The organism is Burkholderia sp. AU31624, assembly GCF_020420065.1.
In the GTDB taxonomy this organism is placed as follows: Bacteria; Pseudomonadota; Gammaproteobacteria; order Burkholderiales; family Burkholderiaceae; genus Burkholderia.
The window spans coordinates 950236-1038950 of the sequence record NZ_JAIZRT010000003.1 but is presented as its reverse complement, the minus strand read 5'-3'; the positions used below and the strand labels follow the sequence as shown (position 1 = coordinate 1038950).

Sequence of the window (88715 nt, the reverse complement as noted above, 5' to 3'; positions counted from 1 at the left end):
GGTCGAACAGTCGGTGCACATCTACAACCATGAGCGACCGCATACGGCTCTGAAATACAAAACGCCCGATGCGGTGCATCGGGCGTTCTAGCGCCTGGATACTGTCAACCTATTCCAGGACTTGACATGCGGATCCGGTAGCGCGGGTTCAGCCCTTCTTCGCTTCGCCCGAGTCGCCGTAGAACTGCTCGACCAGTTCCTGCACGAGGTAGCGATGATGCGGCGACAACGCTTCGATCTTCGACGCGAGTTCGATCGTCTCGGGCGTCGGCGGATAGCGCTCGTCGCGTGGCAGCGGTTGCGGCGTCGGGTGTTCGATCACGCTCGGCGACGGGCCGTAATGCAGCCAGTGGACTTCGACGCGCAGCCATTCGGCGAGCGTGACGAGTTTGTCCGACGTTGGGATCGTGCGGCCCGTCAGCCATTTGTGCGCGGTTTGCGGCGAAACGGGCTGCGCTCCGCGGTGGCGCAGATTGAATCGGTTCGCCAGCTCCGTCGCACCGGTGACCTTCTCCGGGCTGCGCCGCAGGGCGAATTTCAGGCGTTCCGAGAACGCGGCTTTTTCTTCGGATGTCGGCATGGGGAGATTGTGCAATTCCACCGTCGTGTCCCAGACAACCGTTCAGGATAAACATAACTCGTTCAGACGAATCCCGGTCTTGATCGAGGTGGGTGCTGGAATTAAGGGCCGCAGCGTTAGGCCGCTCCAGCAGGCATACTCGTCCGAAATGGTGGCTGCGACATGGCGCCTGGATGATACCTGGCTTATCCCCGGTGGGATAAATTCGAGCGTGTCCGAATCCTGAGCGGCGGCCGGTGACGGGTGTGCCGGCACGCTACAATGCCGGCGTTCCGATGCCCGAAGTGTTGCGCGGGCGCACCATATTCACTGATCACCCGATTCATCCCATTCATTCGATTCCCATGCTCGCTACCGATTCCGATCCGATCGTCGCCATTGCCACTGCTGCCGGCCGGGGTGGCATCGGGGTCGTCCGCGTGTCGTTCGGGCGCGGCGGCGAGGCGGCCGCGTTGCCGCTGATCGACGCGTTGTGCGGGCAGAAGCTCGCCCCGCGCCACGCGAGCTACGTGCCGTTCCTCGACGAGCACGGCGCGCCGCTCGACCGCGGGATCGCGCTGTACTTCCCGGCGCCGCATTCGTACACCGGCGAGCACGTGCTCGAGCTGCAGGGGCACGGCGGGCCGATCGTGATGCAGTTGCTGCTGCAGCGTTGCCTCGATGCGGGGCGCGGTTTCGGGCTGCGGCTCGCGGAGCCCGGCGAATTCACGCGGCGCGCGTTCCTGAATGACAAGCTCGACCTCGCGCAGGCCGAGGCCGTCGCCGACCTGATCGAGGCGAGCACCGAAGCCGCCGCGCGTTCGGCCGGGCGTTCGCTCGACGGCGCGTTCTCGCGGCAGATCCATGCGCTCGTCGACGACGTGATCACGCTGCGGATGCTGGTCGAGGCGACGCTCGATTTTCCGGAAGAAGAGATCGATTTCCTGGAAGCGGCCGACGCGCGCGGCAAGCTCGCGAAGATCCGCGCGCAGCTCGCGCACGTGCTGGGTGATGCGCGGCAGGGGGCGCTGCTGCGCGAAGGGCTGTCGGTCGTGCTGGCGGGGCAGCCGAACGTCGGCAAGTCGTCGTTGCTGAATGCGCTGGCCGGCGCGGAGCTGGCGATCGTCACGCCGATCGCGGGCACGACGCGCGACAAGGTCGCGCAGACGATCCAGGTCGAAGGGATTCCGCTGCACATCATCGATACGGCCGGGTTGCGCGAGACCGAGGACGAGGTCGAGCGGATCGGCATCGCGCGCACGTGGAGCGAGATCGAGCGGGCGGATGTCGTGCTGCATCTGCTGGATTCGCGCACCGGGATGACGGCGGATGACGAGACGATCGCGGCGCGGTTCCCGGGCGGCGTGCCGGTGGTGCGCGTGCTGAACAAGACGGATCTGACCGGTGTGGCGGCGTGCGTCGAGCATCCGGCGGCGGAAGGCGATCTGACCGAGGTGCATCTGTCCGCGAAGCGCGGCGACGGGATCGACATGCTGCGTGCGGAGCTGCTGCGGATTGCAGGGTGGCAGGCGGGGGCCGAGGGCGTTTATCTTGCGCGCGAGCGGCATTTGATCGCGCTGCGGGCCGCGCAGGAGCATTTGGCCCAAGCGGCGGATCATGCGGAGCAGCGCGCGCAGTCACTCGATCTGTTTGCCGAAGAACTGCGGCTCGCGCAGGAGCAGCTCAATGCGATTACCGGGGAGTTCACTTCTGATGATCTGCTGGGGGTGATTTTTAGCAGGTTTTGTATTGGGAAGTGAGCTGGCGCTCAAGTTAGCCGACTTTCTCTCTCAATCGCTGTATTTCCGTGGGCGCGGGTTGGACAAGCCCTGGCATACCACTTTCAACAAGGTTGTGAACCCGCAAAGCTTTTCGGTGCCAACTTGTCCTGCGGAAAAACCAACAAACCAGAAAAGAGGGCGGAGTGTCGGAGAGCGGAAGCGACGACCAAGAAGTTCGAGCCAAGCACGCAACCTATTCGGTGCTGAGGGAGCGCATTGTCGAGCATGCCTTCATCGCGGAAGTCATGCGTCTGCTTTGGCTGCGAGACGTCATGGACATCGAGGTATTGCGCGCGGAGTTCGATACGAGCGGCTACGACCTTGTCATGAGCAGCGCGAGTGTCCTGCGGCATATTCAGCTCAAGGTATCGCTTTATGACGGTGCTCGGTCCCGGGTCAACATCAACCTGAAGCTGGGAAAATGCCCGAGTGGTTGTGTTCTCTGGATCGTTGTCGATCACGATCTCAAGGCCATCGAGTATCGCTGGTTCGGCGGGCCTCCAGGCGATCCGCTCCCCGACATTGAGGACCGTGGTGTCGTGCGGCATACGCGGGCCAATGCACTTGGGCTGAAGGCGGTTCGAGACGGGCAGCGTTCGCTATCACAGTCGGAATTTAGGTCTCTCGACGGCCTGGAAGCGGTGATCGAGCAATTGTTCGGAATTGAACGTCCGAAATCGTAACCCCATCCGGACCTTCACTTGCATCAATCCCAGTCCCGATGATGATGGTGGTAGTAGCCGCCACCACCGTAGTACCCGCCGCCATCAGGCACCACGATACAGCCGCTCAACAGCACGGCGACGCCGGCAATCAGCAAAAGGGTCTTCTTCATCGCGTTTACCTGCATGGGTTCAATATGAAACCCAGCATAGCGAGCGCCCGCAACACCGGCTGTAAGCGATCGTTTCCCTGCTGCGCAATCCGTAACGGCGGATTATTCCGGTCACAATGACCGTAACAAATCTCCGAAGAATCCCTGAAACCGCAGACGTTTTCAGGCGGTGACGACCCTGTTTCGCCCTGTATCCTTCGCACGATACAGCGCGGCATCGGCGGCTTCGATCAACGCATCGGGCGTCGACAGATCGTCGGGCGACACGGTCGCGCAGCCGACGCTCACGCTCACGCGTCCGGCGGGTGCGGTCGGCATCGCGAGATCGAGCCGCAGCACCGCTTCCCGCGCTTCCTCGGCGACCAGCCGGGCCCCACGCGCCCCCGTGTTCGGCAGCACGATCGCGAACTCCTCGCCGCCGTAACGCGCGACCATGTCCGCTGGCCGCCGCACCGCGCCGGCCAGCGCATTCGCGACCGCGATCAGGCACGCGTCGCCCTTCACGTGGCCGAACGCGTCGTTGTACGCCTTGAAGCGATCGACGTCGACCATCAGCAGCGACAGCGGTTCGCCTTGCCGTCGCGCCTGCAGGAACAGCGTGTGGAAATGATCGTTGAAGTGCATGCGGTTGAATGCGCCCGTCAGGCCGTCGCGGGCGGACGAACGGATCAGCGTCGCGTGCGCCTCGAACAGCCGCTGGTACAGCATCGTCACTTCCCACGCGAGCACGCACACGAGCACGCCCGGCGTGAACATGCTGAACACGCGCGCGAGGTACCAGCCGACCGTGAAGCGATGGGTGCTCATCAGGTTCAGCGTCGTGTCGGTGAGGCACGCGAGTACCGCGATCGCGAGCCACAGGTCGAGCGTCGTACGCAGCCGGCCGGTGGCCAGCACGGCCACGAGCGCCAGCGCATTGAGCAGCCACACGATCAGCGCGACGACATTGACGGGCAGCACGGCCGCGTCGCCCGGCGGATGAAACGCGGGCGGCAGCGACACGTTCAGTGCAAACAGGCACAGCACCCCGGCGACGACAGCCGGCCCGCCGATCAGCGCGACCGTCCACCTGCGTGTCTGCTGCGCGCCGATCGGGGCGCGCGCCAGCCGCTCGCGCGCGAGCAGCGCGACCATCACGAAACCGGGGAAGCCGGCATGCCAGAAGATCCACATCCACGCGGCGCTTTGCGGTTGCGCGCCGAACAGCCCGTGCGGCGCGAACACGCCGGGAAAGGTGAGCAGCTGCAATGCGACGGCGAGCGCAGTGAACGCGTAGGCGCCGCCGAGCGCGCCGAGCACCGGCTGGCGCGTCACGGTGAACTGCGCGCCGAGAAAGAACGCCGCGATGCTCGCGGTGGTGAACACGGTGAGCGCGCACATCGGCATGAACGGCTCGACGGCCGGCAGCTCGACGTTCGCGTGCGGCGCGGCGATCCCGAGCGCGAGCACGATGACGAGCGCCGTCAGGGCGCCGAACCAGAGCTGACGGCGTGTCGTGTGCTGGATCAGGATGCCTTCCATGGAGTTCCCCGGGCACGTAGGCGGAAACACCCGGTCTTGCGCCGGGCGACAGGCAACCGGCCGCTGCGCGACCGGTGCGGCCTGATCCTATCGCGTTATGGGTGCGCGCTCAAACCCCGAAGCCGGGACCGAAGTTGCCGGCGACCCACTGGGTGACGGCATTCACGTCCGCGTAGTCCTGCTCGGGCAGGCCGTCGAGCATCGACAGCACTTCGTTGCTGGCGCCGGCGTCGCGCGCGGCATCGACGATCGCATCCTTGTTGGCCGGGTAGCGGACGGCCGCCAGCACGTCGGCGATTTGCAGGTCGATCGTTTCGCTGGGAATATCACGCGGAGGTTGGGCGGGCTGGTCGTTCACGGCGGCGTCTCGCGGAGTGAGCGGATCAAGTGGGAATCGGATCGAGGCGAAATTCGGGGGCTTAACAGCGCGCGTCACGCGTTCACATGCCAGGGCGGCCGGGCCGGCACGCCCCGCGGATGAACGGCAATCGACTCAATGCCCGCGTCGCACGCGGCGCCACGGATGTTTCCAGTCGATGTGCGGTGCGTTTTCGTCGCGCGGATGCTGGCGCCGATGTTCCTGCCAAAGTTCGTCGGAAAACAGCGCCGCGACGATCACGAGCGGCAGCACGAGGAATATTCCGAGTATGACTTGCTCGAACACGATAGCCTCCTTGCGGTGGCAGGAACCCTTGCTCCCATTCTAGGCTCTGAACTTCGCCCGCGTTCAATTTCTTACAGTGCGAAACAGGCCCGGATGCGGCCTTGCCGCACGTGCGCCGGCATCAAAAAGGACATGAACATGCAACTCCAGAACGATACCAACACGCTCGCGCTGCGGCCCCTGGAGCGCCAGGACCTGCGCTTCGTCCACGAGCTGAACAACGACGCAAAGATCATGCGCTACTGGTTCGAGGAGCCGTACGAAACCTTCTCGGAACTGTCACAACTGTACGACCGCCACGTGCACGACCAGCGCGAGCGCCGTTTCGTCGCGGTCGATGCGCAAGACGAACTGGTCGGCCTCGTCGAGCTGATCGAGCTCGACTACATCCATCGCCGCGGCGAATTCCAGATCATCATCGCGCCGCAACGCCAGGGGCGCGGCTATGCGGGCCAGGCGACGCGTCTTGCGATCGAGTACGCGTTCAAGGTGCTGAACATGCGCAAGCTGTACCTGATCGTCGATACGTCGAATGCGGCGGCGATTCACGTGTATGAGAAATGCGGATTCCAGCACGAGGCCGAATTGAAGGAAGAATTTTTCGGAAACGGCGCGTATCACAACGCTTATCGCATGTGCATTTTTCAGCGCGATTATTTCGAACGCCAGCAAGCTACCCAGAATAAGGCAGGGTAAACACGCTGGCCAAATGCGCTTGCGGCGGGGCTTTCGCGGGCGCTGAAACCATGCGGCGAAGTACGGATAAATACGGATGCGCTTATACCTGGCATTTTTCTTGTATCAGGTAAATGCGATTCCGCGTTGCGGTAAAGTCGAATCGTTTCGGATGACTTTATGTGCGGCGCATCAAAATGATCCGGATAGCGAAATGGATTATCCAAACCGTTCAATCGCCGCATTGTAACTTTGATGAAAGTCTTGCTGAGTAACGCTTTCCGCCCGGCGGCGCGAGCCGGTTCGTCGGGCGGTGCGCGTCGTCGTGTCTACGCAGGGTGAGAAAAACAGGCTGCGCACGGGGTGCGACAATCCGCCGCTATTGCGGTCGCACAACAAATGTGCTTGCTATCGCTTGCCGGTCTTCTAAAGTGAAAAACGCGGGTTCACGATCACCTTTAAACACATAGCTAACCCAAGCCTGGTGCCCGCAAGCCTGGAGACAGAACATGATGAAACGTACCGGTATCCTCTTTGCCCTCGTCGGCGCATTTTGCGCGGTGTCGATTGCCCAAGCCGGCGGCGATTCAGCCGTCAAGCCGAAGCAGGAAATCCAGTTGACGAAGAACGCATGGGGCTGCCTGTCGAAAGACAATCTGGACTCCGTACTGAGTCACGAGCGTGACGGCAAGTCGCAGGCGAAGCAGCAATACTTCGACGATTACCGGTGCCTGTCGGTGCCGGAAGGCCAGCGCTTCCGCGTGGTGTCGGTCGACCAGGGCGACGTGCAGTTCGTCAGCGCCGACAACAGCGATCAGCAGGGTCTCTGGACCGATTCGCGCTTCGTCAAGCAGTAACCGCTCATTCACCGCGCCGTCACACGACGCGCGAGCGCGCCGGCCCGATGAGCCGGCGGCGCGAACCGAACACGGCCCGGCCCATGCCGGGCCGTTGCGCTGTGGGTAGTGCATGACAGGCGCCGGACGGCCCGCATTCGGTATCATCACGGCCCGACCGAACCGAATGCCCGCCCGGGCCGACTCCGCATGGCGCTGAAATCCACGATCTACAAAGCCGAACTGCAAATCGCCGACATGGATCGGCATTACTACGCCGATCACGCGCTGACGGTGGCGCGCCATCCGTCCGAAACCGACGACCGGATGATGGTGCGCATCGTCGCGTTCGCGCTGTTCGCGCACGAGCGGCTCGAATTCTGCAAGGGGCTGTCGGACGTCGACGAGCCCGACCTGTGGCAGAAGGACCTGACCGGCGCGATCGACGTCTGGATCGAAGCCGGCCAGCCCGACGAGCGGCGCATCTCGAAGGCGGCCGGCCGCGCCGGGCAGGTCACGGTGATCGCATATGGCGGCAAGACGTCGGATATCTGGTGGCAGGGCGTGCGCAGCAAGGTCGAGCGGCTGCGCAACGTGCAGGTGCTGTCGCTGAACGACGGTGTCGCGGCCGCGCTCGGGAAACTCGCGGAGCGCACGATGCGCCTGCAATGCACGGTGCAGGACGGCGCCGCGTGGATCTCGAGCGCCGACCACGATCCGGTGGCGGTCGAGTGGACGGTGCTGAAGGCGCGCGCGGACGCGTGACGGCCCGCGTACCGGCCGCGTTCAGCCGACCGCGGCCGGTGGCCCCTTGAATTCGAGCATGTTGCCTTCCGGGTCGAACAGGTAGATCGACGGCCCGTAGCCGCCGGCGCCGTAGCGCTCCGCGGGCGCGCCCGGCCGCGCGCCATGCGTGGCGAAATGGGCGGCCAACGCGTCGGGATCGAACGGCTCGACGCGCAGGCACAGGTGATCGAGATTGCGTCCCGTGCCGGGCGGGCCGCTGTCGGGACGGTCGATCGGGCCGCCGACCGACAGCAGGTCGATCAGCGCGTCGCCGGCGCGCAGTTGCACGAGGCCCAGATCGGGCTGTTCCTTCTCCACATGGCAGCCGACGGCGTCGCAGTAAAAGCGCGTCATCGCGGCCATGTCGGTCACGCGCAGCACGATGTGATCGATCGCGCGGATGGTCGGTTTCATGGGCAAGGCTCTCCTTCGCAGTCCACGAGCATCGAGTGTAGACGCATCGCGCCTGCGCCGCCGGCCGGAACGCGGCACAATCGGCGGACGAAAAAAAGCCCGTTCACGCAGAGCGGAACGGGCTTAATCCATATCAGGAGGAGACATGGAGGAGACAGTTCCAACTATACACACGGCGATGGTGCGACGCAATATTCCGAATGCAAAAAAACGTCAGGACGGCGATTTGTCGCATCCGCACTGCAGCAAAATGGTGACGGGACAATGACGAAAACCGCGCCGGAACAGCCGGCGCGCGCGGTTTGTCGGATTTATTTTCAGTCGATTCGCCCCCGATTATCGAGCCCGAATCACAGAGCAAGATTCAGGGCGCGACGGCACGTGCCGATGTCTAGAGTAGGCACCATCTACACTAGAGAGTGCGAGGTTCAGATGAAAACCGCCTATCCGACCGATGATGCCCGCTGGGGCGCCGTCACCGAGCGCGATCCGCATGCGGACGGCGCGTTCTTCTACGCCGTAAGCACGACCGGCGTGTTCTGCCGCCCGACCTGCGCGTCGCGGCTGCCGCGCCGCGAAAATGTGTCCTTCTACGCCGATACGGCCGCCGCGCGTGCGGCTGGCTTCCGGCCCTGCAAGCGCTGCCAGCCGGAAGGGCTGCCGCGCGAGCTCGAGATCGTCAACCGCGCGTGCGCGGTGCTCGACGCGCAGGCCGAACGGCTCACGCTGCAGCAACTGAGCGACGCCGTGCACGTGAGCCCGTTTCACCTTCAGCGGCTCTTCAAGCGCGTGGTCGGCGTGTCGCCGCGGCAGTACCAGGCCGCGCAGCGCGGCGCCGCGCTGCGGCAGGCGCTGCAAAGCGGGCAGCCGGTCACGCAGGCGGCCGTCGACGCGGGCTTCAACTCGCCGTCGCGGCTCTATGCGTCGGTGCCGCGCGAGCTCGGGATGGCGCCGTCGGCGTTTCGCCGGCAGGGCGCGGGGCTGCGGATCGACTATGCGACCGCATCGACGTCGCTCGGCACCGTGCTCGTCGCCGCGACCGGGCAGGGCATCTGCCGGATCGCGTTCGGCGACGAGCCGGCCGCGCTCGTCGGCGAGTTGAAGGATGCGTTCGCGCGTGCCGAACTGGTCGAAGCGTCGACACGGCTTGAGCCGTTCGTCGCGCAAATCCGCGCGTATCTGGATGGCACACGGCACGCGTTCGACCTGCCGCTCGACATCGCGCCGACCGCATTCCAGCAGCGCGTGTGGGAGGCGCTGACGCATATTCCGTACGGCGAAACGCGCAGCTACTCGGAGATTGCCGAGGCGCTGGGTGCGCCGCGCGCGGTGCGCGCCGTCGCGTCCGCGTGTGCGTCGAATCCGGTCGCGCTCGCGATCCCGTGCCACCGGGTCGTACAGAAGGGTGGCGCGCTTTCCGGGTATCGTTGGGGCGTGCGCCGCAAGGCGACGCTGCTCGCTTCCGAAGCGCGTCATGTGCACGACGATCAAACCGAATCCGTTGCGGAGGGCAGCGCAGTTTGAGCATCGCAAAAACAACCATCACTTCCATCGTGAACGGCGGCCATGTGCCGCCGTCCGCGCAAATGGAGCTGCGCTTCAATGCGCCTTACGACTGGGCGCGCGTGCTGCGCTTTTTCAGCGGGCGCGCGATTCCGGGTGTCGAGCAGGTGGCGGACGGCGTGTATCGCCGCATCGTCGACCTGCACGGCGATGCCGGCCGGCTCACGGTCGCGAAACATCCGCGCAAGCACTGCCTGGTCGCGACGGTAGAAGGCGCGGTCGCGCGTCATGTCGATGATGCGTTCGCCATGCGCGTCGCGACGATGTTCGACCTCGGCGCCGATCCGGCCGCCATCGGCAGCGGGCTCGCGCGCGATCCGTGGTTTGCGCCGCTCGTCGAGGCCGCGCCGGGGCTGCGTGTGCCGGGCGCATGGTCGGGGTTCGAGCTGGCCGTGCGCGCGATCGTCGGCCAGCAGGTCAGCGTGAAGGCCGCGACGACGATCGTCGGCCGGCTCGTCGAACGGGCCGGCGAGCGTGTGGTTCAGGAGGACGACGGCATGCCCGCGTGGCGTTTCCCGACGCCCGATGCGCTGGCCGCCTGCGATCTCGACAAGATCGGGATGCCCGGCAAGCGGGTGGCGGCCCTGACGGGCGTGGCGCGCGCGGTGGCGGCCGGTGACGTGCCGGTCGATCGCGAGCACGCGGACCTCGCGACGCTGCGCAGCGCGTGGCTCGATCTGCCCGGCATCGGCCCGTGGACCGTCGAATACATCGCGATGCGCGCATGGCGCGATCCGGACGCCTGGCCGGCCTCCGATCTCGTGCTGATGCAGTCGATCTCCGCACGCGATCCGGCGCTCGACCGGCTCGCGACCCAGAAGCACCGCACCGAAGGCTGGCGGCCGTGGCGCGCGTACGCGGCGCTGCACTTGTGGAATGAGGTGGCCGACCGGGCGGGCGGCGCGCGCGGCGGGTGATCGCGGTGGCCTGCGGCCGGGTGCGACCTGGCGAGGCCGCGATGCAACCCGTTGCGCAGGTCATGCCGACCTGCGTAGGCTGACCGCCGGACACCGGACACCGGACACCGGACACCGGACACCGGACACCGGACACCGGACACCGGACACCGGACACCGGACACCGGACACCGGACACCGGCCGTCACGGCAATTCCGCGCATCCGTCGTCGGCCGGATGTGGGGCGCGCGATGCCCACTTACCGCGCTTTCCGCGATCGGTTCAGCGGCAGGGTTGCACCTGCCGCCACCCGTTCGCGCATCACGTTCCGTCAGACGAATTCGCGTATCCGGCGTGCCCGTTGGCGCCGCATGGAACCGGTCGCAGAGGTGGCGACCGCCGCGACCGGCCCGTCCGGCGGCCCGCTCCGGCCCGCGCACCGTGCCCGGCGCCACCTCAAGCGCGTGTTTCGGCGAGATGTTAAAGTGCCCGCTACCAACGAAGCGACCAACAATCCAGCCGGCCGCGCGCGGCGTTCTGCGCGCGGCCGTCACGCACTTGCGTCTCCATGTCGAACACCATGACTCACCGCCAGTCCGAACTGCTGCTGAATCGCCTCGACGCGCTGAGCTCGGGCCCGACGCGGCAGCATCTGCCCGACGGCCTGCGCGGCATCGAAAAGGAAAGCCTGCGCGTGACGCGCGACGGGATGATCGCGTTCACGCCGCATCCGCGCGCGCTCGGTTCGGCGCTCACGCACCCGTCGCTGACGACCGACTACTCCGAAGCGCTGATCGAGCTGATCACGCCCGCGGAAGGCGACGCCGCGATCACGCTCGAACGCCTCGACGATCTGCATCGCTACGTCTATGCGTCGCTCGGCGACGAGATCCTGTGGAACGACTCGATGCCCGGCCTGCTGCCGGCCGACGACCAGATCCCGATCGCCAACTACGGTACGTCGAACATCGGCCGCCTGAAGACGGTGTACCGGCGCGGCCTCGCGTATCGCTACGGCCGCACGATGCAGTGCATTGCCGGCATCCACTACAACTACTCGCTGCACGAGGAAGTGTGGCGGCGCCTGCATGCGGACGAGGGCTCGACGGCCACGCTCGTCGATTACCAGTCGGAGCGCTATCTCGCGCAGATCCGCAACTTCCGCCGCCGCAGCTGGCTGCTGATGTACCTGTTCGGCGCGTCGCCCGCGCTCGACACGAAGTTCCTGCGCGGCAAGCCGCACAGGCTCGACACGTTCGATGCCGATACGCTGTACCTGCCGCATGCGACGAGCCTGCGGATGAGCGATCTCGGCTACTCGAACACGACCGCCCAGGCCGCGCTGCACGTCGACTACAACACGCTGCCCGGCTATCTCGACGCGCTGTCGAAAGCCGTGAGCGAGCCGTATCCGGCGTATGAGGCGATCGGCACGCATCGCGACGGCGAGTGGATCCAGATCAACACGAACGTGCTGCAGATCGAGAACGAGTTCTACTCGACGATCCGGCCGAAGCGCGTCACGTATTCGGGCGAGCGGCCGCTGCATGCGCTCGCGTCGCGCGGCGTGCAGTACATCGAGGTGCGCTGTCTCGACATCGATCCGTTCGAGCCGACCGGTATCGCACTGGAAACCGCGCGCTTCATCGACGCGTTCCTGCTCGCGTGCGCGCTCGACGAGAGCCCGGCGCTCGATTGCCCCGCGTACAAGGAAGCAAACGCGAACTTCGGCAGCGTGACGATGGAAGGACGCAAGCCGGGGCTCACGCTGCAGCGCGACGGCCAGCCGGTCACGCTGCAGGCATGGGCGGACGACCTGATGGCCGATATCGAAACCGTCGGGCGCCGTCTCGACGAGATCCGCGGCGGCGACGAGCATGTGCGCGCAATCGCTGCACAACGCGAGAAGCTTGCCGATCCGGAGCGCACGCCGTCCGCGCGCGTGCTGCGCACGATGCGCGAGCGCGGCCAGTCGTTCCTCGGGTTCGCGCTCGCGCAGAGCGAAGCGCATGCCGCGCATTTCCGCGCGCATCCGCCGTCGGCGGAGACGCTGCGCACCGAGCAGGCGCTCGCCGCGAAATCGCTGGCCGAGCAGGCCGAGCTCGAAGCGAAGGAGGCCGGATCGTTCGACGCGTTCGTCGCGGCCTACCGCGCCTACACGCTGAACCGCTTCAGCGTGTGATGTTTGCGCACGTGCATCGCGTCGGTCGGCGCGGTGCGCGATGCGTCTCTCCGTCGCCGGTCGGGGCGCACCGTTGTGCGCGCGATCCGGTTGAATCTGCCGTCAGTGATGCGCGTAGGTGCCGCGGTCGATTGCGTGCGGCAGCGCCGGCTTGCCCGATTCCCCATTTGCCCCGCCTTCGCTGCCGTAGCCGGTGTCCTCGCCGCGTGCCTGTGCGGCACGGCGCATGATCGCCTGCATGTGGTCCGGAAAGTCGGGACTGCTGGCGAGGCTCGTTCGGTAGCCGGCGGCCTGCAATTCCACGAGTTCCTGGCGGACCTGGGCGCGCGTCAGCGTCGACGCGGCCTGCGCGTGAGCGGCGAAGGCCGCGCCGATCAGCACACAGGCGCATGCCGCCCGTTTCATCGTCTTCATCGTGTTCACTCCATGAGGTTCCGGTGCCGTGCCTGCTATGGCCGGCGCGGGCGGAATCGATGCGACCAGTCTAGGCTTCGGACGCCCAACGAAACATCCCGCGCGTCGTCAGGCACCTTTGCCGCATGTGCAACATTGCGCGGCGGGCTTTCTGTCGAATACGACAGCGGGCTGCCTGCTCCCGGTCAGCGGGCGGCGGCGCAGGCGTATCGGGTCGGCACGGATCGGGCTTGTCCTCCTTGTACAAGCGCCGCGCGCCTCCTAACCTCTTTTAAGCGACTGATCGGTTGGCCGTGCAACGTCGTTGCGTGCGCAAGCGCCTGATCGTTGTCGTGACCGCAGGACATCGCCTTGTACCGAACCCGGGGCATCCCGTTGCCAGCTCGGGTCGTCAGCGCAAGGCATGGGACCCGAGTAAGCGCTAAAGCGCCAACTCGGGTCGACATCTGGAGACACGATGAACCCCACCGACGCCCTACCGCCCGGCATCGTCTTCGCACAGCCGCTGACGCCGGTCGCCAACTCTCTGCTGCTGTCCTTCCTCGTCGCCGCGATCCCGATCGCGGTCGCGCTGATCGCACTCGGCGTGCTGCGCCGCCCCGCGTGGCAGGCGTCGCTCGCCGGACTCGTCGCGGGCCTCGCGGTCGCGATCGGCGCATGGGGCATGCCGGCCGGGCTGGCGTTCGACGCGGTCGGCGCGGGCATGGCGCTCGCGGTCGTGCCGGTGATGTGGATCGTCTTCAACGCGCTGCTGCTGTACAACATCGCGGTGAAGTCGGGCCGCTTCGACCAGTTCCGGCAGTGGATGCTCGACAACCTGCCCGACGATCGCCGCCTCGTGCTGCTCGTCGTCGCGTTCTCGTTCGGCTGCCTGCTCGAAGGGATCTCGGGATTCGGCACACCGGTCGCGATCACGAGCGCCCTCCTGATCGCGCTCGGCTTCCCCGCGCTCGAAGCGCTCACCTACACGCTGCTGTTCAACACGGCGCCGGTTGCGTTCGGCGCGCTCGGCGTGCCGATCACCGTGCTCGGCGCGGTCACGTCGCTGCCGCCCGCGACGCTCGCGCAGATGGTCGGCCGCCAGTTGCCGTTCTTCGCGCTGCTGCTGCCGTTCTACGTGGTCGGTGCATACGGCGGGCTGCGCTCGATCTCGAAGCTGTGGCCCGCGCTGCTCGTGTCGGGCGGCAGTTTCGCGATCGCGCAGTTCGTCACGTCGAACTTCCTCGGCTACCAGCTCACCGACGTGCTGTCGTCGCTCACGTCGCTGATCGTCACGATCGGCTTCCTGCAGGTGTGGAAGCCGCAGCCCGATCCGCAATACGCGCTCGCGCGCAGCGTGCCGGCAACGGCCGGCGCCGCGCGTGCGGGCTTCGGCGGCTGGCTGCCGTGGCTCGTCGTGTCGGTGGTCGTGATCGTGTGGGTGCACGCGAACGTCGCGGCGGTCGGCGACGTGAAGATCAAGTGGCCGGGCCTGCACAACGCCGTGTTCGTGTCGCTGTATCACAAGCCGTATGCGGCGATCTGGGACTTCCAGCCGCTCGGCACGGGCACCGCGATCCTGCTCTCGGCGATCATCACGGCCGCGCTGACGCGCACCGGCGTGGGCGATTTCTTCGATTGCGTGGTCAAGACCTGGCGGCAGACGTGGATCGCGATCGTCACGGTGATGATGATCGTCGGGCTCGCGTACCTGCTGAACTACTCGGGGATCAGCTACACGCTCGGCACCGGCGTCGCGTCGACCGGTGCGCTGTTCCCGCTGGTGTCCGCGTCGCTCGGCTGGATCGCCGTGTTCCTGTCCGGCAGCGACACGTCGGGCAATGCGCTGTTCGGCAACCTGCAGGTGGTCGCCGCGCGGCAGCTCGGCCTCGATCCGGTGCTGATGGCCGCGACCAACTCGTCGGGCGGCGTAATGGGCAAGATGATCTCGCCGCAGAACATCGCGACGGGTGTATCGACGACGGACCTGAAAGGACAGGAAGGTGTCGTATTCGCGCGCACCTTCTGGCACAGCGTGATTCTCACGCTGTTGCTCGGTGTGCTGGTGTTCATGCAGCAGCACGTGCTGACGTGGATGATTCCGGCGCTGCCGAAGTGAGGTGAGCGCGACGACAGAAGGAAGGCACGAGGAAAAAGCGAGGGAAGGCGCGAGAAAAGCGCCAGTAGTGTGCGGAGCCGGCGAACGCGCGGCAGTTCAGCGTGCGTTCGCCCGCCGCGCCGTTCGTCCTGCTTCTTCCGTCCCGGCCGCGTCGCTGCCCGCCGGCAGGATGCACGCGAGGAACGCGTCGATCGCCGGGCTCTGGCGGCGCGCCTTCAGGTAGTACACGTATTCGTCGATCGTCGTGTCGACGCCGCGCAGCGCGATCACGCGCAAATCCGGATGACGTTCGGCCTCGCCGAGCGGAAACAGGCTGCCGCCCACGCCGTGCAGGATCGCCTCGCGGATCGCTTCGCGGCTGCCGATCTCGGCCACCGAGACGGCCGCGACACCGGCCGCGTCGAGAATCGTCTCCGTGCAGCGGCGTGTGACCGAGCCTTCCTCGCGAATCAGCAGCCGCACGTCGGCGAGTTGCGCCGGATCGATCGCGTCGAAGCGCGCGAGCGGATGATTGCGATGCACGACGAGCACGAGCGGGTCGGTCGAGATCACCTTGCGTTCGAGGCCGTCGGCATCGTTGCGCTGCGACGAGACGGCGAGATCGATGCGGAATTCCTGCAGCGCCTGCAGGATCTCCTCGGAGTTGCCGATCCGGCACGTGAGCGCGATCGACGGATGCGCGTGCGAGAAGCGGCCGACCGCGTCCATGATGTAGTACGGCCCCGTCGCGCCGATCCGCAGGTGGCCTTCGAACAGGCCGCCGACGTTGCGCAGCATGATGTCGGCCTGCGCCTCGAGCGCGATCATCTTTTCGACGAGCGGCAGCAGCTCGATGCCCGTCTCGGTGACCTCGAGCTTGCGGCCGCTGCGGTAGAACAGCTCGACGCCGTACACCTGCTCGACCTGCCGGATCTGTGCGGCGATCGTCGGCTGGCTCACGCCCAGGTGGCGCGCGGCGCGCGTGATGCTGCCCTGCCGGACGGTCGCGTGGAACGCCTTCAGCTGATCGAACACGACTCGGCTTCTCCCCTCTGTATCGCGCGTCAGCGTAGCGCACGCGTATGTCGGCCGGATGAAAGACGCGTCGTGCGCCGCTTCGAAAAAATTCCTGGGGGTAACCCAAAGAAACCTGCGGTAACCGGTCACGGCCGGGACACGCCGATGCGGGGTAATAACGGCAACGCACCACCGCCGGCCCCGCTCGACCGGCGCCCCACTCCTACCGACAACAGGGTTCTCTTCATGTCCTCGAACAATCGACGCGATTTCCTGCGCCTCGCCGCGCAGTCGGCCGGCGCGATGGCCGCCTACGCGGGCTTCCCGCCCGCTATCCGCAATGCGCTGGCGATGCCGGCCGCCTATCGCACGGGCACGATCCGCGACGTCGAACACGTCGTGATCTTCATGCAGGAAAACCGTTCGTTCGACCATTATTTCGGCGGGCTGCGCGGCGTGCGCGGCTTCAACGACCCGCGCCCGCACCTGCTGCCGAGCGGTGCGCCGGTGTGGCAGCAGCCGCCGGCTTCGGTGTTCACGAAGAACTACCATTCGCGCGGCCTCGATCCGTCGGCGCCGTACGTGCTGCCGTTCTACCTCGATCCGAAGCAGACGACCGAATTCCAGCCGGGCACCAACCACGGCTGGAGCAGCGGCCACCTGTCCTGGAACAACGGCCAGTGGGACCAGTGGGTGAACCAGAAGCAGGACGTGCTGACGATGGGCTACCTGAAGCGCCAGGATCTCACGTACCACTACGCATTGGCCGACGCGTTCACGATCTGCGATTCGTATTTCTGCTCCGCACATGCCGACACCGCGCCGAACCGCATCTACCTGTGGACCGGCACGGTCGACCCGCGCAACATCTACGGCAACCCGCCGAACGGCCCGGGCATCGGCGAGCGCGACGATGTGAACGGCTACACGTGGACGACCTACGCGGAACGCCTCGAGAACGCGAAGATCAGCTGGAAGGTGTACCAGGGCGGCACGGGTATCCCGGGCGACCCGACCGACAACTACACCGACAATTCGCTGATGTTCTTCAAGCGCTTCCAGGTGAAGGAAGGCGCGAGCGGCCCGCTGGTCGACAAGGGCGCGTCGGACCACACGCTCGCCGAGCTGAAGGCGGACGTGCAGGCGAACCGGCTGCCGCAGGTGTCGTGGATCGTATCGCCGTACAAGTACAGCGAGCACCCGCAGGCATCGCCGACGGACGGCGCGTTCTACATCAACATGGTGCTCGAGGCGCTCACGTCGAACCCGGAAGTGTGGGCGAAGACGGTGTTCATCCTGAACTACGACGAGAACGACGGGCTGTTCGACCACGTCGTGCCGCCGGTGCCGCCGGTCACGAGCGGCGTGGGCGGCCAGGGCATCGTGTCGTCGAACCTGCTGTCGAATCTCGGCGACGAGTTGCTCGACCTGAACAAGTACCCGGGCGAAATGAGCCCGCTCGTGCCGGGCGCCGACCCGGGCGGCATCCAGCCGATCGGCCTCGGGCCGCGCGTGCCGCTGATCATCATCTCGCCGTGGACGAAGGGCGGCTGGGTGTGCTCGGAGACGTTCGACCATACGTCGGTGCTGCGTTTCCTCGAAGCGCGTTTCGGCGTGAAGGAGCCGAACATCAGCGCATGGCGCCGGTCGATCTGCGGCGACCTCACGTCGGCATTCGACTTCTCCGCGCGCCCCGACACGCGCACGGTGAGCTTCACGGTGCCGCAGCACATCGCGACGGCCGGCCAGGCGTACCAGGTGCCCGCGCAGCAGTCGATGCCGACGCAGGAGCCGGGCACGCGTCCGGCACGTGCGCTGCCGTACGAGCTGTTCGTGCACAGCCGCGTGAGCGGGCACGACGACAGCGTGTCGCTCGATTTCGCGAACACCGGTGACGCAGGCGCCGCGTTCTACGTGTACGACCGCCGCAACCCGACGACGCCCCCGCGCCGCTATGCGGTGTCCGCGCACGACCGCTTCGTCGACACGTGGAACACGTCGGCCGCGCGCGGCGATTACCATCTCGCGGCGTATGGCCCGAACGGCTATCTGTGCGAGTTCCAGGGCAACACGCGGCTCGCGGCGGACGGCCGCCATGCGAACCCCGAAGCGCGGATCGGCTACGACGTGCGTAACCGCCACGTGTACCTGCAACTGCGCAACAGCGGGCGCGCGACGTGCCGCGTGACGGTCGACAACGCATACAGCCACAAGCATGCGCGGACCTACACGCTGGAGCCGGGCGAGCGCATCGAGGATCACTTCGAGCTGTCGTCGAGCCACGGCTGGTACGATCTGACGATCACCGCGACGACGCTGCGCGGCGGCGACGACAAGGTCGTGCGCCGCTTCGCGGGCCACGTCGAGACGGGCCGGCCGAGCCAAAGCGATCCGGGGCCGGTGAAGCACCCGACGGCCTGACGGCCGCCACGCGTCGCGCGAGGCGGGCGAAGTCAGCCCGCCGCGCGAGCGCTGCCTGCCGGTCGCGCTTCGGAGGCATTCCGGCAGGCGGAATTGGTTTTTGGAAACTGAAGACTGTTGACAATGTGTCGGGCCGAGGGTATACAAGGATCATTCGCCGATATGGCGCCCTCGTTTTCTACCGCAGCCCTGCTGCCTGCCCGACCATGACAGCCCCGAACGCGCTCAGCGCCATCGAACTCCTGCAAAGCCAGTCGCTCGCGATGATCGTCCAGGACATGCTCGAGCGCGCGATCGTCTCCGGCGAATACGCGCCCGGCGAGAAGCTCAACGAAGTCGAGATCGCGACCAAGCTGAACGTGTCGCGCGGCCCCGTGCGCGAAGCGTTCCGCGCGCTCGAGCAGGCCGGCCTGCTGCGCAACGAGAAGAACCGCGGCGTGACGGTGCGCGTCGTGCCGCTGCGCGAGGCCGAGGAGATCTACGAAGTGCGCGCGATGCTCGACGAGTCGGTCGCGCGCGCGCTCGCGAAGCGCATCTCGCCCGACACGCTGAAGGTGCTGAAGGGCATCATCCAGTCGATGAAGGATGCCGCGAAGACGCACGACGTCACGCGCTATACCGAGCTGAACGTGCAGTTCCACGACGCGATGGTCGTCGGCGTCGGCAATACGCACCTCACCGATACCTACCGCCGGCTCGTGCGCCAGCTCGGCCTGCTGCGCCAGGCGGCGATCGAGGCCGAGGAGGATGCGATCGCCGTGTCCGCGGCCGAGCACGACAAGATCGTGCAGGCGCTCGCGAGCGGTGACGAGGAGCAGGCGGTGGCGCTCGTGCGCGAGCACGTGTCGCACGGCCTCGCGCGCATGCGCCGCACGCATGAGCAGGGCCTGCCCTCGACGGGCAAGTCGGCGCGGGAAAAGCCCGTGCGCGCGTAAGTGCGCGGCGGCGCTCGCGCGGGTTGCCGCGTACGGCACAATGAAAAAGGGACGCTTCGCAGCGTCCCTTTTTTCATTGCGGCTTCAGGTCATGCATGACCTGAAGGTCAACGCATCGTCACGCCTTGTCAGCCTTCCCGGCCGCGCTCGCGAATTTCGCGAGCCACGTATCGACGGCCGCCGGCGGCCGGCTCTCGTCCTCCGCGCGCTCCTTGCGGCGGATCGCATTGCGCACGACGTGCGCGCCGACATAGCGGATCGGCTCCGGCGGGAAATGACCCAGCGGGCCGCGCACGATCGGGCTGCGCGTCCATGCGTTGTCGAGGCCGAGCACGAGCGACGACAGGATCTGCCCGCCCATGTAGGTCGGCCCCACGCCGTTGCCCGAGTAGCCGAAGCCGTAGAACACGTTTGGCGCGTCGTCGAGGCGGCCGAAGAACGGGAAGCCGGTGACGGAGCGATCCGACGGCCCGTTCCAGCTCGCGGTGACCGGCACGCCCGCGAGCGACGGAAAGAACTCGCGCAGGCTTTGCGTGAGTTGCGCCTCGTACGGCGAGCGCCGGTCGAACACGGGCGCGATGCGGCTGCGCCACGAGAACGTGTTGCCGCCCTTGCCGAGCATCAGCCGCCCGTCGGCGGTGGTGCGGTAGTAGTAGACGAAGATCCGGGAATCGAGCACCGACACGCCGTCCGCGAGCCCGGTTTTCTCGAGCAGCTCGGGGCATTTCTCGGTGATGACCATGTCGCTCGACACGACCGCGATCGTGCGCTCGAACTGCGGAAATCGGCTGGCCATCCACGCGTTGATCGCGAACACGAGCTTGCCCGCGCGCACGCTGCCGGACGGCGTGCGCACGACGGCCGGCAGCCCGGGCGTGAAGTCGAGCATCGGCGTGCGCTCGTAGATCCGGATGCCCATCGCGAGCGCCACGCGGCGCAGCCCGCGCACGAGCTTGCCGGGATGCACGGTCGCGGCGATCGGCGAATAGACGCCGTCAAGGTTGCGGGCGGACCCCGAGCGGCGCGCGACTTCGGCGGGCGGCAGCGGTTCGTAGCTGTGGATGCCGCACGCGGCGAGCGCGTCGAGCACCGGCGCGAGCGTGCCGACCTGTGCACGCGACGTCGCGGTGTACAGCGTGCCGTCGAGCCGCAGCTCCGCATCGATGTCGTGCGCACGGCAGAAATCGGCGATGTGCTGCACGGCCGCTTCGGATGCCTTCACGAGCCGGATCGCCTCGGCTTCGCCGAACAGCCGCCGAAGCGTCAGGAATTTCGCGGACCACGTGAGCAGGCAGCCGCCGTTGCGACCGCTCGCGCCCGCGCCGCACAGATCGGCCTCGACGATCGCGATGTCGAGCGCGGGGTTCTGCTGCTTCGCCTGGATCGCGGTCCAGAGCCCGGTGAAGCCGCCGCCGACGATGCACACGTCGGCCTGCGTCGCACCTTGCAGCGCGGGGGCGAGATCGCCGTCGTTGAACAGCGCTTGTTCGATCCAGAAGGGTCGCATGGGAAGGTTCGTCGAAAAGGGGGCGTGCCGCGCACGGCCCGAAAAAATGACGGCCGCCGCATGCGAACGTGCATGCGGCGGGTTACATCACGTCACGTCACGTCACGCTGCCGCTTCCGCCGACACGCGACGCACGCCCATGGCCCGCAGCGTGTCGGCGATCGCGGCGACGGCGCCCGGAATGCCGGCTTCGCCGAAGTGGCCGATGCAGCCGACCCGGAACGTCTCGACCTCGGTCAGCTTGCCCGGATACAGGATGTAGCCGCGCTGCTTGACCTCCTGATAGAACCGCTTGAAGTCGTAGTTCGGATCGTCCGGTGCATGGAACGTGACGATGATCGGTGCCTGGATCGCCGGATCGAGGAACGGCCGGAAGCCGAGCGCGAGCATCCCGTCGATCAATGCCCGATAGTTGCGCTGGTAGCGGCCGCCGCGTGCCGCGAGCCCGCCTTCGTCGACGTATTGCGCGACGGCGGCGTCGAGTGCCGCGACCACGTGCGTCGGCGGCGTGAAGCGCCACTGAGTCGTGCGCTGCATGTAGACCCACTGGTCGTACAGGTCCATCGCGAGCGAGTGGCTGTTGCCTTCGCAGCGTTCGAGCGCGCTGCGCTTCGCGATCACGAAGCCGAGCCCCGGCACGCCTTCGAGGCATTTGCCGGATGCCGCGACCACCGCGTCGAACGGCGTCGTGCGCGCGTCGATGTCGATCGCGCCGAACGAGCTCATCGCATCGACGATCAGCGCGCGGCCGTGCTTCGCGACGACCTGCGCGATGTCGTGCAGCGGGTTCAGCACGCCGGCGCCCGTTTCGCAGTGCACGAGCGCGACGTGCGTGATGGTCGGATCGGCGGCGAGCGCGCGCTCGACGTCGGCCGGATCGACGCGGCGATCCTCGCTGTAGTCGATCGTCGTCAGCTGGCGGCCGAGCACGCGGCAGATCTTCGCGATGCGCTGGCAGTACGCGCCGTTGTTCGGCACGAGCACGTGGCCGTCGCGCGGCACGAGCGTGCCGAGGGCCGCTTCGACCGAGAACGTGCCGCTGCCTTGCAGCGGCACGCATTCGTGCGTGCCTTCGCCGTGCACGATCTGCAGCAGGCGCTCGCGCAAGCGCGCGGTGATCGCGTTGAAGTCGCTGTCCCATGATCCCCAGTCGCGCAGCATCGCGTCGCGCGTGGTGTCGGAGGTCGTCAGGGGGCCAGGGGTGAGCAGGATGGGCTGGGCGGCGAGCGTCATGGTGTCTCCTTGATGAAGTCGGGACGTCACGTGAATACGGTCAAAGAATCAACGGCGATGCGGATTGCGCCACGCCTGCGTACGGCGCAACAGTCGATGCGAGATGCACGCGAACAGCACGCACGCGAACGACGAGGTCGCGAGCACGAGCGTGGCCATCGCGGCGGCCGGGCCCATCTGGCCCGCGTCGTCGAGGTTCAGGATCGCGACCGATGCGGGCTGCGTGTCGGGCGAGTAGAGGAACGCGACGGCCGAGACCGTCGTCATCCCGTTGACGAACAGGTAGCGTGCGATCAGCAGGATCGCGGGCAGGCACACGGGTACGGTCACGCGCACGAAGGTCTTGTAGAACGGCACCTTCAGCGACGCGGACACGGCCTCGAACTCGCTGTCGATCTGCCGGAGCGCGGTGACGGCGGTCAGGTGGCTCGATGCGTAGTAGTGCACCACCGTGACGATCGCGAGCAGCCACAGCGACCCGTACAGCCCGTTCAGCGGATTGCCGGGCGCGTTGAACAGGAAGATGTAGCTGATGCCGAGCACGAGCCCCGGCACGCCCATCGGCAGGATCGCGCACAGCGCGATGAAGCCGCGCAGCCAGCGCGCGCCGCGCGTCTTCTCGATCAGGTAGGCGCCGCCGAACACGACGATCGTGCCGCCGAGTGCCACAGTCGCGGCCATCCGCAGGCTGTTCTTGTACGCGTCGAAGATGCCCGCGCCGATCAGCCCCATCTCGTAGTGCTGCAGCCCGAGCGTCATCTGGTACGGCCAGAACTTCACGAACGACGCGAACACCGAGATGCCGACCACCGCGATGAAGAACGCGCACACGATGCCGCAGTATGCGAGCATCGCGGCGTCGAAGCCGCGCGACGGCTTCGGCTGGTACGGCGTCGAGCGCGCGCCGAGCTGCGACTGCTGGCGGCGACGGATGAAGAAGTCGACGCCGAACGCGACGAGCGCCGGGCACAGCAGCATCAGGCTCACGACCGCGCTGCGGTTGAAATCCTGCAGGCCGATGATCAGCTTGTAGATGTCGGTCGACAGTACGTTGTACGAACCGCCGATCACGACCGGCACGCCGAAGTCGTTGATGCACATCGTGAACGCCACCATCGTCGCGCTGATCAAGCCGTACTTCGCACCCGGCAGCGTGATCGTGAAGAACTTGCGGATGCGGCTCGTGCCCATCGCGTCGGCGGCCTCGTAGAGCCGGCCGTCGGCCAGCGACAGCGCGGTGACGAGGATCATCAGCACGTGCGGGAACGACGCATACACCATGCTCAGCACGATGCCCGGCAGCCCGTAGATCGAATGGCCGTGCAGCAGCGGCTTGAGCAGCCCCGCGTTGCCGAACCAGTAGATGAACGACACCGCGGACAACAGCGTCGGCGCGAGCAGCGGCAACAGCGCGATCGTGCGCGCCGCGTTCTTCAGCGGCATGCACGAGCGGGTCAGCGCATACGCGAACGTGAACGCCATCGGCACGACGATCGACGTGACGAGGGCGCCGACCGTCAGCGAATGCAGCATCGAGCGCAGCACGCCGCTGTCCTCGAGATACGCGACGAAGTTGTGCGCGCCGACGAAGCGTCCGTCCGCATCGACGAAGCATTTCTGCACGACGAGCGCGAGCGGCAGCAGCAGGAACATCGACATCAGCGCGGCCATCGCGACGAGCGCGAGCTGCGCGATGCGGTCGTGCCAGTGCGTGATCTGCCGCACGTCGGCGGGGGCGGAGGCGCTGCGGCGGCGCTCGGTCAGGACGGTGCTCATTGCAGTCGCTCCTTCGCGCTCGGGAACACGCGGACATGCTCGCGATCGAGCGCGAGGTCGATGCGCGCGCCGGCCTGCACGCCGGTGCGGTCGACGTCGTGATACGACAGATCGGCGACGATCTCCTGGCCGTCGAGCCCGTCGATCCGGAAGCTCACGCGGCAGAACGCGCCGAGGAATTCGAGCTTCTCGACGCGGCCGGCCAGCACGTTGTCGGCCGTCTCGCCCGGCACGCGGATGCGCAGGTCCTCGGGCCGCACGTAGACCGACACCGCCGCGCCTTGCGCCGGGCGTGCCGTGCCATGGCGACAGTCGAGGCCGACCGCGCCCGCGCGCAGCGTGCCGTCCTGCGCGACTTCGGCGGGAATCGTGTTGACGCGGCCGATGAAGTCCGCGACGAACGGCGACGCCGGCTGCCGGTAGATTTCGAGCGGCGTGCCGATCTGCTCGATCACGCCGTGGTTCATCACGACGATGCGGTCGGCCATCGACAGCGCTTCTTCCTGATCGTGCGTGACCATGATCGTCGTCACGCCGAGCCGCTGCTGCAGCGCGCGGATCTCCTGGCGCAGCCGCACGCGCACCCGCGCGTCGAGTGCCGACAGCGGTTCGTCGAGCAGCAGCAGGCCGGGGGAGGTGGCGAGCGCGCGTGCCAGCGCGATGCGCTGCTGCTGGCCGCCGGACAGCTGGCCCGGATGCTTGCGATGGCTGTCGGGCAGGCCGACCAGCGCGAGCAGCGTATGCACGCGCTCGTGGATCGCGTCGCGCTTCATCTTGCGGTTCACGAGCCCGTACGCGACGTTGTCGTACACGGTGAGGTTGGGGAACAGCGCGTACGACTGGAACACGATCCCGTAGTCGCGCAGTTGCGGCGGCAGCCGCGAGATGTCGCGGCCGTCCTGCATGATGTGGCCGGCGTTCTGCGTCTCGAGCCCGGCGATGATCCGCAGCAGCGTGGTCTTCCCGCAGCCGGACGGCCCCAGGAAGCAGATCATTTCGCCCTTCATCACGCTCAGGTTGATGTCGGTGAGAACCTGCGTGTCGTTGTACCGCTTCTCGATGCGTTCTACGCTCAGATAAGGTGCCATGCGCGCCTCCATGCTGGGGCGGCCCGGGGGCCGGATTCGACGATGGAAAGGGTGGCGCGGGGCGGCGCGCGGCGCGGCCCCGCGGCGGGTCGCGACATTACTGCTGCGCTTTCGCGCCGTAGCGCTTCTGCCATGTATCGAGAATCGACTGGCGGTTCTTCGCCGACCATACGAAGTCGTTCTTCACGAGCAGGTCCGAGTAGTTGTCGGGGATGCCGGCGAGCTTGCGCGCGACTCCCGGGTACGCGACGATCGCCCACCAGCGCGCGGTGATCTGGTTCGCCTCCTTGCTCGCCATGAAGTCGGCGAGCTTCTTCGCGGCGTCGGGCTGCTTCGTCGTCTTCATGATCGCGGTGCCTTCCATGTCCCAGCCGAGCCCTTCCTTCGGGAACACGAGATCGATCGGCGCGCCCTGCGACTGCAGTTCGTGGCCGCGGAACTCGAACGAGATGCCGATCGGGAATTCGCCGGTGCCGGCGAGCGTGCACGGCTTCGAGCCCGAGTGCACGTACTGCGCGACGTTCTTGTCGAGCGCGTCCATGAATTTCCAGCCTTTGTCGTCGCCGAAGGTCTGCAGCCAAGCGGTCACGTCGAGGTAGCCGGTGCCGGACGAAACCGGGCTCGGCATCACGATCGCGCCTTTATAGACGGGCTTCGTCAGGTCTTCCCACGACGTCGGCTTCGGAATCCCCTTCGCCTGCGCGGCGACGCGGTTGTAGCAGATCGTCGCGCCCCATACGTCCATGCCGACCCAGTGCGGCGGCGTGTTTGCGTCGCTGTACTTGCGCGTGAGCTGGTCGAAGTCCTTCGGCGTGTAGGGCATCAGCATGCCCTGCAGGTCGAGCAGCGTGAGGCTCGACGCGGCGAGGCCGAGCACGACGTCCGCGCGCGGGTTGTTCTTCTCCGCGAGCAGCTTCGCGGTGACCGAGCCGGTCGAGTCGCGCACCCAGCGGATCTCGATATCGGGGTTCGCTTTCTCGAACGCGTCCTTGTAGGGCTTCATCGCCTCGTCTTCCAGCGCGGTATAGACGAGCAGCGACGTCTTCGCGTGCGCCGCCTGCACCGCGCCGAGCGCGACCGCTGCGGCCAGCGCGAAGCGGGCCGCGCCCGCCGCCCATGCGTTCAAACGCTTGTTTACCGGCACTTCGTTCATCTTCAGACCCCTTGACTGTGGCGCCGCGGCACGCGGCGGATGAGTGGAGACCAGCCCTCTTGCTGCACCGTTGTTTTGCTTTCTGTTCTCTGCATGTTGTTGACAATCTACAAATCATCAATTTTAATGTCAAGCATGGAAAACACCTCCCTTCGGCGCGGCGCGGGCGCCGACGGCTCACCCCTTCGACCTGAAAGGAATGAACGTCATGAATGAAACGCCTGTATCCGTGGAAGTGAACGGCCGCCGCTACAACTGGATGAGCCGGCCCGTGGTGGTCGTGTGCGTCGATGGCTGCGCGTACGAATATCTGGAAGAAGCGGCCGAGGCCGGCGTCGCGCCGTTCCTGCGCACGCTGCTGAAGCCGGGCACGGCGCTCAAGGGCGAATGCGTGGTGCCGAGCTTCACGAACCCGAACAACCTGTCGATCGTGACAGGCGTGCCGCCGGCGGTGCATGGGATAAGCGGCAACTACTTCTACGATCGCGACACCGGCGCCGAAGTGTTGATGAACGATCCGAAGTACCTGGTCGCACCGACCGTGCTCGCGACCTTCGCGGAGCAAGGGGCGAAAGTCGCGGTCGTCACCGCGAAGGACAAGCTGCGCCGCCTGCTCGGCAAGGGGCTGAAGGGCATCTGCTTCTCGTCGGAAAAGGCCGATGAGGCGAGCATCGAGGAAAACGGCATCGACAACGTGCTCGAGCTGGTCGGCAAGCCGGTGCCGAGCGTGTACAGCGCGGACCTTTCGGAATTCGTGTTCGCGGCCGGCGTGCGCCTGCTCGAGACGCGCCCGATCGACCTGATGTACCTGTCGACCACCGACTACGTGCAGCACAAGTGCGCGCCCGGCACGGAAGGCGCGAATGCGTTCTACGCGATGATGGACACCTACCTGCAGCGCCTCGACGCGCTCGGCGCGATCGTCGCGATCACGGCCGACCACGGGATGAACGCGAAGCACGACGATGAAACCGGCGAGCCGAACGTGATCTACCTGCAGGAGCTGTTCGACGAGTGGCTCGGCGAGGACGCGGCGCGCGTGATCCTGCCGATCACCGATCCGTACGTCGTGCACCACGGCGCGCTCGGCTCGTTCGCGACCGTCTACGTGCCGGCGTCGGCCGATACCGAAGCGCTGCGCGCACGGCTCGCCGCGGTCGACGGCATCGAGGTCGTGCTGACGGGCGCCGAGGGCTGCGCGCGCTTCGAGCTGCCGCCGGCGCGGATGGGCGACCTGATCGTGATCTCGAAGCAGGATGTCGTGCTCGGCACGCGCCGCATCAAGCACGACCTGTCGGGCCTCGACGTGCCGCTGCGCTCGCACGGCGGGATCTCCGAGCAGATCGTGCCGCTGATCTTCAGCAAGCCGGTCGCCGGCGACGTCTCGGGCCGCGCGCGGCTGCGCAACTTCGACATCATCGACATCGCGCTCAACCATCTGCAGTGATGCGCACGCATCCGTAAGGGGACACACTCATGAACGCCATTGCAGCATCGACGGACGTCCGCGAGATTCGTCGCGAAGCACTGCGAATCGACGGCGAGCGGATTCATCGGGACGCGGTAATCGAAGTGCGCAACCCGTACGACGGCGCGCTGGTCGGCACCGTGCCGAAGGCGACGCTGGACGACGTGCGGCGCGCGTTTGCCGCCGCACGTGCCTACCGGCCGACGCTCACGCGCCACGATCGCGCGGCGATCCTGCGCCGCGCGGCCGACATCGTGCGCTCGCGCACTGCCGAGATCGCGGCGCTGATCACGGCCGAGGCCGGCTTGTGCATCAAGGATTCGACGTACGAAGCCGGCCGCGTGGCCGACGTGCTGACGTTCGGCGCCGGTGAAGTGCTGAAGGACGACGGGCAGATCTTCTCGTGCGACCTGACTCCGCACGGCAAGAAACGCCGCGTATACACGCAGCGTGACCCGCTGCTCGGCGTGATTTCCGCGATCACGCCGTTCAATCACCCGATGAACCAGGTCGCGCACAAGATCGTGCCGTCGGTGGCGACCAACAACCGGATCGTGGTGAAGCCGTCGGAGAAGGTGCCGCTGTCGTGCTACCTGTTCGCGGACATCCTGTACGAAGCCGGGTTACCGCCGCAAATGCTGCAAGTGCTCACCGGTGATCCGAAGGAGATTGCCGACGAGCTGATCACGAACCCGGCGATCGATCTCATCACGTTCACGGGCGGTGTGTCGATCGGCAAGTCGATCGCGTCGCGGATGGGCTACCGACGTGCGGTGCTCGAACTCGGCGGCAACGATCCGATCATCGTGATGGAAGACGCCGATCTCGATGAAGCGAGCACGCTCGCGGTGTCGGGCTCGTATAAAAACTCGGGCCAGCGCTGCACGGCGATCAAGCGGATGCTCGTGCACGAGGCGGTGGCCGATCGCTTCACGGAACTGGTGGTCGAGAAAACGCGTGCGTGGTCGTACGGCAATCCGTCCGATCCGTCGGTCGACATGGGCACGGTGATCGACGAGGCCGCCGCGAAGTTCTGCGAGCAGCAGGTGAACGATGCGATCGCGCGCGGTGCGCGGCTGCTGGTCGGCAACGTGCGGAGCGGCGCGCTGTATTCGCCGACGGTGATCGATCGCGTGACGCCCGACATGCCGCTCGTGAAATACGAAACCTTCGGCCCCGTGTCGCCGATCATGCGTTTCCGCGACATCGACGACGCGATCCGGATGTCGAACAGCACCGACTATGCGCTGTCGTCGTCGGTCTGCACGAACCGCTTCGACCACATCACGCGCTTCATCACCGAGCTGGAAGTCGGCAGCGTGAACGTGCGCGAGGTGCCGGGCTACCGGCTCGAACTGACGCCGTTCGGCGGCGTGAAGGATTCGGGGCTCGGTTACAAGGAAGGCGTGCAGGAAGCGATGAAGAGCTTCACGAATACGAAGACGTATTCGCTGCCGTGGTAAGTGACGCGTAAGCCGCGCGCACCGGTTTCGCGGCCGGTGCGCGCGTTATTCTATCGGCTCATATCGATAGCCGATTTGCGTTTTTGCCGCGCATCGACGCGTCGGTAGAATTCGCGGACCTCTCGAACGGCATGCGTGTGCCGCGGGATCATTCCCTCCAATCATTCGGGGTCCGCACCATGAAATTCCTTCGCTCCATCCTGGTCGTCGCCATGCTGCAGGCCGTTTCGGTCACGAGCGCACTGGCTGCCGACGACCTGTCGCAGATCAAGTCGTCCGGCGTGTTCCGGGTCGGTACCGAAGGCACGTACGCGCCGTTCACGTACCACGACGAAACCGGCAAGCTGACGGGCTTCGACGTCGACATCGCGACCGCGATCGCGCAGCGCCTCGGCGTGAAGCCGCAGTTCGTCGAAGGCAAGTGGGACGGGCTGATCGCCGGCCTCGACGTGAACCGCTACGACGCGGTCGTCAACGAAGTGTCGATCACCGACGCGCGCAAGGCGAAATACGATTTCTCGACGCCGTACATCACATCGCGCGCGGTGCTGATCGTGCGCGCCGACAACACGACGATCCGCTCGTTCGACGACCTCAAGGGCAAGAAATCCGCGAACACGCTGACCAGCAATTTCGGCAAGCTCGCGGCCGCGCACGGCGCGGACGTCGTGCCCGTGCAGGGCTTCAACGAATCGATCGACCTGCTGAGCTCGGGGCGCGTCGATGCGACGATCAACGATTCGCTGTCGTACCTCGATTTCCGCAAGCACAAGCCGGACGCGAAACTGAAGATCGCGGCGACCGACACGGGCGGCGCGAGCGACGCGTCGGGCGTGCTGCTGCGCAAGGGCAGCCCCGCGCTGGTGGCCGCGATCGACAAGGCGCTCGCGGACATCAAGGCCGACGGCACCTACGCGAAGATCTCGCAGAAGTATTTCGGCCGCGACGTGTCGCAACCGTGACGCGAGGCTGAACGATGCCGGCCTGGCTTCACCTGATGGCGGAATCGCTGCGGCCCCTGCTCGTCGCGGGGCTCGTGTTTACGGTACCGCTCACGCTCGCGTCGTTCGCGATCGGCCTGTTGCTCGCCTTCGGCGCGGCGCTCACGCGGCTGTTCGGGCCGCGCTGGGCGCAGGCCGCCATGCGTTTCTACATCTGGCTGTTTCGCGGTTCGCCGCTGCTCGTGCAGCTGTTCGTGATCTTCTACGGTTTGCCGAGCGTCGGCATCGTGCTCGATCCGCTGACGGCCGCGGTGATCGGCTTCTCGCTGAACGTCGGCGCGTACAACGCCGAGGTGATCCGCGGCGTGATCGAATCGATTCCGAAGGGGCAGTGGGAAGCCGCGTACTCGATGGCGATGACGCGCCCGCAGGCGCTGCGCCGCGCGATCCTGCCGCAGGCCGCGCGCGTTGCGCTGCCGGCGCTGTCGAATTCATTCATTTCGCTCGTGAAGGACACGTCGCTCGCGGCCGTGCTGACCGTGCCGGAAATCTTCCAGGCCGCGCAGCGGATCGCGGCCGTGACCTACGAGCCGATGATTCTCTATACGGAAGCCGCGCTGGTCTATCTGCTGCTCAGCTCGGTGCTGTCCACGCTGCAGCGTCGCCTCGAAATCCGCTTCGGCCGTCATGCGCTGTTCCAGGCGGAACTGCGATGATCAGGCTCGAACGCATCGACAAGTCGTTCGGCACGCATCGTGTGCTGCAGGGAATCGACCTCGCATTGCAGCCCGGCAGCGTGACGGCGCTGATCGGGCCGTCCGGCAGCGGCAAGAGCACGCTGCTGCGTTGCGTGAACCTGCTCGAGGTGCCCGAGGCGGGCACGCTGACGGTCGGCGACGCCCGCATCGACTTTTCGCCGGCGCAGCGGCCGGCGCGCGACGCCGTGTTCGCGGTGCGCCGCCAGACCGGCATGGTGTTCCAGAACTTCCAGCTGTTTCCGCACCTGAGTGTCGTGCAGAACGTGATGGAAGGGCTCGTCACCGTGCAGCGCTGGCCGCGCGAGCGAGCCCGCGAACGCGCGCTCGCGCTGCTCGAGAAGGTCGGCATCGCGGACAAGGCCGACGCGTGGCCCGGCACGCTGTCGGGCGGCCAGCAGCAACGCGTCGCGATCGCGCGTGCGCTCGCACCGTCGCCGCAGGTGCTGTTGTGCGACGAGCCGACGTCGGCGCTCGATCCGGAACTGTCCGTCGAAGTGGTCGAGGTGCTGCGCCAGCTCGCACGGGAAGGCACGACGATGCTGATGGCGACGCACGACCTGCGCCTGGCCGCGTCGATTGCACACGACGCGGTGTTTCTCGCGGAAGGCCGTATCGTCGAAGCCGGTGCGTCGCGCGACCTGTTCGGCGACCCGCGCGATCCGCGCACCGCGAAGTTCATCTCGACGCTCGCGCAGGGCGTGCCGGTGTTCTGACGCGGCATGCGACATGCGCGACAGCGGGCGTCAATCTTGCCCGGATGCGTCGAGCACCGCCGCGACGATCGCCTCCGGCGCATCTTCCTGCACCAGGTGGCCCGCGCGCGGCACCCTGATCAGCCGGCCGTTCGCGATGCGATCGGCGAGCGCCTGCCCCTGTTCGAGCGGAATCCACGCGTCGTCCTCGCCCCACACGATACGCACCGGAAAGTCCGGCGGCGCGTAACGCGCCTCGGCTTCCTCGATGTAGCGCTGGCGCATCTGCGTGATCTGGCGATAGAACGCGGCCTGACCGTCGGGCGTGAGCCACGGTGCGCGGTAGATCGACAGCGCGTCGTCGCTCAGCGGCCGCGCGACGGCATTGCCGAGATACGCCGACACGAGCGCGTGATGCGCATACGCAGGCAGTCCGGTGAATGCGGCTTCGTGCTGCGCGACATGACGCACGAACGGCGAACCCTGCGGTGCGATTGCGACCGGATTCACGAGCGTGAGCTCCGCGTAGGCGACGCCGTCGAGGAAGTGCGCGCGCAGCACGGTTGCGCCGCCGTAGTCGTGAGCAAGTACGCGGGGGCGTGAGATGTTCCACTCGTCGAGCAGCGCGCCGAACAGCCGGTTCTGGCGGCCGAGCGACACGTCCGCGTCCGGCATGTCGGACTGACCGTAACCGAGCAGGTCGTAGAAGAACACGCGATGACGCCGCGCGAGCCACGGTGCGATCCGGCGCCACACCTGCGACGAAAACGGCGTGCCGTGCACGAGCACGAGCGGCGGGCCTTCGCCGATCGTTCCCCAGGCAATCCGGTGGCCTTCGAAAATGAAGCGATTGGCGAGTTCGAGCATCGGCATCTCCGTGCTAACCTGTTTTGGTTATTAACAGGTTACTCCGGATTGCCTGGGTGTGAAACCGATAGGTGAAAATAAATGGTTACTCGACACGAGCCCGCGCGGGCCGCGCACGCATGGGGTTCAGGCGATTTCGTCGGCGGCCATCCGGCGCTCGATTTCCTCAACACGGTGGCCGATACGGGCAAGACGCGCGACGCGGACAAGCTCGTCGACTGGCCGGCCGTGCATGCGTGGGCGGAGCGATCGGGGCTGCTGGCGCCGGCCGATCTGGCGCGGCTGCTGCGTCATGCGCGGCAGGACGACGCGGACGCGCTGGCGGCGCTGCATCGCTTTCGCGAGGATGCCTACACGGCGATCTCGCACCTGACGGCCGGAGGCGGCGGCACGGCCGGCGCGCGCGCGGCGGACCGGCTCGCCGTCGCGATTCGCGAGGCGATCGGGCGCAGCGCGTTCGAGGCGGTCGACGGCCGGTTCGCGTGGCGGCCGGACGCGCGCGCCGCGTCGCGCTGGGTCGACGCGGCTGCACTCGGCTTCGAGCAACTGCTGCGCAGCGACGATTTCGCGCGGGTGAGGCAGTGCGGCCGGTGCACGTGGTTCTTCGTCGATCGCGGCCGTGGCGTCGGGCGCCGCTGGTGCGACATGCGCACGTGCGGGAACCGCGCGAAGGTGGAGGCGTTCAGGGAGCGGTGACGCGCGCGCCGTACCGGTTGTCGTGGCAGGCGATGCGCGGCCGGCGCGCGAGCGTCATGGGGCGACTTCGTGCGACCGATGGTCCGGCCACAGCGTCGCGGCGACGAACAGCCCGGCCGCGAGGAACGGCGCCCCGATTGCGAGCAGGATGGCTGTGAGGCCCCAGCGATCCCAGAAGCGGTCGACGACCGCGCGCTCGGGGGTGACGGGGTCGTACAGCACGTTGACCGCTTCGCCTTCCTGCAGGCCCGGATGCGACGCCGCCGCGCCCTGGGCGAACGTGATCTGGCGTCCGCTGTCGGTCGTGAAGGCGACGATCGCCGAATACAGCGACGTGCGCGAGCGGGCTGACCGTGCATTTTTTGCGATCTCGACGACGTGGCCGGTCGAGCGCGCGTAGTGGTGGGCGATCTGCCACTGACGCAGGCCGGCCGCACCGGCACCCGCAATGAAGCCCGTGCCGATCGTGATCGGAATCAGCACGATCGCGATATCCCAGCGGCGTCGCGCCTGCTTGCGCTCGGCGCGGGTGGGCGGCGCATCGGATTGCATGCGGTGGCGCTTGCCGGCGATCAGCAGGGCGCCGATCGCGAACGACGCGACGGCGAGCAGCGCCGCCACCGCCGCCGGAAACCAGCGTTGCGCGAAATCGTCGATCAGCGCGGGGCGCTCGGGATGGACGGGATCGAGCAGGACGTCGACGTTCTCGCCGATGTCGTAGGCGGGGATGGTCGACGCGGTATTGCCGGCGACCTCGCGGCGCTGGCCGTCGTTCGCGAGATACGCGACGATCGGCCGGTACGCGCGCATCGCGTCGCTGTCCTGCACGATACGGACGACCGTGCCCGGCGTGCGCACGAGGTGGCCGGTCGCCTGGCCGGCCGTGACGGCGATTACGCCTGCCAGTACGAGCAGTACGACGCCGAGCGCCAGCGCGACGAGCGCGTCCTTACCCGGCATGGCCGGATCCGGTTCGTGCGTCGCACTGCGGATGCCGGTGTGATCTTGGGAACGGCGTGTCCCGACGGACTCGCCGATATCGGCGCAACCAGGCCCTCTGAATGGTCGCGTCTCGGTTACATGCTTCCATGTCTGACGTCCCATGTTCTCTCAGTGCCGGCGGGCAAACGGCAGTGCCTGCGCCGGTCGTGTGATATTTGTCGGACGATTCTAGCGGAAACGATGCGGAGCGGGCGTGTGGTGGCGTACTGCGACAGGGCGCGCGCTGCGCGTGCGACGGCGGAAAAGGAAAAAGCCCGGTTAGCTTTCGCTAACCGGGCTTCGGAATTCCTGGTGGGGCGTGAGTGACTCGAACACTCGACCTACGGATTAAGAGTCCGCTGCTCTACCAACTGAGCTAACGCCCCCAACAGAAGAAAGATTATGCATGGGTATTTGAGGTCTTGCAAGCCCTTTCTGCAAATTTCCTGAAAATATTTCGTCACCGCTACGGCAGGTGCCGGCCCGAGCACGAGCGATCGCAGTTTCCGCGCTCCCGGTATGATGACGCCACACGTGTTGCGCGGCGGTCGCGCAACGCTTTCTGGGCTTTCGAAGATGGACGAAAACGCAGTCCGCGAATTGCTGGATCGCCTGCTGGCCCCCTGGGTCCGCTCGCTCGGTCTGGTCCCCGTGTCGATCGGCGACGACAGCGTTACGCTGCGCCTGCCGTTTTCCGGCGAATTCCGCCATTCGGGCGGCATCATCTGCGGCCAGGTGTTCACGGCGGCCGCCGACACCGCGATGGTGGTCGCGATCTCGGTCGCGCTCGGCGAGTTCCGGCCGATGACCACCGTATCGCTGAACACGAACTTCATGCGGCCCGTGCGCAAGGGCGACGTGCTCGTCACCGCGCGCGTGCTGCGGATGGGCCGCAATCTCGTATTCGGCGAAGTCGAGCTGTTCGACGAGGACGGCAAGATGGCCGTTCACGCGACGTCGACCTACGCGCTCGTCAGCTGAGCGGCGCGATGTTCGACCAGATCGTCTTTGCGGGCGGCGGCAATCGCTGCTGGTGGCAGGCTGGCTTCTGGGACGTCGCCCAGCCGGCCCTCGGCCTGCGCCCGCGCGTGATCACCGGCATCTCGGCCGGCGCGGCGACCGCGTGCATGCTGTATACGCGCGACGCCGCCTGGGTGATGCGCTATTACGAAGAGGCGCTGCGCCACAACCGGAAGAACGCGTACTGGGGCAACCTGTTCGGGCGCGAGCCCGTGTTTCCGCATTACCGGATTTACCGTCAGGCGCTGCTCGACATCTACGGCGAGCCGTTCGCGAAGCTGGCCGCGGCGCCGGAGATCCGCATCGGCGTGTCGCACGTGCCGCGCTGGCTCGGCGCGCGCAGCGCGGTGGCCGCCGGCCTCGTCGCGTACAACATCGAGAAGTACGTGCGCAAGACGCTGCATCCGACGCTCGGGCGCTCGCTCGGCTTTCGGCCGGAATTCGTGCGCGCGCAGGCCTGCACGCGCGTCGACGATCTCGCCGACCTGATCCTGCAGTCGTCCTGCACGCCACCGTTCACGCCGGTGCTGCGCCGCGGCGGCCGGCCCGTGCTCGACGGCGGGATGGTCGACAACGTGCCGGTCGACGCGCTCGACCCGACGCCCGGCGACGTGCTGGTGCTCGTCACGCGGCTGTACCCGCGCCCGCAGATGTTCACGGTCGCGCACGGCGAGCAGCGGCGGCTGTACGTGCAGCCGTCGAGCAAGGTACCGATTTCGAGTTGGGATTACACGAGCCCGTCGCAGATGCGGCATGCGTACGATCTCGGGCGGCGCGACGGCGAGCATTTCCTCACGCGCGTCGGCGCGATGACGGGCGGCCGCGTGGCCGCCTGAAGACGGGAAGCAGGAAGCGGAGCCGCGCGGCAGGCGCGGCCCGCAGCGCTCAGCGCACGCGGCGCGGCGTCAGGGCTTCCGGGTTGACGACGCTCGACATGTCGCCCTGGTCGAACGCCAGGATGTTCCGGAATGCCGCGCTGAAGTAGAGCTCGTAGCTTTCGCGCTCGACGTAGCCGATGTGCGGCGTGCAGATCACGTTTTCCATCCGCAGCAGGCTGTAGCCCTGCAGGATCGGCTCGCTCTCGAACACGTCGATCGCGACCATTCCCGGACGGTTGTGCGACAGCGCGTTGACCAATGCATTTTCCTCGAGCAGTTCGGCGCGGCTCGTGTTGACGAGCAGCGACGTCGGCTTCATCCGCATCAGGTCTTCCTGCTTCACGATCCCGCGCGTGTCGTCATGCATGCGCAGGTGCAGCGACAGCACGTCGCTCTGCTCGAACAGCGCTTCGCGGCTTTCGGCGGCCGTATAGCCGTCGGCGCGTGCGGCCTCGAGCGAATGCTCGCGGCCCCAGATCAGCACGTTCATCCCGAACGCCTTGCCGTAGCCGGCGACGAGCCGGCCGATCTTGCCGTAGCCCCAGATGCCGAGCGTCTGGCCGCGCAGCACCTGGCCGAGGCCGAAGTTCGGCGGCATTGCCGACGTCTTCAGGCCCGACTGTTGCCACGCGCCTTGCTTCAGGTTCGCGACGTATTGCGGAATGCGGCGCTGGGCGGCCATCACGAGCGCCCAGGTCAGTTCGGCGGGGGCAATCGGCGAGCCCGTGCCTTCGAGCACGGCGATGCCGCGGTCGGTACACGCGTCGAGATCGATGTGGCTCGAAATGCGGCCGGTCTGGCTGATCATGCGCAGGTTCGGCAGCTTGGCGAGCAGTTGCGACGAAATTGGGGTCCGTTCGCGAATCAGCACGAGCGCCTCGACTTCCGCCAGACGGCTGGCGAGTTGTCCCAATCCGCGCACCGTATTGTTGAAGACCTTCACGTCGTGGTCGGCAAGCATCTCGAAGCAGTTCAGCTTGCGGACGGCGTCCTGGTAGTCGTCGAGGATGGCAATTTTCATGGTGAGCGGGTGTCGCGCGTTGAAAGCGGCGGTGGCGGCGGCGCACGTCGCGCACCCGTCCCGCCCGGCCGGGGCCGACATGATGCTACGTCGGCCGCCTTCATGGTGTCTTTTTAACAGGTTGTTACGCTCCGCCGCAATTGGCGGCGGCCTGACCCGGCGCCGCTTGCGCGACGGGTGGAAGGGTGCGCTGTTGTGTCGCATCAAATACGTCCTTCCTGATTCGGCCACATACTCGACGAGGTTCACCCAATTGTTGCTTCAATCAGAATAATTGGATCAACTATCCGCAGAGGGCGAGGATTTTTGACTATTTTTATCGTCAACCGGGGCCTTGTTGAGCAACTCTGCATCATTTCCGCTGTCGTAGGAGAATTACGCATTTGCTTCATCTTTTTGAAGTTGTAACAGCGGCAGGAGTCGTTTATGGATCATTTGCAGTCGATGCGCGTGTTCGTCAAGGTTGCAGATCTCGGCAGTTTTGCGCGGGCCGCGAGTGCAATGGATATCTCCAACGCGGTCGCGACGCGTCACGTCGCCGATCTGGAAGGCCGGCTCGGCACGCGTTTGCTGAACCGCACCACGCGCAGCCTTTCCCTGACGGAGTCGGGCCAGGTCTATCTGGAGCGTGCTCGCCAGATCCTCGATGAGCTCGAGGACGTCGAGCAGATGGTCGTTGCGCGCAATCACGAGCCGGTCGGAACGTTGCGCATCGTTGCGCCGGTCGTGTTCGGCCTGCACAACCTCGCGCCCGTGTTGCAGTCGTACACGGAGAATTTCCCGAAAGTGGTGCCGGATCTCACGCTGGTCGACCGGCAGGTCGATCTCGTCGAGGAAGGCTTCGATGTCGGCATCGTCGTCACGCGCCAGATGCGCAGCGCGAGCATCGTCACGCGGCGCCTGACCACCGGCTGCATGACCGTGTGCGCGACGCCGAGCTACCTGGAGAAGCACGGCGTGCCGACCCATCCGGAGCATCTCGCCGAGCACCCGAGCCTGAGCCTGCCGACCGAATACTGGGGTGACGAGCGTGTGTTCACGGGGCCGGACGGCGAAGTGCGCGTGCGCCCGACCAATGTGATCGTCGCGAACAACACCGCGATGCTGCGCCAGTTCGCGCTGCTCGGGATGGGGGTCGCGATTCTGCCGAGCTACCTGATCGGCGGCGATATCGCGCGCGGCGCGCTCGTGCGGCTGCTGCCGGATTTCCGGCTGCCGCAGGTCGAGATCAACATCGCTTACCCGAGCCGGCGCCATCTGCCCGCGAAGGTGCGCACGTTCATCGACCACCTCGTCGAGCATTTCAGCCACTCGACCGACGCGACGATGGGCGAGCAGTGGGCCGCGCAGAGTTCGGCGCTCGCGCCGATCGGTGTCGAGACACGTGCCGAGCAGCCGGAAGCGGCCGACCCGAACCTATCGCCGCGCCTGCCGCGTTCGCCGCGCACGCGCGTTGCGGCGCCGTCGCCGCTGTAACGGCGCGACGGCCGGGCGGCGGTTGCCCCCGGCGCAAAGAAAAACGCGGATCGAGCAATCGATCCGCGTTTTTTTATGGGTGCCTGGCCGGGGGAGCCCCGGCCGTCAGGCCGTCACGAGCCCGTCTTGCGCGCCGTCGTCTTGCGGGCGGCGGTCTTGCGAGCCGGTGCCGGTTTCTCTTCGGCGCCTTCCGTCACGGTTTCAGCATCCTTCGTCGCCGATTTTGCCGTCTTCTTCGCGGCAGCGGCCTTCGGCTCCTTCTTCTCGAACTCGAAGCCGATCTTGCCGTCCGGCTGCTTCACGAGGAAGGCCTTGAAGTTGCGGCCCGTGCGCGACGACTTGAAGTTCGGCAGCAGATCCGTGCGGCCGTCGGCCAGCAGCTTGCCCATCTGCTCACGCGTGATTTCCTGCTGCAGGATCACCTTGCCCGAGCGGAAATCGCAGGTCTTCGGGTTGGCCACCGAGTGCTCGCACACGTAGCTCATCCCGTGCTCGAACACGCGGCCCTTGCACTTCGGGCACGCGCCGACCGGCTCCTGTGCGGAAAAGTCGGGCGCTTCGCCTTCCTCGCCGCCGGTGTCCTGGCCGAAATCGAACTCGAGCTTGTAGTTCTTCGTCTCGTCGTCGAAGGACAGCTTGAGGATCGCCGAGAACGGGCGGCCCATCTTGCTGCGGAAGCCGGACAGCGGGCCGATCGTCTTCTCGCGCAGCAGCTCCTCGACTTCCGCGATCTCGAACTGCCGGCTGCCCGGGATCTTCGAGATCGAGAACTCGCACTTCGTGCACGCGAAGCGGCGGTAGTTTTCCTTCACCTGGCCGCCGCAGTTCGGGCACGGCGTCTCGAGCGTCGCGTAATCGCCGGGGATCGTGTCCGAATCGTATTCCTTCGCGCGCTTCACGATCTGCTGCGTCATGCGGGCGATTTCCTGCATGAACGCTTCGCGCCCGAGGTTGCCGCGCTCCATCTGCGACAGCTTGTATTCCCATTCGCCGGTGAGCTCGGGCGCGGTGAGTTCCTTCACGCCGAGCCCGCGCAGCAGCGTCATCAGCTGGAATGCCTTCGCGGTCGGGATCAGTTCGCGGCCTTCGCGCACGAGGTATTTCTCGCCGAGCAGGCCTTCGATGATCGCCGCGCGCGTGGCCGGCGTGCCGAGGCCCTTCGCGGCCATCGCCTCGCGCAGTTCGTCGTCCTCGACGAGCTTGCCCGCGCCTTCCATCGCGGACAGCAGCGTCGCTTCCGAGTAGCGTGCGGGCGGCTTCGTGACGAGCGCGACGGCGGCGATTTCGTCGGTCTTCACCTTCTCGTCCTTCTGCACCGGCACGAGGTTCGCATCCGCGCCTTCGGCGTCGCGGCCGTACACCTGCAGCCAGCCCGGTTCGACCAGCACCTTGCCTTCGGTCTTGAAGTGATGGCCGGCGACTTCGGTGATCCGCGTCGTGACGCGGAATTCGGCGGCCGGGAAGAACACGGCGAGGAAGCGCTTCACGACCATGTCGTACAGCTTCTGCTCCGGCTCGGACAGCGACTTCGGCGCCTGCAGCGTCGGGATGATTGCAAAGTGGTCGCTGATCTTCGAGTTGTCGAAGATCCGCTTGTTCGGCTTCACCCAGCCCTTGTCGAGCACCTGCTTCGCGTGCGGCAGGTAGTTGTTGCTCTCCTTGAGCATCTCGAGCGTGGACTGGACCGTCGACAGGTAGTCTTCCGGCAGCGCGCGCGCGTCGGTACGCGGGTAGGTCAGCACCTTGTGCTTTTCATACAGCGCCTGCGCGAGGCCGAGCGTGTTCTTCGCGGAGAAGCCGAAGCGGCTGTTCGCTTCACGCTGCAGGCTCGTCAGGTCGAACAGCAGCGGCGAGAGCTGCGTCGACGGCTTCGATTCCTCCGAGACCGTGCCGACCTGGTCGCGGCACGCAGCGACGATCGTTTCGGCAGCCGGCAGGCTCCACAGGCGGGAGTCGCGCTTTTCCGGATCGAATTCGTCGCGCTTGAATTTCGGGTCGTACCACTTGCCTTCGTAGAAGCCGCCCGCGCACGCGAATTCGGCCTTCACTTCCCAGTAGTCGCGCGGGACGAAGCGGCGGATTTTCTCTTCGCGTTCGACGACGATCGACAGCGTTGGCGTCTGAACGCGGCCCACTGTCGTCAGGAAGAAGCCGCCGCCCTTGCTGTTGAACGCGGTCATCGCGCGGGTGCCGTTGATCCCGACGAGCCAGTCGGCTTCCGAGCGGCAGCGTGCGGCGTCGGCGAGCGGCAGCATGTCCGCGTCGCTGCGCAGGTTCGCGAAGCCGTCGCGGATCGCCTGCGGGGTCATCGACTGCAGCCACAGGCGCTGGACCGGCTGTTTCGCCTTCGCGTGCTGCGCGATCAGGCGGAAAATCAGCTCGCCCTCGCGCCCCGCGTCACATGCGTTGATCAGGCGGTCGACGTCCTTGCGCTTCAACAGCTTGGTGAGCACCTTGAGGCGCGACTCGCTTTTTGCGATCGGGTTCAGGTCGAAATGCGGGGGGATGACGGGCAGATGCGCGAAGCTCCATTTCCCGCGCTTGACCTCGTACTCTTCCGGGGCGGCGATTTCCAGCAGGTGGCCGACAGCGGACGAAAGGACGAAATCGTCGCTTTCGTAATACTCGTCATGCTTGGTAAAGCCGCCCAAAGCGCGTGCGATGTCGTTCGCGACAGAAGGCTTTTCCGCAATGATCAGTGCTTTGGACATGACAGGTGTGTGTTGGTAGACCGGGTTCGCCGGTTGTGGGTCCCTTTTACGACCGCTTTATAGCACACGCCGCAGCAATGGCGGCTCGGCGTGCAAAAAGCGGCCCATCATAGAGGGGGGCCGCAGCGGCGGCAAGCGCCCGGCGCGGCGGGGCGCGCAAATGTGCGCTAAACCACCGGGCCGCCTCGCGAAGTCAGGCTTCGACGGCCAGGATATTGCGCAATTTCGGTGCGTGCGGCGCACCGGGTACTGCGCTCAGGTCGGACAGCATCCGCTCGACGATCGCCGCATGCGGCAGCACCGTGCCGAAGAAGCGGGCGGTGTGGGTATCTTCGATCAGGATGGTCGGGAAGTTCTCGACGTCGAGATCGTCGAGCTGGTCGGCATGCGTTTCGATGTCGATCCAGGCGAAGCAGGCGTCCGGATGCGCGTCGGCGAGCTGGTCGAAGGCCGTCCGGTAGTCGCGGCACGTGCCGCACCACTCGGCGCACAGGCAGGCGACGAGCAACGTGCCGGGATCGGCGAGGCGCTCGGCGATCCGATCCGCATCGGTGTCGAGATTCAGCGCGGGCATGGGTTTCCTTGAGTATCGTCGGCGGCCTGGCCGCCCCTATGCGGGGGAATGTAGCACGCCGTCCACGGGCGGGGTGCGCGCTGCGTCAAGCCGCGCGAAGCGTCCGCCGGGGAGGCTGGCGACGCGGCCGGCCAGTTCCAGCGCCAGCAGCGCGCGGTGCAGCACGTCGTCAGGCAGGCCGCTGTGCTCGGCGAGCCATTCGTAGGTGACGGGGCCGTATCCCAATGCGGCAAGGACGGCCTGCTCGGCGGGGGTGGCGGGCAGCGGTGGCGCCGGCGCCGGTGCGTCGTCTCGGGCGGACGCGGTGGCCGGAACGGCATCGCCATGTTGGATCACACCGGCAGCGGCACGCCGAGTGGCGGTTTCGGTTTCGCGAAGGTCGCCGGTACCCCTGCACGGATGCCCGGAACACGCCGCACCGCCCGCCGTGCCGGCTTTCGATTCTCCCAGCCCGTATTCCTCGAGTACATCGAGCGGCGCCGCCGTGAGCTTCGCGCCGTCGCGGATCAATGCGTGGCAGCCCTGCGCGAGCGGCGCATGGATCGAGCCCGGCATCGCGAACACATCGCGCCCCAGTTCGTTCGCGAGCCGCGCGGTGATCAGCGAGCCGGAGCGCGGCGCGGCCTCGACGACGAGCGCGCCGACCGCGAGCGCGGCGATCAGCCGGTTGCGCTGCGGGAAGTGGGCGGCGCGGGCCGGCGTGCCGAGCGGCCATTCCGACACGATCGCGCCGTGCGCGGCGATCTCGTGGGCGAGTGCGCGGTGCCGCGCCGGGTAGACGAGATCGGCGCCGGTCGCGATCACCGCGACCGTGCCCGACCGGCCGTCGAGCCCACCACGATGTGCGGCGGCGTCGATTCCGAGCGCGAGGCCCGACACGATCGGCAGCCCGGCGTCGGACAGTTCGCGTGCGAAGTGCGTTGCGTCGGCGAGCCCCTGCGGCGTGGCGTGACGACTGCCGACCACGGCGAGACTGCGCGCATGCAGCAGGTCGAGCCGGCCCTTTACATATAGCAGCAGTGGCGGATCGTGCAGGTCGCGCAGCCGCGGCGGGTATGCCGGATCGTTGAGCGTGACGAGCGCATTGCCTGGCGCGTCGAGCCACGCGAGCGCTGCGTCGGTGCGCGCGTCGAGATCGCCGCGCTCGCTTGCGCGCACGGCCAGGGCGGCGGCGGCGCTGGTCACGGCGGTGATGGCGTGATCGGGCGCACGCAGCAGCGCGTCCGGCGAGCCGAACGCATCGAGCAATGCCTGCAGTGCGGCGGGGGCGAGGCCGGGCGCATGCGCGAGCTGCAGCCATGCGCGCACGGCGGAGGTGGTCAGCGCGTGCGGCGACATGAGGCGCCCCTCGAATGCGGCGGCCAGCGGACCGCGTGGCGCCATGATAAAATTTTCATCATCCGAAATACTCGACAGGGCCGCGCGCGCAGGCGCCCGGCCAATTGCAGGAGGCGTGATCCGCGGCATTGATTCGCCGCGCGTCCGCCTCATCTTCATTGCATCCCGGCGGCAGCGCCAGCCGGCCGGATGGCCGATGCGGCACGCCGCTCCACCGAATACCGAACGCCATGGCTTTACTCAATATTCTTCATTACCCCGACAAGCGGCTGCACAAGGTCGCGAAGCCCGTCGACAAGGTCGACGACCGGATCCGCAAGCTCGTCGCCGACATGGCCGAGACCATGTATGCGGCGCCGGGCATTGGCCTTGCCGCCACGCAGGTCGACGTGCACGAGCGCGTGATCGTGATCGACGTCTCCGAGGAGAAGAACGAGCTGCGCGCGTTCATCAACCCGGAGATCGTGTGGTCGAGCGATGCAAAGCAGATCTATGAAGAGGGCTGCCTGTCGGTGCCCGGCATCTACGACGAAGTCGAGCGTCCCGATCATGTGCGCGTGCGTGCGCTCAACGAGCAGGGCGAGACCTTCGAACTCGATTGCGAGGGCCTGCTGGCCGTGTGCATCCAGCACGAGATGGATCACCTGATGGGCCGCGTGTTCGTCGAATACCTGTCGCCGCTCAAGCAGACGCGCATCAAGACGAAGATGAAGAAACTCGAACGCGCGATGTAACGCGCGTTCGCCCAGCCCGACCCCGAACGCTGTCATGACCCATACGTTGCGCGTAGTTTTTGCCGGCACGCCGGAATTCGCCGCGGCTGCCCTCGCCGCGATCCACGAGGCCGGTTTTCCGGTGCCGCTCGTGCTCACCCAGCCCGATCGCCCTGCCGGGCGCGGGATGAAACTGCAGGCGAGCGCGGTGAAGCGCTACGCCGTCGAGCACGGGATGCCCGTCGCGCAACCGCCGTCGCTGCGCCGCGCGGGCAAGTACCCGGCCGAGGCGGCCGACGCGATCGAGCTGCTGCGCTCGACGCCACATGACGTGATGGTGGTCGCCGCATACGGCCTGCTGCTGCCGCAGGAAGTGCTCGACATTCCGCGCGGCGGCTGCATCAACATTCACGCGTCGCTGCTGCCGCGCTGGCGCGGCGCCGCGCCGATCCACCGCGCGATCGAGGCCGGCGACGCCGAGACGGGCGTCACGCTGATGCAGATGGACATCGGCCTCGACACCGGCGCGATGATCGAGGAAGCGCGCATCGCGATCGCGCCCGACGAGACCACAGCGACGCTGCACGACCGGCTCGCCGCCGAAGGCGCGCGACTGATCGTCGACGCGCTCGTGCAGCTCGAGCGCGACGGCGTGCTGCCGGCGACGCCGCAACCGGCCGACGGCGTGACCTATGCGGAAAAGATCGGCAAGCACGAAGCGGCACTCGACTGGCGCAAGCCGGCCGACGTGCTTGCGCGCCAGGTGCGTGCGTTCGATCCGTTCCCGGGCGGCGTCGCGACGCTCGACGGCGCGGCGATCAAGCTGTGGGCAGCCGAGCCGGTGGCGGCGCGCGGCGACGCGGCGCCCGGCACGATCGTCGAAGCCGCGCCGGAAGGCGTGGTCGTCGCGTGCGGCAGTGGTGCGCTGCGCGTCACGCAGTTGCAGAAGCCGGGCGGCAAGCGGCTGCCCGCGCGCGAATTCCTGGCCGGCTCGCCGCTCGCCGCGGGCCAGCGTTTCGCGCTGACCGACGTTGCCTGACGCGGCCTGACCGCCATTCGACACGGCCTGCCGGGCGTGCGCAATCGGCCGGATGGTCGAGTCGCGCGGCGCGGCAGGCGCGCGTAGAATTTCCCTGCGCTCCCCGGTTTCGAGGTTTTCATGTTCGGCATCACCCATTTCGGCTTCTTCGTGCTGGCAGTCTTCCTGCTGAACGTCACGCCCGGCCCCGATACGGCCTATATCGTCGGCCGCAGCGTCGCGCAGGGCCGCGGCGCGGGGCTGATGTCGGCGCTGGGCATTTCGGCCGGCTGCTGCGTTCACGCGCTCGCCTGCGCATTCGGCCTGACCGCGCTGCTCGCGGCGTCGGCTGCCGCATTCACGGTGATCAAGCTGGTCGGCGCCGCCTACCTGATCTACCTGGGCGTGCGGATGATCATCGCGAAGCAGGCGGCCGAGCCGTCGGGCACGGCGGCCGCGCAAGCCGCGAAGCCGCTGCGCCAGCTGTTCATGCAGGGCTTCTGGACCAACGTGCTGAACCCGAAGGTCGTGCTGTTCTTCGTATCGTTCTTCCCGCAGTTCGTGTCGGCCGACAGCCCGCACAAGGCATGGGCGTTCCTGACCCTCGGCGGTGTGTTCGTCGCGATGAGCACGGTGTGGACCAGCCTCGTCGCGTGGGTCGCGGGCAGTGTCACGGCGCGCTTCTCCGGCAAGCCGGGCGTCAAGAAGTGGCTTGACCGCACGGTCGGCAGCGCTTTCGTCGGCCTCGGTCTTCGTCTTGCAACATCGCAACGGTGAGATTGAATTTTTCCGGCAAGACCTTATCTAACAAAACGCTTACAATTTTCCGCCGCGCCCTTTTGATGCGCGGCGGGTCCCCTGACGGATAAGGAGTGGGTATGTTCAATTGGGTCAAAACGGCGATGCTGATGGCCGCGATCACGGCCCTGTTCATCGTGATCGGCGGGATGATCGGCGGCTCGCGGGGCATGACGATCGCGCTGCTGTTCGCGCTCGGCATGAATTTCTTCTCTTACTGGTTCTCGGACAAGATGGTGCTGCGCATGTACAACGCGCAGGAAGTCGACGAGAACACGGCGCCGCAGTTCTACCGGATGGTGCGCGAGCTGGCCACGCGCGCGAACCTGCCGATGCCGCGCGTCTACCTGATCAACGAGGACGCGCCGAACGCGTTCGCAACGGGCCGCAACCCCGAGCACGCGGCAGTCGCCGCGACGACGGGCATCCTGCGCGTGCTGTCGGAGCGCGAGATGCGCGGCGTGATGGCGCACGAGCTCGCGCACGTGAAGCACCGCGACATCCTGATCTCGACGATCACCGCGACGATGGCGGGCGCGATTTCAGCCATCGCGAACTTCGCGATGTTCTTCGGCGGGCGCGACGAGAATGGCCGGCCGGCCAACCCGATCGCGGGTATCGCGGTCGCGCTGCTCGCACCGATCGCAGGCGCGTTGATCCAGATGGCGATTTCGCGGGCACGCGAGTTCGAGGCCGACCGCGGCGGCGCGCAGATTTCCGGCGATCCGCAATCGCTCGCGACCGCGCTCGACAAGATCCATCGCTATGCGGCGGGCATCCCGTTCCAGGCGGCCGAGCAGCATCCGGCCACCGCGCAGATGATGATCATGAACCCGCTGCACGGAGGCGGCCTGCAGAATCTGTTCTCGACGCACCCGGCCACCGAGGAGCGCATCGCGCGCCTGATGGAGATGGCGCGTACCGGCCGCTTCGACTAAGCCACGGCACACCGTGCGGCAGTTGCCGCGCGGGGGCCGTCACACCACCCCGCACGCTTCGCGCTGCGGGGTGTTTCATTTGCGCGTGCCGTAAAGGGGCCAAAGGGCCAGCCGCATCGCACGCTACAATGCCCGGTTTGGGATGGCAGGGCCCACGGGCGCCGCGATCCCGCCGTTTGCCGCATTGGCTTGCTGTGCCCGCTGGCCGCGTTTGTTTGCCGAATTTGCTCCGATGACACGAACCCGTTCTACCGCTCCGTCTTCTTCCGGCCGCCCGGCGCGCCTGTCCGCGCTGCATCTCGCGCCCGATTCGCTCGGCTTCGCACTCGATGCGGCCGCGCAGGCGGTCGATGCGGTGCGGCGCGGCACCGCGCTGCCGGCGGCGCTGTCGGCGGTATTCGCGCAGATGCCGTCCGGTGCACAGGCGCTCGCGCGCGGGGCGACGCAGGACGTCGCTTACCGGACGATGCGCCGCCTCGGCAGTGCGGACTGGCTGATCGGGCGGCTCATCAGCAAGGCGCCGCCCGCCTACGTGCACGCGGTGCTCGCCGGTGCGTTCGCGCTGCTGCTCGACCCGGCGGACGAGGCTGCGTATCCGGCGTTCACGGTGGTCGACCAGGCCGTGACCGTGATCGGGGCACGCCGCGAATGTGCGTTCGCGAAGGGGATGGTCAACGCGGTGCTGCGCCGTTTCCTGCGCGAGCGCGACGCGCTCGTCGCGGCGCTGCAGGACGATGTCGTCGCGCGCTGGAACTACCGCGCGTGGTGGGTCGCTTCGGTGCAGCGCGCGTGGCCCGACGCATGGCAGTCGATCCTCGCGGCCGGCGAGCGGCAAGGGCCGCTGACGCTGCGCGTGAACGCGCGCCGCGCGAGCGTCGACGCGTATCTCGATACGCTGCGCGAGAACGGGATCGACGCGACCGCGATCGGCCGGCATGCGGTGCGGCTTGCATCGGCGCTGCCGGTCGATCGCATTCCGGGGTTTGCCGATGGCGTCGTGTCGGTGCAGGACGCCGGCGCGCAGCTCGCAGCCGAATGGCTCGGTGCGCGCGACGGCATGCGCGTGCTCGACGCATGCGCGGCGCCCGGCGGCAAGACCGGCCATATTCTCGAACTCGCCGATGCGGAAGTCGTCGCGCTGGAAAGCGACGCCGCGCGTGCGGCACGGATCGGCGAGAACCTCGTGCGGCTGTCGCTCGAAGCGGACGTGCGTGTCGGCGATGCGGGTGCCCCCGACGCCTGGTACGACGGGCGCCCGTTCGACCGCATCCTCGCCGACGTGCCGTGCTCGGCGTCCGGCATCGTGCGTCGGCACCCCGACATTCGCTGGCTGCGCCGCGAGGCCGACATCCCGGCGCTCGTCGCGGAACAGCGCCGCATCCTGGCGGCGTTGTGGCCGCTCGTGAAGGCGGGCGGCGAACTGCTTTACGTGACCTGTTCGGTCTTCCCCGAGGAAGGCGAATGGCAGGCCCGCTGGTTTGAAGCGGCCTGTGAAGATGCGGTACGATTGGACGCCCCCGGCCAACTGCTGCCGGGCGGAGTGCAGGGAGGGGCGGCCGCCGGCGCACTCGACCAGAACACCGATCACGACGGATTTTTCTACGCGCGGTTTCAGAAACGGTGACGATCAAACACCTTTTTCCACTTCGGCTCGCGGCCGTCCTGATGGTCGCGTTGACGCTGTGCCTGGCTGTCGTCCGGCCGGCGCATGCCGAGTCGATCGCCGTGCAGCGCGCGTCGCTCCAGTCCGACGGAAGCGGCTGGGCGCTCGACGCACGCTTCGATTTCGAGCTGAACCCGAACCTCGAGGATGCCGTCAACAAGGGCATTCCGCTTTATTTCACGACCGACTTCGAGTTGAGCCGTGCGCGCTGGTACTGGTTCGACGAGCAGCCGGTGGCGGTGACGCAGACGATCCGCCTGTCGTTCCAGCCGCTCACGCGCGAATATCGCGTGTCGACGGGCGGCCTGCAGCTCGGTTTCCCGTCGCTGAAGGATGCGCTCGCGGTGGTCCGTCACATCACGTCGTGGCATGTGATCGACCGCAACCAGGTGCGCGCCGGTGAAACCTACACGGCATCGGTGCGGATGCAGCTCGATACGGCGCTGATGCCGAAGCCGTTCCAGGTCGATGCCGTGAACAACCGCGACTGGACGCTCGGGTCCGACTGGAAGCGCTTCAACTTCACGGTGACCGAACGTGCTAAATAAAGTGCGCCGCGCGGCCAGCGGGAAGAGCCTCCTCATTCGCGTGATCGTCTCGACCGTCGCGCTCACCGCGCTGCTGCTGCTCGTGCTGCTCGCGGCCGCGAGCGCGAACACCGAATTCTTCGACCGCTACTACTCGTGGCTGTACGCGACGAACATCGTCGTCGCGCTCGTGTTCCTGCTCGTGGTGCTCGGGCTGATCGGGATGATCGTCGTGCGCCTGAGGAAGGGCAAGTTCGGCACGCGGCTGCTCGCGAAGCTCGCGGTGTTCTTCGCGCTCGTCGGCGTGGTGCCGGGCGGGATCATCTACATCGTGTCGTACCAGTTCGTGTCGCGCAGTATCGAGTCGTGGTTCGACGTGAACGTCGAGACGGCGCTGACGGCCGGCCTGAACCTCGGCCGCGGGATGCTCGATGCTTCGCTGTCCGATCTGCAGACGAAGGCGCGGCTGATGTCCGACCAGCTCGCGAGCGTCGATGTGAACACCAACGGCACGACGCTCACGCTGCTGCGGTTGCGCGACCAGTTCGGCGTGCAGGACGCGACGATCGTCGAGCCGAGCCGCGGCGGCTCGGGTGCGGCCCCCGACCTGCATATCGTCGCGCAGGCGTCGGGCAATTTCGCGGCACTGATTCCGGACGACCTGCCGACGCCGCTGATGCTGAACCAGGCGCGCGAACACGGCGCGTACGCGGCGATCGAGGGTGAAGTCGACGGCGACCCGCGCGCGCACGGCGCGAAGGGCGCGCTGCGGTTGCGCGTCGTGCGGCCGATTCCCGATGCATCGACGTCGTTGCTGCAGCCGGCGGAACGCTTCCTGCAGCTCACGCAGCCGGTGCCGCCGACGCTTGCCCACAACGCGGACGCCGTGCAGCGCGCGTATCGCGAGTACCAGGAAAAGTCGCTCGGCCGCACGGGGCTGCGCAAGATGTACATCGGCACGCTGACGCTGGCGCTGTTCCTCGCGACCTTCATCGCGATGATGCTCGCGCTCGCGCTCGGCCAGCAGCTCGCGCGGCCGCTGTTCCTGCTCGCGCAGGGCACGAAGGAGGTCACCGAAGGCGACTACACGCCGAAGCGCGAGATCAAGACGCGCGACGAGCTGGGCTTCCTCACGCAGTCGTTCAATGCGATGACGCGTCAGTTGTCCGAGGCGCGGCTCGCGGTCGAGAAAAACCGCGTCGCGCTCGAGCATTCGAAGACGTATCTCGAGAGCATCCTCGCGAACCTGACGGCCGGCGTGTTCGTGCTCGACCGGCAGTTCCGGCTGACGACGGCCAATCGCGGCGCCGAGCGGATTTTCCGGCAGCCGTTCAACGCGCTGATCGGCACGACGCTCGACCGGATCGGCGTGGCCGCCGGGTTCGGCGCGATGGTGCGCAAGGCGTTCGCCGATCGCGAGGCGGCGTCCGACGGCGGCAGCGGCGATCGCGGCCACTGGCAGCAGCAGTTCGCGATCGAGGTGCCGGGCGAAGCCGATCCGCTGACGTTGCTCGTGCGCGGCACGCGCCTCGTGTCGACGGTCGAGGGGCAGGCCGACGATCCGCAGACGTCCGGTTACGTCGTCGTGTTCGACGACATCTCCGACGTGATTTCCGCGCAGCGTTCGGTCGCGTGGGGCGAGGTCGCGCGCCGGCTCGCGCACGAGATCAAGAATCCGTTGACGCCGATTCAGCTGTCGGCGGAGCGGCTGCAGATGAAGCTCTCCGACAAGCTCGCCCCGCCCGATGCCGATGTGCTCAAGCGCGGCGCGACGATGATCGTCAATCAGGTCGCCGCGATGAAGCGAATGGTCGACGATTTCCGCGAGTACGCGCGCACGCCGCCCGCGGTGCTCTCGAACCTGCAGTTGAACGAACTGGCGAGCGAGGTGCTCGGGCTGTACGGGGTGGGCGAAGGCAAGAGCGCGATCGTCGCCGAGCTCGCGCCGTCGCTGCCGGTGATACGCGGTGATGCGACGCAACTGCGCCAGGTGATTCACAACCTGCTGCAGAATGCGCAGGATTCGGTCGCGGAGTCGGCGCATCCGCGTGTGTTGATCGAAACCAAGACAGTAGAATATGGCGATCCCGACGCCGAGGGCAAAACGCGCGTCGCGGTACGTCTTACCGTGTCCGACAACGGGCCCGGTTTTCCGGCGCGCATCCTGACTCGCGCGTTCGAGCCTTATGTGACGACGAAGGCGAAGGGCACGGGTCTGGGGTTGGCCACGGTCAAGAAGATCGTCGATGAGCACGGTGCGCGGATCGATTTGCGCAATCGCATGCACGGCGAGACCGTCGAGGGTGCGCAGGTGTCGATCCTGTTCCTGCAGATGGCGAGCGATGCGCCAGGCGCCGAATCGGGCGTGCAGGACGGGACGGCCCCCGCCAAGACAAAAGCAAGTGAGCAGACAAAGGCAGCGTAAATGGCAACCATCCTGGTGGTAGATGATGAAATGGGCATCCGGGAATTGCTCTCGGAGATCCTCAGCGATGAAGGACACGTCGTCGAGGCGGCGGAGAACGCGCAGGCCGCGCGGGAATACCGGTTGAATCAGGCGCCCGATCTCGTGCTGCTCGATATCTGGATGCCCGATACCGACGGCGTGACGTTGCTCAAGGAGTGGGCAGCGCAGGGGCTGCTGACGATGCCCGTGATCATGATGTCCGGGCACGCGACGATCGATACGGCCGTCGAGGCGACGAAGATCGGCGCGCTCGATTTCCTCGAGAAACCCATCGCGCTGCAGAAGCTGCTGAAGTCCGTCGAGCACGGTCTCGCACGCGGTGCGGCGCCGGTGTCCGCGAACGCGGCGGCGAAGGCCGGTGCGGGGCAGGCGGCGGGGCCCGCGGCCGTTGCGTCCGCGGCTGCGCTGCCGACGCTCGGCGACGACATGGCTTCGGCACTCGGCCTCGCGGGCCAGACGGCCGCGATCCCGTTCGACATCCCGTTGCGCGAAGCGCGCGATGCGTTCGAGCGCGCGTACTTCGAATATCACCTCGCGCGCGAAAACGGCAGCATGACGCGCGTCGCGGAGAAGACGGGCCTCGAGCGCACGCACCTGTATCGCAAGCTCAAGCAGCTCGGTGTCGAGCTCGGCAAGAAGCCGTCCGAAGGCGCCGTATAAAATATTTCGTGAAAGTACTTGATCAAGTAACGAAGGGTGGATATACTTTCTCTTCTTCGTTGGCCCGGTAGCTCAGTTGGTAGAGCAGCGGATTGAAAATCCGCGTGTCGTTGGTTCGATTCCGACCCAGGCCACCAGAATTAAAACCCCAAGAATCGGAAGATTCTTGGGGTTTTTCGTTTGTGGTGGGGTTTGCGTGACCAGTGGCGTGGGATGATGTGCCCGGCAGTGTTCATGAGGGCATGATAAAATCCTTGTCCGCTCAATAACTTAGCGCATCGCTTCATGCGCACGGCAGGCTGCCAGCGTGGCGCCGCCGTGGCGCGCGGCAACGATGCCGCGCGATGGGCGGTATAAGCGCTCCGCCGCGTTCGCGGCCAATTGCGCTGCCTATACTGGTCGAGCCGGCCCAGGCCGGCACGCGTCGGGCCGCCCGGCGGCAGCCGGCCCCGGGGCGCAGCGCGACGCGAGCCTACACATTCACGGAGTATCACGGTGATTCGGACAGACGCTAAAGACGGCGCGCTCGTGTTGTTTTCCGGCGGGCAGGACTCGGCCACGTGCGTGGCATGGGCCCTCGAACGCTATCAGACGGTCGAGACGCTCGGCTTCGATTACGGCCAGCGCCACCGCGTCGAGCTCGAATGTCGCGAAGGCGTGCGCGAAGCGCTGAAGCGTGACTTTCCCGCCTGGTCGGGCCGGCTTGGCGACGATCACATGATCGACCTGTCGGTGCTCGGTGCGATCAGCGATACCGCGATGACGCGCACGATCGAGATCGAGACGGCGGCGAACGGCCTGCCGAACACGTTCGTGCCGGGCCGCAACCTGATGTTCATGACGATCGCCGCGGCGATCGCCTATCGCCGCGGGCTGCGTGTGCTGGTCGGCGGGATGTGCGAGACGGATTTCTCGGGCTATCCCGACTGCCGCGACGACACGATGAAGGCGCTGCAGGTCGCGCTGAACCTCGGGATGGATACGCGCGTCGTGCTCGAGACGCCGCTGATGTGGCTCGACAAGGCGCAAACCTGGCAGCTCGCCGAACAGCTCGGCGGCGAAGCGCTCGTCGAACTGATCCGCGTCGAGACGCACACGTGCTACGTGGGCGAGCGCGCGGAACTGCACGACTGGGGCTTCGGCTGTGGCGAATGCCCGGCCTGCAAGCTGCGCAAGCGCGGCTACGAGGCCTACCTGAAGGGCGAGCGGGTGACCGAAGCGCCGCTGTGATGCAGCGGCAACAGCAGCGCCTGGTGATTAACGGATTCTGATCGACAACGAGCGGCGCGAGCCGGACGAAGGACGATGACTTACGCGGTCAAGGAAATTTTCTACACGTTGCAGGGCGAGGGCGCGAACGCGGGCCGGCCGGCCGTGTTTTGCCGGTTCGCCGGCTGCAACCTGTGGTCGGGCCGCGAAGAGGATCGTGCGGAGGCCGTGTGCCGCTTCTGCGATACCGACTTCGTCGGCACCGACGGCGAGAACGGCGGCAAGTTCAAGGATGCCGACGCGCTCGTTGCGACGATCGCCGGCTTGTGGCCGGAGGGCGAGGCGCACCGCTTCGTCGTCTGCACGGGCGGCGAGCCGATGCTGCAGCTCGACCAGCCGCTCGTCGACGCGCTGCACGCGGCCGGCTTCGAGATCGCGATCGAGACCAACGGCTCGCTGCCGGTGCTCGAATCGATCGACTGGATCTGCGTGAGCCCGAAGGCCGACGCGCCGCTCGTCGTCACGAAGGGCAACGAGCTGAAGGTCGTGATCCCGCAGGACAACCAGCGGCTGGCCGACTACGCGAAGCTCGACTTCGAGTATTACCTCGTCCAGCCGATGGACGGCCCGTCGCGCGACCTCAATACGAAGCTCGCGATCGACTGGTGCAAGCGTCATCCGCAGTGGCGGCTGTCGATGCAGACCCACAAATATCTGAACATTCCCTGAGCCCCGGCTTTTGACATCGTGCTGATTACCCGAAAACTCGAATTCGACGCGGGCCACCGCATTCCCGACCACCGCAGCCAGTGCCGGAACCTGCATGGCCATCGCTATGTGCTCGAAGTCACGCTGCGCGGCGATCTTGTCGATACCGAGGGGGCGCCCGACCGCGGCATGGTGATGGATTTCGCCGACGTGAAGGCGCTCGCGATGGAGCACCTGGTCGGCAAGTGGGACCACGCGTTCCTGGTCTATGCGCGCGACGACGTCGTGCGCTCGTTCCTCGAGCAGATGGCCGACCACAAGACGGTCGTGATCGACCGGATTCCGACCGTCGAGAACCTCGCGGCGATCGCGTTCGACATCCTCGCGAACGTGTACGACGCGCACTACGGCGTGAACCTGCGGCTCGAACGCGTGCGCCTGTACGAAACGCCGAACTGCTGGGCCGACGTCGAGCGCCAGCCCGGCCGCTGATCCCGCCTTCCCGGCAGCCCCGCCAGCCGGTGCGGGCTGCCTGACGCCGCCCCCCGCGGCCCCCTCCCGCCTCGCTCCCCGTCCGTTTCCACATTCCGCGTAACGCCGCGCTATGATCGTTGCGTGGCGCCGAAATACGCTGTCACGCGTCATTGCGCGACCGGCGCTGTCAGATCGGCCGCCCACAACCGACCAACGTTCCAGGGCCCGGTCCCGGCGCCGCCGTGCAATGCTGCCCGGCGTGTCGCGCTCCGCTTTGCCCGTTGCTTGTCCCGTTCGATTGCCGTTCCGTCCAGGAGGCCGTATCGATGAGCACGCTCACCAATTCCCTCAAACAACGCCTGCGCGACGGCGACGAGCCGCTGTACGGCCTGTGGCTGTCGCTCGGCAGCGACTCGGCCGCGGAAGCGCTCGCGCATGCCGGCTACGACTGGCTCTGCATCGACATGGAGCACGCGCCGAACGACAGCCGCGATGTTGCATCGCAGCTGCGTGCGATCGCCGCCGCCCATCTGCCGAGCGAGCCCGTCGTGCGCGTGCCGGCGCGTGAGCCGTGGCTCGTGAAGCGCGCGCTCGATGCGGGCGCACGCACGCTGATGTTTCCCTGCATCGAGACGCTCGACGACGCCGCGCACGCGGTGCGGCTCACGCGCTATCCGTCGCCCGATTCGCCGGACGGGCTGCGCGGCGTCGCCGGCATGGTGCGCGCGGCGGCGTTCGGCATGCGTCGCGACTACGTGCAGACGGCGAATGCGCAGGTCGCGGTGATCGTGCAGATCGAATCGGCGCGCGGCGTCGACGAAGTCGAGCGGATTGCGGCGCTGCCCGGCATCGATTGCCTGTTCGTCGGCCCGGCCGATCTTGCGGCGAGCCTCGGGCACCTTGGCGACATCCGTCACCCGGACGTCGAAACCGCGATGGCGCGCGTGCTCGCGGCCGGCCGGCAGGCGGGCGTCGCGGTGGGGATCTTCGCGGGCGATACGGCTGCCGCGCGCCAGTATCGCGAGGGCGGCTACCGGATGATCACGGTGTCGGCCGACGTCAGCTGGTTGTTGCGCGCCACACGGCAGGCGCTGCAGGAGGTGCGGTCATGAGCGGTGGCGATGGCGCGTGCCGTGGGCGCGCGCAGGGTGGGTTAGGGAGGCGCCGGCAGGTCGGCGCGGTGTTCGGCCTGTGGATCGTGTGGATCGCGGCCGCCGCGCAGGGCGCGCCGCAAGCGAAGCCCGATCCGTCGCACGAGACGCAGTCGGCGGTCGCCGACTATAACGCCGGCGACTTTCGTGCGGCGCTGGTGCAGTTCCACGACGCGGCCGAGCGCGGCGACCGTCTCGCGCAATTCAACTACGCGATGATGCTGCTGACGGGCGAAGGCGTGACCGCGAACGTCGACGAAGGGCTGCGCTGGCTGAAGCGCGCGGCCGACGCGAACATGTCGCATGCGCAGTACGTATACGGCCGGATGTTCGACGACGGCGAGTTCGTCGCACGCGATCCGGCCGAAGCGCACCGCTGGTTCCTGCGAGCGGCGAAGCAGGGGCACGTGCAGGCCGAGCTGTCGCTCGCGAACCAGTTCCTCGACGGGCGCGGCACGCCGCGCGACAACCGGCAGGCGTTCACGTGGTACAAGCAGGCCGCCGACGCGGGCGAGCCGACCGCGCAGTACGTGACCGCATCGTTCTACGAGCGCGGCGGCGACGGTGTCGCGCAGAACCTCAACATCGCGCGGGCGTATTACGCGGCGGCGGCCGCGCAGGGCGACGAGACGGCCGGGCTGAAATTCAAGGAGCTGAGTGCGCGGCTGAAGGCGCAGGGGCCGGCATCGGGCGCCGGCGCGGAGCCGGGCGGGGCGCACGCGCCGCCGCCGTGAGCGGGAGCGGCGCTGCGAAGGGCCGCCGTGTTCGCCATGCACAGTGGAAAAAAACGGCGCCGAGGCGCCGTTTTTCCTGATGCGGTGCGTGCCGCGCGGTCAGCTCTTCATCAACCGCCGCTGCCGCCCGACGCTCATGATCATCCCGATCGCGATGCCGAGCGTCGTGAGCGCGGTGCCGCCATAACTCATGAATGGCAGCGGCACGCCGACGACCGGCAGCACGCCGCTCACCATCCCGATGTTGACGAACGCATAGACGAAGAACGCGAGCGTGAGCGAGCCCGCGAGCAGGCGGCCGAACAGCGTCGCGCCCTGCGCGGCGATATAGAGGCCGCGCGCGATCAGCGCCATGTACAGCGTCAGCAGCACGAGCCCGCCGACGAGCCCCCATTCCTCGGAGAACACCGCGAAGATGAAGTCGGTGTGCTTCTCCGGAATGAATTCGAGGTGCGCCTGCGTGCCTTTCAGGTAGCCCTTGCCGAGCACGCCGCCCGAGCCGATCGCGATCACGGCCTGGATCGTGTGGAAGCCCTTGCCAAGCGGATCGGAAGTCGGGTCGAGCAGCGTACACACGCGGTGCTTCTGGTAATCGTGCATCAGCGGCCACTGCACTTCGGGCTGGCAGATGCGCTCTTCGAACACGGCGATCGAGCCGACCGCGATCACGCCCGCGACGAGCACCGGCACGATCAGCTTGAACGACAGGCCGGCGAGATAGATCACGAAGAAACCGGCCGCGAACACGAGCAGGCCCGTGCCGAGGTCGGGCTGCTTCGCGATCAGCCCGACCGGTACCAGCAGGATCCCGAACGCGACGATGAAGTCGTACCAGCGCAGCCCGCCCTCACGGCGCTGGTAGTACCACGCGAGCATCAGCGGTGTCGCGATCTTGAGGATTTCCGACGGCTGGATCACGACGCCGACATTCAGCCAGCGCTTCGCGCCCTTCTTGGTCATCCCGAACAGCGCGACCGCAATCAATAGCGCGACCCCGAACGTGTAGAGCGGGACCGCGAAGCGCATCAGCGTCGTGGGCGGGATGTTGGCGATCACCCACATCAGCCCGAACGTCAGCAGGATGTTGCGCAACTGGTCCTCGACGCGGCCCGGCATGTCGATCGCCGCGCTGTACAGCGTGACGATGCCGACGCACAGCAGCAGGAACACGATGAGGGCGAGCGGGCGGTCGAAGCCCGCGAACATCTGCTTGATCTTGTCGAGCCAGGCGCGCTTGTCGAATTGCATGCCTTTCTCCGTTAATGAGCGGTGCCGGCGTCCGCCGCCTTCGCGGGGGCCGTTGCACGGTGATTGTCGTCGCGCGGCGTGGCGACGAGCGGCTGCGCATCGCTGGCGGGCCGGCGTGGCCGGTGCGGGCGCCTGATCGGCGGCAGGCTCGCGGCCCTCGGCGCAGCGGCACTGGCGCTGGCCGGCGGGGCAGCGCTGGCGCTCGCGGCAGCCGCAGCTTCGGAGGCGGCCGCGGCCGATGCCGCTTCCGCCGCGCTGGCCGCGGTCGGCACGACCGGCTGCGGCAGCGCGGTGAAGCCGGCGGCGACGGCAGCCGGCTTGTTCGCGTCGCCGATCACCGGTGCGTTGATGGGTTCGGTCGCCGACGCCGCGGCAGCCACGGCCGCGGCCTCGTTCTGCGGGTTCTGGCGGTCGACGAGGAAGAAGTCGAGCACGCGGCGCGCGATCGGGCCGGCGGCCTGCGCACCCCAGCCGCCGTTCTCGACAACCAGCGCGACGGCGATCTGCGGATGGTCGACCGGCGCGTACGCGATGAACAGCGCGTGGTCGCGCAGGTGCTCGGCGAGCAGGTGGCCCTTGTAGTTGGAGCCTTGCAGCGAGAACACCTGCGCGGTACCGGTCTTGCCGGCGGCGAGGTACGGCGCGCCGCGGAACACCTTGTACGCGGTGCCGGACGGGTTCTCGATCACGTTCTCCATCCCGCGCTTCACGACGTCGATGTCGGCCTGCTTGAGCGGGATCGTTTCGCTTTCCTTCGGCACGGTCAGGCGGCGCCCGCGCGTGATCGGATCCTCGACTTCCTTCACGAGGTGAGGCTTCATCACGACGCCGTTGTTCGCGAGCGTCGCGGTCGCGTGCGCGAGCTGCAGGATCGTGAACGAGTTGTAGCCCTGGCCGATCCCGAGGCTGATCGTCTCGCCGTCGAACCACTTCTGCTGCGCGGCCTTCTTGAACGCCTTCTTCTTCCAGTCGGTCGACGGCAGGATCCCGCGCGCCTCGCCCTGGATGTCGATCCCGGTGATCTGGCCGAAGCCGAACGGCTTCATGAAGTTCGCGATCGAATTCACGCCGAGGTCGCGCGCGAGCATGTAGAAGTAGGTGTCGTTCGACACCATGATCGCCTTGTTCATGTCGACCCAGCCTTGGCCCGAGCGCACGTCGTTGCGGAACGTGTGGCCGCCGAACGTGAAGTAGCCGGGATCCTGGAAGCCCCAGCCCGGCGTGCGCTTGCCGAGCGTCAGGCCGGCGAGCGCCATGAACGGCTTGTACGTCGAGCCGGGCGGGTAGGTGCCGTGCAGCGGGCGATTCAGGAGCGGCTTGTCGGTCGAGTTGTTCAGTTCGTCCCAGGTCTGCTGGTCGATGCCGTCGACGAACGAGTTCGGGTCGAAGCTCGGCGACGACACGAACGCGAGCACGTCGCCCGTCTTCGGCTCGATCGCGACCAGCGCGCCCCGCTTGCCGGCGAACGCCTGCTCGGCCACCTGCTGCAGCCCGATGTCGAGCGACAGCACGAGGTTGTTGCCGGGCGTCGCCTGCGTGCGCGACAGCGTGCGCACCGGCCGGCCGCCGGCCGTCACCTCGACTTCCTCGAAGCCCGTCAGCCCGTGCAGCTCGGTCTCGTAGCTCTGCTCGACGCCGATCTTGCCGATGTAGTCGGTGCCCTTGTAGTTGTTCGCGTCGCGGCGCGGATCGTAGTTTTCCTGATCGCTGTCGTTGTCGTCGCTCATCGCGTCGATGCGATCCTGGTCGCGCTTCGAGATCCGGCCGATGTAGCCGATCACGTGCGCGGCCGTCGTGCCGAGCGGATATTGCCGGAACAGCCGTGCGCGCACGTCGACGCCGGGGAAGCGGAAGCGCTGCGCGGTGAAGCGCGCGACTTCAGAGTCGGTGAGGCGGGTGCGGATCGGCAGGCTCTCGAAGTTCTTCGAGTCTTCCTGCAGCTTCTTGAAGCGGCGGCGGTCGCGCGCGTCGATCGGGATGATCTCGGACAGCTTGTCGATCGTGTTGTCGAGCGTGTCGTCGAGCTTCGACGGCGTGATCTCGAGCGTGTACGCCGAATAGTTCTTCGCGAGGATCACGCCGTTGCGGTCGGTGATGATCCCGCGGTTCGGCACGATCGGCGCGACGGAGATGCGGTTTTCCTCGGCCTGCAGCGCGTATTTGCCGTGCTGCATCAACTGCAGGTAGAAGAAGCGGCTCGCGAGCAGCCCGAAGCAGACGAACACGAACACGCCCGCCGCCGCGACGCGCAGGCGGAACTTCGAGAGCTGCTGTTGGGTGTCGTTGAATTCGGTCATGCGGCTAGGGTCTATCTGGCACGCGCACGCCGAGCGGGCGCGGGCGAGGTGCCGCCCCGGAACGCGGCGCGCGGCGGGCGTGGAGGCGGCGGGTATTCAAGGCAGGCCCCTGGCTCAGATGGGGCGCGTATCGTCCGGATCGACCGGGCGGCGTTGCGGCATCAGCAGCAGGTGGCTCGCGATCGGCCACAGCGCGGCTTCGACGAAGCCGTCGACCAGGTAGCGCCAGCCCGGGAACGCGGCGCCCATCACGAGGCGGATCAGGAACGGCACGAGCTGCGCGACGACCAGGAGCGGCGTGACGTACAGCACCTGCACGCCGATCGGCATCCACAGCACGCGGCGGTGGATCGTGATCGCGCCGTACGACAGCAGCGTATAGGCGAGCGCATGCTCGCCGAGCAGCCCCGCGTCATGCACGTCCATCAGGATGCCGAGCGCGAACGCGACGCCCATCCCGACCTTGCGCGGCTGGTGGATGTTCCAGAACAGCAGTACGAGCGCGACGAAGTCGGGCACGCCGGGCAGGCGGCCCCACGGCATCAGGTTCAGCAGGAACGCGGCGGCGAGGCTGAAGACGATGAAGTACGGATTGACCGGCTGCAGGATGTATTGCGGGCGATTCATCGCTGGGCTCCTGATTGCCCGGCGCCGGGCTTCGCGGGCGTGGCGGCGGGCTTGGCCGGCGCGGCCGGCGCCGCAGGCTTCGCGCCGGGCTGGGCCGCGGCGGCCGGCTTCGCGTTCGCGTCAGCCTTGTCGGCCTTTTCGCTCTTCTCGCCCTTCGCGGCGGCTTTCGCGCCTTTCTTGCCCTTCGTGTTCTTGTCGGCGGCCGGATCGGGCTCGGCCGGGCGCGGCGGGATGTCGTTCTGGTAATGCAGCACGAGCATCTGGCGCGCGCCGCGCACGGCGGCGATCGGCGCGCAGGTCACGCGCGCGAACGCCGTATCGGCGAGCTTGTCGACGCGCACGACCTTCGCGACCGGCAGGCCGGGCGGATAGACGCCGTCGAGGCCGCTCGTGACGAGCTCGTCGCCGACGACGAGATCCGCGCTGGTCGGCACGAAGCGCAAATCGAGCGAATCGCCCTTCGGCGTGCCGTAGATCACGCTGCGCAGGCCGGTGCGCAGCACCTGCACGGGAATCGCGAGATCGCGGTCGGTGACCAGCGTGACTTCGGACTGCAGCGGGAACACGCGCGTGACCTGGCCGACCACGCCGTTTTCGCTCACGACGGGCGCGCCGTTCTGGATGCCCTGCTGCGAACCCTGGCCGATCACGATCTTCTGCGTGAACGGATCGCTCGTGTCGTACTGGATCTCGGCCGGCGTCGATTGCGTCGCGATGTGCTGGCGCAGTTCGAGCACCGCGCGCAGGTGCGCGTTCTCCTGCGTGAGCACGGCGGCCTGGTTGGCTTGCGTGGACAGCTGCAGGTTGCGCTTGCGGAGGTCGTCGTTCTCGTGGCGCAGCGATGCGCCGGTGACGGCGATGTCGGCCGCGCCCATGAACAGGTCGCGCGGCACGAGCGCGGCGCGCTGCAGCGGATAGAGCACGGTGCCGAGCACGCCGCGGACGATTTCGAGCGTGCTGAAGCGCGCGTCCGAGACGAGGAGCGCGATCGCGAGGGCAACGAAGAAGATGAGCCGCGCGAGCGCGGGCGGACCTTGCTTGAAGAGGGGCGGCGGACTGTATTCCATGGTCGGCGCCGGGCGCGAATGATCGGTTAAATGATGCTCAGACGCGCAAACGGCGCGGCGGTTCGTTCTAAACGAGCGAGCCGGCCACGCCGCGGTTGCGTCATGTCAGGGAACTGCCTGGACGATCACTCGTACGAGAAGATGCTGCCCAGCTTGTCCATGCGCTCGAGCGCCATGCCCGAACCGCGTACGACGCAGGTGAGCGGATCTTCCGCGACGAGCACCGGCAGGCCGGTTTCTTCCGCGAGCAGGCGATCGAGGTCGCGCAGCAGTGCGCCGCCGCCCGTCAGCATCATCCCGCGTTCGGCGATGTCGGCGCCGAGTTCCGGCGGCGTCTGTTCGAGCGCGATCTTCACCGACGATACGATCTGGTTCAGCGGATCGGTCAGCGCTTCGAGGATTTCGTTGCTGGAGATCGTGAAGCTGCGCGGAATGCCTTCCGACAGGTTGCGGCCCTTCACTTCCATTTCCTTGACTTCGGAGCCCGGGAACGCGGAGCCGATTTCCTTCTTGATCGCCTCGGCGGTCTGTTCGCCGATCAGCATCCCGTAGTTGCGGCGGATGTAGTTGACGATCGCCTCGTCGAACTTGTCGCCGCCGACGCGCACCGAACCCTTGTACACGATGCCGCCGAGCGAGATCACGCCGACTTCCGTCGTGCCGCCGCCGATGTCGACGACCATCGAGCCGGTGGCTTCCGACACCGGCAGGCCCGCGCCGATCGCAGCGGCCATCGGCTCTTCGATCAGGTAGACCTGCGAGGCGCCGGCGCCGTGCGCGGCTTCCTTGATCGCGCGGCGCTCGACCTGGGTCGAGCCGCACGGCACGCAGATGATGATGCGCGGCGACGGCGAGAACATGCGCGACTCGTGGGCCGTCTTGATGAACTGCTTGATCATCTGCTCGGTGACGGTGAAGTCGGCGATCACGCCGTCCTTCATCGGGCGGATCGCCTCGATGTTGCCCGGCACCTTGCCGAGCATCTGCTTGGCTTCCTTGCCGACTGCCTGGATGGTCTTCTTGCCGTTGGGGCCGCCTTCCTGGCGGATCGACACGACGGAGGGCTCATCGAGCACGATGCCCTTGCCGCGCATGTAGATCAGGGTGTTTGCGGTGCCGAGGTCGATCGCGAGATCGTTGGAGAAGTAGCTGCGCAAAAAACCGAACATTCAGAATCCTGTTTCGCTCTGGGCCGGCCCTGCATAGCGAGCGCTGAGGGCGGCAGCGGAAAAAATAACAGCCTCGGGAAGCGTGGCGGAAGCGGCCGCCGCGGCGCACGAAGCTGCGAGTGATGTCTACCGGGGATCGCACGATGCACGCACGGCCTGCCGAAGCGGGGCGAAACGGTGCGGGAAAAGGCTGCCGGGTTTGGGTCGAACGCGTAATGATACCTTATAATTTCACGGTATTTGAATCGAAACGGGCGGTATTTTTGCCGCTTCGGCCCCGATTTTTGAGGGTGGGATCGCACCCTCCAACCCCCCGCCGCAGCGCTGCTTTAGATGCGCTGCGCAGCCTTGTTTTTCCGGTGATCGCATGGCCCTGACCCTGACCGATGTGAAACGCATCGCGCACCTGGCGCGACTCGAAATGGCCGACGCCGACGCCGAGCACATGCTCGGCCAGCTCAATGAACTCTTCGGCCTCGTCGAGCAGATGCAGGCGGTCGACACCGCCGGCATCGCGCCGCTCGCCCACCCGATCGAACAGATCCAGGCAGTCGCGCAGCGCCTGCGCGACGACGCCGTGACGGAAGTCGTCAATCGCGACGACAACCAGCGTCCGGCGCCGGCCGTCCAGGACGGCCTCTATCTCGTGCCGAAGGTGATCGAGTAAGCATTCGATGACAAGCGCGCCGCCGCTGCTGCGCCGCGCGCCACCCAGAATTCCCAGGAAAACCACTCAATGCACGCAAAAAGCCTGACCGAACTGCGCGCCGCGCTCGCCGCCAAGGAATGCTCGGCCGTCGAGCTCGCGCAGCTCTACCTGAAACGGATCGAAGCCGCGCGCGACCTGAACGCGTTCGTCCACGTCGACGCCGATCTCACCCTCGCGCAGGCGAAAGCCGCCGATGCCGAGCTCGCGCGCGGCGCGGGCGGCGCGCTCACCGGCCTGCCGATCGCGCACAAGGATGTCTTCGTCACGCGCGGCTGGCGCTCGACCGCCGGCTCGAAGATGCTCGCGAATTACGAGAGCCCCTTCGACGCGACCGTCGTCGCCCGCCTGCAGGCGGCCGGCATGGTCACGCTCGGCAAGACCAACATGGACGAGTTCGCGATGGGCTCGTCCAACGAGAATTCGGCGTTCGGTGCGGTGAAGAACCCGTGGGACACGAACGCGGTGCCGGGCGGCAGCTCGGGCGGCAGCTCGGCCGCGGTGGCCGCGCGCCTCGCGCCGGCCGCGACCGGCACCGACACCGGCGGCTCGATCCGCCAGCCCGCGTCGTTCGCGGGCGTGACGGGCATCAAGCCGACCTACGGCCGCGTGTCGCGCTACGGGATGATCGCGTTCGCGTCGTCGCTCGACCAGGGCGGCCCGATGGCGCAGAGCGCGTCCGACTGCGCGCTGCTGCTGAACGGAATGGCCGGCTTCGACGAGCGCGACTCGACGAGCCTCGAGCGCGACGACGAGGATTTCACGCGCCACCTCGGCCAGCCGTGGGCCGCCGGCAACGACGCGGGCAAGCCGCTCGCGGGCCTGCGCATCGGCCTGCCGAACGAGTATTTCGGCGACGGCCTCGCCGACGACGTGCGCGCGGCGATCGACGCGGCACTGAAGCAATATGAAGCGCTCGGCGCGACGCTCGTGCCCGTGTCGCTGCCGAAGACGGAACTGTCGATCCCCGTGTACTACGTGATCGCGCCGGCTGAAGCGTCGTCGAACCTGTCGCGTTTCGACGGCGTGCGCTTCGGCCACCGCGCCGCGCAGTACGGCGACCTGCTCGACATGTACAAGAAGTCGCGCGCGGAAGGCTTCGGGCCTGAAGTGAAGCGCCGGATCCTGGTCGGCACGTACGTGCTGTCGCACGGCTACTACGACGCGTACTACCTGCAGGCGCAGAAGATTCGCCGCATCATCGCGAACGATTTCCAGGAAGCGTTCAAGTCCTGCGACGTGATCATGGGCCCGGCGTCGCCGACGGTCGCATGGGATCTCGGCTCGAAGGGCGACGATCCGGTGCAGATGTATCTCGCGGATATCTACACGCTGTCGGTGAGCCTCGCCGGCCTGCCCGGCATGAGCGTGCCGTGCGGCTTCGGCGCGGGCGCGAATGCGAAGCGCCCGGTCGGCCTGCAGATCATCGGCAACTATTTCAACGAAGCCCGGATGCTGCAGGTCGCCGACGCGTTCCAGCGCGCGACCGACTGGCACAAGCAAGTTCCGGCAGGGGTGTAAGCATATGGCTACTCAATGGGAAGTCGTCATCGGTCTCGAGACGCACGCGCAACTGTCGACCGTCTCGAAGATTTTCTCGGGCGCATCGACGCAGTTCGGCGCCGAGCCGAACACGCAGGCCTGCCCGGTCGACCTGGCGCTGCCGGGCGTGCTGCCGGTGCTGAACCGCGGCGCGGTCGAACGCGCGATCCGCTTTGGCCTCGCGATCGGCTCGACCATCGCGCCGCGCAGCATCTTCGCGCGCAAGAATTATTTCTACCCCGATCTGCCGAAGGGCTATCAGATCAGCCAGTACGAGATTCCGGTCGTGCAGGGCGGCCAGATCACGATTCAGGTGCCCGCCAACGAGAAGGCCGGCAAGGAAGCGTACGAAAAGACGGTCAACCTGACCCGCGCGCACCTCGAGGAAGACGCAGGCAAGTCGCTGCATGAAGACTTCGCCGGGATGACCGGGATCGACCTGAACCGCGCGGGCACGCCGCTGCTCGAGATCGTCACCGAGCCGGAAATGCGCAGCGCGGCCGAGGCCGTGGCCTACGCGAAGGCGCTGCACGGGCTCGTCGTGTGGCTCGGTATCTGCGACGGCAACATGCAGGAAGGCTCGTTCCGCTGCGACGCGAACGTGTCGGTGCGCCCGGTCGGCCAGGAGAAGTTCGGCACGCGTGCGGAAATCAAGAACCTGAACTCGTTCCGGTTCCTCGAGGAAGCGATCAACTACGAAGTGCGTCGCCAGATCGAGCTGATCGAGGACGGCGGCGAAGTCGTGCAGGAAACGCGCCTCTACGATCCGGACAAGCGCGAGACGCGTTCGATGCGCAGCAAGGAAGACGCGCACGACTACCGCTACTTCCCCGACCCCGACCTGATGCCGCTCGTGATCGGCCAGGACTGGATCGAGCGCGTGCAGTCCGGGATGCCCGAGCTGCCGGCCGCGATGCAGCAGCGTTTCGCCGACGAATACGGCGTGTCCGCGTACGACGCAGGCGTGCTGACGTCGAGCAAGGCGATGGCCGCGTACTTCGAGGCCGTGGTCGCGAAGGCCGGCACCGCGAATGCGAAGATTGCCGCGAACTGGCTGATGGGCGACGTTTCGTCGCAGCTGAACCGCGACGGCATCGAAATCGACGCGATTCCGGTCTCGGCCGCGCAGCTCGCACTCGTGCTGCAGCGCATCGCCGACGGCACGATCTCGAACAAGATCGCGAAGGAAATCTTCGCGACGATCTGGGACGAGAAGGCCGACGACGAAGGGGCGGCCGACCGCATCATCGACGCGAAGGGGCTAAAGCAGATCTCCGACACCGGCGCGCTGGAAGCGATCATCGACGAAGTGCTCGCGGCGAACGCGAAGTCGGTCGAGGAATTCCGCGCGGGCAAGGAAAAGGCGTTCAACGCGCTGATCGGCCAGGCAATGAAGGCGACGAAGGGCAAGGCCAATCCGCAGCAGGTCAACGAACTGCTGAAGAAGAAGCTCGGCTGAGCATGACCGCGCGCCTGACCCGCGCATGACGACGGGCCGCCCCGAACCGGATCGGGGCGGCCCGTTGCGTTTGGTGGATGCGTTATCGTATGCACCACAGCGTCCAACGGAGGAACGAATGGCGAAACAACCGTCGCTCGACGATTTCCGCGTGCCGTACTGCACGCGCGAGAAGGAAGCCGCAGCATTCAAGCTCGATGCGTTCGACCCGGCCGCGAAGCCGTTCTCGTCCGGTTCGAAGGACGACGACCGCGCACGGCTGTCGGCCGTGTCGACCGAGCTCGACGTGCAGCAGGAGCGCCTGCACACGCAGCAGAAGAAGCGCGTGCTGCTCGTGCTGCAGGGGATGGATACCAGCGGCAAGGACGGCACCGTGCGCGCGGTGTTCCGCGAGGTCGATCCGCTCGGCCTGCGCGTCGTGCCGTTCAAGGCGCCCACGCCGATCGAGGCCGCGCACGACTTCCTGTGGCGCGTGCATGCGCAGGTGCCGGCCGCGGGCGAGCTCGCGATCTTCAACCGCAGCCACTACGAAGACGTGCTCGTGCCGCGCGTGCTCGACCTGATCGACACGAAGGAATGCGAGCGCCGCTACCGGCAGATCCGCGATTTCGAGACGATGCTGGTCGAGAACGGCACGACGATCATCAAGTGCTTCCTGCACATCTCGAAGGACGAGCAGCGCGCGCGGCTGCAGGCGCGTATCGACGATCCGGCCAAGCACTGGAAGTTCGACATCTCCGATCTCGACGCGCGCAAGCACTGGGACGCGTACCAGTCCGCCTACCGCGACGCGCTCGCCGCGACGTCCGCCGAGCATGCGCCGTGGTACGTGATCCCGGCGAACTCGAAGACGCACCGCAACGTGATGATCGCCGAGCTGCTGCTGCGCACGATGACCGACATGAAGCTGGAATTCCCGCCGCCGAAGCCCGAACTCGAAGGCGTGAAGATCCGCTAAGCTGCCCCCCTGAAAAACATCGAACTGAACGGAATCCGACATGATGCGAGTGATTACCGCCAACCTGAACGGCATCCGCTCCGCCGCGAAGAAGGGCTTCTTCGAGTGGCTCGGCGAACAGAACGCCGATTGCGTGTGCGTACAGGAAATCAAGGTCTCGGCCGACGACCTGCCCAGCGAATTCGTCGAGCCGCACGGCTTCAAGAGCTATTTCCACCACGCCGAGAAGAAGGGTTACAGCGGCGCGGGCGTGTACAGCCGCCGCGAGCCCGATGACGTGATCATCGGCTTCGGCAGCAGCGAATTCGATGCCGAAGGGCGCTATGTCGAGGCGCGCTACGGCAAGCTGTCGGTCGTGTCGGTGTACGTGCCGTCCGGCTCGAGCGGCGAAGAGCGCCAGCAGGCGAAGTACCGCTTCATGGACGAGTTCATGCCGCACCTCGCCGCGCTGAAGAAGAAGCGCGAGGTGATCCTGTGCGGCGACGTGAACATCGTCCACAAGGAAATCGACATCAAGAACTGGAAGAGCAACCAGAAGAATTCGGGCTGCCTGCCGGAAGAGCGCGAGTGGCTCACGAAGCTGTTCGACGATGTCGGCTATGTCGACGTGTTCCGCACGCTCGATCAGCGCCCGGAGCAGTACACGTGGTGGAGCAACCGCGGCCAGGCGTATGCGAAGAACGTCGGGTGGCGGATCGATTACCAGATCGCGACGCCGGGCGTCGCCGGCACCGCGAAAAGCACGTCGATCTTCAAGGACATCAAGTTCAGCGACCATGCGCCGCTGACGGTGGACTACGACTACAAGAAGTGATGTTCCGCGAGTGACGTTCCGCGCTGCGCCGCGCGCGCAGCAGCCGGAGGCGAAAACGGGCCGCATGTCGAACATGCGGCCCGTTTCGTTTGGAGCGGCGATCGTGCGTGTCGCCTTCGGCGCTTACTGCTTGATCGACGCCATGTCGATCACGAACCGGTACTTCACGTCGCTCTTCAGCATCCGCTCGTAGGCCGCATTGATCTGCTGCATCGGAATCGTTTCGATATCCGACGTGATCCCGTGCTCCGCGCAGAAATCGAGCATTTCCTGCGTTTCCGCGATCCCGCCGATCAGCGAGCCGGCGAGGCGGCGGCGCTTGAAGATCAGGTTGAACACCTGCGGCGACGGATGGTCGTGCTCCGGCGCGCCGACCAGCGTCATCGTGCCGTCGCGCTTCAGCAGGTGCAGGAACGGGTTCAGGTCGTGCTGCGCGGCGACCGTGTTCAGGATGAAGTCGAAGCTGTTCAGGTGCGCGTTCATCTGCGCCTCGTCCTTCGAGATCACGACTTCGTGCGCGCCGAGCCGCTTGCCGTCCTCGATCTTCGACGGCGACGTGGTGAACAGCACGACGTGCGCCCCCATCGCGCGCGCCAGCTTCACGCCCATGTGGCCGAGGCCGCCGAGCCCGACGATACCGACCTTCTTGCCGGGGCCGACGTTCCACTGCCGCAGCGGCGAGTAGGTCGTGATCCCCGCGCACAGCAGCGGCGCGGCGCCGGCCGGGTCGAGCGTCTCGGGCACGCGCAGCACGAACGCCTCGTCGACGACGAGTTGCGTCGAATAGCCGCCGAACGTGATGTCGCCCGTCACGCGATCCTGGCCGTTGTAGGTGCCGACGAAGCCGTTCTCGCAATATTGCTCGAGGCCTTCTTCGCAGCTCGCGCAGGTGCGGCACGAATCGACGAGGCAGCCGACGCCGACCAGTTCGCCGACCTTGAAGCGCGTTACTTCCGGGCCGGTCGCGGTCACGCGGCCGACGATTTCATGGCCCGGCACGACCGGATAGATCGTGTTGCGCCATTCGTTGCGGGCCTGGTGCAGGTCCGAGTGGCAGACGCCGCAGTAGAGGACGTCGATCTGGACGTCGAGGTCGCGCAGCGCGCGACGCTGGAATTCGAACGGGGCGAGCGGCGAGCGCGAATCGGTCGCCGCGTAGGCATAGGTAGTGCTCATGCGATGGGCTCCTTGTCCGGAAAGCATCCGGCGAAACAGACTGCCGTCGCATCATGTGGCGATGCGGCGAGGCAGGACGTCATCGTAAGGAGCGCGGCGCCGCAGTGAAATACCCGAAGGTCTGGAAGATTTGCCTATTCCTCTCGAACTGCATGCAAACAGCCGTCAAAACACGTTCACGGTGCTACATTGCGAGCCAGATTCTCTTGCCGGACAGGACCACGCAGATGAGCTTCGAGCCCCTTTTCACCGACACGGGCGACCGTGTGCAGCGCCGCATGGTCGAGCTGCATACGCGCCTCGCGCCGAACGAGGGCGACACGCTCGCGGCGCTCGACGGCGTGCGCTTCATCCGCGTGAGCCGTCCGGCGCCGCGCATGCCCGTGTTGTACGAGCCGAGCATCGTCGTCGTGTGCCAGGGGCGCAAGCTCGGCTATCTCGGCGAGCGTTCGTTCGTGTACGACGCGCAGCAGTATCTCGTGCTGTCGGTGCCGCTGCCGTTCGAATGCGAGACCTTCGCGAGCCAGGACGAGCCGTTTCTCGCGATCTCGATCCGCGTCGATCTCGCGGTGATCGCCGAGCTCGCGATCCTGCTCGACGAGACGCTCGGTGCGCCCGTCAGCGAGCCGCTCGGCGTGGATTCGACGCCGCTCGACGCGCCGCTGGCGGATGCCGTGCTGCGACTGCTCGAAGCGCTCGCGTCGCCGCACGACACGCGCGTGCTGGGCCCCGCGATCATGCGCGAGATCGCGTATCGGGTGCTGACGGGCGAGCAGGGCGACGCGATCCGCGCGGCGCTCGTCCAGCAGCATCACTTCGGCCGCATCGCGAAGGCGCTGCGGCGCATCCATGCGGACCTGAAGGCCGATCTCGACGTCGAGACGCTCGCGCGCGAGGCGGGCATGAGCCTCGCGGTGTTCCACGCGCAGTTCAAGCACGTGACGGCGACGTCGCCGATGCAGTACGTGAAGGCCGCGCGGCTGCACCAGGCGCGGCTGATGATGGTGCAGGACGGCGTCGGCGCCGGTGCGGCGGCCTCGCGTGTCGGCTATGCGAGCGCGTCGCAGTTCAGCCGCGAGTTCAAACGGCTGTTCGGCCGCAGCCCGGGTGACGAGGTGCGCTGGATGCGCGAAAGCGGCGCCCGGCCGGTCGCGGCGGAGGTGGATGGGTAGGGCGGCGTCGCGAGCGGCCGCGCGGGTCGCTCAGCGCCGCACGACCTTGCGCCGCTGCGCGCTGATGCCCGCGTAGTCGGGCAGTGTGTCGACGCGCTTGCCCACGGCCTTCGCGTACAGCGGCATGAGATCCGGCAGGCGGTTCAGCAGGTCCTGACGGCGGGCGGTGCTGTACGGGTGCGTATAGATGAAGCCCGTTGCCTTGTTGCCGCGTGTCGCGACCGCGAGCTTGTCCCACAGCGTGATCGCCGCGCGCGGATCGAAGCCCGCACGGGCGGCGATGTCGCCGCCGATCACGTCGGCTTCGGTCTCGTCGGTCGGGTCGTAGTGGAGCGACTGCAGGCGCTCGCCGAGATTCAGTGCCTGCGGCAGCGGCTCGCTGACGCCGAACAGCGGCGGCAATGCGGCTGCGCGCAGCGACGTCTGCGAGGTCGCGCTGAAGTTGCTGCGCGCGTGTTCGCGCAGCGCATGCGCGATGCCGTGCGCGAGCAGCACGCCGAGCTCGTCGTCGTTCAGGCGGACGCGGTCGAGCAGGCCGCCGTACACGAGCACCTTGCCGCCCGGCAGGCAGGTCAGGCGAATGTCGCGCGAGCGGATCACGTTGACGTCCCACGCCCAGCTCTTCACGCGGTCGTTCCATTTCACCGAATACGGCGCGAGCTTCGCGACGATCGCGCGCAGGCGCTTCACGCGCGGCTGGTTCGCCGGCAGCAGGCGGTTGCTGTCGGCGGCCGCCTGCACGATCTGCGCGTATTCGTTCGCGGTGAGCTGCTCGAGCAGCGGCGACGGGATCAGCGTGCGGAAGGCAATGGCGTCGCCGTAGCGGACCTGCTGCGATGTCTGCGCATACGCCTTCGTCGATGCGGCGGCGCCGGTCGGCTGCGCGGGTTCGGCGGTGGGCGGCTGAGCAGGGGCGGCGGGCGTTGAATTCGCCGACGGTGAAGCAGCGGCCGGCGCGGAGCCCGCGGCGGTGTCGGTCGCATGGGCGAACCCCGCGGCGAGCGCCGCGGCGCCGACGCTCAACGAAGCCGCAACGCGCGCGAGGCGGTGCAGGCCGTTACTGCGCACGGCTGGCCTCGCCATTGCGGGCGGTCCCGTTCCACGGCGCGATCTTGAACAGCAGCAGCATGCCGGGAATCGCGAGCGCGGTGCACACGATGAAGTAGTCGAACCAGCCGATCTTCGCGACGATGAAGCCGCTCGCGGCCGACGCGAGCGTGCGCGGCACCGACGCGAGACTCGTGAACAGCGCGAACTGCGTGGCCGTATAGCGCGGGTCGGTCGTGCTCGCGATGTACGCGACGAACGCGGCCATCGTCAGGCCGGTGGTGAAGGTTTCGACGCCGTAGACGAGCGCGAGCGCGACCGTCATCGGGCTGAATTGCGGGGTGACCGCAATGCCGAACACCGACAGCACCGACGCGATCGCATGGCTCGTCGATACGGTGAAGTCGTAGAGCACCGCGAGCACGGGCGAGCCGGGGCCGAGCTGCGCGAGCCACGCGAAGCCGAGCGTCGACACCATCTGCAGCGCGCCGAAGATCCACAGCCCGCGGCCGATGCCGATCTTCACGAGCCAGACGCCGCCGATGATGCCGCCGGCGACGCTCGCGACGAGCGCGGTGGTCTTCGCGACGATGCCGATCTCGGTGCGCGAGAAGCCGATGTCGAGGAAGAACGACGTCGACAGCGTGGTGGCCATCGTGTCGCCGATCTTGAACAGGAAGATGAACGCGATGACGAGCAGCGCGCCGGCCCAGCCGTCGCGCTGGATGAATTCGCGGAACGGCAGCACGATCGCGTCGCGCAGGTTGCGCGGCGGCGCGCCGATCACTTCGGGCTCGCGCACCACGAGCGTCATCAGGATGCCAGGCAGCATGAACGCGCCGGTGAGCGCGAACACGACGTCCCACGGCAGGTGGTCGGACAGGATCAGCGCCAGCGAGCCGGGAATCAGCGCGGCGAGCTTGTACGCGTTCACGTGGATCGCGTTGCCGAGGCCCTGCTCGGTGTCGCGCAGCAATTCGCGGCGGTACGCATCGATCACGATGTCGGCGCTTGCGCCGAAGAACGCGACGAGCGTGGTGAGCGCGGCGACCGTCCAGATCGAGTCGCGCGGCGACACGAAGCCGAGCGCGGCGATCGCGCCCGCGACCAGCAGCTGCGTGAGCAGCAGCCAGCCGCGCCGGCGGCCCGGCCGCCAGCCGGGCAGGCGCGGGACGTAGCGGTCCATCAGCGGCGCCCACAGGAACTTCCACGTGTACGGGAACTGGATCAGCGCGAACAGGCCAATTTCCTTCAGGTTCACGCCCTCGGAGCGCAGCCAGGCCTGCACGAGGTAGACGAGCGTGAAGAGGGGCAGACCCGACGTGAAACCGAGGAACACGCAGATCAGCATGTGCGTGTTCAGGTAGGCGCGCCAGCCGGGGTGATCCTCGTGAGCGGTGAGTGCGGGCGCCTCGTGTGGCGTTTTCGACATGGACTGGAACTGGATAGCGTTGACTGATTGCGGCGGCAGCGCAGGCGGCGGCGCGGGTCGTGCAGCGGCGCGGCCGCACGTGCGTGCGTGCGGGCGCGCCGACGGCGTCCGTCAACGGCTCCCCGGCTCAGCTGCGCTTGACGCGGTAGACAGCAAGACTACCACGCCAGTTCGCTCCCCATCGAATCGGTTGGCCTTCGTGCAGCACCACGCGGTCGAGGATCGTCACGCCGACTTCGGGCGCGAGCGCCTCGAAATCCTCGATCGTCAGCACCCGGACGTTCGGCGTGTTGTGCCACTGGTAAGGCAGCGACTTCGACACCGGCATCCGGCCGTTCAGCACCGACAGCCGGTGCGGCCAGTAGCCGAAATTCGGGAACGACACGATGCATTCGCGCCCGACCCGTGCGGTTTCGCGCAGGATCGCGGCCGTCTGGTGGATCGTCTGCAACGTCTGCGACAGGATCGCGATGTCGAAGCTGTGGTCCTCGAACAGGCGCAGGCCGTCTTCCAGGTTCTGCTGGATCACGTTGATGCCGTTCTTCGCGCTCGCGAGCACGCCCGCGTCGTTCAGCTCGATCCCGTAGCCGGTCACGTCCAGTTCTTCCATCAGCAGCGCGAGCAGCGAGCCGTCGCCGCAACCGAGGTCGAGCACCGTCGAGCGCGGTTCGACCCAGCGAGCGATCGTGCGGAAGTCCGCGCGTGCGGACAGGGAATTCAGCGCTTGCTGGTTCATGCGCCCACCTCGTTGGCGATTCGTTCGTAATACGCGCGGATCAGGTTGTGATAGCGCGCGTCGTCGAGCAGGAACGCGTCGTGGCCGTGCGGCGCGTCGATTTCCGCGTAGCTGACCGTGCGCTTGTTGTCGAGCAGCGCCTTCACGATCTCGCGCGAGCGCGCCGGCGCGAAACGCCAGTCGGTCGAGAAGCTCGCGATCAGGTATTTCGCCTGCGTGTGCGCGAGCGCGGCGGTCAGGTTGCCGTCGAACGCCTTGGCCGGATCGAAGTAGTCGAGCGCGCGCGTGATCAGCAGGTAGGTGTTCGCATCGAAGTAGTCGGCGAACTTGTCACCCTGGTAGCGCAGGTACGACTCGACCTCGAACTCGACGTCGAAGCTGAAGTTGTACGCGTCGAGCGCGCCGTCGGCGCGGCGCAGCGCACGGCCGAATTTCTCGGCCATGTCGTCGTCGGACAGGTACGTGATGTGGCCGATCATCCGCGCGACGCGCAGGCCGCGCTTCGGCTTCACGCCATGCGCGTAGTAGTCGCCGCCGTGGAAATCGGGATCGGACAGGATCGCCGAGCGCGCGACCTCGTTGAACGCGATGTTCTGCGCGGACAGCTTCGGCGTCGACGCGATGTCGATGCAGTGCGCGACGCGCTCCGGATACATCAGGCTCCACGCGAGCGCCTGCATCCCGCCGAGGCTGCCGCCCATCACCGCGGCGAAGCGCTCGATGCCGAAGGCATCCGCGACGCGCGCCTGCGCGTGCACCCAGTCCTCGACGGTGACGACCGGAAAGCTTGCGCCGTACGGCTTGCCGGTGGACGGGTCGACGCTCATCGGGCCGGTCGAGCCGAAGCACGAGCCGAGGTTGTTCACGCCGATCACGAAGAAGCGGTTGGTGTCGAGCGGCTTGCCCGGGCCGACCATGTTGTCCCACCAGCCGGTGCTGCGCGGATCGTCCGCATAGACGCCGGCGACGTGGTGCGACGCGTTGAGCGCGTGGCAGACGAGCACCGCGTTCGAGCGCGCGGCGTTGAGTTCGCCGTACGTCTCGACGACGAGCTGATAGTTGCCGAGCACGCTGCCGCTTTGCAAGCGCAGCGGTTCGGCGAAGTGCATGGTCTGTGGAGCGACGATGCCGATCGATTCCATTCGTTCCGCCTTATGACTGGGCAGCTAAATGGTGTCGGCGATGCGCGGAGTCGGAGATGCGCGGCTGACGACCTCTTTAGCCGCATTTGTAGTGAACCGCCGGGACGAGGACGAATCAAGGCCCTGGCTGGTTCGCGCGCCCGCAATCGAGTCAGCAAATCGGCGCGTGTCTGGCTGCCGCCCGAGGGGCGACAGTCGGCAAAGTATAGCGGAAATCGCGGCGCGCGGATTCGGGCGCGGAGGCGGGGCCGCCGCGCCCGCGTCATCTCACTGCAGGATCAGCCGCAGATGCGCGTCGGCCTGCTCGCCCGGCGGTTTCTGGAACCCGCCCTTCGCGAAGCGGTGCCATCGGCCGATCACGTAGCTGACGAGCAGGCTCGCGCGGGCAGCCGGATCGTAGTCGGCCGGCAGCACGAACGGCAGCGCGCCGTCCTGCGGCGCGTTCGCCTCGGTGCGCGCGACGCGCAGGCATTGCTTGACGGTCGCCTCGATGCGGTCGAGCAGCTGGTTCACGCGCTCGGTGAGCCGCTCGTCCTCGCCGACCAGCGCCTCGCCGGTCAGCACGCGTGTCATGCCGGGGTTCTTCGCGGCGAAATTGAGCATCGTCAGTGCGATCGTGCGTGCCTGTTGCACCCCGTTCGGCTCTTTCGCGACGATCTGGTTGACGAGCCCGAAGAGGGCCTGCTCGATGAACTCGATCAGCCCTTCGTACATCTTCGCCTTGCTGGTGAAATGCCGGTACAGCGCGGCTTCCGACACGTCGAGCCGGGCCGCGAGCGCGGCGGTCGTGATCTTCTCGGGCTTGGGCGCCTCGAGCATCGTCGCGAGTGTCTGCAGGATCATCACGCGGCGCTCGCCCGGTTTCGGGCGCGGCCGGGTGGGTGTGGCCTGGTCTTCCTTTACGGCTTGGTCCTGCGGGTAAGTCGGCTGCATTTTTGTCGCCCCGATCGTGTGCCCAGTCGCAGCGATTTTAACGAACGAATGCGCTGGTCGACATAGTGGGGGCGTCCGGTAACCGGCAGATGGCCCGGCAGGTGCCCCGTGATCCATACCGTGCCGATGCCGAGACGCTTGTAGCGCTTCAGGTGGCCACGCGTATCCTCGACGAGGATCGTGTCGGCCATGCGCGCATGGGCGGCGCGCAGCGTCCGGCGCAGCATCGTGTGATCGGGCTTCGCGCGCCACGTGCGCCGGTCGCGCATGTGCTCGATCGCGATCACGCGCTCGAACAGCCGCTCGATGCGCAGCTCGCGCAGCACCGCGCGCGCATAGTTCTCCGGCGCGTTGGTCAGGATCAGCTTGCGGCCCGGCAGCGCGGCGACGATGCGCGCGAGGCCGCGCTCGGCGCGCACCATCGCCGGCAGGTCGGAAAACGTGTGGACGACGCGCAGGAAGTCGTGCGGGTCGATCGGATGATGGCGCGTGAGGCCGAGGAGCGCGGCGCCGTAGCGCTCGGTGTAGCCGGTGCGCAGGCGGTCGGCTTCGGCGCGCTCGACCTGCAGCGCGTCGATGATGTACTGCGTCATCGCGCGGTTGATCTCGGGAAAGATCGCGTGCGATGCGTGGTGAAGGGTGTTGTCGAGATCGAACAGCCACACCGGCGCGCCGGCGCGGGGCCGGCTGCGCGACACGCGCCGGCGCCGCAGCGGGGCCGGCAAGTCGGGTGTGGCGGTCTTGCTGCGCTTGCTCAATGCGAGCGGATCATCGTGCCGAACGGCTGCTCGGTCAGGATTTCCAGCAGTACCGAGTGCTCGATCCGGCCGTCGACGATGTGCACCGACTTCACGCCGCTCTTCGCGGCGTCGAGCGCCGACGAGATCTTCGGCAGCATGCCGCCGGAGATCGTGCCGTCTTCGAACAGCGCATCGATCTCGCGTGCGGACAGGTCGGTCAGCAGGTTGCCGTCCTTGTCCATCACGCCCGGGATGTTGGTCATCATCAGCAGCTTCTCGGCGTTCAGCACCGTGGCGAGCTTGCCCGCGACGAGGTCGGCGTTGATGTTGTAGGAGAGGCCATCTTCACCGAAGCCGATCGGCGAGATCACCGGGATGAACGCGTCGTCCTGCAGCGCCTTCACGACGGCCGGGTTGATCGCCTCGACTTCGCCGACCTGGCCGATGTCGATGTACTGGCCCGGGTTGTCGCGGTCCGGCATCAGCAGCTTGCGCGCATGGATCAGGCCGCCGTCCTTGCCCGTCAGGCCCACCGCGTGGCCGCCGAAGTGGTTGATCAGCATCACGATGTCCTGCTGCACTTCGCCGCCCAGCACCCATTCGACGACTTCCATCGTCTCTTCGTCGGTGACGCGCATGCCCTGGATGAAGGTGCCGGCCTTGCCGATCTTCTTCAGTGCGTGATCGATCTGCGGACCGCCGCCGTGGACGATCACCGGATTGATGCCGACCAGTTTCAGCAGGATCACGTCGCGCGCGAAGCCTTGCTTGAGCCGCTCTTCCGTCATCGCGTTGCCGCCGTATTTGATGACCACGGTCTTGCCGTGATAACGGCGAATGTACGGCAGTGCCTCGGCGAGGATTTCTGCTTTCAGCGTGGGGGCGATCTGCGAGAGGTCGATGGGCTCGGACATGGCGGCGGCTCTGGCTGGGAACGGTTGAAACACGGCGAATTGTACAGGAGTGGCGCAGCGCAGCATCGGGTTTTTGGACGGGCCGGAACACCGGTGGCGCGGCCCGGGCACCGCGCGCGGCGGCCCGCCGGCTATGGCGCGGCGCGATGTGCGCCGCGCGACGGGCAGCGCTGCGCGGGCGTCGGCGGAGGGGCGGTTCGCGAGCGTTCGCGATGGCCCTCGGCCGAACGGCCGGCGTGCAAAATCCGTTCGCCGCGCTATGCTTGTCGCGTAGGGCGGCTTCCCGCCCGCTCGAGCGCTCCGCCATGACCGATCTTGCCGTCGACGCCCGTTCCGCCCCGCGCCGTGCACGGTGCCCGCACTGCGGGCGCAGCTTCGACTGCGGCGCCCGCACGCAGCCGTTCGAGTGCTGGTGCGCGTCGATGCCGGTCTTGCCCGGCGGTACGCCGCCCGCGGCCGGCGCCCGCTGCCGCTGCCCCGAGTGCCTGGCCAACGAGATCGCGCAGCGGATGGCCGGCGCGGCCGGCTGACGGCATCGGCCGCTCACGGGGCGTCCCGTTCAATGCGCTCCGATCCGGCCCCGCTAGAGGCGCCGCCCGCTAAACGGGTAAACTGCTCGGATGCAACGAATCACCACCACCGGGCGCGTCAACCTCAGTCACCTGTTCTGGCTCCGCAATCTCGCGATCATCGGCCAGCTGGTGACGATCGGCGTCGTGCAGACCTATTTCGGCGTGCATCTGCCGTTGCCGGCGATGCTGATGGTCATTGCGCTCGAAATCGTTTTCAACGCGCTGACCTGGGTGCGCGTGCTGCGTGCGCGGCCCGAGACCAATTTCGAGCTGCTCGGCCAATTGTGGGTCGACCTCGGCGCGCTGTCAGCGCTGCTGTTCCTGTCGGGCGGCACGACCAATCCGTTCGTGTCGCTGTACCTGCCTTCGCTCGCGATCGCGGCGGCCGTGCTGCCGTGGCACCTGATGATCTGGCTCGCGGCGTTCGCGGTCGCGTGCTACGCGGCGCTCGGCTTCGACTCGGTGCCGCTCAACATGGACAATCCCGCGAACCTGTTCGACTACTACCGTACCGGGATGTGGGCGAACTTCATGGTCAGCGTCGGGCTGATCGCGTGGTTCGTCGCGCGCATGTCGAATGCGCTGCGCCAGCGCGACGCGGCGCTCGGCGAGGCGCAGCAGCACCTGCTGCGCGACGAGCGGGCGGTCGCGCTCGGCGTGCAGGCCGCCACCGTCGCGCACGAAATGGGCACGCCGCTGTCGACGATCGCGATGCTCGCCGAAGAGCTGCGCGACGCGGCCCGCGACGATCCGGGGCTGGCCCGCTACGAGGCCGACCTGAAGGTGCTCGAGGAACAGATGACGCTCTGCACGTCGGCGCTCGCGCGCCTGCGCAGCCGCGCGAGCGCGCCCGCGAGCCGCCAGCCGGTGGACGACTGGCTCGACACGTTCGTCGAGCACTGGCGCCTGCGGCATCCGCACGTGCAGTTCGAATTGCTCGGCGCGCGCCCGGCGGGCGTCGCGCTCGACGACACGGTCGCGGCCGGCCAGATCCTGACGATCCTGCTCGACAACGCCGCGCGCGCGAGCCCGCGGCGCGTGACGTTGGCCGCGAAGGTCGCGCACGCCGGCACGGCCGACGAGATCGAATTCGAGGTATGCGACGACGGGCCCGGCATTCCGGCCTCACTGCGCGAATCGCTCGGCGCGATGCCGGTCGACAGCACGCAGGGCGGGCACGGGGTCGGCCTGTATCTCGCGTTCAGCGCGGCCGCGCGGCTCGGCGGCGAGATCGAACTGTCCGATGTCGTGCCGCGCGCGGCGGGCGGCAACGGACGGGCCGGCAGTGCGGCGAATGGTCACGCCGCGGCGGGATCGGCACCGCGCGCGGGCCAGCGCGTCGCCGAACGGACAAGCGGCACGCCGCCGGACAGCCGCCCGGCCGGTACGACCGCCGCGCGCGGCACGCGGGCCGTGCTGCGGCTGCCGGTCGTGCGCGTCGCGGCATCGGCCGCCTCAACCAACACGTAGACGGAGAAACCACATGAGCGAGAACAATTTCCTGGTGATCGACGACAACGAGGTGTTCGCGGGCACGCTCGCGCGCGGCCTCGAGCGGCGCGGTTACGCGGTCCAGCAGGCGCACGACAAGGAGGCGGCGCTGCGGCTCGCCGCGGGCGGCAAGTTCCAGTTCATCACCGTCGACCTGCATCTCGGCGAGGATTCGGGCCTGAGCCTGATCGCACCGCTGTGCGACCTGCAGCCCGACGCGCGGATCCTGGTGCTGACGGGCTACGCGAGCATCGCGACCGCCGTGCAGGCGGTGAAGGAAGGCGCCGACAACTATCTCGCGAAGCCCGCGAACGTCGAGTCGATCCTGGCCGCGCTGCAGACCAACGCGACCGAAGTGCAGGCCGACGAAGCGTTGGAGAATCCGGTCGTGCTGTCGGTCGACCGGCTCGAATGGGAGCACATCCAGCGCGTGCTGGCCGAGAACAACAACAATATTTCGGCGACCGCGCGTGCGCTGAACATGCACCGCCGCACGCTGCAGCGCAAGCTCGCGAAGAAGCCGGTGCGGCAGTAAGCGGGACGCGTCAGACGTGCGAGCGCGAGGCCCGCGACAGGCAGGCGACGATCTCGCGTTTCAGCAGGCGCGCGATGAGCGTCGAGTAGATGAGGTTCGCGAGAAACGGCGCGAACCCGCCGATCACGAGCGGCACGGCCAGTGGCCACGGCTTTGCCGATACGCCGGTCGCGATGGAGTGGATGCCGACGCTGAACGCCACGCTGGCGAGCGCGATACCCGCCAGCGTACCGAGCCATGCGAGTACGAACGCGACGTTGTAGCGCCGCAGCGACTCCCGCCTGATCCGGCGCATGAGCGACAGGATGTCGGCGCGCGTGAGCGTGAGCAGGGCCGGCACGATTCGGCCGGCGATGGACGGATAGATGGTCATCGGAGGCGGTGACGAATGCGTCTGTTCGTAGCCAGAGGAGTCCAGATTATAGGGACGCACCGAAACGCTTGCCATCAGCCTCGCTCCGGGGGCAGTCCGTGCGCCGTATCGCATGGCGATAAAAAAACGGGCGACTCCGTCAGGGGCCGCCCGTTTTTCGTCCGACGCCGCGCGCGTTACAGCACGTAGCGCGACAGGTCTTCGTCCTGCGACACTTCGCCGAGTGCGCGGTCGACATACTTCGCGTCGATCGTCACGCGCTCGCCGGCGTGGTTGCCGGCCGAGAACGACACTTCCTCGAGCAGCTTCTCGATCACCGTGTACAGCCGGCGCGCACCGATGTTCTCGGTCTTCTCGTTGACCGAATAGGCAATCTCCGCGAGGCGGCGGATGCCGTCGTCGGCGAATTCGAGCTGTACGTCTTCGGTCGCGAGCAGCGCCTGGTACTGCTTGACGAGGCTTGCGTCGGTCGCGATGAGGATCGCTTCGAAATCGTTCACCGACAGCGAGTCGAGCTCGACGCGGATCGGGAAGCGGCCCTGCAGTTCCGGAATCAGGTCGCTCGGCTTCGCGAGGTGGAACGCGCCGCTCGCGATGAACAGGATGTGATCGGTCTTCACCATCCCGTACTTCGTGTTGACCGTCGTGCCTTCGACGAGCGGCAGCAGGTCGCGCTGCACGCCCTGGCGCGACACTTCACCGCCGCTGCCTTCGTTGTTGCGCGACGTGATCTTGTCGATCTCGTCGAGGAACACGATGCCGTTCTGCTCGACGTTCTGCACGGCCTTCGTCTTCACTTCCTCGTCGTTGAGCATCTTCGCCGCTTCCTCGTCGGTCAGCAGCTTCAGCGCTTCCTTGATCTTCACCTTGCGGCGCTGCTTCTTGCCGCTGCCGAGGTTCGAGAACATCGAGCGGATCTGCTCGGTCATCTCTTCCATCCCCGGCGGCGCCATGATGTCCATGCCGGCCGACGGCTGCTCGAGGTCGAGCTCGACTTCCTTGTCGTCGAGCTGGCCTTCGCGCAGGCGCTTGCGGAACGTCTGACGCGTCACGTTGTTGTCGTCGTTCGCGTGCTCGGCGTTGCCGCCGAAGCCCACTGCGCGCGGTTGCGGCAGCAGGATGTCGAGGATGCGGTCTTCCGCCTGGTCGGTCGCCTTGCTGCGCACCTTGCGCATCTCGGTTTCACGCGTCTGCTTGACCGAGATCTCGATCAGGTCGCGCACGATGCTGTCGACGTCGCGGCCGACGTAGCCGACTTCGGTGAACTTGGTCGCTTCGATCTTGATGAACGGCGCGTCGGCGAGCTTCGCGAGGCGGCGTGCGATTTCGGTCTTGCCGACACCCGTCGGCCCGATCATCAGGATGTTCTTCGGCGTGATTTCCTGGCGCAGCGGGTCGGCGACCTGCTGGCGGCGCCAGCGGTTGCGCAGCGCGACCGCGACGGCCTTCTTCGCCTTCGCCTGGCCGATGATGTGCTTGTCGAGTTCCGAGACGATCTCGGCAGGGGTCATGGTGCTCATGGTGCGGTCCTTACTCGATCGTTTCGATGATGCGGTTGTGGTTCGTGTAGATGCACATGTCGCCGGCGATCTCGAGCGACTTCTCGACGATCTCGCGCGGCGACAGCTCGGTGTTCTCCGCGAGCGCGCGGGCTGCCGCCTGCGCATACGCACCACCCGAGCCGATCGCGCAGATGCCTTCCTCGGGGTCGAGTACGTCGCCGTTGCCGGTGATGACGAGCGTGGTGGTGGCGTCGGCCGTGATCAGCATCGCCTCGAGGCGGCGCAGCATCCGGTCGGTGCGCCAGTCTTTCGCGAGCTCGACGGCCGCACGGGTCAGGTTGCCCTGGTGCTTCTCGAGCTTCGCCTCGAAGCGGTCGAGCAGCGAGAACGCATCGGCGGTGCCGCCCGCGAATCCGACCAGCACCTGGTTGTTGTAGATCCGCCGCACTTTCCGCGCGCCACCCTTCATGACGATGTTGCCGAGGGTTACCTGGCCGTCGCCGCCGAGCGCGACCTTGTCGCCGCGCCGGACCGAAACGATGGTCGTGCCGTGAAATTGCTCCATCTGCGTTCCTTGAGAAAAACGGGGAAGAGTCGGGGGGCGCGAGGCGCCGCCGCGTAACTCGCAGTGCGCCGGGAAGCGGCCCGGCGCGCGTCCGTTTCATTTTAGGGCGGGCGCCGGGATATCAAGAGGCGGGGTGGGCAAATCGGCGGCCGGCGGGGAACCGGTGCCGGAAAAACAAAAAGCGCGCGGCAGGCCGCGCGCTTTCGGGAAGCAGCGTGTCTGAGCGGAACGCCGCTCGATCAGTCGCCGAACAGCTTCTGGCGCAACTCGCGGCGCTCTTGCGCCTCGAGCGACAGCGTGGCGGTCGGACGCGCGAGCAGGCGCGGAATGCCGATCGGCTCGCCGGTTTCCTCGCACCAGCCGTAATCGCCGGAATCGATGCGGGCGAGCGACTGCTGAACCTTCTTGAGGAGCTTGCGTTCGCGATCGCGCGTACGCAGTTCGAGCGCGTGCTCTTCCTCGATCGTCGCGCGATCGGCGGGGTCGGGCACGATCACCGTCTCGCGCAGGTTCTCGGTCGTCTGGCCTGCATTCTTGAGGATGTCCGCCTGCAACTGTTCGAGCCGATTTTTGAAGAAGGCGAGCTGATCCTCATTCATGTAATCCTTGTCGCTCATCTTCAGGATTTCGGCTTCGGTCAAGAGTTTCTTCGTCATCTGCTTGCTTCTTCAATGTGCGGCAAATCGATAGATATTGCCTGCACTTTGGGATTACCCGCAACCGCGCTTGCAATCATTTGCGATTTGCCGCCGCGGGGCCGAAAGCCTCTGGAAAACCGGTTCTCAAATACCAGGATAGGCCTGGCGCGGAGTTGCGCGCGCTGCGAACCGGTGTGCTGCGCGGCACATCGCATCGGCCGCGGCCGGGAGGCGGATTGGCGATCCGGCGCGGTTGCGATGCCCGGAAAACTGGTTCAGCAAGAACCGGGCCTGTTTGTTGCCGTACTCCAGCGGGCACGTATTGTAACTGAATCGCAAGCGGGCGCCGTATCGGGTCGATCCCCGTCGGCTGCGCCAATATCTAGAAAATATAACGCGCAAATCGCGAAAAAGCGATGACGGCGAAACCCTGCCCAAAAAGGGCGCCTCCCGGCCGCCGCAGCCGCCTGCGCGGCGGCATGTGCGGCGGGTTGCCCGCGCGCGTCAGGCGAGGCAGGCGTCGAGGCCGTCGGTGATCAGGTCCTGCGGCAGATCGACGCCGATGAACACCATCTTGTTCGTCTTCTTCTCGACCGGCAGCCACTTCGACGCGAGGTCGCTGCCCATCATCTGATGCACGCCCTGGAACACGACCTTGCGATCGACGCCCTTCATGTACAGCACGCCCTTGTAGCGCAGCATCCGCTCGCCGTAGATCTGCAGGATGCCGCCGAGGAAGTCTTCCAGCTTGTTCGGGTCGAACGGGCGGTCGTTGCGGTACACGAACGACTTGATCTTGTCGTCGTGGTGCGCGTGGTGGTGAGGGTGGTGGCCATGGTCGTGATCGTGCGCGCATTGACCGTGATCGTGGTCGCAACTGGCGTGATCGTGATCATGGTCGTGATCGTGGTGGTGATGCGCGTGATCGTCCTCGGCGAGGAAGTCGGGGTCGATCTCGAGCTTCGCGTTCAGGTTGAAGCCGCGCAGGTCGAAGATTTCCTTGATGTCCGCTTCGCCGAAGTTCACGACCTTGATCGCGGCCTTCGGGTTCATGTGCATCAGGCGGTGCTTGAGGCCGGCCACCGTCTGGTCGTCGACCAGGTCCGACTTCGTGATGAACAGGCGATCGGCGAAGCCGACCTGGCGCTGCACGACTTCGTGCTCGTCGAGCTGCGCGTTCGCATGCTTCGCGTCGACCAGCGTGATGACCGCGTCGAGCAGGAAATCGTCAGCGATTTCGCTGTCGATGAAGAAGGTTTGCGCGACCGGGCCCGGATTCGCGAGGCCGGTCGTTTCGATCACGATGCGGTCGAAGTCGAGCTTGCCTTCGCGCTTCTTCGCGGCGAGCTCGCCGAGCGTGCGTGCGAGGTCGCCGCGGATCGTGCAGCAGATGCAGCCGTTGCTCATCTGGATGATCTGCTCGTTCGAATCCTGGATGAGGATTTCGTTGTCGATGTTCTCTTCGCCGAACTCGTTCTCGATCACGGCGATCTTCATGCCGTGCTGTTCGTTCAGGATGCGCTTGAGCAGCGTCGTCTTGCCGCTGCCGAGGAAGCCGGTGAGGATGGTGACGGGAGTGGCCATGTCAATCGCCTGTGGTTCGTGAATCGGGGTCAAAACCAGGATGTGCATCGCGCCCGGGGCTTTGCCAGCCGGGGCGCACAACCATCCATTGAAACATACCTGTCAAGCCCTCGCCCGTCGTCCGAACGACAGGCGGGAGCGCGGATCCGCCGGGCGCCAGGGCGCGGCCGGCGAACGGTTACGCGCGTAGATCGGGGCGATCAGACGATTTGCAACAGCAGGCCCTTCAGATATTCACCTTCCGGGAAGGCCGCGAGCAGCGGGTGATCGACGCCCGCGCCGAGGCGTTTCAGGATGCGCGCGTCCACCTTCGCGTCGGCGGCCGCGCCCGCGACGATCTTCTGGAACAGGTCCATGTCGATCGCGCCGGAGCACGAGTACGTGAACAGCAGGCCGCCCGGACGCAGCAGCTTGAAGCCGCTCAGGTTGATGTCCTTGTACGCGCGCGCCGCGCGATCGACGCTGTCGCGCGTCGGCGCGAACTTCGGCGGATCGAGCACGATCAGGTCGAAACGCTCGCCTTCATCGACGAGGCGCCGCAGCGTCTTGAATGCGTCGGCGTCGAGCCAGGTCGCGCGTTCGGCGTCGAAGCCGTTGGCGACGACGTTCTGCTGCGCGAGCGCGAGCGCATCGCCCGACGAGTCGATCGACACGACGCGCTTCGCGCCGCCCTTGAGCGCCGCGAGCGAGAAGCCGCCCGTGTAGCAGAAGCAGTTCAGCACGTCGCGACCGGCCGCGTACTGCGCCACCAGCGCGCGGTTGTCGCGCTGGTCGACGTAGAAGCCCGTCTTGTGGCCGTTCGGCACGTCGACGTGATAACGCACGCCGTTTTCGTTCGAGATCAGTGTCGCGGGCGGCGCATCGCCGGCCAGCACGCCGGTCGTCTGTTCGAGCCCTTCCTTGTCGCGGATCGACACGTCCGAGCGCTCGTAGACGTTCGGGCAGTCCGTGGCGCCGACGAGCGCCTTCACGATCGCGTCCTTCCACGCCTCGACGCCCGCGGCCATGAACTGGCAGACGAGCTGGCCGCGCGGGGCGGCGCCGGCTTCGGCGGTGTCCGCGACGTAGTAGTCGACGATCAGCCCCGGCAGCCCGTCGGCTTCGCCGAACACGAGCCGCACCGCGCCCGTGCCCGACACCATCGTCGTGCGGTGCGCGACCGCGCGCTGCACGCGGCGCTTGAAGAATGCGTGGTCGATCGGCTCGTTCTCGTCGAAGCTCCACACGCGCACGCGGATCTGCGATTGCGGGCTGTACGCGCCGCGCGCGAGGAAGCGGCCGTCGTGCGCGCGCACGATCACGGTCGCGCCGGGCGCGGGCTTGCCGTCGACGCGGTCGATCGCATTGGCGTAGATCCACGGATGGCGGCGCAGCAGCGATTTTTCCTTGGACGGCTTGAGGGTGACGGTTTGCATGATGAGATCGAAATGGGCCGTGCGCGAAGCCGGCCGTGGCCGGTCGCCGCGCGCGGCGGGTAACACGGGACGCGCGTCAGTCGCGCTTCTTCGCGCGCGGGTGCGCGCTGTCGTAAATCTTCGCGAGATGCTGGAAGTCGAGCGATGTATAGACCTGCGTCGCGGAGACGCTCGCGTGGCCGAGCAGCTCCTGCACCGCGCGCAGGTCGCCGCTCGACTGCAGCACGTGCGTCGCGAACGAGTGGCGCAGCACGTGCGGATGGACGTTGGCGGGGATGCCCGCGGTGAGCGCCGCGCGCTTCACGCGCTCGCGCACGACGCCCGGCGACATCCGGTTGCCGCGCACGGACACGAACAGCGGATGCGGATCGTGCTTCACGAATTCGCCGCGTACCGCGAGCCACGCGTTCAGCGCATCGATCGCCTTGCGGCCGACCGGCACCTTGCGCTCCTTGTTGCCCTTGCCGCGCACGGTGACCTCGGCTTCGGCGAGGTCGAGCCAGCCGGTCGAGCGGTAGCCGTCGGCCTGCGTGTACATCACGTCGAGCCCGATCAGCTCGGCGAGGCGCAGCCCCGACGAATAGAACAGCTCGAGAATCGCGTGATCGCGAATGCCTTCGGTCGTGTTGGCAAGCGGCGCGTCCATCAATGCGGAAGCATCGTCGACCGACAGCGCCTTCGGCAAGGTCTTCGCGCGTTTCGGCGCGCGCACCGCGGCGACCGGGTTCGCGGGCATCTCGACGCGCTGCGCGAGCCAGCGGTAGAACGCGCGCCACGCGGACAGCCGGTGCGAGATCGACCGGGCGGACAGCCCGCCCGAATGTGCGCGCGCGACCGCGCCGCGCATGTCGGCGGCCGTCAGCGCTTCGAGCGGCCGGCCGTTCGCGAGCCTCTTCAGCTCGTCGAGTTCGTGCGTGTAGCCGCGCAGCGTGTGTTCCGACAGCTGCCTGACGTGCTTCAGGTTCGACAGGTAGGCGGCGATCGGATCGTCTGTCATCGCGTGCGGCAGGATCAGTGCGGCAGCAGGCGCGTGAGCGCGGCGCTCGCGAGCGTCGCGATCTGCGCGAGGAAGTCGGTGGCCATCCCGTCGTGGAAGCGGCGCGGGTCGGGCGAGCCGAGCACGAGCAGGCCGAACGCGGGCGCATCGTTGCCCGCGAGCGGCGCACGCAGCGCGAGCAGCGCGACCGACGCGGCCGAGCCGTCGCCGGCGGAAGACGCGGCTTCCGCGCTTTCCGCCGCATGCGCGGCCGGGGCGGCGACCGCGGGCGCGAGCCACTGCGCGGCCTCGAAGCCCGTGTTCGCACCGCAATACGGCGTCGACAGCCCGTTCGTGAACAGGCGCACTTCCTCGCCGACCTGGCGCGCGAAGTCGGCCTGCGAGTAGGTGTCGGCGACATCCCACACGCGCAGCGCCGTCTGCGGCACGTCGAAGACTTCGGCGATGCCGTCGGCGATCGTGCGCGGCAGCGCATACGGATCGCGTTCCGCGATCACGCGTGCCGTCCAGCGGCTGAACTTCGCGGACAGGCTGTCGTTCTCGTGGCCGTAGCGCACGAGCTCGGCGAGCCGGCGCTCGAGATGCTTGTTCTTGTCGCGCAGCATCTCCATCTGCCGCTCCTGCAGCGAGATCGCGGCCTTGCCGTGCGGGTTCGCGAGGCGGATCGTCGCGAGCAATTCGGCGTGCTGCGCGAAGAATTCGGGGTTGGCGAGCAGGTAGTCGGCGACTTCGCGATCGTTCATGTGGCTGGGGCGTTCAGTTATCAAGGACGTTGCAGGGTCAGACGTTCAGGTCGATCTCGCCTTCGAACACGGTCGTGGCGGGGCCGGCCATCATCAGCGCGGCGGCTTCGTCGCGCGCGCCGTCCCAGCTGATCGTCAGCGTGCCGCCGTGCGTGTGCACGGTCACCGGCGAATCGAGCAGGCCGCGCCGGATACCGGCCGCGACCGCCGCGCACGCGCCGGTGCCGCACGCGAGCGTCTCGCCCGCCGCGCGTTCGTACACGCGCAGCTTTACTTCGCTGCGCGACACGATCTGCATGAAGCCGGCGTTCACGCGCTCCGGGAAGCGCGCGTGGTGCTCGATCAGCGGGCCTTCCTCGAGCACCGGATACGCCTCGGTGTCGTCGACGACCTGCACCGCGTGCGGGTTGCCCATCGTCACCGTCGAGATCCAGCGCGTCGCACCGCCGACGTCGAGCGGCCACAGCGTGTCGCGACCCTCGGTGCGGCCGTCGAGGCCCGCTGCGTCGAACGGCACCTGCGCCGGCGTGAACACGGGCGCACCCATGTCGACGACGACTTCGCCGTTGTCCTGCATCGTCAGCGTGATCAGGCCCTTCATCACCTGCACGCGCACGCTGCGCTTGTCGGTCAGGCCGCGGTCGCTGACGAATTTCACGAAGCAGCGCGCGCCGTTGCCGCAGTGTTCGACCTCGCCGCCGTCGCAATTGAAGATCCGGTACTTGAAATCGACGCCGTCGACGGTCGGTTTCTCGACGAGCAGCAGCTGGTCGGCGCCGATGCCGAAGTGGCGGTTGGCGAGCGCACGCACCTGCGCTTCGGTGAGCGGCGGCAATGCGCGCG

84 protein-coding genes and 2 tRNA genes (1 of these 86 running past the window's edge) are annotated in these 88715 nt (G+C 67.0%); 44 read left to right on the top strand and 42 right to left on the bottom strand.

All coding sequences use genetic code 11. The features are described from left to right. Window positions 1-91: integrase core domain-containing protein (locus tag LGM89_RS15125; RefSeq protein ID WP_206139067.1), on the top strand; the 91-nt coding region annotated here is incomplete at its 5' end. Between the two features lie 57 nt (window positions 92-148). On the opposite strand, the gene LGM89_RS15120 is transcribed toward LGM89_RS15125, so the two are convergent. Continuing rightward, complete coding sequence (locus LGM89_RS15120) at window positions 149-580, bottom strand: helix-turn-helix domain-containing protein (RefSeq protein ID WP_089426622.1); 432 nt, start codon at window positions 578-580, stop codon at window positions 149-151. A gap of 344 nt (window positions 581-924) precedes the next feature. On the opposite strand from LGM89_RS15120, the gene mnmE reads away from it, so the two are divergent. After that, window positions 925-2319 (top strand): tRNA uridine-5-carboxymethylaminomethyl(34) synthesis GTPase MnmE, encoded by a 1395-nt coding sequence (gene mnmE, locus LGM89_RS15115; protein WP_069258102.1) that lies wholly within the window; start codon window positions 925-927, stop codon window positions 2317-2319. 164 nt (window positions 2320-2483) lie between these two features. Further along, complete coding sequence (locus LGM89_RS15110; RefSeq protein WP_226273324.1) at window positions 2484-3023, top strand: hypothetical protein; 540 nt, start codon at window positions 2484-2486, stop codon at window positions 3021-3023. Between the two features lie 23 nt (window positions 3024-3046). Here the strand turns inward: LGM89_RS15110 and LGM89_RS37180 are convergent, their stop codons facing one another. The 4 genes from LGM89_RS37180 to LGM89_RS15095 form a co-directional block, all read right to left on the bottom strand. Next, entirely contained in the window at window positions 3047-3175 is a 129-nt protein-coding gene (locus LGM89_RS37180) for a hypothetical protein (protein WP_256941070.1), read from the bottom strand. Between the two features lie 162 nt (window positions 3176-3337). Next, the gene (locus LGM89_RS15105; RefSeq protein WP_226207958.1) at window positions 3338-4696 is read right to left on the bottom strand and encodes a sensor domain-containing diguanylate cyclase; all 1359 of its coding nucleotides are present in this window, start codon (window positions 4694-4696) and stop codon (window positions 3338-3340) included. A 109-nt stretch (window positions 4697-4805) separates the two neighbouring features. Next, complete coding sequence (locus LGM89_RS15100) at window positions 4806-5054, bottom strand: DUF2795 domain-containing protein (RefSeq protein WP_226273323.1); 249 nt, start codon at window positions 5052-5054, stop codon at window positions 4806-4808. A gap of 135 nt (window positions 5055-5189) precedes the next feature. Then, window positions 5190-5360, bottom strand: a complete 171-nt coding sequence (locus LGM89_RS15095) for a hypothetical protein (RefSeq protein WP_039364617.1) — start codon at window positions 5358-5360, stop codon at window positions 5190-5192. A 138-nt stretch (window positions 5361-5498) separates the two neighbouring features. Here LGM89_RS15095 and speG point away from each other — a divergent pair, with 138 nt between their 5' ends. From speG to LGM89_RS15080, 3 genes are all read left to right on the top strand, one after another. Beyond that, window positions 5499-6056, top strand: coding sequence for a spermidine N1-acetyltransferase (speG, locus tag LGM89_RS15090; protein WP_089426678.1), 558 nt, complete (start codon window positions 5499-5501; stop codon window positions 6054-6056). A gap of 488 nt (window positions 6057-6544) precedes the next feature. After that, window positions 6545-6892: a surface attachment protein Sap1 gene (gene sap1, locus LGM89_RS15085; RefSeq protein ID WP_011353606.1), complete on the top strand. Its 348-nt coding sequence runs from the start codon at window positions 6545-6547 to the stop codon at window positions 6890-6892. A 189-nt stretch (window positions 6893-7081) separates the two neighbouring features. After that, window positions 7082-7636 (top strand): YaeQ family protein, encoded by a 555-nt coding sequence (locus LGM89_RS15080; RefSeq protein ID WP_039364653.1) that lies wholly within the window; start codon window positions 7082-7084, stop codon window positions 7634-7636. 21 nt (window positions 7637-7657) lie between these two features. On the opposite strand, the gene LGM89_RS15075 is transcribed toward LGM89_RS15080, so the two are convergent. After that, window positions 7658-8071, bottom strand: coding sequence for a VOC family protein (locus LGM89_RS15075; RefSeq protein ID WP_226273322.1), 414 nt, complete (start codon window positions 8069-8071; stop codon window positions 7658-7660). A gap of 432 nt (window positions 8072-8503) precedes the next feature. Between LGM89_RS15075 and ada the strand changes: the two genes are divergently transcribed. From ada to gshA, 3 genes are all read left to right on the top strand, one after another. Continuing rightward, on the top strand, window positions 8504-9595 hold the full coding sequence (ada, locus tag LGM89_RS15070; protein ID WP_226273321.1) for a bifunctional DNA-binding transcriptional regulator/O6-methylguanine-DNA methyltransferase Ada: 1092 nt from the start codon (window positions 8504-8506) through the stop codon (window positions 9593-9595). Continuing rightward, entirely contained in the window at window positions 9592-10551 is a 960-nt protein-coding gene (locus LGM89_RS15065) for a DNA-3-methyladenine glycosylase family protein (protein ID WP_226273320.1), read from the top strand. The genes ada and LGM89_RS15065 overlap by 4 nt, the downstream gene beginning before the upstream one ends. 548 nt (window positions 10552-11099) lie before the next feature. Beyond that, complete coding sequence (gshA, locus tag LGM89_RS15060; RefSeq protein WP_226273319.1) at window positions 11100-12713, top strand: glutamate--cysteine ligase; 1614 nt, start codon at window positions 11100-11102, stop codon at window positions 12711-12713. Window positions 12714-12815: 102 nt separating this feature from the next. Here the strand turns inward: gshA and LGM89_RS15055 are convergent, their stop codons facing one another. Then, a complete protein-coding gene (locus LGM89_RS15055) occupies window positions 12816-13127 on the bottom strand; it encodes a DUF4148 domain-containing protein (RefSeq protein WP_226273318.1) in 312 nt (103 codons plus the stop codon). Window positions 13128-13584: 457 nt separating this feature from the next. Here LGM89_RS15055 and LGM89_RS15050 point away from each other — a divergent pair, with 457 nt between their 5' ends. Beyond that, a complete protein-coding gene (locus LGM89_RS15050; protein ID WP_089495866.1) occupies window positions 13585-15225 on the top strand; it encodes an L-lactate permease in 1641 nt (546 codons plus the stop codon). 96 nt (window positions 15226-15321) lie between these two features. Here LGM89_RS15050 and LGM89_RS15045 read toward each other — a convergent pair whose 3' ends face one another. Further along, window positions 15322-16239 (bottom strand): LysR family transcriptional regulator, encoded by a 918-nt coding sequence (locus tag LGM89_RS15045; RefSeq protein ID WP_226273317.1) that lies wholly within the window; start codon window positions 16237-16239, stop codon window positions 15322-15324. 228 nt (window positions 16240-16467) lie between these two features. On the opposite strand from LGM89_RS15045, the gene LGM89_RS15040 reads away from it, so the two are divergent. Together LGM89_RS15040 and LGM89_RS15035 are read left to right on the top strand one after the other, a co-directional pair. Next, window positions 16468-18642: a phosphocholine-specific phospholipase C gene (locus LGM89_RS15040; protein ID WP_089431859.1), complete on the top strand. Its 2175-nt coding sequence runs from the start codon at window positions 16468-16470 to the stop codon at window positions 18640-18642. Window positions 18643-18848: 206 nt separating this feature from the next. Next, on the top strand, window positions 18849-19577 hold the full coding sequence (locus LGM89_RS15035; RefSeq protein ID WP_226273316.1) for a phosphonate utilization associated transcriptional regulator: 729 nt from the start codon (window positions 18849-18851) through the stop codon (window positions 19575-19577). Between the two features lie 118 nt (window positions 19578-19695). Here the strand turns inward: LGM89_RS15035 and LGM89_RS15030 are convergent, their stop codons facing one another. From LGM89_RS15030 to LGM89_RS15010, 5 genes are all read right to left on the bottom strand, one after another. Further along, window positions 19696-21084: an FAD-dependent oxidoreductase gene (locus tag LGM89_RS15030; protein WP_226207968.1), complete on the bottom strand. Its 1389-nt coding sequence runs from the start codon at window positions 21082-21084 to the stop codon at window positions 19696-19698. Between the two features lie 102 nt (window positions 21085-21186). After that, window positions 21187-22317 (bottom strand): 2-aminoethylphosphonate--pyruvate transaminase, encoded by a 1131-nt coding sequence (locus tag LGM89_RS15025; protein WP_226273315.1) that lies wholly within the window; start codon window positions 22315-22317, stop codon window positions 21187-21189. A gap of 48 nt (window positions 22318-22365) precedes the next feature. Beyond that, window positions 22366-24093, bottom strand: coding sequence for a putative 2-aminoethylphosphonate ABC transporter permease subunit (locus LGM89_RS15020; RefSeq protein WP_226273314.1), 1728 nt, complete (start codon window positions 24091-24093; stop codon window positions 22366-22368). Next, window positions 24090-25181, bottom strand: coding sequence for a putative 2-aminoethylphosphonate ABC transporter ATP-binding protein (locus LGM89_RS15015; protein ID WP_060223952.1), 1092 nt, complete (start codon window positions 25179-25181; stop codon window positions 24090-24092). Before LGM89_RS15015 ends, LGM89_RS15020 begins: the two co-directional genes overlap by 4 nt. 97 nt (window positions 25182-25278) lie before the next feature. Continuing rightward, a complete protein-coding gene (locus LGM89_RS15010) occupies window positions 25279-26334 on the bottom strand; it encodes a putative 2-aminoethylphosphonate ABC transporter substrate-binding protein (protein WP_089441287.1) in 1056 nt (351 codons plus the stop codon). 208 nt (window positions 26335-26542) lie between these two features. On the opposite strand from LGM89_RS15010, the gene phnA reads away from it, so the two are divergent. The 5 genes from phnA to LGM89_RS14985 all read left to right on the top strand — a co-directional run bounded on the left by phnA (window position 26543) and on the right by LGM89_RS14985 (window position 31677). Beyond that, window positions 26543-27781, top strand: a complete 1239-nt coding sequence (gene phnA / locus LGM89_RS15005; protein WP_089461845.1) for a phosphonoacetate hydrolase — start codon at window positions 26543-26545, stop codon at window positions 27779-27781. A 29-nt stretch (window positions 27782-27810) separates the two neighbouring features. Continuing rightward, window positions 27811-29265 (top strand): phosphonoacetaldehyde dehydrogenase, encoded by a 1455-nt coding sequence (gene phnY / locus LGM89_RS15000; protein WP_226273313.1) that lies wholly within the window; start codon window positions 27811-27813, stop codon window positions 29263-29265. A gap of 179 nt (window positions 29266-29444) precedes the next feature. Next, on the top strand, window positions 29445-30227 hold the full coding sequence (locus LGM89_RS14995) for an amino acid ABC transporter substrate-binding protein (RefSeq protein ID WP_043185191.1): 783 nt from the start codon (window positions 29445-29447) through the stop codon (window positions 30225-30227). Between the two features lie 14 nt (window positions 30228-30241). Continuing rightward, on the top strand, window positions 30242-30922 hold the full coding sequence (locus tag LGM89_RS14990) for an amino acid ABC transporter permease (RefSeq protein ID WP_226273312.1): 681 nt from the start codon (window positions 30242-30244) through the stop codon (window positions 30920-30922). Continuing rightward, a complete protein-coding gene (locus tag LGM89_RS14985; RefSeq protein ID WP_089441285.1) occupies window positions 30919-31677 on the top strand; it encodes an amino acid ABC transporter ATP-binding protein in 759 nt (252 codons plus the stop codon). Before LGM89_RS14990 ends, LGM89_RS14985 begins: the two co-directional genes overlap by 4 nt. A gap of 30 nt (window positions 31678-31707) precedes the next feature. Here LGM89_RS14985 and LGM89_RS14980 read toward each other — a convergent pair whose 3' ends face one another. Continuing rightward, window positions 31708-32523 (bottom strand): alpha/beta fold hydrolase, encoded by an 816-nt coding sequence (locus LGM89_RS14980; protein ID WP_226273311.1) that lies wholly within the window; start codon window positions 32521-32523, stop codon window positions 31708-31710. A gap of 81 nt (window positions 32524-32604) precedes the next feature. Between LGM89_RS14980 and LGM89_RS14975 the strand changes: the two genes are divergently transcribed. Further along, the gene (locus tag LGM89_RS14975) at window positions 32605-33219 is read left to right on the top strand and encodes a CGNR zinc finger domain-containing protein (protein ID WP_226273310.1); all 615 of its coding nucleotides are present in this window, start codon (window positions 32605-32607) and stop codon (window positions 33217-33219) included. Between the two features lie 54 nt (window positions 33220-33273). Here LGM89_RS14975 and LGM89_RS14970 read toward each other — a convergent pair whose 3' ends face one another. Beyond that, window positions 33274-34323, bottom strand: a complete 1050-nt coding sequence (locus LGM89_RS14970; RefSeq protein ID WP_089495857.1) for a DUF3592 domain-containing protein — start codon at window positions 34321-34323, stop codon at window positions 33274-33276. 187 nt (window positions 34324-34510) lie between these two features. Continuing rightward, window positions 34511-34586 (bottom strand) — tRNA-Lys (locus LGM89_RS14965). Window positions 34587-34776: 190 nt separating this feature from the next. On the opposite strand from LGM89_RS14965, the gene LGM89_RS14960 reads away from it, so the two are divergent. Then, window positions 34777-35181, top strand: a complete 405-nt coding sequence (locus tag LGM89_RS14960; RefSeq protein ID WP_059232891.1) for a PaaI family thioesterase — start codon at window positions 34777-34779, stop codon at window positions 35179-35181. 8 nt (window positions 35182-35189) lie between these two features. Next, window positions 35190-36056: a patatin-like phospholipase family protein gene (locus LGM89_RS14955; protein WP_089441282.1), complete on the top strand. Its 867-nt coding sequence runs from the start codon at window positions 35190-35192 to the stop codon at window positions 36054-36056. 49 nt (window positions 36057-36105) lie between these two features. Here LGM89_RS14955 and LGM89_RS14950 read toward each other — a convergent pair whose 3' ends face one another. Beyond that, the gene (locus tag LGM89_RS14950; RefSeq protein ID WP_089495855.1) at window positions 36106-37119 is read right to left on the bottom strand and encodes a D-2-hydroxyacid dehydrogenase family protein; all 1014 of its coding nucleotides are present in this window, start codon (window positions 37117-37119) and stop codon (window positions 36106-36108) included. 426 nt (window positions 37120-37545) lie between these two features. Between LGM89_RS14950 and LGM89_RS14945 the strand changes: the two genes are divergently transcribed. Beyond that, window positions 37546-38595 carry a LysR family transcriptional regulator gene (locus LGM89_RS14945; protein ID WP_089426598.1) on the top strand — a complete coding sequence of 350 codons (1050 nt, stop codon included), beginning with the start codon at window positions 37546-37548 and terminating at the stop codon, window positions 38593-38595. Window positions 38596-38708: 113 nt separating this feature from the next. Here the strand turns inward: LGM89_RS14945 and LGM89_RS14940 are convergent, their stop codons facing one another. From LGM89_RS14940 to dprA, 3 genes are all read right to left on the bottom strand, one after another. After that, window positions 38709-41306: a DNA topoisomerase III gene (locus tag LGM89_RS14940; protein WP_039353751.1), complete on the bottom strand. Its 2598-nt coding sequence runs from the start codon at window positions 41304-41306 to the stop codon at window positions 38709-38711. Between the two features lie 193 nt (window positions 41307-41499). Then, complete coding sequence (locus LGM89_RS14935) at window positions 41500-41880, bottom strand: thioredoxin family protein (protein WP_039353754.1); 381 nt, start codon at window positions 41878-41880, stop codon at window positions 41500-41502. 36 nt (window positions 41881-41916) lie between these two features. Next, the gene (gene dprA / locus LGM89_RS14930; protein ID WP_226273309.1) at window positions 41917-43263 is read right to left on the bottom strand and encodes a DNA-processing protein DprA; all 1347 of its coding nucleotides are present in this window, start codon (window positions 43261-43263) and stop codon (window positions 41917-41919) included. A gap of 185 nt (window positions 43264-43448) precedes the next feature. Here dprA and def point away from each other — a divergent pair, with 185 nt between their 5' ends. The 14 genes from def (at window position 43449) to LGM89_RS14860 (ending at window position 56278) form a co-directional block, all read left to right on the top strand. After that, a complete protein-coding gene (gene def, locus LGM89_RS14925) occupies window positions 43449-43952 on the top strand; it encodes a peptide deformylase (protein ID WP_089431848.1) in 504 nt (167 codons plus the stop codon). 34 nt (window positions 43953-43986) lie between these two features. Then, window positions 43987-44970 (top strand): methionyl-tRNA formyltransferase, encoded by a 984-nt coding sequence (gene fmt / locus LGM89_RS14920; RefSeq protein ID WP_226273308.1) that lies wholly within the window; start codon window positions 43987-43989, stop codon window positions 44968-44970. A gap of 120 nt (window positions 44971-45090) precedes the next feature. After that, on the top strand, window positions 45091-45726 hold the full coding sequence (locus LGM89_RS14915) for a LysE family translocator (RefSeq protein ID WP_226273307.1): 636 nt from the start codon (window positions 45091-45093) through the stop codon (window positions 45724-45726). A gap of 101 nt (window positions 45727-45827) precedes the next feature. Next, window positions 45828-46685 (top strand): zinc metalloprotease HtpX, encoded by an 858-nt coding sequence (gene htpX / locus LGM89_RS14910; RefSeq protein ID WP_011353570.1) that lies wholly within the window; start codon window positions 45828-45830, stop codon window positions 46683-46685. A 232-nt stretch (window positions 46686-46917) separates the two neighbouring features. After that, complete coding sequence (gene rsmB, locus LGM89_RS14905) at window positions 46918-48309, top strand: 16S rRNA (cytosine(967)-C(5))-methyltransferase RsmB (protein ID WP_226273306.1); 1392 nt, start codon at window positions 46918-46920, stop codon at window positions 48307-48309. Further along, the gene (locus LGM89_RS14900; RefSeq protein ID WP_039353770.1) at window positions 48306-48896 is read left to right on the top strand and encodes a DUF4390 domain-containing protein; all 591 of its coding nucleotides are present in this window, start codon (window positions 48306-48308) and stop codon (window positions 48894-48896) included. The genes rsmB and LGM89_RS14900 overlap by 4 nt, the downstream gene beginning before the upstream one ends. Next, complete coding sequence (gene esaS / locus LGM89_RS14895; protein WP_089495849.1) at window positions 48886-51300, top strand: sensor histidine kinase EsaS; 2415 nt, start codon at window positions 48886-48888, stop codon at window positions 51298-51300. The genes LGM89_RS14900 and esaS overlap by 11 nt, the downstream gene beginning before the upstream one ends. Further along, complete coding sequence (esaR, locus tag LGM89_RS14890) at window positions 51301-52002, top strand: response regulator transcription factor EsaR (RefSeq protein WP_021163978.1); 702 nt, start codon at window positions 51301-51303, stop codon at window positions 52000-52002. It abuts the gene before it with no gap. A 61-nt stretch (window positions 52003-52063) separates the two neighbouring features. Next, window positions 52064-52139 (top strand) — tRNA-Phe (locus LGM89_RS14885). A 358-nt stretch (window positions 52140-52497) separates the two neighbouring features. Beyond that, entirely contained in the window at window positions 52498-53232 is a 735-nt protein-coding gene (gene queC, locus LGM89_RS14880) for a 7-cyano-7-deazaguanine synthase QueC (RefSeq protein WP_089495848.1), read from the top strand. A gap of 75 nt (window positions 53233-53307) precedes the next feature. Continuing rightward, entirely contained in the window at window positions 53308-53940 is a 633-nt protein-coding gene (gene queE, locus LGM89_RS14875; protein WP_226207994.1) for a 7-carboxy-7-deazaguanine synthase, read from the top strand. Window positions 53941-53958: 18 nt separating this feature from the next. Then, window positions 53959-54411, top strand: a complete 453-nt coding sequence (gene queD / locus LGM89_RS14870; protein ID WP_011353563.1) for a 6-carboxytetrahydropterin synthase QueD — start codon at window positions 53959-53961, stop codon at window positions 54409-54411. A 308-nt stretch (window positions 54412-54719) separates the two neighbouring features. Continuing rightward, window positions 54720-55505, top strand: coding sequence for an HpcH/HpaI aldolase family protein (locus tag LGM89_RS14865; RefSeq protein WP_226273305.1), 786 nt, complete (start codon window positions 54720-54722; stop codon window positions 55503-55505). Next, window positions 55502-56278 (top strand): tetratricopeptide repeat protein, encoded by a 777-nt coding sequence (locus LGM89_RS14860; RefSeq protein WP_089495847.1) that lies wholly within the window; start codon window positions 55502-55504, stop codon window positions 56276-56278. The genes LGM89_RS14865 and LGM89_RS14860 overlap by 4 nt, the downstream gene beginning before the upstream one ends. Window positions 56279-56377: 99 nt before the next feature. Here the strand turns inward: LGM89_RS14860 and rodA are convergent, their stop codons facing one another. From rodA to LGM89_RS14835, 5 genes are all read right to left on the bottom strand, one after another. After that, window positions 56378-57526 carry a rod shape-determining protein RodA gene (gene rodA, locus LGM89_RS14855; protein WP_226273304.1) on the bottom strand — a complete coding sequence of 383 codons (1149 nt, stop codon included), beginning with the start codon at window positions 57524-57526 and terminating at the stop codon, window positions 56378-56380. Window positions 57527-57537: 11 nt separating this feature from the next. Beyond that, window positions 57538-59823: a penicillin-binding protein 2 gene (gene mrdA, locus LGM89_RS14850; RefSeq protein WP_226273303.1), complete on the bottom strand. Its 2286-nt coding sequence runs from the start codon at window positions 59821-59823 to the stop codon at window positions 57538-57540. A gap of 114 nt (window positions 59824-59937) precedes the next feature. Next, on the bottom strand, window positions 59938-60450 hold the full coding sequence (mreD, locus tag LGM89_RS14845) for a rod shape-determining protein MreD (protein WP_060255153.1): 513 nt from the start codon (window positions 60448-60450) through the stop codon (window positions 59938-59940). Continuing rightward, entirely contained in the window at window positions 60447-61517 is a 1071-nt protein-coding gene (gene mreC / locus LGM89_RS14840) for a rod shape-determining protein MreC (protein WP_226207997.1), read from the bottom strand. The genes mreD and mreC overlap by 4 nt, the downstream gene beginning before the upstream one ends. Before the next feature lie 125 nt (window positions 61518-61642). Further along, window positions 61643-62686 carry a rod shape-determining protein gene (locus tag LGM89_RS14835; protein ID WP_004189550.1) on the bottom strand — a complete coding sequence of 348 codons (1044 nt, stop codon included), beginning with the start codon at window positions 62684-62686 and terminating at the stop codon, window positions 61643-61645. A 367-nt stretch (window positions 62687-63053) separates the two neighbouring features. Here LGM89_RS14835 and gatC point away from each other — a divergent pair, with 367 nt between their 5' ends. From gatC to LGM89_RS14810, 5 genes are all read left to right on the top strand, one after another. Then, the gene (gene gatC / locus LGM89_RS14830) at window positions 63054-63353 is read left to right on the top strand and encodes an Asp-tRNA(Asn)/Glu-tRNA(Gln) amidotransferase subunit GatC (protein ID WP_089426585.1); all 300 of its coding nucleotides are present in this window, start codon (window positions 63054-63056) and stop codon (window positions 63351-63353) included. A gap of 69 nt (window positions 63354-63422) precedes the next feature. Next, on the top strand, window positions 63423-64913 hold the full coding sequence (gatA, locus tag LGM89_RS14825) for an Asp-tRNA(Asn)/Glu-tRNA(Gln) amidotransferase subunit GatA (RefSeq protein WP_089495844.1): 1491 nt from the start codon (window positions 63423-63425) through the stop codon (window positions 64911-64913). A 4-nt stretch (window positions 64914-64917) separates the two neighbouring features. Further along, the gene (gatB, locus tag LGM89_RS14820; protein WP_089461776.1) at window positions 64918-66393 is read left to right on the top strand and encodes an Asp-tRNA(Asn)/Glu-tRNA(Gln) amidotransferase subunit GatB; all 1476 of its coding nucleotides are present in this window, start codon (window positions 64918-64920) and stop codon (window positions 66391-66393) included. A 118-nt stretch (window positions 66394-66511) separates the two neighbouring features. Continuing rightward, window positions 66512-67351, top strand: a complete 840-nt coding sequence (locus tag LGM89_RS14815) for a polyphosphate kinase 2 family protein (protein ID WP_226207999.1) — start codon at window positions 66512-66514, stop codon at window positions 67349-67351. Between the two features lie 40 nt (window positions 67352-67391). Continuing rightward, window positions 67392-68165, top strand: a complete 774-nt coding sequence (locus LGM89_RS14810; RefSeq protein WP_226273302.1) for an exodeoxyribonuclease III — start codon at window positions 67392-67394, stop codon at window positions 68163-68165. Between the two features lie 123 nt (window positions 68166-68288). On the opposite strand, the gene LGM89_RS14805 is transcribed toward LGM89_RS14810, so the two are convergent. Further along, the gene (locus LGM89_RS14805; RefSeq protein WP_069249139.1) at window positions 68289-69341 is read right to left on the bottom strand and encodes an NAD(P)-dependent alcohol dehydrogenase; all 1053 of its coding nucleotides are present in this window, start codon (window positions 69339-69341) and stop codon (window positions 68289-68291) included. 227 nt (window positions 69342-69568) lie between these two features. On the opposite strand from LGM89_RS14805, the gene LGM89_RS14800 reads away from it, so the two are divergent. Continuing rightward, window positions 69569-70513, top strand: a complete 945-nt coding sequence (locus LGM89_RS14800) for an AraC family transcriptional regulator (protein ID WP_089495839.1) — start codon at window positions 69569-69571, stop codon at window positions 70511-70513. A 30-nt stretch (window positions 70514-70543) separates the two neighbouring features. Here LGM89_RS14800 and LGM89_RS14795 read toward each other — a convergent pair whose 3' ends face one another. From LGM89_RS14795 to argB, 7 genes are all read right to left on the bottom strand, one after another. Further along, window positions 70544-71581, bottom strand: coding sequence for a M48 family metallopeptidase (locus tag LGM89_RS14795; protein WP_226273301.1), 1038 nt, complete (start codon window positions 71579-71581; stop codon window positions 70544-70546). Then, window positions 71571-72992, bottom strand: a complete 1422-nt coding sequence (locus LGM89_RS14790; protein ID WP_089426578.1) for an AmpG family muropeptide MFS transporter — start codon at window positions 72990-72992, stop codon at window positions 71571-71573. The genes LGM89_RS14795 and LGM89_RS14790 overlap by 11 nt, the downstream gene beginning before the upstream one ends. Window positions 72993-73119: 127 nt before the next feature. Beyond that, the gene (gene metW, locus LGM89_RS14785) at window positions 73120-73728 is read right to left on the bottom strand and encodes a methionine biosynthesis protein MetW (RefSeq protein ID WP_006755281.1); all 609 of its coding nucleotides are present in this window, start codon (window positions 73726-73728) and stop codon (window positions 73120-73122) included. Next, complete coding sequence (gene metX / locus LGM89_RS14780; protein WP_089457109.1) at window positions 73725-74870, bottom strand: homoserine O-succinyltransferase MetX; 1146 nt, start codon at window positions 74868-74870, stop codon at window positions 73725-73727. Before metX ends, metW begins: the two co-directional genes overlap by 4 nt. 267 nt (window positions 74871-75137) lie before the next feature. Beyond that, on the bottom strand, window positions 75138-75803 hold the full coding sequence (gene slmA / locus LGM89_RS14775; RefSeq protein ID WP_226273300.1) for a nucleoid occlusion factor SlmA: 666 nt from the start codon (window positions 75801-75803) through the stop codon (window positions 75138-75140). Further along, window positions 75770-76561: a pyrimidine 5'-nucleotidase gene (locus LGM89_RS14770; RefSeq protein WP_089441257.1), complete on the bottom strand. Its 792-nt coding sequence runs from the start codon at window positions 76559-76561 to the stop codon at window positions 75770-75772. Before LGM89_RS14770 ends, slmA begins: the two co-directional genes overlap by 34 nt. Beyond that, a complete protein-coding gene (argB, locus tag LGM89_RS14765) occupies window positions 76558-77457 on the bottom strand; it encodes an acetylglutamate kinase (protein ID WP_006490510.1) in 900 nt (299 codons plus the stop codon). The genes LGM89_RS14770 and argB overlap by 4 nt, the downstream gene beginning before the upstream one ends. A 305-nt stretch (window positions 77458-77762) precedes the next feature. Here argB and LGM89_RS14760 point away from each other — a divergent pair, with 305 nt between their 5' ends. From LGM89_RS14760 to LGM89_RS14750, 3 genes are all read left to right on the top strand, one after another. Then, entirely contained in the window at window positions 77763-77987 is a 225-nt protein-coding gene (locus tag LGM89_RS14760; protein ID WP_089495835.1) for a cysteine-rich CWC family protein, read from the top strand. A gap of 90 nt (window positions 77988-78077) precedes the next feature. Continuing rightward, window positions 78078-79499 (top strand): ATP-binding protein, encoded by a 1422-nt coding sequence (locus tag LGM89_RS14755; protein WP_089495834.1) that lies wholly within the window; start codon window positions 78078-78080, stop codon window positions 79497-79499. Window positions 79500-79512: 13 nt separating this feature from the next. Further along, window positions 79513-80055 (top strand): response regulator transcription factor, encoded by a 543-nt coding sequence (locus LGM89_RS14750; protein ID WP_021156278.1) that lies wholly within the window; start codon window positions 79513-79515, stop codon window positions 80053-80055. Between the two features lie 10 nt (window positions 80056-80065). Here the strand turns inward: LGM89_RS14750 and LGM89_RS14745 are convergent, their stop codons facing one another. From LGM89_RS14745 to dapF, 9 genes are all read right to left on the bottom strand, one after another. Continuing rightward, window positions 80066-80428, bottom strand: coding sequence for a hypothetical protein (locus tag LGM89_RS14745; RefSeq protein WP_226273299.1), 363 nt, complete (start codon window positions 80426-80428; stop codon window positions 80066-80068). A gap of 176 nt (window positions 80429-80604) precedes the next feature. Beyond that, window positions 80605-81948 (bottom strand): ATP-dependent protease ATPase subunit HslU, encoded by a 1344-nt coding sequence (hslU, locus tag LGM89_RS14740; RefSeq protein WP_089495832.1) that lies wholly within the window; start codon window positions 81946-81948, stop codon window positions 80605-80607. Between the two features lie 10 nt (window positions 81949-81958). After that, a complete protein-coding gene (gene hslV, locus LGM89_RS14735) occupies window positions 81959-82495 on the bottom strand; it encodes an ATP-dependent protease subunit HslV (protein WP_011353540.1) in 537 nt (178 codons plus the stop codon). 239 nt (window positions 82496-82734) lie between these two features. Then, window positions 82735-83151, bottom strand: a complete 417-nt coding sequence (gene dksA / locus LGM89_RS14730) for an RNA polymerase-binding protein DksA (RefSeq protein ID WP_006477498.1) — start codon at window positions 83149-83151, stop codon at window positions 82735-82737. A gap of 486 nt (window positions 83152-83637) precedes the next feature. Next, complete coding sequence (locus LGM89_RS14725; RefSeq protein WP_226273298.1) at window positions 83638-84717, bottom strand: CobW family GTP-binding protein; 1080 nt, start codon at window positions 84715-84717, stop codon at window positions 83638-83640. A gap of 200 nt (window positions 84718-84917) precedes the next feature. Beyond that, window positions 84918-86132 carry a class I SAM-dependent rRNA methyltransferase gene (locus LGM89_RS14720; protein ID WP_089495831.1) on the bottom strand — a complete coding sequence of 405 codons (1215 nt, stop codon included), beginning with the start codon at window positions 86130-86132 and terminating at the stop codon, window positions 84918-84920. A gap of 76 nt (window positions 86133-86208) precedes the next feature. Beyond that, entirely contained in the window at window positions 86209-87129 is a 921-nt protein-coding gene (xerC, locus tag LGM89_RS14715) for a tyrosine recombinase XerC (protein WP_226273297.1), read from the bottom strand. A gap of 14 nt (window positions 87130-87143) precedes the next feature. Further along, window positions 87144-87872 carry a DUF484 family protein gene (locus LGM89_RS14710; protein ID WP_226273296.1) on the bottom strand — a complete coding sequence of 243 codons (729 nt, stop codon included), beginning with the start codon at window positions 87870-87872 and terminating at the stop codon, window positions 87144-87146. A 37-nt stretch (window positions 87873-87909) separates the two neighbouring features. Further along, window positions 87910-88715 carry the 3' portion of a diaminopimelate epimerase gene (dapF, locus tag LGM89_RS14705; protein ID WP_089441252.1) on the bottom strand. The gene runs 64 nt beyond the window's last position, so 806 of the gene's 870 nt are visible here — the last part of the coding sequence; its start codon lies beyond the right edge, outside the window; it ends in the stop codon at window positions 87910-87912.

Coding starts and splice junctions, on each gene's coding strand:
- LGM89_RS15015 (WP_060223952.1), bottom strand. CDS start 25,181: ATGGCACCTTATCTGAGCGTAGAACGCATCGAGAAGCGGTACAACGAC.
- fmt (WP_226273308.1), top strand. CDS start 43,987: ATGACCCATACGTTGCGCGTAGTTTTTGCCGGCACGCCGGAATTCGCC.
- LGM89_RS15055 (WP_226273318.1), bottom strand. CDS start 13,127: ATGAAGACGATGAAACGGGCGGCATGCGCCTGTGTGCTGATCGGCGCG.
- mnmE (WP_069258102.1), top strand. CDS start 925: ATGCTCGCTACCGATTCCGATCCGATCGTCGCCATTGCCACTGCTGCC.
- dksA (WP_006477498.1), bottom strand. CDS start 83,151: ATGACGAAGAAACTCTTGACCGAAGCCGAAATCCTGAAGATGAGCGAC.
- LGM89_RS14950 (WP_089495855.1), bottom strand. CDS start 37,119: ATGAAAATTGCCATCCTCGACGACTACCAGGACGCCGTCCGCAAGCTG.
- gatA (WP_089495844.1), top strand. CDS start 63,423: ATGCACGCAAAAAGCCTGACCGAACTGCGCGCCGCGCTCGCCGCCAAG.
- LGM89_RS14710 (WP_226273296.1), bottom strand. CDS start 87,872: ATGAACGATCGCGAAGTCGCCGACTACCTGCTCGCCAACCCCGAATTC.
- LGM89_RS14915 (WP_226273307.1), top strand. CDS start 45,091: ATGTTCGGCATCACCCATTTCGGCTTCTTCGTGCTGGCAGTCTTCCTG.
- LGM89_RS14805 (WP_069249139.1), bottom strand. CDS start 69,341: ATGAGCACTACCTATGCCTACGCGGCGACCGATTCGCGCTCGCCGCTC.
- mrdA (WP_226273303.1), bottom strand. CDS start 59,823: ATGACCGAATTCAACGACACCCAACAGCAGCTCTCGAAGTTCCGCCTG.
- LGM89_RS14835 (WP_004189550.1), bottom strand. CDS start 62,686: ATGTTCGGTTTTTTGCGCAGCTACTTCTCCAACGATCTCGCGATCGAC.
- LGM89_RS14745 (WP_226273299.1), bottom strand. CDS start 80,428: ATGACCATCTATCCGTCCATCGCCGGCCGAATCGTGCCGGCCCTGCTC.
- LGM89_RS14975 (WP_226273310.1), top strand. CDS start 32,605: ATGGTTACTCGACACGAGCCCGCGCGGGCCGCGCACGCATGGGGTTCA.
- queE (WP_226207994.1), top strand. CDS start 53,308: ATGACTTACGCGGTCAAGGAAATTTTCTACACGTTGCAGGGCGAGGGC.
- metX (WP_089457109.1), bottom strand. CDS start 74,870: ATGGAATCGATCGGCATCGTCGCTCCACAGACCATGCACTTCGCCGAA.
- speG (WP_089426678.1), top strand. CDS start 5,499: ATGCAACTCCAGAACGATACCAACACGCTCGCGCTGCGGCCCCTGGAG.
- LGM89_RS14985 (WP_089441285.1), top strand. CDS start 30,919: ATGATCAGGCTCGAACGCATCGACAAGTCGTTCGGCACGCATCGTGTG.
- LGM89_RS14815 (WP_226207999.1), top strand. CDS start 66,512: ATGGCGAAACAACCGTCGCTCGACGATTTCCGCGTGCCGTACTGCACG.
- rodA (WP_226273304.1), bottom strand. CDS start 57,526: ATGCAATTCGACAAGCGCGCCTGGCTCGACAAGATCAAGCAGATGTTC.
- LGM89_RS14725 (WP_226273298.1), bottom strand. CDS start 84,717: ATGGCCACTCCCGTCACCATCCTCACCGGCTTCCTCGGCAGCGGCAAG.
- LGM89_RS14865 (WP_226273305.1), top strand. CDS start 54,720: ATGAGCACGCTCACCAATTCCCTCAAACAACGCCTGCGCGACGGCGAC.
- slmA (WP_226273300.1), bottom strand. CDS start 75,803: ATGCAGCCGACTTACCCGCAGGACCAAGCCGTAAAGGAAGACCAGGCC.
- LGM89_RS14860 (WP_089495847.1), top strand. CDS start 55,502: ATGAGCGGTGGCGATGGCGCGTGCCGTGGGCGCGCGCAGGGTGGGTTA.
- LGM89_RS14755 (WP_089495834.1), top strand. CDS start 78,078: ATGCAACGAATCACCACCACCGGGCGCGTCAACCTCAGTCACCTGTTC.
- LGM89_RS14935 (WP_039353754.1), bottom strand. CDS start 41,880: ATGCCCGCGCTGAATCTCGACACCGATGCGGATCGGATCGCCGAGCGC.
- LGM89_RS15020 (WP_226273314.1), bottom strand. CDS start 24,093: ATGAGCACCGTCCTGACCGAGCGCCGCCGCAGCGCCTCCGCCCCCGCC.
- hslU (WP_089495832.1), bottom strand. CDS start 81,948: ATGAGCACCATGACCCCTGCCGAGATCGTCTCGGAACTCGACAAGCAC.
- mreD (WP_060255153.1), bottom strand. CDS start 60,450: ATGAATCGCCCGCAATACATCCTGCAGCCGGTCAATCCGTACTTCATC.
- gatB (WP_089461776.1), top strand. CDS start 64,918: ATGGCTACTCAATGGGAAGTCGTCATCGGTCTCGAGACGCACGCGCAA.
- LGM89_RS14720 (WP_089495831.1), bottom strand. CDS start 86,132: ATGCAAACCGTCACCCTCAAGCCGTCCAAGGAAAAATCGCTGCTGCGC.
- phnY (WP_226273313.1), top strand. CDS start 27,811: ATGAACGCCATTGCAGCATCGACGGACGTCCGCGAGATTCGTCGCGAA.
- LGM89_RS37180 (WP_256941070.1), bottom strand. CDS start 3,175: ATGAAGAAGACCCTTTTGCTGATTGCCGGCGTCGCCGTGCTGTTGAGC.
- argB (WP_006490510.1), bottom strand. CDS start 77,457: ATGTCCGAGCCCATCGACCTCTCGCAGATCGCCCCCACGCTGAAAGCA.
- LGM89_RS15025 (WP_226273315.1), bottom strand. CDS start 22,317: ATGACGCTCGCCGCCCAGCCCATCCTGCTCACCCCTGGCCCCCTGACG.
- xerC (WP_226273297.1), bottom strand. CDS start 87,129: ATGACAGACGATCCGATCGCCGCCTACCTGTCGAACCTGAAGCACGTC.
- dprA (WP_226273309.1), bottom strand. CDS start 43,263: ATGGCGCCACGCGGTCCGCTGGCCGCCGCATTCGAGGGGCGCCTCATG.
- phnA (WP_089461845.1), top strand. CDS start 26,543: ATGAATGAAACGCCTGTATCCGTGGAAGTGAACGGCCGCCGCTACAAC.
- LGM89_RS14810 (WP_226273302.1), top strand. CDS start 67,392: ATGATGCGAGTGATTACCGCCAACCTGAACGGCATCCGCTCCGCCGCG.
- LGM89_RS15075 (WP_226273322.1), bottom strand. CDS start 8,071: ATGAAACCGACCATCCGCGCGATCGATCACATCGTGCTGCGCGTGACC.
- LGM89_RS14995 (WP_043185191.1), top strand. CDS start 29,445: ATGAAATTCCTTCGCTCCATCCTGGTCGTCGCCATGCTGCAGGCCGTT.
- LGM89_RS14800 (WP_089495839.1), top strand. CDS start 69,569: ATGAGCTTCGAGCCCCTTTTCACCGACACGGGCGACCGTGTGCAGCGC.
- sap1 (WP_011353606.1), top strand. CDS start 6,545: ATGATGAAACGTACCGGTATCCTCTTTGCCCTCGTCGGCGCATTTTGC.
- LGM89_RS15010 (WP_089441287.1), bottom strand. CDS start 26,334: ATGAACGAAGTGCCGGTAAACAAGCGTTTGAACGCATGGGCGGCGGGC.
- rsmB (WP_226273306.1), top strand. CDS start 46,918: ATGACACGAACCCGTTCTACCGCTCCGTCTTCTTCCGGCCGCCCGGCG.
- LGM89_RS15030 (WP_226207968.1), bottom strand. CDS start 21,084: ATGCGACCCTTCTGGATCGAACAAGCGCTGTTCAACGACGGCGATCTC.
- LGM89_RS14960 (WP_059232891.1), top strand. CDS start 34,777: ATGGACGAAAACGCAGTCCGCGAATTGCTGGATCGCCTGCTGGCCCCC.
- hslV (WP_011353540.1), bottom strand. CDS start 82,495: ATGGAGCAATTTCACGGCACGACCATCGTTTCGGTCCGGCGCGGCGAC.
- LGM89_RS14790 (WP_089426578.1), bottom strand. CDS start 72,992: ATGTCGAAAACGCCACACGAGGCGCCCGCACTCACCGCTCACGAGGAT.
- LGM89_RS15040 (WP_089431859.1), top strand. CDS start 16,468: ATGTCCTCGAACAATCGACGCGATTTCCTGCGCCTCGCCGCGCAGTCG.
- esaR (WP_021163978.1), top strand. CDS start 51,301: ATGGCAACCATCCTGGTGGTAGATGATGAAATGGGCATCCGGGAATTG.
- LGM89_RS14955 (WP_089441282.1), top strand. CDS start 35,190: ATGTTCGACCAGATCGTCTTTGCGGGCGGCGGCAATCGCTGCTGGTGG.
- mreC (WP_226207997.1), bottom strand. CDS start 61,517: ATGGAATACAGTCCGCCGCCCCTCTTCAAGCAAGGTCCGCCCGCGCTC.
- LGM89_RS14750 (WP_021156278.1), top strand. CDS start 79,513: ATGAGCGAGAACAATTTCCTGGTGATCGACGACAACGAGGTGTTCGCG.
- LGM89_RS14945 (WP_089426598.1), top strand. CDS start 37,546: ATGGATCATTTGCAGTCGATGCGCGTGTTCGTCAAGGTTGCAGATCTC.
- ada (WP_226273321.1), top strand. CDS start 8,504: ATGAAAACCGCCTATCCGACCGATGATGCCCGCTGGGGCGCCGTCACC.
- metW (WP_006755281.1), bottom strand. CDS start 73,728: ATGAACCAGCAAGCGCTGAATTCCCTGTCCGCACGCGCGGACTTCCGC.
- def (WP_089431848.1), top strand. CDS start 43,449: ATGGCTTTACTCAATATTCTTCATTACCCCGACAAGCGGCTGCACAAG.
- LGM89_RS14760 (WP_089495835.1), top strand. CDS start 77,763: ATGACCGATCTTGCCGTCGACGCCCGTTCCGCCCCGCGCCGTGCACGG.
- gshA (WP_226273319.1), top strand. CDS start 11,100: ATGTCGAACACCATGACTCACCGCCAGTCCGAACTGCTGCTGAATCGC.
- LGM89_RS14970 (WP_089495857.1), bottom strand. CDS start 34,323: ATGGGACGTCAGACATGGAAGCATGTAACCGAGACGCGACCATTCAGA.
- LGM89_RS15050 (WP_089495866.1), top strand. CDS start 13,585: ATGAACCCCACCGACGCCCTACCGCCCGGCATCGTCTTCGCACAGCCG.
- LGM89_RS14940 (WP_039353751.1), bottom strand. CDS start 41,306: ATGTCCAAAGCACTGATCATTGCGGAAAAGCCTTCTGTCGCGAACGAC.
- LGM89_RS15120 (WP_089426622.1), bottom strand. CDS start 580: ATGCCGACATCCGAAGAAAAAGCCGCGTTCTCGGAACGCCTGAAATTC.
- LGM89_RS15105 (WP_226207958.1), bottom strand. CDS start 4,696: ATGGAAGGCATCCTGATCCAGCACACGACACGCCGTCAGCTCTGGTTC.
- LGM89_RS15035 (WP_226273316.1), top strand. CDS start 18,849: ATGACAGCCCCGAACGCGCTCAGCGCCATCGAACTCCTGCAAAGCCAG.
- LGM89_RS14980 (WP_226273311.1), bottom strand. CDS start 32,523: ATGCTCGAACTCGCCAATCGCTTCATTTTCGAAGGCCACCGGATTGCC.
- gatC (WP_089426585.1), top strand. CDS start 63,054: ATGGCCCTGACCCTGACCGATGTGAAACGCATCGCGCACCTGGCGCGA.
- LGM89_RS14990 (WP_226273312.1), top strand. CDS start 30,242: ATGCCGGCCTGGCTTCACCTGATGGCGGAATCGCTGCGGCCCCTGCTC.
- LGM89_RS15080 (WP_039364653.1), top strand. CDS start 7,082: ATGGCGCTGAAATCCACGATCTACAAAGCCGAACTGCAAATCGCCGAC.
- htpX (WP_011353570.1), top strand. CDS start 45,828: ATGTTCAATTGGGTCAAAACGGCGATGCTGATGGCCGCGATCACGGCC.